The following is a 111,799-nucleotide window of genomic DNA, read 5'->3' on the forward strand; positions in this document are numbered from 1 at the left end:
ATGGCCCTCGCAGGCCTCATCCCAGCAAGCGGCCATGGCCAGCACCATGGCGGCATGGGCCGCCGACAGGCCCGGACCCCCATTCGGATTGAGCCGGAATCCGCCGGGGTCGGCGGCTGCAGCGGCCTGCGAGAGGCTGGCCACGGGCTGTGCCCGCAAACCCGCTGTGATGCAACCCAATGTGTCCAGCACCAGCCAGCGGGCATGGGTTTGCAAGGCAGGTTCGGCCGCGAGGTCAAGCCGGGCGAGTTGATTCAAAATCGACAGCAATTGAGCGTTCATGTCCAGTCCACGTAGCCTGCCACTCTAATGCGTGTTCCCAAGCCCACACCGCACGCACGCGACAGGTTTTCTGGCATCACAGCCGCAAGATGAACGCCAGCCCTGCCCACTGAACACGATCCTTCGTCCATGCCTCACGTCCCCCGTCAACCCTTGAAGTCTTCAGGTTTAGGGCCTTTCAGCTTTTGGCTGTCTTTGCCCCAGCTCATCACCTGGGGCAGCGTGTTCTACACTTTTTCCTTGCTCATGACCCCGTTAGAGGCCGAACTGGGCATGAGCCGCGCCGAATCCTCGGTGGCGTTCAGCTTGGCCCTGTTGGCCGAAGGCTTGATGGCGTATCTGGTGGGGCGGTGGATCGACGCTGGCCATGAGCGCTGGGTCATGGGTCTGGGCTCTGTCTGGATTGGGCTTGGCCTGCTGGGCCACAGTGAAGTTCAGTCGGTGGCTGGTTTTTATGCGGCCTGGATCTGGCTTGGACTGGGCACGGCCGCGACTTTTTATACGCCGGCGTTTGCCGTGGTCACCCGGCGCTTTCCACAAGACTTTCGGCGGGCCATCATCACCCTCACCTTTTTGGGCGGTCTCGCCAGCACGGTGTTCATCCCCTTGTTTTCGTGGTGGATGAGCTTGTGGGGCTGGCGTCATGCGCTGTGGGCTTTGGCTGCACTGCAGTTTTTGGTGTGCGCCCCATTGCACTTTTGGCTGCTGAAAAAACCCGCTGAGCAGCCCCACGCCCACACCTTGGCTTCGCATCACGCCAGCGCACACGCCCCCACCCCCCTGTCGGTGCGCGAACACCTGCGCCACGCGCCCTTTTGGTTGTTGGCTTTGTTCATGGTGCTGACCATGTCGGTGACCTCGGCCCTGCCCGCACACATGATCGCTTTGCTGCAAGAGTCCGGCCTGTCCCCAACCTGGGTCATCGCCATCCCCGCAGCCATTGGCGTGATTCAAGTGGTCGGCCGTCTGGTGTTGTTTGTGTTCGAGCGGTATTGGGACGTGCACGCCGCCAACCGCTGGATTCCAACGCTGATCCCGGCGGGCATTGTGGCCTTGCTGCTGGGCGGCTTGAACCCTGTGGCCTCGCTGGTGTTTGTGTTGCTCTATGGCTTGGGCAATGGCATGAACACCATCGTCAAAGGCACGGCCATGGCGCAATACGTCAGCCGTGCGCATGTGGGCCAGCTCAATGGCTTGCTGGGCATGCCGATTGCCTTGGCCCGGGCTGCCGCGCCTTTGACGCTGGGCCTGCTGTGGTCACCGCAACACGGCTACACCCTGGCGCTGTGGTGGCTGCTGGCGGCCAGTTTGCTGGGCACTGGGGCGCTGTGGGCCGCGCAGCGGTATGCCCTCAAGCCCGGGCACTGAGTCGGGTTCCGTGCCCCCTTATATCTACCTTGGCATATATAACCAACTAAAAAATCGTTCCCATGTCTTTGGCGGCTGACCACAATCGCGCCATCTTCTGTTCATCACCTTCAGGAACGACCCACATGAAACGCCTCTCTGCCCTGGTCCTGGCCTTGTCGGCCACCGCCTTCTCCGCATCCGTTTTCGCCACACAACCCCTGCTCAGCCCTGCCGAGCTGCAGGCCAAACTCTCCGACGCCAACGTGCGCGTGATCGACATCCGCGACCCCAAGTCGTATGCGGCCAACCACATCCCCGGCGCGGTCAATGCGCCTTATGGAACTTGGCGCGGCCCGGCCAACAACCCCGGAGAATTGCCCGCCCTGCCCAAACTGACCACCCTGGTGCAAAGCCTGGGCCTGACCCCCAGCACCCACGCGGTGATTGTGTCGAGCGGTGCCGATGCCACCGACTTTGGGGCCTCGGCCCGGGTTTACTGGACCCTGAAAGTGCTGGGCCTCAAAGAGCTGTCGGTGCTCAACGGCGGCGTCAAGGGCTGGACCACCGCCGGTTTGCCACAAAACAACCAGGCCGTGAAAGTGGCTGCCAGCAGCTTCCAGCCGCAAATCGACAAGAGCCTGGTCGCCACCAAGGAAGAACTGGTCGCCCGCGTGAAAGCCGGTGACGCCGCCTTGATCGACGCCCGCCCTGCCGAATTCTTCAAAGGCGACACCCGCCATGTGGCCGCCAGCGTGCCCGGCACCTTGCAAGGCGCAGTGAACGTGGAACACGACAAATGGTTTGCCCCCGGCACCTCCACCTTTGTGAGCACCGACCAAGCCCAAAAAGTGGCCGCGGCCAGCCCCATCGACCCAGCCAAAGAGACCGTGTCCTTTTGCAACACCGGCCACTGGGCAGCAACCAACTGGTTCGCCATGTCCGAAGTGCTGGGCCAGAAAAACGTGAAGCTCTATGCGGGCTCGATGGTGGAGTGGTCCAAAGACGCCAGCGGCCTGCCCATGGCCAACGTGCCCAGCCGCCCCAAGCAACTCTTGATCGACGCCAAGTTCTGGGCCGAGAAAACCTTCAAGTAAATTCAGGTCATGAAACGCCTTCCTTTGGCGGCCTTGCTGGCCGCCTTTTTCATCTTTTTGGCGCTGTCCGTGTCCATCCGCCAAGCCGTGCTGATGCTGGTGGGCGTGGGCATGGGCGCGGCTTTGGCAGCCGCCCGCTTTGGTTTCACCACCGGCTGGCGTCAACTCATTGAGCAGCGCAACCCACAAGGCGTGACCGGCCAAGTTCTGCTGCTGGCACTGGCCAGCTTGGCGGCGCTGCCGCTGCTGGGCCAGTTTTCTGAACTGCACGCGGCCCTCGGTCCACCGAGCGTGAGCTTGCTGGTGGGCGCTTTTGTGTTCGGGCTGACCATGCAAATTGCCGACGGCTGCGGCTCGGGCAGTTTGTACAAAGCGGGCCTGGGCGTGCCGCTCAACATGGGCATCTTGCCGCTGTTCGCCTTGGGCAGCTTCCTAGGTTCGGTGCACCTGGACAGCTGGTTGTCACTGGGCCAAACGGCCCCGGTCAGTTTTTATGCCGAATACGGCACCGGCGGCGCTTTGGCCTTGACGCTGGCCCTGCTGGCCGCCGTGTTGGTGGCCGTGCGCCTGTGGGTGGGCGCGGGCCAAAGCTGGTTCGACAAACGCTGGGTCTGGGGCGCGGTGGCGCTGGCCGTGTTGGCGACTTTGAACTTGCTGCTGGCGGGCCAGCCTTGGGGCGTGGTCTATGGCTTTGGCCTGTGGGCGGCCAAGATCTCGGTGGCACTGGGCACGTTTGAGCCTGCGACCAATGCCTTTTGGGGCCAAGCGGGCAACGCGCAGCGCCTGACCCAAACCGTGTTCATGGACGTGACCACCATCACCAACATCGGCATTTTGGGCGGTGCGCTGTGGGTCTCGGCCAAGGCCCCGGCCGCTAGCAAGCCCCTCACCACGCAGCAATGGGTGATTGGCCTGGTGGCCGGTTTCATCATGGGTTACAGCTCGCGCCTGGCCTTTGGCTGCAACATCGGCGCCATGCTCAGCGGCATCTCCACCGGCAGCCTGCACGGCTGGCTGTGGGTGCCTTTGGCGTTTGCGGGCACCTTGATTGGTGTGCGCGTGCGCCGCCACTACCAGTTCTGATGGAGGCCACATGAACACGACGCACAAACTGCAAGCGGTTTTCTGGCTCACCCTGGCCGCTTTTTTGGCCTGGGACTTTCAGGCCTCCAACCCGGTGGACCTGCGCAACGAGCCGCCCCTGATTGCGGCAGGCTCGGGCCAGGCGAGCAGCGGGGGGCATTGCTCAATGGCGAAGTGAGGTGAAAAGGTGAGGCTGAAAGCCAAATTCCAGCCCTTGACCTCCGCCGCTCAGGCTTGACCGATCGGTGCTGGATGGCTATTCTTCCTTACCGCATCGTAAGGAAAAATCATGCTCAGCACCCTGACCAGCAAAGCGCAAATCACGCTGCCCAAAGATGTACGGCAGATGCTGCAACTCGAGCCCGGCGACAAAGTGGCCTTTGTGGCGCAGGCCAATGGGCAAATTGTGGTGAGCAAAGCTTCCAAGGCCTCCTTTGCCAGCTTGCGCGGCTTGCTGCCTGCGCCCACCCAGGCGCACACGGTCGAAGAAATGAACCAGGCCATCGAAGCACAGGCCAGCGGCAAGCCTTTGCTTGCGCGCAAAACACGCAAGCCTTGACATGCTGGCGGTCGACACCAACGTCCTCGTTCGTCTGATCACCAACGACGACCCCAAGCAAGCGCTGCGCGCGCAAATGGCCTTGGACACCGAACTGGATGCAGGCCGGGAATGCATGGTCGGGCACATTGTGGTGTGCGAAGTGATGTGGGTTCTGAAGGGGCTCTACGGGTATTCATTGGCGCAATGCCAAGCCACTTTGGCAGCCCTGCTGGCTTTTCCCGGACTGCGCTTCGAGGCCATGCCGGTCTTGTTATCCGCCGCCAAAGCCTGGCAAAACCAGGGGGGAGATTTCGCAGATCAACTGATCGGTGCACAAATGCAGTCACTGGGCTGCGAAGCCGTTTTGACCTTCGACAAACGGGCCAGCAAGTCAGGCACACACCGCGCTGTTGAGGTCAAGGACTTGGGACGTCGGGGTTCTATTGATCCGGCCCTGTGAAGTTTGAAGTGCAAGGCTTGCCTTGGGTACAGTCATCAGCGATAGGGGCATTGTGTGAACCCCGCCCTCGGGGCGATTCTGGGTGGTCTGCGGGGCTTTATCGCGACGAGGGCGTCGCTCCCACAAAAAAAGCGTTCATGCAAACTTCACCTGGCCGGATCAATAACATTCAGCGGTCATGCCCCCTGCACCTGCCGCAAATGCAAACGCGCAGCGGTTTTGACGGCTTCGGTCAGGCGCTGGGCTGAAGGGGCCTTGCGCGCACCGCTTGGGGTGGACGTGCCTTGCAGACCGCCCGGCAAATCGGCTTGCATCATGCGCACCTGTTTGACATGGGCCAGCAGGCTCTGACCAGCCGGGGTGGCGCGCACTTGACGGCGCGGTGGCATTGATGATGTGGGGCACAGCCGCGTGGCTGGGCTTCAGTCTGGTTTGAATGGGCACATCGGCTGAGCGTCTGCGCAGCAGCGCAGCAGCGCACCACGCATCTTCGCCCACGAGGTGGGCACCTACAAAGTCCATGCGCAGACAGTTCAGCGCATTACCGTGTCAACCAGCGCCGCGCCGCAAAACTCAGCGCGTCCACAAAGGCCACCATGAGCAGCATGGCCGCCAAAATGGTGGCGGTCTTGTTCATGTGGAACAGGCCCATGTGGAAAGACAGCATCTGGCCCAAGCCACCCGCGCCCACCACGCCCAGCACAGCGGCGGCGCGGATGTTGTTTTCCCAGCGGTACAGCGTGTAGCTCATGAGTTGCGGCAGCACCTGCGGCAAAGTGGCATAAAAGAACACGCGCAGCGGACCCACGCCTTGGGTGCGCAGAGCGTCGCCGGGGCCGGTGGGGATGTTCTCCATGGCTTCGGCAAACAAACGGCCCAGCACACCACTGGTGTGCAGCGCCAGCGCCAAAGTGCCCGCCATGGGCCCGAGACCTGCCGAGATCAACAACAACGCGGCCCACACCAATTCAGGGATGGCGCGCAGGGCGTTCAGCAACCAACGCGTGGGGCTGCGCAACCAAGCCGGATCTTGGGTGGACATGCGGCTGGCGGGCACGGCCAGCGCCAAGCCCAATACAGCCGCAATGGCGGTGCCCAGCGCCGACATGGCCAAGGTTTCCCAAGCGGCCCCAACCACCTTGTTCACAAACACGGGCGACAAATCTGGTGGAAAAAACTCCGCCACAAAGCGGCCCATGCTGCGTGCCGCTTCCATGGACGCAAAAGACGCCCAGTCCAGGTCGAGCGAGACAAAACTGGCCACCACCAAGACCAGCAAAGCCAAAGTGAACCAACACGCTTTGCAGCGCGCATCAAAAATCGGCGGCGGCAATTTGTAGGGCGGGTTGGCCGCTTCGCGTGAAGAAAACAAGGTGCCTGAAGACTTCATGCCAGCGCCTTTCGCAGCCAGGCGCTCACGCGGTCGGCCAGCGCCACCAGCGCAATGAAGACCAGCAGCATGGTGGCCACATCGCCGCCGTTGAACATCTTCATGGAGTTGTCCAGTTGCTGGCCCAAGCCCCCCGCACCCACAAAGCCCAGCACCACCGACGAGCGGATCGCACATTCCCAGCGGTAGACGGTGTAAGAGGCCAACTCAGCGGCGTGACTGGGCAGCAAGGCGTACACAAAGGCCTGCAGGCGGCCACTGCCATTGCGCATCAGGTTTTGGGTGGCGTGGCTCTCGCCGCTTTCCAAAATCTCGGCGTACACCTTGCCCAGCATGCCGCCATACGTCAGCGCAATGGCCAGCACACCCGCCGTGGGCCCCAGGCCCACCACACGCACAAACACCAATGCCCAGATCAACTCAGGAATGCTGCGCAGCACAATCAGCGTGGCCCGCACCAGCCAGCGCAGCACCGCAGGCCAACGGTCCATGCGGCCCGACAAAGCCGACAGCGACAAAACCCGCGTGGCCAACAGGCTCAAAGGAATGGCCAGCACCAGCGCCAACGTGACGCCCGCAGTGGCCATGGCCACGGTGCGCCAGGTCTCACGCACCACCATGTCCATGAACTCGGCGTTGTGGATCAGCGGCCAAAAGGTGGACAAGAACTGCGCCGTCACTTTTCGGTTTTCAGGCTCCCACAGCACCCACAAACGGAACTCGGTGGCCACACCCAATGGCCACAACAGCACCAAAGCCAGGCTCAACCAAAACAACCGCTTGAAAAAAGCCGGGTCGCGGGCAGGCGCATCCCGGCGAGGCCGGGGCGTTGGCAGGTGTGAAAAAGAAGCGGTCATCTTGAGCGTGGCGCAGACAGCTACAGCGTCAACGGCAGTGCATCACCACAGGCGCGGACTGGGATGCAGAGGCTTGTGCTGAGGGCATGGGCGGGGCTTCGCCACGCAACTCGTGCTCGAACTGGTCGTACAAATGTGCCAAGCGTTCGGGGCTGACCTGCGCAGAGGGCAAGTCAAACACCAGCTCCCCATCGCGCAAGCCAATGATGCGCGGAAAGTGCGCCAGCGCCATGTCCACCTGGTGCAGTGTGGCCACCAACGTGACCTGACGCTCGGCCGCCAGGCTCACCAAAGCGGCCATGGCCATGCGGGCGCGCATCGGGTCCAGCGCCGACAGCGGCTCGTCGATCAGCCACAGGCTGGCCGGAGCCAACAGGGCGCGGGCCAGACCCACGCGTTGGCGTTCACCGCCCGACAGGCGGTCCACACGGTCGAACAATTTGTCGCCCAGGTCAAAGTGCACCAGCGATTCGTAAGCGGCCGGGATGTCGGTGGGGTAGAACAAGGAGCGCAGGCTGGACCACAAACCCATGCTGGGCAAACGCCCGGCCAGCACCGAGGTCACCACACGTTGGCGCGGCGGCAGCGGCGGCACCTGCGGGGCCAAAAACAACTGGCCGCGCAAACGGCGCAAGGCGCTCGCCGATTGTGTCCAAGGGTCCACGTCCGACAACTGCAAGCGGCCTTGGGTGGGCCGCTGCGCACAGGCCAGCACCTGCAGCAAAGTGGTTTTGCCCGCGCCCGACGGGCCGATGATGGCCACCTGTTCGCCTGCGACCAAACGCAGGTTCAGCGCACGCAAGGCCGCTGGCGCGCCCGGCAGCGCGGCTGGGTGCCGCGCCTCCAAGGTCGAGAGTTCGATCTTCACCGGCGTGGTGCTCAGGCTTTAGAGCAAGCCCGCGCTGCGTGCGGCCGACTCGAGGCCCTTGTAGTTTTCGGGCGTGGTGGAGATGTAGCGGGTCGAGCGGTTGAGTTTGAGGATCTCGGCGTGCTCGGGGTTGGCGGGGTTCAGGGCCAACAAGGCGGCCTTGATTTTTTCGCGCAAGTCGGCAGGCATGTCGGCGTGCACCGACCAGTTGTAGTTGAAGTAAGGGGGCGTGGTGTAGAACACGTTCACGTCTTGCGTGTTGACCTTGTTTTCGGCCACAAACTTTTTCCAGACCGTGATGTCCAGGGCCGCAGCGTCCACCTTGCCACTGACCACCGAGGCGATGGTGGCGTCGTGCGCGCCGCTGTAGGCGATGCGCTTGAAGTCCTTTTCAGGCTCGATCTTGGCTTGCAGCAAAAAGCTGCGCGGCATCAGGTGGCCCGAGGTGCTGCTTTGCGAGCCAAAAGAGACTTGCTTGCCCTTCATGTCGGCCAGCGTCTTGATGCCCGAATCGGTCTTGGCGATGAACACCGACTGGAAACGTGTGTCTTCTTCGCGTTGGGCAATGGGCACGATCTTGCCGCCCGAGCGGATACTGGCTTGCACAAAAGTAAAGCCGCCAAACCAGACCACATCGACCTTCTTGTTGACCAGCGACTCCACGGCAGCGGGGTAATCGGTCACAGGCGTGAACTGCACCTTCATGCCCAGTTGCTTTTCCAGATAGTTGGCCAAGGGTGTGAACTTGCGCACCTGCTCGGTGGCGGCTTCCTCAGGGATGGTGGTCACGCGCAGCGTGGTCTGGGCTTGGGCGGCGCCGATGGCCGACAAAGCCAATAAGCCGGCACAGGCTGTGGACAGAATTTTGGAAAAGAAGGCGTGGGTCATGGTGGCTTTGCAAAAAACAAACAGCTGAGATTACACACTGAAACCCTTGCACCCCACCAGACAGTGGCCAAACATGCGCAAGTCTGCGGCTCGTGCAGTGACTTAATATGCCGCATGACCACGCCCCGATTCATCCAGCTGTACCAGCACAACGCCTTTGCTGTGGCGCAAGAACTCTTGCAGGGCCTGAGTGCCCCGCAGGCCTTCACCTCGCCCAAGTACCTGTACGACGCGCTGGGATCGCGCCTGTTTGAAGCCATCACCGAGCTGCCCGAGTACGACCTGACGCGCACCGAGGCGCAACTCATGCGCTTGCACAGTGCGGACATGGCCCGGCATTTGCCCGCAGACGCTTGCTGGATCGACCTGGGCGCAGGCAACTGCGAAAAGGCCGGGCGACTGCTGGGGCCCCTGCAGGCTGGGCGCTATGTGGCGGTGGACATTTCGGTGGACTTTGTGCGACAGGCCCTGGACAGCCTGCAGCGCCAGCACCCGGGCCTGGCCATGGCGGGCCTGGGCACCGACTTTTCGGGCGGGCTGGATTTGCCAGACGCGCTGGGGCTGGACCCGGCGCAGCCGCGCGTCTTGTTTTACCCGGGCTCGAGCATCGGCAACTTCACACCCGATCAAGCCCTGGGCTTTTTGCAAAGCCTGCACCGCGCTTGCGGCACAGCCCCGGGCAGCGGTTTGCTGATCGGGGTGGATTTGCTCAAGGACGCGGCCGAATTGGAAGCGGCCTACGACGACGCCTTGGGCGTGACCGCCGCCTTTGACCTGAATTTGCTGCTGCACATCAACCGCTTGGTGGGCAGCAACTTTGTGGTGCGCGACTGGCGGCATTTGTCGCGCTTCAACGCCCAGGCATCGCGCGTGGAAATGCACCTGCAAGCACGCCATGCGGTCCAGGTGCAGTGGCCGGGTGGCGAGCGGCTGTTTACGGCAGGCGAAACCATCCACACCGAAAACGCCTGCAAATGGACGGTGCCGAACTTCGAAGCCTTGCTGCGCTCGGCAGGCTTTGCCCAGACCCGCGCCTGGACCGATCCGGCCGAGCGCTTTGCGGTCTTGTGGGCCACGGTCTGATGGCGCTGGGCTTTTACAGCGCCACTGACCGAAAGCCCGCAAAAATGTCGCGCCGCTCGGGCACAAAGAAATTGCGGTAACGCACATCGACCACATGCGCCGAAGTGGCGGCACTGGCCCCACGCAGCACCCGGTGGCCGTGCCACCAGGGCGCTGAATAGTCGCGGTAAGGGTGCACCTCAAAGCCCGGATAGGGCGCAAAGTCACTGGCTGTCCATTCCCACACTTGGCCCCACTCAAAGCCGGGCTGCTGCGCGGCGCATGCCCATTCGGCCTCGGTGGGCAAGCGCCTGCCAGCCCATTCACACCAAGCCTGGGCATCGAACGCATTCAGATGCACCGCCGGGGCCTGCAGGTCGAGCTGCTGCCACTGGGCGAAGTGCTGTGCCTGCCAGATGCCGTCAACGCAACGAACATGGGGCGGCTGCGCATGGCCAGTGGCCTGCACAAAAGGCAGATACCGCGCCCAGGTCACGGCTGCGGCGTCGATCTCGAAAGCGGCCAGCGCCTGCGGATGGGCCTGGCGCTCGTTGTCAAAAGCAAAGCCTGGCCCCTGATGGCCCAAGGTGTACACCTGCGCAGGCACCAGGATGCCCCCATCCTGGCCCGAAGGCGCTTCATGCCTTGCCGCATCACCGGCCGTGGGTTCACGCCAGCACAGGGCCGGCGGCAAAGCCAGCCCCAGGGCTTGGGCCATGTAAACCGAGGCTTCGTTGTGCATGTCTTCGTGCTGCAGCACCAGACGCCAAAAATACAGCGCTTCGTCGCTCACACTCTGACCAGCTTCAAGGGCGGCTTGCAGGTGGTCCAGGCTTCGCTGCAGCACCTGCGCCAAATAGGCCTGCGTGCCGGCCAGGTCGGGCAGAGGCAAAGCCCAGCGGCTGTCGTGGGCGACTTCACTGGAGTTGTAGAGCGCGTCGGCATCGGGCAGCAGGGAGGCGTCAAACTCCGCGCCGCTGCTGGCACTGCGCGTGCCCAGGTGGCGCTGGCGGTTGCGCACCGTCCACCACTCCTGAAACCAGGCGATGTGGCCCCACTCCCACAGCGGCGGGTTCATGCTGGGCAAGGGCGGCACCGACAGATCGGGCATGGCGTTTTGCCAGGCCTGCATCAGACCCAGCGTGCGCTTGCGGGTGTGTTGCAAGGCCAGGGCCAGATCCGCCGCACTGGCCGTGCGCACCGCGCTGTGCACAGGCCCCAGACAGCCTGCAAAAGACCCGCCCATCGTCGCACTTGGACCTGTCTGCCCTGCCCCCGCCGAGGTACTCTCATTCATGTATAAAACGCCCATGCAAAAACTTCGAGTGGTGATTGTCAGCCCCGCCTTGGCCGACGCCAACAACGGCAATTGGCAAACCGCCCGGCGCTGGCAACAGCTCTTGTCTGCCCATTCTGCCCGCATCGTGCGCCAGTGGCCCGACGCGCAAGCCGATGATGACGACGTCATGCTGGCCCTGCACGCTCGCCGCTCGGCCGACTCGGTGCAGGCCTGGCACGCGCGGCACGGCCAGCGCGGCCTGGGCGTCGTGTTGACCGGCACCGACTTGTACCGCGACATCGCGCACGACCTGTTGGCGCAGCGCTCGCTGGCCCTGGCGCATTCACTGGTGGTCTTGCAAGGTCTGGGGGTGCGAAGCCTGCCCGGCGCGTACCAAGCCAAAGCCCGCGTGATTTTTCAGTCGACCAGCACACGTCAAACCCTGCCCAAAACCTCGCGCCACTTGCGGGTGGTCATGGTGGGCCATTTGCGCGAAGAAAAAGACCCGCTGACCCTGATAGCTGCGGCACGCCTGTTGCCGCCCGATGCGGGTGTGTTCATCGACCACATCGGGGCGGCGCTCGACCCTGCGCTGGGCCAGGCCGCACAGGCCACGCAGGCGCAGTGTCCGCATTACCGCTGGTTGGGTGCCGTGCCCCACACTCAAACCCTTCAGCGCATTCAACGCGCACACCTGCTGGTGCACTGCAGCCGCATGGAGGGGGGGGCACATGTGCTGATGGAAGCCATGTGCAGCGGTACACCCGTGCTGGCCTCGCGCATCGACGGCAATGTGGGTCTGCTGGGGGAAGATTACGCGGGCTACTTCGAGCCGGGCGATGCGCCCGCGCTGGCCCATTTTTTACGCGCCTGCAGGACAGCGCCAAACGGACACAGCCTGGTGGCACACTTGAGGCATCAGTGTGCCTTGCGTGCACCCTTGTTTGAACCTCAGGCCGAACGTGCCGCCTTGCACCACTGGGTGCAAGACCTCTGGACCTTTGATGAAACCCTCTGAACAACCCGTTCTGCGCGATCTGGTGCTGATAGGCGGCGGCCACAGCCATGTGGGCGTGCTGCGCATGTTCGCCATGAAGCCTGAGCCGGGCGTTCGCATCACCGTGATCTGCACCGACATCGACACGCCTTATTCGGGCATGCTGCCAGGCTACATTTCGGGCCATTACAGTTTTGACGAGGTGCACATCGACTTGGGCCGCCTGTGCGCTTACACCGGTGCACGCTTTTTCCACGATGCGGTGGTCGGCATTGACCGCCAGAACCAGAAAGTCATTTGCCAAAACCGCCCGCCCGTGGCGTACGACCTGTTGTCCATCAACATTGGCTCAACACCGCAGGTGCGCCATGTGGCGGGTGCCCAATCGCTGGCCGTGCCGGTCAAGCCGATTGCGCAGTTCAACCAGCGCTGGCTGGCTCTGCTCGACAAAGCCCGCCAGTGGCCAGTCCACCGGGGCCGCATGACGATTGCGGTGGTGGGTGCGGGTGCGGGGGGTGTGGAGCTGGTGCTGTCCATGCAGTACCGCTTGCGCAACGAACTCAAAGCGCTGGGCCGCAATCCCGAAGACCTTCAGTTTGTGTTGTTGACGGCGGGTGAGACGATTTTGCCCACCCATAACCCTGGGGTTCGAGCCCGCTTTGCGCGTGTTTTGCAAGCGCGTAATGTCACTGTCCACACGCAAGCCGAAGTGGTCGAGGTCTCGCCTGGCTGCCTGCACACGCGCGATGGCCGCACTTTTGATGCCGACGACACCCTGTGGGTCACCCAAGCCGGTGGCCCCGCCTGGCTGAAAAGCACGGGCCTGGCGCTCGACAAACAAGGCTTCATCCTGGTGCACCCCCAGCTGCAAACGCTCAATGACCCCTTGGTCTTTGCGGCCGGCGACATCGCCTCTTTTGTGGAACGCCCGCTGGAAAAAGCCGGTGTGTTTGCCGTGCGCATGGCCAAGCCCCTGGCCGAGAATCTGCGTCGCAGCCTGCGCGGCCAAAAGCTGCTGGCCTACGACCCGCAACGCCATTGGCTGGCCCTCATTTCCACCGGCAACCGCTTTGCCGTGGCCTCACGCGGCCCGCTCGGCTTTGCTGGGGACTGGGTCTGGCGCTGGAAGGACCGCATCGACCGGGAATTCATGCGCCGCTTCACCGAGTTTCCGGCCATGCCGGGGGCGGGTGGCCCCGCTCAACCCGGTGCCAGTGTGCGCGACGCCGTTCAGGCCATGGGTCAACTGCTCAAGGACATCCAGGCCCAAGGCAAAGCACCCACCACACACTTGACACTGACCTCCGAAGAATCGCTCCAAGCCATCTCGGCCATCGCCATGCGCTGCGGAGGCTGCGGCGCCAAAGTCGGCTCCAACATCTTGTCACGCGCTTTGGGCAGCTTGCAGCCGGTCGAGCGGCCGGATGTGCTGATCGGCCTGCACTCGCCTGACGACGCAGCCGTGGTACGCGTGCCACCGGGCATGGCCGTGGTGCAGACGGTGGACTTTTTCAGGGCCTTCATCGACGACCCGTATGTGTTTGGCAAAGTGGCCGCCAACCACGCGCTGGGCGATGTGTTTGCCATGGGCGGCGAGCCCCAAACCGCCACCGCCGTGGTCACCGTGCCGCCGGGCCTGGAGAGCAAGGTGGAAGACCTGCTGACCCAAATGATGGGCGGCGCGATCGAGGTGCTGAACGCCGCAGGCTGCGCCCTGGTGGGCGGGCACACGGGCGAAGGTGCCGAGCTGGCCCTGGGTTTTGCCATCAACGGCCTGATCGCCGAAAAAATGGACGGCGTGATGCGCAAGGGCGGCATGCAACCGGGCGATGTGCTGCTGCTGACCAAGCCGATTGGCACCGGCACCTTGTTTGCCGCACATGCCCGCTACGCCGCCAAAGGCCGCTGGATCGACGCGGCGCTGCAATCGATGGTGCTGTCCAACCAATCGGGCGCTCAAATTTTGCGCACCCACGGGGCCACCGCCTGCACCGACCTGACCGGTTTTGGCCTGCTGGGCCACCTGGTGGAGATGACGCGGCCGTCCGGCGTGGACGCCGAGCTTCAGCTGAGCGCCCTGCCGCTGCTCGACGGCGCGGTGGACTGCGTGCAGGCGGGCATCGTCAGTTCTTTGCAACCGGCCAATGTGCGACTGCGCCGCGCCCTGCGCAATGGTGACGAGTTCGTAGGCGACCCACGCTACCCCTTGCTGTTTGACCCACAAACCGCTGGCGGCTTGCTGGCCAGTGTGCCCGCAGCGCAAGCCGATGCTTGCGTGCAGGCGCTCAAGGCCGCTGGCTACGTGCACACCGCCATCATCGGCCGCATCACCGCGCAAGGCGAGGCCATCGAGCCGGTGCTGCTGAAAACCTGAACATACTTAACGCTCTGAACACGCCATGACCACCGCACACCTGACCCACCCCATCACCCTCAACACCGACCGGACCCAGCGCTGCATCGTGCACAGCCCATCGCTCGACTGGGTGGACTCACCCGCCTCAGGCGTGTCGCGCCGCATGCTCGAGCGCGACGGCGGTGAAGTGGCGCGCGCCACGTCCATCGTGCGTTATGCACCCGGCTCGGCCTTTGCCAAGCACACACACGGTGGGGGCGAAGAAATTTTGGTGCTCGAAGGCACGCTGCACGACGAGCACGGGGTCTACGGCCCCGGCACCTACATCAAGAACCCGGTGGGCAGCTCACACGCGCCGTCCTCTCCCGAGGGCTGCACGCTGTTTGTGAAACTGCGCCACCTGGACCCCCGCGATGACGAGCGCGTGGTCATTGACACGCGCCGCAGCGAGTGGCGCCAAGGCATGGTCGAGGGCTTGAGAGTCTTGCCGCTGAACACCTTCGAAACCCAAAACACCGCCTTGGTGCGCTGGGCACCCCAAACGTTTTTCAACCCGCACCGTCATTGGGGCGGCGAAGAAATTTTGGTGATCGAAGGCGTGTTCTCGGACGAGCACGGTGACTACCCCGCAGGCAGCTGGCTGCGCAGCCCGCACATGAGCCAGCACCAACCGTTCAGCCGCGAGGGCTGCTTGATTTTGGTGAAAACCGGGCACCTGGTTTGAACATGACATCCCCCACAACCCCCATTCGCGCCGTCGTGTTCGACGCCTACGGCACGCTGTTCGATGTGTACTCGATCGGCGCTTTGGCCGAAAAACTCTACCCCGGTCAAGGCGCAGCCCTGTCGGTGCTGTGGCGCGACAAGCAGATCGAGTACACGCGCCTGATCTCGCTGAGCGACCCCGATCCAAACGGCAGCAAGCATTACCAATCGTTTTGGGACATCACACGCGCGTCGCTGCGTTATGCACTGGCGCGTTTGGGCTTGGTGCACACCAGCGCGAATGAAGACGCGCTGATGGCGCAATACGCCCAGCTCACAGCCTTCCCGGAAAACCTGGGCGTGCTGCAAGCCTTGCGCCAGCGCGGCGTGGCCACAGCGATTTTGTCGAACGGCAGCCCCGAGATGCTGCAGTCGGCCGTGCACAGTGCGGGCATGAGCGAGTGGCTCGATGCGGTGCTGTCGGTGGACAGCGTGCGCCAGTTCAAAACCACACCCACCAGCTACCAACGGGTGCAGGACCACTTTGGCTTTGCACCCGCCGATGTCTTGTTTGTGTCGAGCAACGCCTGGGACGCGCTGGGGGCCACTTGGTTTGGTTTTCAAACCCTGTGGGTCAACCGTCAGGGCCTGCCGCCCGAGGCCATTGGCCCGGCACCGCAGCACACGGGCCGAGACTTGACCGAAGTACTCAAGATCATGGCTTGATAGGCCAATGAAGCCCAGGCCTGTAAGCCGCTTGCACGGCTTGGCTTTTTAGAATGCCGCATCGTTGAACCCACCGTTTGCAAAGATTTCCATGAGCCATCCATCTGCCTCGCCTTTGGCCTCCCTTGTCGCACCCCACGGCGTTTTGCGCGTGGCCATCAACCTGGGCAACCCGGTGCTCGCCGGGCTCGATGCGGCGGGTGAGCCCTCGGGCATCTCTGCCGATTTGTCACGCCTGTTGGCCGCACAGTTGGGGGTGGGCATTGAATGGCGCATCTTCAAAAAGGCCGATGAATCGGTGCAGTGCGTGCGCGCAGACGAGGCGGACATCGGCTTTTTTGCCATCGACCCTGTGCGCGGTGAAGGCCTGCATTTTTCACCGCCTTATGTGCAAATTGAAGGCGCTTACATGGTGCGCAGCGACTCGCCACTGCAAGGCAACAACGAGGTGGACCAGGCCAGTCACCGCGTGACGGTGGGCGCGGGCAGCGCCTACGATTTGTTTCTCACGCGCCACCTGAAACACGCCACCATCGTGCGTGCCCCCAGCTCGCCCGCCGTGGTCGATGTGTTCATGGCCCAGCAACTTGAAGTGGCCGCAGGCGTCAAGCAGCAACTGCAAGCCGACGCCCAGCGCCTGCCTGGCGTTCGTCTGCTGCCGGGCCGCTTCATGGTCATCCACCAGGCCATGGGCATGCCCGCGCAGCGCAGCGAAGCAGCGCGGCAATTTTTGAACAGTTTTGTCGAAGACGCCAAACAGTCGGGCTGGGTGGCAGAGGCTTTTGTGCGGCATCAGATCCAAGGCGCAGCGGTGGCCCCACCAGGCTATCCCGCACACGACTGATGGCCGTCAGGTCCGGTGATAAATTGGGGCTTGATTTTTCAACACATCCCAAGAGACAGCCCAATGACCTCCCCCAAAATCGACCGCCTGCCCGAAATCCCGCGTGAACAAATGACCGACGCCCAACGTGCGGCGGTGGACGAGTTGGTCAGCGGGCCACGCGGCAAACTCTCTGGCCCCTTTGTGCCTTTGATGCGCAGCCCCGAGCTGATGCGCCGCCTGCAAAAAGTGGGCGAATACCTGCGCTACGACAACACCGTGGGTTTGCACAATTCGGAATTTGCCGTGCTGGTGGTGGCACGCCACTGGTCACAGCCTGTGGAGTGGCACATCCACAAACCGATTGCCATGAAAGCGGGCGTGAGCGAAGAAACCTGCGACGCGATTGCCGAGGGCCGCCGCCCACCCAACATGACGGCGCAAGAAACCGTGGTGTACGACTTCTTGCAAGAGCTGCTGCACAACCAGTCGGTGAGCGACGTGACCTGGGCGGCAGCGCAACAGATGTTTGGCGACCAGGGTGTGATCGACATGACGGCGCACTGCGGCTACTACAGCTTGCTGGCCATGGTCATGAACACCACGCGCCGCAGCTTGCCGGACAACGCCGCGCCGGGCATTGCGCCTTTCCCCCAATGAGGGGCTGAACGCTGGCGCAGTCAAAGCCATGCAAGGCGTAGCTTTTTTGTAGGTGCCCACCCCGGGGGCGATGGGCGTGGCACACGACCTCAACAACGTCGCTCTCAACGGCATCGCCCTGAAAACCATCGCCCTACAAAACATCGCCCACGGGGTGGACTCCTACAACAAAAAAAAGGCTGACCTGCTCAAGACCTGAGGCCAAAACAGCCAAGGCATTTTCGAGCACGCTCAACCAAAGGCGTTGAGCGTTTGTCCTCCCGCCTCCACCGGGTGGGCATGCACCAGCACCACCGCCATCACACAGGTTTCAGTGCCCCGGTTGATCCAGTTGTGCACCGTGCCGCGCTGCACCATGACGTCGCCGGCCTTCAGGTGGACTTCCTCACCGGATTCGAGTTCCATGTCGATTTCGCCGGACATGACCACGATGTAATCCACCGAATCGGTGCGGTGCACGCGTTGCTGCACACCGGGGTGAAAGTCCAGAATGCGGAACACGGTGCCATTTTCAATGACCGAAAATTTGCCCTCACGCCGGCCTGCGTCCACATGGCCGTTGTTGTTGGCGGGGCTGGTGTCGGTGGTCCAGACGTTGCACACAAAACCGTTGGGGCGGCCTTGGCGGTAATGGCTGCAGACTTCGTCGATCTCGACGATGGCTTTGCCTTGGTCGTCGTGGCCGGTGACGACGCGGCGAATGGACGGGTTGATCGGGTTGGACATTCAATGGGCTCCTAGGAAAATAGGTTCAGTGGGCATCATGGGCCACGCGGCGCATGAAATCGGTCATGGCTGTCGCCAGGGTTTCTTCGTGCGGGCCCCAAGCCGAAAACGGCAAAGCAGGCACGTCTTCGTCCGCCACCGGCAGCTCAAACAGTTCGCAACCAGGGATCAGGGCCGCCGCTTCACGGCCATGGCGGGACACATGGGTTTTGTCGTTGCCGGGCACCACCCAGGTGGGCACACGGATGGCCTGCAGGGCCTCAATGGTCATGCCCAGCACCGGCTCTCGCGGGCCTTGCAAAAAAATCTGAAGCCAGTGGCGCATGACGGCCATGTATTGCTGGGGGTCCATGGCCATCAGGCGATCCTGGTTGCTGGGGTCTGCGGCAATCAGTTCCTGGTAATAGGGCGTGGCACACACCGCAGCCATGCCGCCTTGCTCGGCCGCGCGAATGAACTGGCCGTAATAGTTCTCGGGCAAGCGGCCCGCAGTGAAGGCCCCGCCCGTGATGCGCAGCAGCAGCAAGCCACGCACCGCATCGGAATGACGCGAACTGGTCAACAGGGCCAGCCGCGCCCCTGAAGAGCCGCCGCCAAAAAACGCGGGCACCGCGTTCAGGTGTTGCATCAGCTGCACCCAGTCGTCGGCCCAAATGTCTTCTTCACCCCGCTCACCTTCGATCAACACCTGCGAAGCCCCGGTGTTGCGCCGGTCGTGCAGCACCACCCGAAACCCCAAGGCCGAGATACGGCGCGCCAAGGGCACAAATTCGGCACCGCTGCGCCGACCGCCTGACACCAGCGCCAGCCATGGGCCTTGCTCGCCAAATATTTCATAGTGCAGGCGCACGCCTTCGTTGTTCACAAAGTCCATGGCTCAATCCAGCAGCACGGGCAAGTGCCAATCGATGGCCGATGCCACCGCATGGGCCACCTGCAGCACATGGCCCTCGCCGTGCATGGCCGCGCCGATCTGCAAAGCCATGGGCAAGCCTTGGGTGGACACGCCCATGGGGCAGGTCAAGGCGGGGTGACCGGTCAGGCTGAACAGTCGGTTGCAGGCACTGCGCTGCGCGGTGGGGTTCGCCATCAGGGCTTGCAGGGTTTCGGGCAAGGCTTCGCGACCTGGCCACATCAGCACGTCCACCTGCTCAGCCAGCAAAGTGCTGACCTGCTGTTGCCACACATCGGCCTGCACACGGGCCGCGTGATAGTTGTTCAAACTCAGTTGCGCTGCACCCGCCAGTTTTTGGCGCAAGCCCTGACCCAACTGGTCGGGGTGGTCACGCCAAATGTGCTGCAGTTGTTGAAACGCTTCGTAAGCAATCAGGGTATTGGCCGCCTGCACCACAGCGGGTTGTGGTGGCAAATCTACAGTGACCACCTGCGAACCTTCGGCTTGCAGTGTTTGCAAAGTCTCGTCAAAGCAGGCCTGGATTCGCGGGTCGTGCGTGGCCTGGCCGTTCTCAGTGTTGCGCCACAAGCCCGCAGGCACGCCAATGCGCAGCCCCCGAAGCACCGAACGCTGCACATCGGCGGTGCACGCGGTGGCCACATCGCTGCCGTGCCAGGCGTCCCAGATCAGGGCCTGGTCCAGCGCGGTGCGCGTCAAAAATCCGGCCACATCCAGGCTGGGGGCCAAGGCGATCACACCCGACATGGGGTAAGCATGGCGCGTGGGTTTGAGGCCCACCACACCACAGGCGGCCGCCGGGTGGCGTATCGAGCCGCCGGTGTCGGTGCCCGTGGCCGCCAGGCACAAACCTGCCGCCACCGCCGCACCCGAGCCGCTGCTGGAACTGCCGGGCATGTGCGCCAGATGCCAGGGGTTGCGTGCAGGCGTGAACAAGTCATCTTCTGAGGGCGAGCCAAAGGCCAATTCATGGCAAGCTGTTTTGCCCAAACTGATCACACCCAAACGCTCCAGGCCCGTCACCAGCGTGGCGCTGACCGTGGGCACCCAGTCGTGCAAATGCCGCGAGTGCGCGGTGGTGCGCACGCCTTGCGTGAGGTACACATCCTTGTGCGCCATCGGGATGCCATGCAAAGGCCCCCGGTATTGGCCTTGTGCGATTTCGCGGGTGGCTTGGTGCGCGGCTTGCATGGCGGCATCGAGCGTGGGCGTGACAAAGGCGTTGACTTGCCCATCCAGTCGCTCCATGCGGTCGATGTAGGCCTGCACCAGCTGCACCGGCGTGATCTTCTGCTGACGAATCAGGGCACTGGCTTGCGCCAGTGACAAGGCATGCAAGGGCGTGTCGGCGTGCATGTCAGCGGATGGGTTCGAGGGTGTCTTGATAGATTCGGCCCTGTGAAATTTGAAGTGAAAGGCTTTTCTTGGCACAGCAATCAGCGATGCAATCTGTATGTGAGCCCTGCACTCGGGGCGATGGGTGGTGGTCTGCGAGGCGCCATCGCGGCGAGGGCGCTGCTCCCACAAAAAAAGCGTTCACGCAAACTTCATCGGGCCGGATCAATAGGCTCATGCCTCAAGGCGCTGGCAGGGGGCTGGCCTTTTGAAACCAGTTGGCAATTTCCGAGCCATTCCAGAACACCACGCCGGGCTGTTTGGCCAGAAATTCCAGCATCATTTCAAAGTATCGGATGCGGTGCGCCGCCCCTGAAATGTAGGGGTGCACACCAAACGCCATGATGCGGGCGCCCTGCGCCGACTCGGCGTAAAGCCGCTCAAAGGCGTCTTGTGTGCGCACCAGCATCGCGTCCGAACGCTCGTGCGAGGTCAGCATGATGTTGATGTCGTTGAGCTCGATGGTGTAGGGCACCGACACCAGCGGTCCATGTTTCGTGTGCACGTATTGCGGTTGGTCGTCGAGCACCCAGTCGCCAAACCAGGACATGCCCAGTTCTTTGATCAGGTCGGGGGTCTCCAGCGTCTGGCTGCGGCCCGGGCCCAACCAGCCTTGCGGGCGTGTGCCCGTGAAGCAGGTCAGCACGTCCAGCGTCTGCTGCATCATGGCCCGCTCGTCCGGAATTTTTTGAATCGGGATTTGTTCGTAGCAATGCGCCATGAACTCCCAACCTGCGTCCAGCGCGGCCTGGGTCACGCGTGGACGGGTTTCGCACACCTTCGCATTGATCGACAGGGTTGGGCGAACACCCACATTTTTGAAAGCGTCCATGAGTCGCCACACGCCCACGCGCATGCCGTATTCATGCCAGCTCCAGTTGGGCACATCGGGCACGGGCGCTTGGCCCCCGGGTGGTGGCGAGACCATGCGCGGCATGGGGCGCGAAATGTCCCACTCTTCGATGTTGACCACCGGCCAGACCACCAGCCGAACACCTTCGGGCAGGTGCAAGGGGGGGCGATCGACGATGGCGGAAAAAGGCAAGCGGTCTTGCGGGCGCAGCACGTCGCTCATGTTCAGTTCACTCCACCGGGAATCGACGCGGCAATTTGCCGCAACTTGGCCGTCTCGGTCCGGATTTCTTGCACCATTTGATCCGGCGTGCTGCCCACCAAGCTCATGCCCATGCCGTTGAGCCTGCGCTGCACATCCGGGTCAGCCAGCGCGGTTTTGACCGAGGCATTGAGCCGCGCCTGGATGTCGGCTGGCAAGCCTTTGGGTGCAAAAATGCCCACCCAATAGGTCAGGTCGTAGCCCGGCAGGCCCGCTTCGCTGAGGGTCGGCACATCGGGATAACGCGGGTCACGCACCGAGCTGGTGGTGCCCAGGAAATTCACTTTGCCGGCATCGATGTGCGGTTTGGCTGCGCCATCAAAAATCACCTGGCACACCCCGGCCAGCACATCCTGCATGCCCGGTCCTGAGCCTTTGTAAGGCACATGCACCATGTCGACCTTGCCCATGGCGTTGAACAATTCGCCCGCAAAGTGCAAACCACTGCCCATGCCCGAAGTGGCGTAGTTGATCTTGCCCTTGTTTTTGGGGTCGCGGGCATAAGCCAGGAATTCGGGCAAAGTTTTGGCGGGCACTGTCGGGTTGACCACCATCAGCAAGCCGTATTTGCCCACCAGAGAAATCGGCGTGAAGTCGCTGACCGGGTCATACGACAAAGACTTTTCCACCACCGCCATGTAGGTCTTGGTGCCGTTGGTGGTCATCAGCAGCTGATAACCATCAGGGGCCATTTTGGTGACGGCTTCGCTGCCAATGCGGCCACCGCCCCCGGCCCGGTTTTCAATGACGATGTTTTGCCCCAGATTGCGCGACATGGCCTCGGCAATGATGCGGCTGGCCTGGTCGGAAAATCCGCCTGCGGCGTAAGGCACGATGGCCTTGATGGGGCGATGGGGGTAATTTTGCGCCTGGGCCAACAGGGCAGATGTGCCCAGCAGCAGACCCACACCCCATACTGCCCAGCGTTGGTGTCCAAAAGTCATCATCTGACCAGCCCCTTCTTTGTCTCGTGTTGTGTTTGCCTGTGGCTTTTCAGCGCAAGAAAAGACGACCACAGATTCAAAAACCAGTATGCGTGCTGTGTTTTGAGTTGGCAATCAGGGCGTTCCCCTTTTGCACTCTGCACGCACAAGCACTCGTCAAATATTCCAAATCATGGAATACTTTAAAAAATTTTTGAATCAACAAGTTTGCGACACCCTCCAACAGGCATCCTCTCGCCATGAAACCCCCTCCCAAAAATGAAGGTGCACAAAGCATTGGCCGTGCGGCCTTGCTGTTGCGCACTCTGTCGACTTTTGGTTCTCAAGGCGCCTCGCTGATGCAAATTTGCACTTTGACGCAGTTGCCCAAAGCCACGGTGCACCGCATTTTGTCGGCCATGCAAGAGGAACACCTGGTCGAGCGGCCCTGGGGCACACGCCACTATCGACTGGGGCCCGAGGTCTATGCCTTTGGCATGTCGGTGCTCAATGTGTTTGACATCAAAACGATCGCCCAACCCTCTTTCGAACGGCTGGCCCAGACCACGGGCGAAACGGTGTACTTGGGCATCCGCTGCGGCTACGACGCGGTGTGTCTGGACAAGCGACAAGGGCATTTGCCACAAAACGCCGAAATTTTGCAGGTCAATGACCGCTGGCCCATGGGCATTGGCTCTTTCAGCCTGGCCATCCTGGCCCATTTGCCCAACGACGAAATTGCCGACATTTTGGCCTTCAACCGACTGCGCAGCGGTGAAGACAAAACATTCAGCAAACTGACCAGCAGCATTCACAACACCCTGAAAAATGGCTATGCCTTGACCAAAACCCGATCTGCCCGTGGCATCTCGGGCATCGCCGTGCCCATCTTTGACCGGCGTCGTTACCCGATTGCGTCCTTGTGTGCTGTCTCGACCTTGGACCGCATGAAGGGCAGCTACCTGAGCGGACTGGCCGCCACCTTGCGACACGAAGCGGACATCATGTCCGCCCAATACGAGCTGGCCCGCATGAACCCGGCACAAGCCGAAACCTGGCGCACCGCCATCAAAGACCCCCCACCCCAACGCATCGCTTTTTGAGCGTGTCCAGCGACTGGCCGCCCCCAAGCCATGGAATACCCCCAGTCCTCAATTCCACATCACGGAACTTTGTCATTGGTCAATGTTGACCCGACTTTTAGAATGCCCGCACGATCAACAAAGACGGAGACTGGGCATGAAAAAACTGGTGCGATTTCTGAAGTGGGGCCTGCTGGCCCCTTTGGGTTTGTGCATGGGTCTGGTGCAGGCCCAAGGCTTTCCGAGCAAACCCATCAAAATTGTGGTGCCCTTTGGACCCGGCGGTTCGGGCGACATCACGGCACGCGCCTTTGGCCAGTACCTCGAAGCGCAATTCAAGCAAGGCGTGGTCATTGAAAACAGGGCGGGTGCCAACGGCATTTTGGGCACCGAAGCCGTCAAAAATGCCCCAGCCGACGGCTACACCCTGCTGCTGACCACCAACACCACGCTGGCGGCCAACCTGAGCCTGTACAAAAAGGTACCTTATGAGCCCCTCAAAGACTTTGAGCACTTGGGCCAATTCGGCACCGCCGCCTCGGTGGCCATGGTCAGCAAAGACTCCGGGATTCGCACCCCCGCCGATCTGACGGCTTACGCCAAAGCCAATCCGGGCAAGGTGTTTTTTGGTCATTACAACTCGGCCTCGCAGATGACAGCCGAGATGTTCAAGGTCAAGACCGGCGCCCCCATGACCGGCATTCCCTACAAGAGCATTGGCTCGGCTTTGCAAGACTTTTATGGCGGCCAGTTGCAGGTGCTGTTTTTGGAGTACCTGCCAGCCATGGCACACATCGACAACCCCAAGGCCACCGCCATTGGCGTGACCGGTGCCACCCGCTTTAAACCTTGGCCCAACGTGCCCGCCATTGGCGAGACTTACCCCGGTTATGAACTGGGCTTCTTCTTGGGCCTTGCCGCCCCAGCAGGCACACCCCCCGATGTGGTGAAAAAACTGGACGGCGCCATCGCCTCGGCCCTCAAGGACGAGGGCTTCCTGGCCCGCTTGGCGCAATTGGGCTTGGAGCCCTCCAAGGTATCCAAGGCCGAATATCCTCGCTTCATTCAAAGTGAAATCACCCGCTGGGCCCAGGTCATCAAAGACGCTGGCATCAAGCCCGAATAACCCCCCTACACCACCACAGGATTTGCCATGCGTCTCGGCTACTTCACCATGCCCTTGCACCCTTTTGAAAGGGACACCACAGAAACACTGCACGAGGACCGGCAGACCATCATCTTGGCTGATCAGCTCGGTTTTTACGATGCATTTGTGGGCGAGCATTTGACCGACAAAGCCGAAAACGTGACCAACAGCTTGTTGTTTTTGGCCACCTTGATTCCCGAAACCAAGACCATCAAGCTGGGCAGCGGCACCTCCAATTTGTCGCACTCACACCCCACGCTGCTGGCCTCGCAAGCGGCCATGTTTGACCACTTGGCCAAGGGCCGATTCATCTTTGGCATCAGCCCGGGCGCCTTGGCCTCGGACGCCGAAGCGCTGGGCATTCTGGACCAAGACCGCAACAAAATGTTCGCCGAAGCGATCGATGTGATCCTGGCCATTTGGGAGCGCGAGCCCCCCTACAACATCGACTTTCCGGACAACCGCTTCAAGGTGAGCACACAGGTCACCTCTGTCCCCGAAATTGGTCGGGGCTACTTGATGAAGCCGTTCCAAAAACCCCGGCCAGAAATTGTCGGCACAGTGGTGGCCCCCTTCTCCAAGGGCGTGATTGCCATGGGCAAGCGCGACTTTCACCCCATGTCGGCCAACTTCTTGATGGACCACTGGTTGAACAGCCATTGGGACAACTACTGCGAAGGCAAGACCTCGGTGGGCCAGACGGCCAACCCCGCAGACTGGCGCGTGGCACGCACGATTTTTGTGGCCGACGATGCGGCCACCGCCCAGCGCTATGGCCGCGCAGACGCCAACAGCCCTTACCGCTATTACTACCGCCAGATGTTGACAAAGATGATGATGTCCAAGCGTCACGTCATCTTCAAGAAACACACCGACGAAGACGACCGCCACGTCACACTCGATCGCTTGCTGGACGAGTTGGTCATCACCGGCACCGTCAACGAAGTGGTCGACAAAATCCTGGCCTTGCGCGAGAAAGTCGGCCCCTTTGGTGAAATCGTGTATGCCGGTATGGACCTGGTCGATCCAGACCTGGGCCGCCGATCGATGGAACTGATGGCCAACGAAGTGATGCCACGCGTGAACCAGGCCTTGGGGCTGGGTTCGGCGATCAACGCCAACGCGCCTGTGGAAACCGCTGCGGCATGACCCCGCAGGCCTTTCGGCAACTGATGCGCCTGCATCCGGCGGCTGTGAACATCATCGCCACGGGCCAGACGCCTCACCGCACCGGCATGACGGTGTCTGCCTTCATGTCCTTGGGGGTCGAGCCCCCCACGGTGGTCTGCGCCATCAACCGCAGCGCTTTCACCTACGCGCACATGGCCGACAACCTGGTGTTCAGCGTGAACACGCTCTCGGTGGCGCACATCGAACTGGCCAAATTGTTTGCGGGTCAAGCTTCTTTGTTTGGCGATGAACGCTTTGACGAGCAGCAATGGGGCCCCTTTGATTCGGGTTCACCTTTCCTGCACGATGCCGTCATGAGCCTGGAGTGCCGTTTGATTCGGCAAGTGCAAGAGAGCACCCACTGCCTGATGGTGGGCGAAGTCATTTCTGGCCGCTACAACGACACAGCCGCACCCTTGCTGTACCGCGATGGCCAGTGGGTCACCACCAGTGAGGATCTGCTGATGGTGCCTATTGAAGCTGCGGGCATGCGCTGAATCAACAGATGTGTGAAGTTGCCCAGTGAACGGGATTGGTGAAGCCCGCACCGATATCAGCGCATGGTCCAATAGGCCACGGCTTGAATCCATCGGTTTTAAAAAAGAGCTTCCAGAATTTCATGCAAAACACCCTCACGCAGTCCACACCTCCACCCATTCACACCGGCCAATGGGTGTTACGCCAACTCATCTGGCTGAGCATGCTTTGGTCGTTCGCCACAGCACATGCACAACAGGCATTTTCCTTCGTAGCGCTGGGAGATTTGCCCTACGGATCTGCACAAAAGGCCTACGGTCCTTACCGGTCGCTGATAGACCGCATCAACCAAGAAACCCCTGCTTTTTCTGTTCATGTGGGCGATTTCAAATCGGGCTCGACGCTGTGCAGCGATGAGGAATTTGCCTACCAACTGGATCACTTTCAGAGGTTCACAGGTGCTGTGGTTTACACCCCGGGTGACAACGAGTGGACCGATTGCCACAGAGCCAACAATGGCGCATATGACCCCTTGGAGCGTCTGACCGCTTTGCGGCAACGCTTTTTTACACCCGGACAATCCTTGGGCGCAAAACCCATGACGGTGCAAAACCAATCGACAGTCTCAAGCGCTTTCGGACGGTATGTGGAAAACGTGCGCTGGATGCACCAAGGGGTGTTGTTTGCCACACTGCACATCGTGGGCAGCAACAACAATCTGGAAAACCGGGACATCGCTGCCAACCGAGAATTTTTTGAACGCGATGCGGCCAACGTGGCGTGGATCACCTCAAGCTTCGAGCAAGCGCGTGCACTGCAAGCAACGGCCGTGGTGTTTGCTTTTCAGGCTGACGTTCTGGAAAACAAAACACTCTGGGAAGATTTTCCAGGTTGGTCAGGGTTCAAAAGCATCGGCAACACGCTGCTGCCCATGGCCCATCAGTGGGGCAAACCTGTCTTGGTGGTGCACGGTGACAGCCATCAGTTCAGGATTGACCAGCCTTTTCAAATCGATAAAAAACCAGTGAGAAACGTGACACGCTTGATCGTGCCTGGCGCATCGGATGTGCGTGCAGTCAAGGTGACCGTGAAAAACGCCAGTTTTTCTTTTGAGATGTTGTCGCCACTGCGATGAAAGAAAGTCACCTCAAGATGACAAAGGCAGCCCGATCAACTCCGAAAGGGCTTGCACGCTCAAACCGTCCACGGTGTCGATGACCACCAAACCCGCAGGGGTGCAAGCCAGTGTGGCCAAGTCGGTGTAAACCCGTTTGACGCAGCCAATGCCGGTCAGGGGATAGCTGCAGGCCTGCACCAGTTTGCTTTGGCCTTGCTTGGTCAGCAGGTCCATCATGACCCAAGTTTGTTTCGCCCCACTGGCCAGGTCCATGGCCCCACCCACGGCCGGAATGGCATCGGGCTCGCCCGTGTGCCAGTTGGCCAGGTCGCCCGTGGCGCTGACCTGAAAGGCCCCGAGCACGCAAATGTCCAGATGCCCGCCACGCATCATGGCAAAGCTGTCGGCGTGGTGAAAAAAAGCGCCACCGGGCAGCAGGGTCACGGGTTGTTTGCCCGCATTGATCAGGTCGTAATCTTCCTGTCCCTTGGCCGGTGCCGGGCCCATGCCCAGGATGCCGTTTTCGCTGTGCAAGAGCACTTCGCGGGTGGCAGGAATGTGGTTGGCCACCAAGGTCGGCTGGCCAATGCCCAAGTTGACAGTGGCCCCCTCGGGAATGTCTTGCGCCACGCGGGCGGCCAATTCGTCTTTGCTGCGTCGGGTGTAGCTCATGCCTTGATGCCTCCGGCCTGTGTGGCCACACGGTCGATCTTGACCACTGCCTGAACAAAAATGCCGGGCGTGATCACGGTCTCGGGGTCCAACTCGCCCAATGCGACTTGTTCGTGCACTGTGGCCACCGTTTTGCGAGCGGCCATGGCCATGATGGGTCCAAAATTGCGTGCCGCCTTGCGGTACGTCAGGTTGCCCCAGCGGTCACCGCGCTCGGCTTTGATGAGGGCCAGATCGGCATGGATGGGTGTTTCGTACACGTACATGCGGCCATCGATCTCTCGGGTTTCCTTGAGCGAGCCATCGGCATGTTTGGCCAACTCGGTGCCATAACCTGTAGGTGTGAAAAAACCGCCAATGCCCGCACCTGCCGCCCGAATGCGCTCGGCCAAATTGCCCTGTGGGACCAGCTCCAACTCGAGCTGGCCTGAGCGGTACAAACCATCGAACACATAAGAGTCGGTTTGCCGGGGAAAGCTGCAAATGATCTTGCGCACCCGACCGGCCTTGAGCAAAGCGGCCAAGCCCTGTTCGGCGTTGCCCGCGTTGTTGTTGACCAGCGTCAGGTCACGCGCCCCTTGCGCCAAAAGGCCAGCGATCAGCTCATCCGGAATACCGGCCGTGCCAAATCCGCCAATCATGACGGTGGCTCCATCGGCTGTGCCCGCCAGCGCCTCGCCGACCGAATCCACAAACTTGTTGATCATGTGCTGCGTACCCCCGTTGAATCTTCAAGCATAGCCTGCCCGTTTCGATTTTCACAGCACCCCAAGCGGCCCCACAGGCACGTTGGAGACTGCCCAAAGACCCCGCCAGCGCTGAGGAATGTCACACACAAGTCAGCCCAGGATGGGCTTTTCGATCAGGATTCACTTATTTTTGAAAGGACCATGCCATGCAGCCATTGCATTCACAGCACGCACCGGGCAGCACTGCGGCCCGCCGTCGTCTGCTTCGCCAAGCAGCCATGGCCGGACTGGGCTTGATGATGACTTGGGGTGCTGCACACGCGCAGTCTGGCTACCCCCAACGCCCCATATTGATGGTCGTGCCGCAAGCGGCCGGTGGCACCAATGACATTGTGGGGCGTTTGGTCAGCCAAAAGCTCTCTGAGGTGTTGGGCTCACCCGTGGCGGTCGAAAACCGGCCGGGCGCGGGCGGCAACATTGGCACACAGTTTGCCGCCAAGGCCCCCAAAGATGGTTATACCTTGCTCATGACCATCAGCAGCAGCCAGGCCATCAACCCCGCCCTTTATAAAAACCCGGGCTTTGACCCGGTCAAAGACTTCAAACCTGTGGCCTTGATTGGCGCGGTCCCCAACGTCTTGCTGGCCAATCCAGGCTTTACCGGTCAATCGGTGCAAGACCTGATCGCTGCGGCCAAAGCCAAACCGGGTCAACTGCAATACGCCTCGGCAGGCAACGGCACGCTCAACCACTTGCTGGGTGAAATGCTCAACAGCATGGCGGGCATCCAGCTGCAGCATGTGCCCTACAAAGGCGTGGCCCCGGCCATGAACGATGTGCTGGGCGGTCAATTGCCTTTTGTGTTTGCCAGCCTGCCAGCCTCGCTGAGCCACATCAAGGCCGGCAAGCTCAAAGCCCTGGCGGTGAGCAGCCCCAAGCGTTCGCCCGCCCTGCCCGATGTGCCTGCCCTGGCTGAATCTGTGCCCGGCTATGCCGGCACCTTGTGGATTGGCCTGTTCAGCCCCGCCGGTGTGCCCGCCGAGGTGTCGGCCAAATTGGGGGAGGCCATGGGCAAAACCCTGGCAGCCAAAGACCTGCGCGACAAACTGGAACAGCAAGGCGTGGAGTTGGCCGCACCGACCAGCCCCGAGCAATTCTCAACCCTGCTCAACGAGGACATTGCCCGTTGGGCCAAAATTGTGAAGTCATCTGGCGCTGCCATCGATTGATGAATCCACTCAAGAGACCCACGGGCCACCCTTGGATCTCTTGTCTTTCAACCTGACTTTTGGAGACAACATGAAAACCACTTTGAAACTGGCTTTGACCGCCCTGACCCTGGCCTGCACTGCGGTGCAAGCCCAGCCTTACCCCAACAAACCCATCACACTGGTGGTGCCCTTTGCCGCTGGCGGCCCCACCGACGTGGTGGCCCGCATGATGGCCATTCCCATGGGCAAGTCACTGGGTCAGTCTGTCGTCGTTGAAAACGTCAACGGCGCAGGCGGCACCGTGGGCGCAACCAAAGTGGCACGCTCTGCCCCCAACGGTTACACCATCTTCTTGCACCACATGGGCATGTCCACATCCCCTGCCCTGTACAAAAAACTCAACTTCGATCCGCTCACCGACTTTGAATACATTGGCCAGGTGCTGGACGTGCCCATGACGCTCATTGCACGCAAGGACATTCCCGCCAACAACCTGCAAGAGTTGATCGCCTACATCAAGGCCAACGAAAAGAAGGTGTCGCTGGCCGATGCTGGTTTGGGCGCGGTGTCCAACCTGTGCGGCCTGATGTTCAAGAGCGCCATCGGCATCAACATCAACACCATTCCCTACAAAGGCACAGGCCCCGCCATGAACGACCTGCTGGGCGGCCAGGTGGACATTCTGTGCGACCAGACCACACAAACCGTGCCCATGATCAAGGACGGCCGGGTCAAGGTGTTTGGTGCCACCACGCTCAAGCGTCTGGCCGCATTGCCCAACGTGCCCACTTTGGACGAACAAGGCCTCAAAGGCTTTGAGGTGAAGGTCTGGCACGGCATGTATGCGCCCAAAGGCACGCCCGCTCCGGTGCTGACCCAAATCAACACCGCGATGCGCGCCGCCATGGCCGAGCCCTCGATCGTGCAACGTTTGGCTGAACTCAGCTCAGAAATTCCATCGGCCGACAAGATGACCGCCAAAGGCTTGGAAGACCACCTGAAGGCCGAGATCAACAAATGGGGTCCTGTGATCCGCAAGGCGGGTGTGTCGGCCGACTGATCCTGGACCGGAGCGTCTGTGCTGCAACACCCGCTGGGGGTGCAGTGCAGATGCTTGAAACAAGGGCTGGGCCACCAACCGGCCCAGCACCCTCGCCTCAAACGATGTGCAAACCGCCATCCACCACCAAGGTGGTGCCGGTGATGAACGAGCCCTCCGAAGAGGCCATCCACAAAATGGGCCAGGCAATTTCTTCGGGCGTGGCCCAACGACCCAGCAAAGACGTGTCTTTGCGTTCGGTCTTGAGTTGCTCCACGCTCTTGCCAATTTTTTGCGCCCGCCCCACATGAAAATCCGTCAGTGTTGAGCCGGGGCACACCGCGTTGACACGAACGCCATGCGCCGCTTCTTCACACGCTAAGGACCGGGTCAAGGCCAGTTGCGCGGCTTTGGTGGCGTCGTACAACGCCATGCCTTTTCGGCCTTTGACGGCATAACACGACGACACATTCACGATGCTGCTGCTCCCTGACCGGCGCAAATGCGGCAGTGCCGCATGGCAGTAATTCGTGATGCCCACCAGGTTGACACCCACAATGGCTTGCCACTCCTGCGACGTGGCTTCGGCCGCTGGCGAATAGTTGCGCATGGCGGCGTTGTTGACCAGGATGTCCAGGCCCGCGAAAGCCGCCACGCAGTCGGCCACCGCTTGCAGGGCCAAGGCGCGATCGCTCACGTCCGCTTGCAGGCAGCGTACTTGCGCCTCGGGCATGGTCTGCAGCAAGGCGTGGCGCGTGCGCTCTAAGCCCTGAGCATCAGCATCCACCAAAAAAACCGAAGCGCCTTCTTGGGCAAAAATATGCGCCGTAGCCGCGCCAATGCCCGAGCCGGCCCCGGTGATCAGCGCCACTTGGCCGTGTAAACGAGCTTGGCCCATGCCGTTCACTCCGCCTTGGTGCCGGTGTCTTTGATGACCTTGCCCCAACGCTTGATTTCAGACCCGATCCAGTCGCGGAACTGGTTGGGGGTGGTGGCCACGATCTCAAACTCCATGTCCAGCAAGCGCTTGGTGATTTCGGGTGAGCGCACGATCTTCACGATCTCGCGGTGGTAACGTTCGATGATGGGTGCAGGCGTGCCACCCGTGGTGAGAAAGCCAATCCACGACGTGGCTTCAAAGTCCGGATAGCCCGACTCGCTGAGGGTGGGAATGTCGGGCGTGCTGGCAAAGCGCTTGAGACCCGAGGTGGCCAACAATTTCAGGCGGCCTTCCTTGGCAAACTGCTGCACATTGCCCGGCACAAAAAACCCCGCCTGGATGTTGCCGCCGATCAAATCACTGACTGCAGGCCCCGCACCTCGGTAAGGGATGTGCGTGATGTGAAACCCGGCGGCCGACTTGAACATCTCCATGGTCAGGTGCGAGGCACTGCCCAGAGCCACAGAACCATAAGAGTATTTGGCGGGATTGGCCTTGGTCTTCTCAACAAAGTCCTTGACACTGGTGATGCCCGAGGCCGGGTTGACCACCAGGTATTGCGGTGCCTTGACCATCAAGGTGATGGGGGCCAGGTCCTTCACCGGGTCGTAAGGCATTTTGTCAAACAGACCCACGTTGATGGCCAGTGGGCCGTTATAACCAATCAGCAAGGTGTGACCGTCCGGCGCGGCCTTGGCCACCATGTCGGCGCCGATGTTGCCCCCGGCACCGGGTTTGTTTTCGACCACCACAGGCTGGCCCAACACCTCTTGCAACTTGGGTGCAATCAAACGCGCCAGCACATCGTTGGTGCTGCCGGTGATGGGCACGATGATGCGCACGGGCTTGGTGGGCGACCACTCTTGCGCCGAAGCACCGGTCGCGGCTGCGAGCCCCAAGGTGGCCAGCACAAGGGCAGCGATTTGACGGCGATGGAATGTGGACATGGGGTCTCCTGTGGGTGTGATGGATGCCAAGGGTCAGATGGAAAAAACCGGCTCATCCAGGCCATTGGCCAGGTGTGCTTTGGCCCAAACCATGGGGTCATCGCCCTTGGGCAACAACACGCCCGCAGGCCGAACGTGTTGCTCGGACGCGTCCAAGGCCGGGGGTTCAATGCCTTGCTCCAACGCCACCGCCGCATCGTGCAGCATGCGCCGGGCCATGACGATGGCACGGTCGGTGGGCAGCAGTTTTTCGGCCGCATGGTCCTGGATGGAGCCCATGCTTTCTTGCAGCGAATAGTCTTGCGCCGAGAAACCAAACACCCCGCTGTACGCACGCTTTTCTTGCTGGGCCTTGCGGTCCATCAGGTAATCGTTGTCACGGTTGGCCTTGGGCACAAAACTGCCCGGGGCCTCGTATTCCACATGGATGCCTTTGCCCGCAGCCATGGCTTCGTGTTCTTCGGCGCTCAGCGGCTGCTTGGGTTGCCAGTTCATGCTCCAGGCCCAGCACTCGTGGTCGTTGACCGGCACCCAGGCGTGGCCACCCAAGGCATGGTGGCCAAACGGTGGAATCATCGTGAACCAGGGGAATAACCACTGGGTGATGCGCCAGTAAAAACTGTCGGGCTCGCCCATGCGACGGCCATACAAGCTCATGCCAAACGAGGTCTTTTCGATTTCAAACACCACGTTGCCGTCGGCCTTGATGTAGTCGAGCGCCTTGACGCCCTGGTGCATCGGGTCCGTGTCCACTTCATAGCGGTGCACATAGGACACGTGGGCCGTGTCGATGCCGCCTTCCATGGCCTGCAGGTAGCTGGAGTACTGAAGGCGCTTGGACACGAACACATGGCTGTCCGGCAAGGTGCACCACTCCAGCTCGGGGGGCTCGGGCATTTTGTCGGGTGGGCCCATGTAGGTCCAGACAATGCCGCCGCGCTCCACGCAGGGGTAGCCCTTGATGTGCATGTGCGCACAGGCCTTGGGGTTGGAGGGCACCTCCACACACTGGCCCAATCCGTCAAACTTGACGCCGTGGTAGGCGCAGCGGATGCCGTTTTCTTCGTTGCGGCCAAAGTACAGCGAGACACCCCGGTGCGAACAAAACTCACTGATCATGCAGGCTTGGCCATCGGTGTTGCGAAACGCCAGCAGCTTTTCACCCAGCAGCTCGATGCGCACTTGCGGACCGTCGGGCAGCTCGATTTCGCTGCTGGTCAAAGCGGGCACCCAATAGCGGCGCATCAGGTTGCCCATGCGGGTGCCGGGACCCACGCGGGTCAGGGTTTCAGACATGTCCTTGTTCATGAAAAAGCGTCTCCTTGGCTTGAACGGTTGACTGGCGCAGGCAGTGCGCACTGCGCAGATATCCATAAAATGATAATCTTGTCCATCAGGCGGACACATTGATACACACGCCCCTGACAGGGTTTTGAAAGGTTGGAGCATGAGCACCCACAGCGGTGATGGCGTCCGGGCTGTTGAGCGGGCTTTGGACATCTTGAAAGCGTTCTCGGTCAACGAGCACGAACTGAGCGCCGCGCAATTGCTCGAACGGGTCCCTTTGAGTCGTCCCACGCTGTACCGCTTGCTGCAAACGCTGGTGCAATCGGGTTTTGTGGTGTCCTCGGGCGAGCCCCAAAGGTTCAGGCTGGGCCCTGCGGTCGGGCAACTCACACACGTTTGGTCATCGGGCCTGAATGTGTCTGCGGTGGGCCAAACCATCATGCAGCGCGTGTGGGCCGCCACCCAGGAAACCGTGGCCTTGTTTGTGCCACAAGGCACCATGCGCCTGTGCGTTGCCGAGTTGCCCAGCCCCCAGGCACTGAGCTTCAAGCGGGGGGTGGGTTACCAAGAGCGCATCGTTTTGGGGGCCAGCGGCCAGGTCATCTTGGCGCATGCCAACACCTCCATCGAAGCCATTGAGCGTTATGCCGAAGGCCTGAACCTGGACCCTATCCGTTTGGCGCAAGAGCTACGCCAGATCAAAAAGCGCGGCTACGCCATCAGCAAAAATGCCTTGATCGAAGGGGCTGTGGCCATCGCTGCACCGTTTTTCAACAGCCATGGCCAGGTGGCCGGCTCCATTGCTGTGTTTGGGCCGGGTGCCCGCCTCAAAGACGCGAAGGTGCGCCAGTTCGGGGCCGTGTTGGTCAAAGAAGCTACCGCCCTGTCGCAGGCTTTGGGCCACAGCTGAAGCGGGCCATGGCACAGGGTGTGCGGCTCAAGGTCGCCACTGAATGCCCCGGACCCAACCCACACTTTCAGCGCCCGTGTTGTCACTGTCTGCCCCAATCAGCACGGCACGCACTTTGGGCACAGCGGCCCCGGCAGGCAGCTCATCGGCAAACAACTTCGCAAAGTCGGCCGCCACGTCGCGGGTTTCGTTTTGCCATTGGGCCAAAGGCGCGCCCTTGCCTTGCAGCGTGAGAAAGCGCACGCGCTGGGTGTAGGGGTTGGCGCCTTGCAGGCCTGCGGGGTGCACGCTGTCCCACACGTAGCAGAGCGTGGCTGCGGGCAAGTCTTCGCCGCTCACGCTGCGGGCGATGCGCAGCAAGGTGCGCTGGGCAAAGGGCACGCGGTCCAACGGGTGGTCAAACATCACACACACTTTGAGCGCCGCATCGTCACCGGCTTTGGTCTGGATGTCGGCCACACCTTGCCCGCCCGTGAGCGCTTGGTCCAGACGCCAGCGCCATTGCAAACGACCCGGTTCGGCTTTGGGCAAGTCTTGCACCCAGGTGCCATACGAAGCGCGGGTACTGACCTTGAGCGCCCGCTCGCCTTGCACATCGGCCAACTCGAAACGCGTGGCAGGAATGTCGGCCTTGGACTTGGGAAAGCCCACAAAGCGCCAAGTGCTGGCGGCCGTGCCATCGGCGGGCACCAAAGGCGACAAGCTTTGTGCGAAAGCGGATGCCGAAGCGCAGGCCATGCTCAGCGCCAGCAGCGCGGGGATGGGTTTCAACAAAGGATTCATCCGCGCCGCCAATCGTGGAACTTCTCCACCCAAGCCAACAACTTTTGCGGCGCGTGGGCCCGCTTCCATTCCCCGGCCGCGTATTTGTTGGCCTCGGCCATGGTCGGGTAGGTGTGGATGGTGCCCAAAATTTTATTGAGGCCCAGGCCATGCTTCATGGCCAGCACGTATTCGGCCATCAAGTCGCCCGCGTGTGAGCCCACGATGGTCACGCCCAAAATGCGGTCTTTGCCGGGCACGGTGAGCACTTTCACAAAGCCATGCGCCTCGCTGTCGGCAATCGCCCGGTCCAGGTCGTCGATGCCGTACTTCGTCACCTCGTACGCGATGCCTTGGGCTTGCGCCTCTTGTTCGTTCAGGCCCACACGCGCCACCTCGGGGTCGATGAAGGTGGCCCAGGGGATCACGCGGTAGTCGACCTTGAAGGACTTGAAGTCGCCAAACAGCGCATTCACCGCCGCATACCAAGCCTGGTGCGCGGCCGTGTGGGTGAACTGGTAGGGCCCGGCCACATCGCCTGCGGCGTAGATGTTGGGGTAGAGCGTTTGCAGATACTCGTTGGTGTCCACCGTGCGGTGCGTGGGCACGCCAATGTCTTCGAGGCCATAACCTTGCAGACGGGCCACACGGCCCACAGCGCAGACCAGAGCGTCAAACACGATCTCGACCTCTTGCCCCTGTGTGGAGGCCACCAAAATTTTGTCCTCACCCCGGCGCTCGCAGCGCAGCGCCTTGTGCCCGGTGAGCACCAACACGCCGTCGGCCTGCAGCGCGTCGCGTGCCAGCGCAGACACCTCTTCGTCCTCGCGCACCATGATGCGTTCGCCCATCTCGACCTGCGTGACCTGTGCACCCAAGCGGGCAAAACTTTGTGACAGCTCGCAACCAATCGGCCCGCCGCCCAGCACCACGATGCGCTTCGGAATGTCGTCGAGCTTGGCAAACTCGTCCCACAGCGTGTCGCTGGTGACGTAGCCCACGTCATCGAGGCCCGGCAAAGGCGGCACGATGGGGCGTGCGCCCGCCGCAATCACAATGCTCCGCGCTGTCAGGCGCTGCACCTGGCCGTCGTTCAAAGTCACTTCCACCGTCCACGGGTTCACCAGCTTGCCGTAGCCCTGCAGCACCTCCACGCCCAAGCCGGTGTAACGCTCCACACTGTCGTGCGGCTCGATGGCTTTGATCACATCGTGCACACGCTGCATCACCGCCTTGAAACTGAAGCTGGGCGCGGTGTCGCTCAGGCCGTACTGTGCGCCGTGGCGCATTTGGTGGGCCAGCTTGGCGCTCTTGATCAAGGCCTTGCTCGGCACGCAGCCGTAGTTCAGGCAGTCACCGCCCATCTTGTGCGCCTCGATCAAAGTGACTTTGGCTTTGACGGCGGCGGCAATGTAGGCCGACACCAAACCTGCCGCGCCACCGCCGATCACGATCAGGTTGCGGTCAAAAGTCTTGGGGCGCACGCTGGCCCAGCGGGCATAGACCTTGCGCTTTTGGACGGCCGCCACGATGCGGCGCGCCAACAAGGGAAAGATGCCCAGCAACACAAAGCTGCCCAACAGCGCCGGGCTCAGAATGCCCCGCACCGAGTCCAACTGCGCCAGTTGCGTGCCCGCATTCACATACACCGCCGTGCCCGCCAACATGCCCAGCTGGCTCACCCAGTAATAGGTCCAGGTCTTCATGCGCGTCAGACCCATGAGCAGATTGATCAAGAAAAACGGCACCACCGGGATCAGGCGCAAAGTGAACAGGTAAAACGCGCCCTCTTTGTCCACACCTGCATTGATGTCGGCCAAGCGCTGTCCAAAACGTGCCTCCACCCACTCGCGCAACACAAAACGCGAAGCCAGAAAAGCCAAGGTGGCGCCGAGCGTGGAAGCAAACGACACCAGCAGCAAACCTTGCCACAGGCCAAACACGGCCCCACCGCCCAAGGTGATGATGACCGCGCCCGGAATCGACAGCGCCGTGGCCAAGACGTACACCCCAAAGTAAACAGCGGCCACCATCACAGGCTGCTGTGCATAGAGCTGGTCAAAACTGGCTTGGCTGGCCTTGAGCTGCTCAAAGCTCAGATAACGCCCCAAGTCCAGCGCCACAAATGCACCGATGGCCAGCGCCAGCAAGAGCAACAAAACTATTTGACGAAGACGCATGAAGGGAAACTCCGGTGATGCTCATGGCCACAGTGAACCAAGAGCCATGAACGATAAACGCTGATGCTTTGTTATTCGGCTGAATGCCCTAAGAAGTTACAAGTTCGTCATCCAGATCGGACCCAGAGGCACAGGGCTTTGATGCACAGCGTTGCAGGCCTCGCTCCGCATCAGGACGCCAACTCGTATGCCGTGTTGCGCCCGCCACCCTCCAAGCGGCGCAATACGCCTCGCGCCAACAAGTCGTTGATATCGCGCAACGCTGTGTCGGGCGAGCATTGTCCGATGGCGGCCCACTTGGCGTTGGTCAACTTGCCGTCCATGCCATCGAGCACCCGGTTGAGCACCAGCGTCTGCCGTGCATTCATCGGCGTGTCTGCCCAGCGTTGCCAAAACTTCGCCTTGTCCAGCACGCCCACCAACAAACCATCAGCACCCTGCACCGCGCGCAGCAAGCAGGCCAAAAACCACTGCAGCCATGACGTCACGTCCATCGTGCCGCGCTGCGTGGCTTCGAGTTGTTCGTAATACTGTTTGCGCTCGCGCTGAATTTGCGCACTCAGGCTGTAAAACCGCTGTGCAGTGCCTTCTGCTCGGGCCAAGGCCATGTCGCCCACGGCTCGGCTGATGCGGCCATTGCCGTCGTCAAACGGGTGCAAGGTCACCAGCCACAAATGCGCCAACCCAGCGTGCACCAGCGCATCACCCAAAGGCCTGGCATTGAACCAATCCAAAAACGCGGCTATTTGTCCGGGCAAGGTATGGGCGGGCGGTGCCTCAAAGTGCACCTTTTCTCGGCCCACCGGGCCCGAGACCACTTGCATCGGCCCCGCTGCGTCGTTGCGCCAGGTGCCCACCTGAATCCGCACACGACCACTGAAGCCCGTGGGAAACAGCGCCGCGTGCCAGCCAAACAAGCGCTCTGCCGTCAGCGGCTGGGCGTGTTGCTGGGTGGCGTCCAATACCATGTCCACCACGCCATCCACATGGCGGTCTGCGGGCGCGAGCGCGCCAATGTCCACACCCAAGCGGCGAGCAATGGACGAGCGCACAGCCGCCAAGTTGAGCGTTTCGCCCTCAATGGCGCTGGTGGTGATGACCTCTTGCGTCAAAACCTGCAAAGTCGCCAGATCGCGCTGCGCCAGCCCCAAGTGCGCCATCCGCCCCACCAATTCACCTTGAGCACGGTGCAACTGTGCCAACGGCCCGGCCAGTGCAGTCGCGTCATATCGCCACTGCGGCCAGTCGGGGCGCTGCCAGAGGTAAGTGCGTTTGCGGGGAGGCTTGTTGGCGAACATGCGGTGATTATGCGCCTTATTCACCGCATATATTGCGGTGAATTATGCAGTGATTCACCGCACCAGATTGCATGATTGGTCTTAGCAGCGACTCCCCCGGCAATCTTTGGTTTGGATAAAGGGTGGATTTGAGAGTACGCAGGCGAGTTGAGCACACCAAGAATTTTGAAGTTGTTCTTAGTATTTGTTTTGTATAGTGTGACGTTTCGTGCCTGCTGTACTGGATGGTGCGGTAGGAGTGTTGTGAGGGGATTGCCTAAGTTTGGGCTATTACCTAGTGCGAAAGCTCGCTTGCAACGATTTCAATAAAAGATGTATCGAATCAGTTCGGATGTATCAACCGGGTTTTGCGGTCTACATCACGTTAGCCCTTGCAAAGAACCAACATGCCTATCCCGGAAAAAGACATAAAGAAGCTGTGGGGGCTCGCCGCTGGACGGTGCTCGCGCCCTGGATGCGAGCAGGAGTGCATCCGCTTTCTAGACGCCAACGATCCGACCGTCATAGGAGAGATGGCGCATGTCATTGCAAAGCAGCCCGGCGGCCCGCGTGGCCAAGCGGAAGGTGGCGCTGACTCCTATGAGAACTTGATACTGCTTTGCCCGACGCACCATACTGAAATCGACAAGGCACCTGAAGGCACTTTCACTGTAGAGCTGATTCACCAGTGGAAAGCAGCGCATGAAGATCGAGTCAGCAGGGCATTCCAGAGCCCACGACAACCTGACAAAAAGACTCTGGGCGTAACGATTGCCCGGCTTCTTATCACCAACAAGGCAACTTGGACCCAGTACGGACCAGATTCAGACGAAGCACAGAGGAATCCGCTAAGTAATTCTGCTCAGATCTGGGGACTGAGAAAACTCGACACAGTTGTTCCCAACAACCGAAAGATCATTGGTTTGATCCAGCAAAACCAAGATCTTGTCGATCTCGCCGACTATCCCGTGTGTGCAGCCTTCATTGAACATGCCGAAGGCTTCGAACGAAACTGCTACACGCGTACTGAAGGCGTTCCTCGCTTCCCACCAGCTTTTGAACAACTTGTGAATCGCTATGCCGGACTTTAATAACTGGGGTGTGTCCTTCTCGATCATCTCGTTCTTTGAGCGAGCCCTCGCTGGCCACGACAAGGTCCAAGGAGTGACAAGGACTCAGGACATCGTCTTCAGTATCGCGCTACACAACGGAACGACCCTGAAGACACTGCTCCTAGACGAGTACAGCCTCGGGCTAGCAGCCGTTCTTAAGGCCAAGTCAGAGTTCCCCGATGTTGAGTACATCGTCACAGGTGGCAACTGGAACGGCTACACCCCAGAGGCAAAGGAGTACGGGTGGAAAAACGGAATCGGGATCTTCAATACAGGCGAGTTCTTCGGCGCCCTGAATTGGACGGAACCCAAGAAGTACTACAAGAAGGATCACGAAGGCAATCCAACCTATGCGTATAAGAATCCCTGAGGGGTCAACGCTGTTTTTGTTTGGATCAATCCTAAAGTCTCAGGCGCCGAATGATCTCGACATCTTGGTGGTGTATGACCCTGAGTTCTGTCCACCGGAGCTTGCGTACACATATCATCGCTCCATGGTTGACGACTTGGCAGCCGTGTATGGGCTGCCGATCCACCCGACTTTCTTGACCCGATCAGAGCAACGCGCAACCGACTTCATTTTTCGCACGTCCGCAGTCCCTTATAGCGAGGCGCAGAGAGGGCTAACCCCTCGTTCAACCGGACCGCTACTGCAGGCACCCCAACCTGAAATACCCCCACACCACCCGCATCCCGGTGGTGATGCCGCATAGGGCCGCAAACCCATATGCCAGCACCGCAAAGTGTTCAGGCCAGATGCACATGGCGACAAACACGCCGATGGTCTCGGTGGCTTCGGTCAGGCCCCCTAAGAAGTAAAAGCTTTTGCCCGGCAAGGCAGTGTCCGTCAGGCCGCGTTTTTCGGCCAGTGCGGCGAACGCCAAAAAGCTGCTGCCGGTGCCGATGAAGCTGGCCAGCAGGGCTGCGGCGGGCAGGGCGTTGGTGCTGGGGTTGGCCACTGCAAAGGCCAAGGGAATGGCGGCATAGAACACGAAGTCGAGCGCGATGTCTAGGAAGCCGCCTGCGTCGGTGGGCTGGGTCAAGCGGGCCACGCTGCCGTCCAGGCCGTCGAGCAAGCGCGAGGCCAGCAGCAGCGCCAAGCCCCACCACCACGCTTGCAGCGCAATGGCCACGGCGGCGGCCATGCCGATGGCGAAGCCCAACCAAGTCAACGCGTCCGCGCTGATGCCTGCGCGAACCAAGCCGCGTGCGGCAGCGTTCAGCGCGGGGCGCAAGAGGATTTGGGCGTGGCGGTCAAACATGGGCTGGACCTTCTTCGGTGGCGCGCAAGTGCACCACGCGCTGCGGGTCGGCCACGTCTTGTTCGTCGTGCGTGACCACCACCACCGGGATGCGCCGCTCGCGCACATGCGCAAACACCCACGGGCGCAGCTGGGCGCGCAAGGCGGCATCGAGTTTGGAAAACGGCTCGTCGAGCAGCAGCGCTTGCGGCTCGGCCAACAAAGCGCGCATGAGCGCCACGCGCGCACGTTGCCCGCCCGACAGCGTGGACGGGTCGCGTTCGCCCATACCGCTCAGCTCAGCTTCTTGCAGCGCTTGCTGCACACACGCCTGGCGCTGTGCAAGCGGCAAGGCGCGGGGGACCGCAAACAGCAGGTTTTCGGCCACCGTCATGTGGGCAAACAGCAAAGCATCTTGAAACACCAAGCCGACACCGCGCAGGTGCGTGGGCAAGGCGGTGAGGTCACGGCCGTTCAGCTGCACGCGGCCGTCAAACTGCAAAGGCTGCAAACCTTCGGAGACGCTGGCCAGCGTGCCCGCCGTGGCGGCCAGCACCGAGCTTTTGCCGCAACCACTCGGCCCCATGAGCGTGAGGATCTCGCCTGCGGGCACATGAAGGTGCAGGTCTTGCACCAAGGTCTGCGCCGCAGTGCCCAAGCGTTCGATGTCGATCAGAAGTCCCGCGTTCATGTGTTGTCTTTCATCGACCCGATCTTCTCAAATTGGCGTGGCCTGCCCAAGTAAGCGGCCAAAGCAAAGGCCAACACGGGCAAGAGCATCTGCAAAGCGGCATAAGCGCTCATGAGCGAGCGCTGCGCGCCAGACGCCAGCGTCACGGCCTCTGTGGTCACCGTGGCAAAGCGCCCTGCCCCCACATACAAGGTGGGCAAATACTGCGCCACACTGACCGCAAAACCCACCGCCCAAGCCGAGGCTATGGCGCGTTTGAGCAGCGGCCATTTGATGCGCAGCAAATCAGTCCATCGGCCCTGACCCAAGCTGGCCACCACAGCCGATTGGCGCGGATCGACCGCCAAATAGGCGGGCTCCAAGGCCAACAGCACATACGGTAGCACCATGACCGCATGCGCAAAAAGCAGGCCCAGCCACTGCCCTTCCAGTCGCCACTGCAGCGCCACGCTGTAGAGGCCCACCACCCACAGCACCGAAGGCAACACCAGCGGCAGCAACCACCATGGGCGCGAAGCCTGTTGCCAGCGGCGCGGTGTCAGCTCCAGCCAGGCCACCGACCAAACCAGGCACACACTGGCCGAGGCCACACCCAGGCACAGCGTGGTCCACAAGGTGCGCGCGCTGTTGAACACTTGTTGCCAGGCGTTGAGCGTGAACAGCTCGGGCCACACTTGAGGGAAAGGCCACACGCCCGAGACACTGCCCACGGTCAGGGCGAACCAGACGGCGGCGTAGGTGGTGAGGATGGTGGTCCACATGGCATTCGGCCGCAGGGGCAGCCTCCTACAAAAATGCAGAATCCCTGTCGGGGTATTCTGTGGGAGCCAGCCCTCCCGATCCGTCGTCTGACTCTGTGGGAGCGAGCCCCTGCTCGCGAATTTGCGCATGGCAGCGACCACTCGCAACGCCATCACAGTGAGCACGCCCGCCAGAAGCAGCGTGCCCGTCAGCCACCCCGCCGCTGCCGCGCCTTGCGCCTGCATGGCCGCATCGGCATCACCCAGCCATTGCCAGGCCAGCACCGCCAAAGTGGGTGGCGTCGCAGGGCCAATGATGAGTGCCATGTCCACCACCGTGAGGCCATAGGCCAACACCGCCAGCAGCGGCCAGCGCAAGCGCGGTGCCAGCTGCGGCCAGACCACTTGGGCAAAAGCTTGTGTGGGCGTGTGGCCCAAAGTTTGGGCCAGTGCAAATTCAGCCTGCCATCGTCGGCGCAGGTCTTCGCGTTGCAGTTGCGTGGCCGCCACCCACAGCAAAAACGGCACTTCTTTGAGCCACAGCGCCAAAATCAATCCCAAGCCCCACGGGTCTTGTGTGGTCAACCAAGGCGGCGGTGCGTCAAACCCCGTGAAGCCCGGCGACACCAAGCGCAAAGCCCAGCCGCTGGGCGAAAGCCACAACACCAAGCCAATGGCCATGGCCGCGTGCGGCGTGGCCAGCAAGGTGGGCACATGGGTGAGCCAGCGGGCCAATTGCTGCCGAATGAAACCATGGGCCAACAAACGCGCCACGGTCCACCACACCAGCACCGTGGAGGCCAGCCCGGTCCACAGCGTCATGCCCCAAGCATGCAGCGTTTGCGGATCGGCCCACAAGGCCTGCCAAGCGCTGACATCCAGCGCTTGCGAAGCGGCCGCCCACAGCGCCCAGCCCATGGGCAGTGCAGCGATCAAGGCCAGCAAAAAGGTGGGCAAGAAGCTCACACGCCGTAACGGCGGGTCCACTCTTTTTCGAGTGCATCAACCCAAGAGGCGTGCGGCTCGGGCAGCACGGGGGCCGTCACGGCGACTTGCCCGGGACGTGAGGCCGATTGAAAACGCGCACGCTCAGCCGCAGGCAAGCGGGCCACGTCCAGCACCGTCGGGTCGCCCCAAACGTCGATGTCGGCCTTGCGCGCTTGCGCGGCGGGCGACAACAAAAAATTGGCGACCAGCTGCGCACCCGCTTTGCTGGGCGCGTTGTACGGAATGGCCACAAAGTGGGTGTTGCCAATCGTGCCCTTGGCGAACTGCCAGCTCTGCACCGTGGCGGGCAGGCGTTTGGCGGCGATCTCGTTGGCCGCTTCATTGGGGTTGAACGTCAAGGCCATCACCATTTCACCATCGGCCATCATCTGGCGCACGGCCGCCGAGTTTTGCGGGAACTGTTTGCCACCGCGCCACAAATGCGGGTGCAACGTATCCAAAAAGCGCCACAGCGGCGCGGCTTGCGCCGCCAAAGCCGCAGGCGTCACGGGCTGGGCCAACGCTTTCACGTCCGGCGCGTGTTCGATCAAGGCCTGCTTGACGAAGGTGGTGCCATGAAAGTTGGGCGGGCGTGGGTAGGTGATGCGCCCAGGTTGGCTGCGGGCCAAGGCCAGCAACTCGGCCATGTTTTGTGGTGGTTTAGGCAGACGCTGGGCATCGGCAAAAAACGTGAGCTGGGCCATGCCCCACGGCGATTCGAGACCATCGGTGGGCACCGAAAAATCGACCAGCGTGGTTGGCTTGCCCACGGTGTCTACCCACTGGAAATTCGGCAAGGCTTGTGCGAAGGGCGCAGACAACAAACCACCCTGCTTCATGGCGGCAAAGTTCTCGCCGTTGATCCAGACCAGGTCCACCGTGCCCTCGGTGTCTTTGCGGCCAGCTTGCTTTTCGGCGCGAATGCGTTTGACCACATCGGCCGCATCGCTGATCTTGACGTGCTGCAGCTTCACGCCAAAGTCGCGCTGCAACTCAGCCGCTGCCCATTGCAAGTAGGCATTGATGCGTTCGCTGCCAGCCCAAGCGTTGAAGTACACCGTTTGGCCACGGGCAGCGCGTTCTGTGTCAGTCCATGCTGCTGATGATGTTGTCGCAGCCCGGGCCCACCAAGGAGTAAAGGCCATGGCACAGGCCAGGGTCAATGCCTGACGACGACCCGTGTAGATCGATGCATGCGGGTAAGAAATGTCTGTCGGTTGAATGGCCGTGTTCATGGAAAAAGGGTAGATCTGAAAATGTTGTCAGCAGCGTGGACTTTAGCCGAGACCTGTCTCCATCAAACACATTCACAGTCACCACAAGGTCTTTCGAAATAGCGTTCGAAGCCACCCGTCAAAACAGGGACACCACCTTCAACCAGCCCTCTGGCAAAAGGGGCAAGATCTGCGCTTCCAGCCACTTGTCGGCCCCAGAAGCCACCGCCAAACCGCTCGCAAAAATGACTGCCCCCAGCAGCTTTTTGGCCCACTCCCCCTGGCTTGTCACGCGTTGTCGCACAGCGTCAAAAAACGGACGGGAAACATAGGCGGCCGCCACCAGGGGCGTGGCTGCGCCCAGTCCGAAAAAGCCCAACACCACCGAACCGGACCCGGCACCTGACTCACTGGCCGCCATGATCAGAGCAGAAGCCAACAACGGTCCGGAACAAGGACTCCATACCAAACCCATCAAGGCCCCAAGCAGGAATGCACCGCTGAGGCTCTCGCTGCGCAAACGTGCTGCCCATGCGTTGGCTTTGCTGGCCACAGGCGTCATCCACTGGGTGAAGCGTTCGCTTGAAGACGGCAACCACACCAGCGCGCCCAACAACATCAACACCACAGCACCCACGATGCGGACATGCCCGCTGTCGATCCCCAGCATCGGACCCAGGGCACCCAACACCACGCCTAGCACCGAAAACGACATCGCCATGCCTGCACCCATGGCCACGGGCCCAAAACGGTGACTTGAGGCCACGCCACCCAGAACCATGGGCAGCAAAGGAAAAACACACGGCGACAGGATGCTCAAGTTGCCTGCCAGCCAGCTCAAGCCCCAGTGTGAAAGCGGCAAGTTCATCGAACCACCCTGCCTCACTGCGCCGACAGCAAAGCCTGCTTCAAGGCCTGCGGATCGGTCAACCCGCCAGACCGGTGCCTCTCTAGATGACCTTTGTAGACAATCAGGGTGGACTGGGCATGGACATGGACATGGACATGGAGTTTTTGCATGATCTTGCGTGACTTGTCGTAGTCCACCACCAGCAAAGTTCCAGGCACACTGGCGTCACCCTTGAAGCTGTGAAACACTTTTTCCTGCATCAGGCAGGTGGCGCACCATTTCGCATAAAAGGACAAGGACACCGCCTCGCCTGCCTTTTGTCTTTTGTGAAGGCCCTCCGGCGTATAAGCCTCCATGTCCATGGCCATGGACGACGCCCCGGCCCCTTGAAGGCACAGGGCCAGCACCCCATGCACACAAAACTTTGTCATGACCACTCTCCTTGATCAGGCCCTGCCAAGGCTCAGGGTGAATGGACTTTCGAACAGACTCTGTTCGGTGGTTCACACTGACGCTTCCCAGGCCGTATGCAGCGGGCCGTGGGCATCCTGGTTCATGCCACAGCGCCAGAACCGTAGCGGCCGTGCAGCAACTGCCCCGTTCTGAAGCGCTCCAGGGCATACGGGGCCAAGGGCACATCGGTGGGCAGGCCCAGGGCTTGCTGGGCCAGCACCCGGCCCACGGCGGGTGAGAGCTTGAAGCCGTGGCCCGAAAAACCAAAACCCACCACCAGACCCGGGACCTCGTTCACACCGCCGAGCACCGGGTTCCAATCAGGGGTCACGTCGTACACCCCGGTCCATGACGAGGCCAGACCCGCTTCGGCAAACGAGGGAAAGCGGTCTGCCACCTGCTCGCCCAAGTGCGCCACATCGTCCATGGAGATATCGCCTTGCGTGTTGTCTGGGCCGCTCAGGCTTTCTCCGGCCGTGCCCTCGCTCACCAGCATCTGCCGCCCGCCATAGCTGCGGCAATACAGCATGCCGGGCGAGCCCAGGTCTTTGTAGACCGGCATGGCATAGGTGTAGGCCTCGGGGCCTTCGAGCGACATGACCTTGTGCCGCTCGGGCGTCAATGGCACCTGAATGCCCGTCCATGTGGCCAATTCATGCGCCCAGATGTTTTGTGTGCTGATGACCACGGGCGCATGGAACACACCGCTGGCCGTTTCCACGCCACTGACGCGGCCTTGCTGCAGCAGCAAACGCGTGGCGCTTTCGCCTTCCATGAACTTGACCCCGCGCCTGCGGGCGGCGCGCGCGTAGCTGGTGGCCACCAGATACGCATCGGCAAAGCCCGCATCGGGCTCAAAGCCGATCAAGGCGGCATCGTCAAAACGGCAGATGGGCAAGCGTTCGCTGGCCTCTTGGGGGCTGAGCCTGCTGAGCGCAATGCCTCGCGCCTCTTGTGCGGCCAGGGCCTCGCGCAAGGGGGCCAACTTGGGGCCTTCGGGCGAGGCGATCAAATAACCGCAACGCACCAGGCCTGCACTGGCGTCTTCGTCTTGCAGGTGTTCGGCAAAGTTTTCAAACACCGACCAGGACTGCTGCGCCAGCGCCATGTTTTCCACCACCGAATAGTGGGTGCGCAAAATGCCGCTGGACTGTGAGGTGGTGCCCGCGCCAATCTGATCGCGCTCGAGCACCAGCACACGTTGAGCCCCCAAGGCCGCCAGGTTGTAGGCCACCGAGGTGCCGATCACGCCCGCCCCGATCACGATTGCATCCCATGAACTCACATCGCACTCCTGTTGTGGAACACCAGCCTAAGGCGCATGGCCGATTCGTGCATCAGTTTTGCATTGGCTGATCATCAGCATCAGCCTTGGCGCTGATGGCTTCAGCGGTCTTCGTTCACGCTGAGCAAGTTGGCGGGGAGGTTCAGCGCACTCCCCCATTCGCGCTGCAATTCACGCACCGCCACCCGCACCATGGCCGCAATGTCCTGGGCCAGGGGGCCCAATTCGTCGGGCCGGTACACCATGTAGAAAGTGCGCTGCAGGGGCGGATAAGCCTGGCCCTGATGCCGCAAGGCTGTGAGGGGCACACACTTCAGGTGCATGGCGTGGTAGCGCGATTGCCACAGGCACAAAGGGGTTGTGAGGGCGATGCCCAAATCTTCACGCACCAAGCTCAGCAAAGGGTCGGTGGCGTCAAATTCAAACACCTGCTCGATGTCGGGGTCGTGGCGGGCCAGGTAGGCATCCACCAGCGCCCCCATTTTGGAGCGGGTGCTGTAATGCATGAAGGGCCGCAGACCACTGAGCTGGTGCAAAGACGCCAGAGGCGGCACCTTGAAGTGCGAGGGCACGGCCAACAAAAACTGTTCTGAAAACAAGGCCAGACATTCACGCCCGGCGGCGGGTTTGGGGTCGTCGGTCGTGATCAGCACGTCCAACTGGTGGTTGTCAAACTGCTCAGCCAGTCCCGGGTTGATGCCCGACACCAGACGCAACCGCTGCACGCGCCCAGCCAGGCCCCGCACCATTTGTGGGCCAATCGTGGCGGCAAAGGAGTCCACACAGCCGAGCCGCAACAAGCTCCTTTTGCTGCGGCTCAGGGCGCGCACCGTCTCGGTCATGTGGCTGGCCCGCGAGAGCAGGTCACGCGCTTGCTCGTACAGACGCTGCCCCGAAGCCGTGGGGTGGGCTGGCCGTGTGGCCCGGTCCAGCAGTGAGGCGCCCAGCGACTCCTCCAGTTGACGAACATGTTGAGACACGCCCGCCTGGGAAATGCCAAGCCGCTGCGCCGCCGCCGACACGGAGCCGGTTTCCACCAAAGCCACCCAGCTGCCCAGCTGTTCCCAGGAGGGGGGGACCACTTTGTCTGAAGCACGTTTTTTCATCGTAAGCTTGCGCGGCAGGGCCGGTCTGTATTGGTTTTTCTGATGCTCAGCATCAGAATTGGCGAAGGCTTGGCCTGCCCAGGCTTTACAGCCCACACTGTACGACTGCGAAGCGTTGGATGCCTGTTGCAAAAGGCCTTTGCTGACATTTTGACCGAACCCCCTCTTCACAAAGGAAAACCGATGAAACTCAATCGCCGACTGGTCTTGACACTGGTGGCCTCTGCAGCCGTTCTCTCGGGGGCCGCCATGGCCCAACAACGCGTGTTTTTCGGCATCGCCACGGGCGGCACGGGTGGCACGTATTACCCCTTGGGCGGCATGCTGGCCCAACTGATTTCCAACAAGGCCACGGTCGACGGCAGGAAAATCACCGCCACCGCTGAAGCCGCAGGCGCTTCGGTGGGCAACGCCAAACTGCTGGGCACCAAGGACATCGAGTCGGCCTTTGTGGCGGCCGACATTCTGGATGCGGCCTACAACGGCAAAGCCCAGTTTGCCAATGCGCCCCTGAAGAATCTGCGTGCCCTGGGTGCGCTGTACCCCGAGACCGTGCAGCTGATCACCCGCGCCGACTCGGGCATCAACGGCGTCAAGGACCTCAAGGGCAAAAGCATTTCCTCGGGTGCGCCCGGCTCCGGTCAGTACCAGTTGGTGACCGACCTGCTCAAAGTGCACGGCATGGCCCGCACCGATGTGAAAGAAGACAGCTCCTCCTTCACCCAAGCGGTGGACAAGATCAAGGACGGCAACTTGCACGCCACCTTGATCACGGGCGGTGTGCCCGTGGCGGCGGTGACCGACTTTGCACAAAGCCACGCCCTGAAGATCATCCCGCTGTCGGGCCCCGAAGTGGCCACCTTGCTCAAGGAGCAGCCTTACTACACCCAGGTGCAGCTGCCCGCCAACAGCTACAAAGGCCAGACTGCCGCCGTGCCCACGCTGGCGGTGATGGCCATTTGGGCCACACACGATGGTGTGCCCGAGAACGTGGCCTACGAAGTGACCAAGGCCTTGTATGAGAACACCACCATCATGGGCCAGGTGCATGTGCAGGGCAAAAACATCAACCTGAACACCGCCACCGCCGTGGCCAGCGTGCCCCTGCACCCCGGTGCCTTGCGTTACTTCAAGGAAAAAGGCATCGCCAAGTGACAGACCCCAAGCGCCTCGCCCTGGTGGCGTGGGCGCTGGTGGCCTGCGCATGGGCAGCACCTGGGGCTGCGCTCGCTTGCGAGCTGGTGCTGACCGAACACCGCAGCGGCCTGGCGCTGACCCGCTTGCCCCTGAACCCGGCGCAACCCGCTGCCGATGTGGCCTTCACCCACTCGGTGCTGGGCACCCCCGTGCTGGACCGCTATGTCTGGCGGCACAGCGCACAGGGCTGGCGAGCGCACTTGGTCGAAGAACGCTTTGAAGGTGAAGGCTACGGCCTGCCATCGGCGGCCGGGCCGGGCGAGCGCCTGCTGCGCCATGGCGCGGGCTGGCGTTTGCTGCTGGACCGGGTGGTCGATCCTTTGGTGGTTTTGCCTTTGCCCGCCCAGTCGATGCGTGTGGTGCTGGCCGATGGACGCGAAGTTTTACTGGGCCAGCTGAGCCCCAAATCAATTGAAATGCGGGCTGAAAATTGCCCTTTGCCATGATGGACAACCCATGAGTACCAGCCAAGAAGAAATTGATCGCCTGATCGAGCAGTTTGACCCCGAATCGAGTTTCCGCCGCTTGGCCGGCTGGAGTGCCAAAGTCGTGATGGTCTTGTGCGCAGGTCTGTCGGCCTGGCACTTTTACACCGCCGGTTTTGGCCTGCACAACGAAATCGCGCACCGCGCCATCCACTTGTCGGTGGTGCTGGGGTTGTGCTTTCTGGTGTTTCCGCGTCAAAAACGATTGCCCGGCCATTGGGAGTGGACCGTGTCCATCGGGCTGGTGGGCTTTTACCTGTTCATGGGCTGGAGTTTGCTCGGCAAAATCTCCGACCCCATCCCCGACGCCATGCGCTACACCTTCCTGGCGGTGCTGGTGGCCTTGGCTGGTTTGTCCTTGCCGTTCAAACATTTCGATGGCAGCCACAGCCACATTCCGTGGCGCGACTGGGTGTTTGCGGCGCTGGCTTCAGGCTTTTCGCTCTACCTCTTGGTGTTTTTTCAGCACATCTACATTGAGCGCCCCGGCCAGCACACGCCTCTGGACCTGATGATGGGCGTGATCGCCATTGCCATGGTGATCGAGGCCACGCGGCGCACCATGGGCATCTTCTTGCCGCTGCTGGCGATTGCGGCGATTTTTTACGGCTTGCTGGGGCCTTATCTGCCGGGCGGTTTGTCGCACCGGGGTTACAGCCTGTCGCGCATCGTGGCCCATTTGTACAAAGGCACGGAAGGCATTTACGGCATCCCGGTGGGCGTGGTCGCCACCTTTGTTTTTCACTTTGTGCTGTTTGGCATCATGGCCCAACTGACCGGGTTGGGGCAGTTGTTTGTGAACCTGGCCACCATTGCGGCGGGGCGTTTTTCCGGCGGGCCGGCCAAGGTCAGTGTGGTGTCTTCGGGCCTGTTCGGCATGATCTCTGGCTCGGCCATTGCCAACACCGTGACCACCGGCGTCATGACGATTCCGCTGATGAAAAAAGTTGGCTTTTCGCCGCGCTTTGCAGGGGCGGTGGAGGCCTCGGCTTCTTGCGGTGGCCAGATCACCCCGCCCATCATGGGCGCTGCGGCGTTCATCATGGCCGAGACCTTGGGCATTCCGTACAACACCTTGATCTTGGTGGCGATTGTTCCGGCCCTGCTGCATTACTTTGCCATCTTGTTCATGGTGCACCTGGAAGCCAAGCGATTGAAGCTGCAGGGCATGGACCCGAAAGACATTCCCTCGCTCAGCTGGGTGCTCAAAAGTTCATGGCACCTGTTCATTCCGCTCGTGGTCATGGTCACGCTGTTGTTGATGCAGTTCACGCCTTTCTTGGCCGCCTTTTGGGGCATCACCCTGACCGTGGCCTGCTCGTGGATTCCCCGTTTGATGGGGCCGTTGGGCAAAAACATGACGGGCATGGCCGTGGGGCCGCAAGCACTGGTGCAGGGCTTCGAGATGGGCGCCAAAGCCGCCCTGGGCATTGGCGCAGCGTGTGCCTGCGTGGGCTTTGTGCTGGGCATCACCACGCTGACCGGCATGGGCTTCAAGTTCTCGGCCTGGGTGATCGATGTGTCGGGGCTGGCCGCGCAAATGTTCATGGTGCTGGACGTGTTCAACTGGCTTGATCTCAAGCAAGTGACCATTTTGTTTGGCCTGCTGTTCACCGCAGCCGCTTGCATCATCATGGGTTCGGGCGTGCCTACCACGCCCACTTACATCATCCTGGCCGCCATCGTTGCCCCGGCGCTGGCAGGCCTGGGGGTGCCGCAACTGGCGACACACTTCTTTGTCTTTTACTACGGTGTGCTGGCCGATGTGACACCGCCTGTGGCCTTGGCCGCGTTTGCCGCGGCGGGCATTGCCCGCAGCGAGCCCATGCGCACGGGCATGACGGCTTTCAGGCTGTCCATGGGCAAGGCGCTGGTGCCCTTTGCTTTTGTCTACACGCCCGCTTTGCTGTTCATCGACTTCACATGGCCTTCTTTCTTGCTTGCCACGGCTTGCGCCATCGTTGCCGTGATGGGTTTGGGGGCGGCCTACACCGGCTTTGTGGCGCGCCCCATTGGCAAACCCTTTTTCTGGCTGCTCAATGCGCTGTCCTTGTCGCTGGTGTTTGCCAACCCGGTGGCGGCAGCGGTGGCCATTCCTGGGGTGCTGCTGATCTTGCTGTGGCACAGCCGCCCCTTGCCGCAAACGGCCTGATGCCATGGCCATCCATTTGTTTGAACGCGCCCAACTGCACGCCAGCACCTGGAAAAACGGCGGCGGCGTGACGCGCGAAATCGCGTGCCACCCGCCCAGCGCCAACATGCAGGACTTCGACTGGCGCATCAGCATTGCGCACATTGCCCGCGACGGTGATTTTTCAGTGTTCGCAGGGGTGGACCGGGTCATCACCTTGCTCGAAGGCGGCGGCGTGCATTTGAGCAGCGCCGACGGCAGCGTCTTGCATGCGCTGGACACGCCTTTGCAGCCCTTTGCCTTTTCAGGCGATGCCGCTGTCCATGGGCGCTTGCTGAACGGGGACTGCCACGACTTCAATGTGATGACGCGCCGTGGTGTGTGCCAGGCCGAGGTGCGCGTGTTGCGTCGTCGAGAGACTTTGCTGCCCGCCCCGGCCGGTTTGCTGATGGCCATTCAGGGCGCATGGCAGGTGCAGACCTCTGACACCGACAGGGCAGAGGTCCAGCCCCGCGCCATTGCACCGCAAACAGGGCTTTGGTGGCAGGGCGACACGCAGGGCTGGTCATGCCAATGCACCGACTCAGATCCGCTAGCGGCCCTGCTGGCCGTTCGTTTCACCCCCACCCCACACTGAAACACCACGATGCACCACCAGCTGTTTGCCGAACACGCCTTGTTGCCCGGGGGCTGGGCCCGCGATGTCTTGCTGCAATGGAACGCCCAAGGTCAATGGCAGGCCATGGAGGCAGGGCAGGCCACTCCCCCCCAAGTGCCACGCGCCGCAGGGCCGGTGCTGCCGGGCATGCCCAATTTGCACTCGCATGCTTTTCAACGGGCCTTGGCCGGGCTGACCGAGTACCGCAGCCACGCGCAAGACAGCTTCTGGAGCTGGCGACAGCTCATGTACCGATTTGCCGCCCAACTCGGCCCCGCGCAGCTGGAGGCCATTGCCACGGGCCTGTATGTCGAGATGCTGGAGGCGGGTTTCACCAGCGTTTGCGAATTTCAGTACCTGCACCACGACGCCCACGGACAGGCTTATGCCGACCCGGCCGAGATGTCGCTCAGCCTGCTGCGCGCCGCCCAGCGCACGGGCATCGGCATGACACTGCTGCCCGTGCTCTACCAAAACAGCGGCTTTGGCGGGGGGGCACCCACCGCGGGACAAAGCCGATTCATCCACAGTACCGAGGCCATGCTGCGCCTGCTTGAACGCTTGCAGCCCGCTTGCGATGCGCAATCGACCCGGCTGGGGCTGGCGCCGCACTCCTTGCGGGCGGTGACGCCCGAGAGCCTGCGCGAGGTGCTCACGGGGCTGAAGGCGCTGGACGCCAGCGCACCCATCCACATCCACATTGCCGAACAAACGGCCGAGGTCGACGCTTGTGTGGCCTGGTCAGGACAGCGCCCGGTGGCCTGGCTGCTGGACCATGCGCCCGTGGATGCCAGCTGGTGCCTGGTGCACGCCACGCACATGGACGCAAACGAATACCAGCGGGCTGCTGCCTCGGGTGCCGTGGCCGGTCTGTGCCCCAGCACCGAGGCCAATCTGGGCGACGGCATTTTTGAATTCAAGACCTGGCAAAACCACCAAGGCGCTTGGGGCATTGGCTCGGACAGCCACATTGCGGTGAACCCGGCCGAAGACCTGATGCTGCTCGAATACAGCCAACGCCTGTCTTTGCGGCAACGCAATGTGGCGGCCCACGCGCAGCAACCGGACGTGGCCCAGGCCCTGTGGCAAGGGGCGGTGGCCGGTGGCGCGCAAGCGGCGGCTCGGCCCGTGGCCGGGCTGGCGGTGGGGCAGCAGGCCGACTTCATCGTGCTCGATGCCCAACACCCGGCCTTGGCGGGCTTGTCTCCAGACCAGATGCTGGCCAGCCATGTGTTTGCCAGCAGTCGGCAAAGTGCCGTGGCACAGGTCTGGTGTGGTGGTCAGTTGCTGGTGCAACACGGCCGACACGCCTTGCACGACGAGGCCATGGCGGGGCTGGTGCAAGCGCGCCGCGACCTGCTGCAAGCCTGATGGCGGCTTGTGTTTGATCCGGCCGATGATGTTTCAAGAACGCTTTGTGTGGGGGCGGGAATCCCACAGGAATTGTGGGAGCGACGCCCTCGTCGCGATAAGCCTTGTGGACCACCAAGATTCGCCCCGGGGGCGGGGCTCCTACAAAATGCAGGGCATCTCCCTTGTAGGAGCGACGCCCCCGTCGCGATAAGCCTCGCAGACCACCACCCCATCGCCCCGGGGGCGGGGCTCCTACAAAAAGCAGGGCATCTCCCTTGTAGGAGCGACGCCCCCGTCGCGATAAGCCTCGCAGACCACCACCCCATCGCCCCGGGGGCGGGGCTCCTACAAAAAGCAGGGCATCTCCCTTGTAGGAGCGACGCCCCCGTCGCGATAAGCCTCGCAGACCACCACCCCATCGCCCCGAGGGCGGGGCTCCTACAAAATGCGGGGCATCTCCCTTGTAGGAGCGACGCCCTCGTCGCGATAAGCCTCGCACACCCCCAAGCATCGCCCCGAGGGCGGGGCTCCTACAAAATGCGGGGCATCTCCCTTGTAGGAGCGACGCCCCCGTCGCGATAAGCCTCACACACCCCCAAGCATCGCCCCGAGGGCGGGGCTCCTACAAAATGCGGGGCATCTCTCCTGTAGGAGCGACGCCCCCGTCGCGATAAGCCTTGCAGACCACCACCCCATCGCCCCGGGGGCGGGGCTCCTACAAAATGCAGGGCATCTCCCTTGTAGGAGCGACGCCCCCGTCGCGATAAGCCTTGCAGACCACCACCCCATCGCCCCGGGGGCGGGGCTCCTACAAAATGCAGGGCATCTCCCTTGTAGGAGCGACGCCCCCGTCGCGATAAGCCTTGCAGACCACCAAGCATCGCCCCGAGGGCGGGGCTCCTACAAAATGCGGGGCATCTCCCTTGCAGGAGCGACGCCCCCGTCGCGAAAAGTCTCGCAAACTACCCACAATCGCCCCGAGGGCGGGGCTCCTACAGGGATTGCTGTGCCAACACTTCAAACATCGCAGTAGCGGCTTGTTAGACCTCACGAGCCAGTGGCAAATTGAGCAGGAGGTTTTGCGGTTTGAGTTTGAGCAGACCCTGCTCGTTCATGGCCAGGCCCAAATAAACGGGCTTGCCCTGCACATCGGCACGCATGTCTTGCGGGTTGTCAAAGCGCAGTTTGAACAGGCTGATGAGTTGCTGTTGGCGCTGGGTTGACAGCTCGGTGCCTTGGTACAGGTCATTGAGCAAAGCGGTCGAGGTCACGTCCAGTCCCACATGCCAGCGCCAGGCCGAATCGTCCACCTTTTGCAAGGGCTCGATGCTGACCGCCACGCCCAGGAAGTGTTGCACCCAACGCGCCAGCACCACCGACAAGGCCTTAAGGCCTGAGCGGGCGTTGACCATGCTCAGAATCAAACCGTGCGGCAATTGGTTTTGCAGTTCATGCGTCATGTCGAGCAAAAAGGCGTAGCGGCCCAAGCCCTCGCGCTGCGCAAAATAGCGCTCGGCATTGTCCGTGTGCAGCACCTTCACATCGACCGCCTTGAGCGTGGCACCGCCCTCCATCAACAAACGCCCCATCTCGCCCAAACCGCCTGTGGCTTTGAGACTGTCCAAAGTCTCGCTGTCGCCCGACAACACGCGGCCACCTTCGACGGTGATGCGCTGGCGGCGGAACAGCAGCTCGGCCGCACGCCAGACCCAAGCGTCCTCCACATCGTCCAGCACATTGCACACGATGGCTTGCACCACCAGATCGATGAAGAGCGGGGGCAGCTGAATATGGCCGCTGTGCTGCCAAGCCATGTAAGCCGATTCCAGCGAACCCGCAGCTTGCACGTCGTCCCGAAAACGCAAGAACAGTTGGTAGTTTTCCCGCGCATCGTCGTCCTTGAATGCACTCAATTGCGCGGGCGCGACCTGCACCAAGGGGTTGTCCAACAAGGCCTTGTGCAAACGCTTTTCAGCTTGACACGATTCGGGCACCAGCGCCAGCTCGGGACGCTGCAACCACAAACGCCAATAGTCGGGCGTCGCGCTCATCCAGCCGCGCGTGTCGCGCCTCAGGTGTTGGTGACCGCAAGCGGTCCAGAAGTTGTGCATGGCTTACCTTTTGTTTGACCTTCGCGCTCCCCTGTGGCGATGGTGATGGCGATTGTGCTTGACAGGTCGTTGGCTTTTGGATGACGCCCTCACAATCCAACGCCCATCGCCCCGAGGGCGGGGCTCCTACAGGGATTGTGGGAGCGATGCCCTCGTCGCGATCAAGCCTTGCAGACCACCACCCCATCGCCCCGGGGGCGGGGCTCCTACAGGGATTTTGGGAGCGACGCCCTCGTCGCGATAAGCCTCGCTGACCACCACCGCATCGCCCCGGGGGCGGGGCTCCTACAGGGATTGCGGGAGCGACGCCCTCGTCGCGATAAGCCTCGCTGACCACCACCCCATCGCCCCGAGGGCGGGGCTCCTACAGGGATTGTGGGAGCGACGCCCTCGTCGCGATAAGCCTTGCAGACCACCAGCCATCGCCCCGGGGGCGGGGCTCCTACAGGGATTGCGGGAGCGACGCCCTCGTCGCGATGAAGCCTCGCAGACCACCACCGCATCGCCCCGGGGGCGGGGCTCCTACAGGGATTGTGGGAGCGACGCCCTCGTCGCGATGAAGCCTCGCAGACCACCACCGCATCGCCCCGGGGGCGGGGCTCCCACAGGGATTGTGGGAGCGACACCCTCGTCGCGATAAGCCTCGCAGACCACCACCCCATCGCCCCGGGGGCGGGGCTCCTACAGGGATTGTGGGAGCGACGCCCTCGTCGCGATCAAGCCTCGCAGACCACCACCCCATCGCCCCGGGGGCGGGGCTCCTACAGGGATTGTGGGAGCGACGCCCTCGTCGCGATAAGCCTTGCAGACCACCACCCCATCGCCCCGGGGGCGGGGCTCCTACAGGGATTGTGGGAGCGACGCCCTCGTCGCGATAAGCCTCGCAGATCACCACCCCATCGCCCCGGGGGCGGGGCTCCTGCCAATGGACATCTCACCTGCAAATGGGACGGTTCAATCGACCCAAACCACTCGGTTGCTCAGCTCGTTGGGGTTCACGTCATCGGGCTGCAGGGGAAAGTGTTCGACCAGCAGCGCCGAGACTTCTTGCAGCGCCTGTGTCAGGCCACTTTCAAAGTCGCCGCTTTGCAAGTGCTGGCCCAAAGCTTGGACCACCGATTGCCAGTGTTCATCCGCCACATGACGGCTGATGCCACGGTCCACCACGATTTCGACGCAGCGCTCAGCCAAAAGCAGATAGATCAACACGCCGTTGTTGTGTTCGGTGTCCCAAACGCGCAATTGACCAAACCAAAAAAGTGCCCGCTCACGAATCACCACAGGCAAGGGGGCTTCGCGCCCCGCCCGCCACAGGTCCTTGTTGGGCAAGGCAGCTTCGACGCACACCACAATTTCACCACTGTGCCTCGCTTCGCTCGCACTCACCCGGGCCTGCAGTTGCTCGGCCATGGCCGGTGGTACCGCCCGCTCGGCGGCACGCTCGGGCATCCAGCGGTGTCGCCACCAACGCGCCCCATGGGTCATCAGCGATTCGTGCATGTCACCATCTCCCGGAGGCACCACCGCCCCCAAAATCACCACCACCGCCCGACGAAAACCCACCGCCGCCCGAACCACCCCAAGTGCCTGAGTGGCCACGCCCGCCACCCCAGCCGGATAAGTCACCACCACGCCCCTGGCTGCGGCGCACAGCCGCGCTGGGCAGTGCCTGCATGAACAGCGCCAACATCAAGCCCAACAAGGCGGCGATGCCTCCCAGCCAAAGCAGACCCGTCACGCTCCAAACCAAAACGCCCACCACGCCACCAGTGGCCAATGCGCCCACTCGCTGGCCCAACACCCGGCGCAACACGCCCGCCACGGCAGGCAAGGCCACCAGCAACAAAACCGCCAAGTTCAGCCAATCCACCTCGTCGCCTTCGCTGCGTTGGGCTCGTTGAGCACCCGTGCCAGGCAAGGGCAAAGCCTCGCCCTCAATGCGGGCCTGCAGGTGCGTCAATCCTTCACGCAAGCCTGCCGCCACATCCCCTCGACGAAAAGCGGGCGTGATCACCTGGTCAATGATGCGTTGGGCCGCCAAGTCGGGCACCGCGCCTTCGAGTGCCTTGGCCGGGGCAATGCGCAAGCGGCGGTCATTGAGCGCCACCACCAGCAACACACCGTCGCCCACCTGGCGGCGACCGATTTTCCAGGCATCGCCCAAGCGCTGGGTGAAGTCGCTGATGTCTTCAGGCGCAGTGCTGGGCAGCAGCAGCACGACGATCTGGGTGCCGCGTTGCTGCTCAAAGGTTTGGAGTTGCTGCTCAAGGGCGGCCACATCGGCAACGGCCAACGTGCCGGTCTGGTCCATCACGCGAGCGGTGAGGGCTGGCACAGGCACCAGCGCCTGCGCCCACGCGGGCGACAAGCACATGGCGGCCCAAACCACGGCACACAGCCACAGCCTTGTCAGACCCTTGCTCAAGCCCCAACGAGCACGACCACCCATGGGCATGGGGAACATCACAGGGGGCAAGCTCACTTGCCGAAATCCACTTTGGGCGGCGCACTGATGGCCGCTTCATTGGCCACCGCGAAATTGGCCTTGGGCGCGTAGCCGAACACTTTGGCCGTCAAGTTGGTCGGAAAGCTGCGGGCCAAGACGTTGTAATCCTTGACGGCGGCAATGTAGCGGTTGCGCGCCACCGTGATGCGGTTTTCAGTGCCTTCGAGCTGCACACGCAAATCCGCAAAACCCTGGTTGGCCTTGAGGTTGGGGTATTGCTCGGACACCACCATCAAACGCGACAGGGCGCTGGACAGTTGGCCCTGCATGGCCTGAAACTGCTGCATCGCCTGCGGATTGGTCAGCACCTCGGGAGTGATCTGAAAACTGGTGGCCTTGGCGCGTGCCTCAATCACCTTGGTCAGCGTTTCCTGCTCAAAATTGGCCTCGCCTTTGACCGTGGCCACGATGTTGGGCACCAAATCGGCGCGGCGCTGGTATTGGTTGAGCACTTCGGACCATGCCGAAGTGGTCTGCTCATCCAGACGCTGAAAATCGTTGTAACCACAACCGGTCAAGGCTGACGTCACCACAAACATGGCCAGCCAAGCCCTGACGCGGTTGGCACGGGTTGAAAATGGTTGCATAAGACATCTCTCCAAGCTTGACTAAAACGAAAAGCTTAACGCATGAACGCCCCATCACCGAAACCCTGCTCTCTGGAGATAAGGGTTGTTTTGTGAGGCTTTTCCTGCCTGCATTTTGTAGGAGCCCTGCTCTCGGGGTGATTCTTGGGGGTTTGCGGGGGTGATCGCGACGGGGGCGTCGCTCCTACAAGCAACCCTGCATTTTGTAGGAGCCCTGCCCTCGGGGCGATTCTTGGGGGTTTGCGAGGCTTTATCGCGACGGGGGCGTCGCTCCTACAGGGGGCAAGTTGCATTTTGTAGGAGCCCTTCTCTCGGGGCGATTGTTGGTGGTTTGCGGGGGTGATCGCGACGGGGGCGTCGCTCCTACAACCTCGGTGCATCCATCATGGCACCAGCAAATCGTCAATTTGTTGGCGGCTCAAGCCTGTGATTTGTGCGATTTGCACCAAGTCTAGGCCGCTGGCGTGCATGGCACGAACCATTTGGACCTTGGCTGCGGCTTCGCCTTCGGCCTTGCCCTCTGCTTTGCCCTTTGCAATACCCAAAGCTTCGCCCTCTGCCTTGCCCTCTGCCTTGCCCTCTGCCTTGGCTTCTGCCCGTGCATCCTCCAGCACCGTTGATTCAATGCGCGCCTTGTCAATCTGGATGTGGTACGCCTCCAGCTCTTGCTCGGTAAACGCGGCTGCCTCAACCAACTCCAGGGCCTGGGCAATGTCGGGGTCTTCGCGCCAGCTGGTGTCTGCATCGGGTTTGCTGCCCGAGGTCTCTCCCACTTCGCTCATAAAGCGCAACCACTTGACCTGCATGCGCTTGTCGGTGCGGCTTTGGGGGGCGAACTTGGGTAACTCGATGAACACAAACTCCAAACCCTCCAACACCCGACGTGGCTCGTGCTGGCGAACAATCTGGTAGTGGTGGTAATACTCGGGTGTGGCCCGATCAAACACCTGGCTGGTCAACGCCAAGGCGTACACCGGCTGCAAGCTGGCGTAATTGTGGCCCGCGTGCAGTTGCTTCACATAAGCCTGGCTGGCAGAAAACAAAATGCGTTGCTCAAAGCTGGTGCTCCACAGCATTTGCATCTCGACAATGAAGGTGCGACCCCGCACATCTTTGCACTTGACATCGACAATGGAGTTTTTGAACAAACCCGGCAACTCGGGCACTTGCTCGGGCGTCAAGTACTCCAAGCTTTCAATCTGGCCATCGTCGGGCAGGGGCAGCAAGGCGTTCAAAAAACTGCGCAACAGGTGCTCATGCTCACCAAACACGCGTTTGAAAGCGAGGTCCACTTTGGGGTCTAGGTAGCGGGTGGGCATGGGCGGTGAGGGGTTAGGGCAACTCTGACATTTTAGGGCGGCAGTCGCGGGGCTTGCCTCCATTTTGTAGGAGCCCCGCACTCGGGGCGATGGGGGTGGTTTGCGGGGCTTTTCGCGACGGGGGCGTCGCTCCTACAAAAAATGTCTGGGTATGCGCACTGCAGAGGAACCATCGCCCATGAGGTGGGCTCCCACAAAGAAACCAATCAGCCAAAGGGTACGGGAAAAACTTACGGAAGGTGTTTCTAGCTTAAGCAGTTTGTTGCAGCAACGCCAACTTAGCACCCAAAGACGCCTGGAATTCCTTTTGAACGTAATCGGATATCAATTTCTTGTTTTGCCTTAACGAGTCGATTTCGGATTTCGTCAGCCGAACGGAATCCGACAAGATAGCGGGCTTCGTTGGCGGTGAGAGCACTGGCTTTGATGCCAAAGATTTCAATGAGTTCATTTGCATACCTCTGTTCCAATAGTTTGAGTGTTTGTCTATCTGGTGAAAAAGATTTCAATCTTCCCGCATTTACCAAAACAAAAATACCCGCAACAATGCCACCTTTTAATTGGATGTAATGACCGAGCTCAGCCAAGGTTCCTCCCAAACTGGTCACATCATCCACCAAAACATAGCGCTTGCCGGGTTGCACTACACCATCAAACTCTGGGCGCAGGGCCAAGCGCTCCATCGCGTCTGCACCCGTATGGTAAACCTTCGTCACCTGAATAATCGTTTGGTCAGCCGTCGCTCCGAAAACCACGGCACAAACTTCAGCCAACACTTGAGGAATCGCGTTATCGCCACTGGCTTCTCGCGCAAAGGGCGCCACAAAAATGCAATCACGGGCAAACTTATGACGGTTTGCATAAACACCTGCCAAAGCGAGATCAGAAACCAATGTCAACGCGCTCCGCCAATCACCAGCTTTGGCATTGACATAGGCAGGATGCGTCTTTAACGCTTGGTCCACATCAAACAACCAGACCACAGGCGCATTCGCAGGAATAGCGAAAAGCCTCACATCTGGTTGGTTCGTATCTTGTAATGAAACGATGATGGTCTCCACGGAGTGTGTTTCATTATCGCGAAAAACCCCCACGCCCTTATGCGGGTGATCAAGTGAGGTTGTTTGTAGGAGCCCACCCCTGTGGGCGATTCCGCGCATCCCATCAAGGCAAGGCAATCGCCCACGGGGTGGGCTCCCACAACAAAACCAATCGCCCACAGGGGTGGGCTCCCACAAGGGCTCCTACAAAGACAATGAAGGCAATCGCCCACGGGGTGGGCTCCCACAAGGGCTCCCACACCGCAAAAAAAGGGCCGCTTGTGGCGGCCCTTTTTGGTTTAGCTGGTCTGGTGAGACTGCAGCATGTGTTGGTCAATCAGCAGTTGCGCTGACGGGTCGGTGGTGCCGGTGTAGACGGCGTAGTTTTGGCCGTTTTGGTTGACCACGTTGCCGGTATCGGTCCACTCGCCTTCGGTCAGCATCACCTTGTCGTTGGCAGCGCCAGACAACACCAGCTGGTACACACCGTTGGTGGGCGGCATGCTCAGCACATCGGCCAGGGTCAGGGACACCACGTTGGCGGCGGTGTCGGTGGCCATGTCCACTTGCTCCAGGCCCTTGACGATGCCGTTGAAGCTCATGTCCTTGAGCACGGTGGTCAGGTCCAGGCTCTGGCCGTTGCTGAGCGAATAGACGCTCGACTCGGCAGCGCTGGTGCACACGGCAATGGCGGCGGCCACGTCTTCGGGGGTGATGGTGACGTTACCCATTTCGCCTTCGGCGTAGCAACCAATCGCCCACAGGGTAGCCTCCTACAAAGACACGGAGCCAATCGCTTCCAGACAGGCTCCTGCGAAGGCAGCTTAGGTCAAGGCTTGACCATTGATCTGCAGTCAAACCTGCGGAACCATCTTCAACTCAAGCTTGCAGCCTAAGGCTTGGGCATATTTGCGTAACGTCGTCAACGAGGGCGGATGGCTTTTGGAGGCCAGCGTTGACTCCACACGTGCCAACGCGGACTGTTTAACGCCCATCAACTCGGCCACCTGCGCCTGCGTCAGTCCTGCGCGCTTGCGGGCCATGAGCAACTGATCCAGCGCTTCAAATTCATCGCTCAACTGATCCCAGGCATCGGCAAAGACTGGACTGGTCTTTCGCAACTGCGCCGCCTGCGCCTTCGGGTCAAAAGGAACAGGCGCATAAGTCATGTCATCTCGCTGCGTTGCTTTCATCGCTTTAACTCCTTCAGTCGTTCACGCGCAATCCTGAGTTCTTTCGCGGGTGTTTTATCTGTCTTTTTGATAAACCCATGCAAGATCACGATTCGTTTACCCACCATCGTGCAATAAAAGGCACGGCCAATACCTTCGACCGCTTTGGCTCGCACCTCAAACAAGCCATCACCCATCGCTCTGGTGTGCGGCATACCTATGTCAGGACCAAACTCAGTCATCCGAATCAACAAAGCCAAATAACGAGCCTTCAACCCATCGGGCCAAGCCTCGATCGACATTTGAGCGTTGAGGTTGAAATATTCAAGCTGATACGTCATATTTCATAATAACATAGATGTTATAAAAATCCAAGCTCAGTTCAGAGTTGGCGGCTTAAGTCTTGGCATACGCACCAATGAAAACATCACCAAAGTGGCTGGTTGTAGGAGTCCACCCCTGTGGGCTATTTCACGCATACCGCCATGGCACGCCAATCCCCCACAGGGTGGGCTCCCACACCGCAAAAAAAGGGCCGCTTGTGGCGGCCCTTTTTGGTTTAGCTGGTCTGGTGAGACTGCAGCATGTGTTGGTCAATCAGCAGTTGCGCTGACGGGTCGGTGGTGCCGGTGTAGACGGCGTAGTTTTGGCCGTTTTGTTTGACCACGTTGCCGGTATCGGTCCACTCGCCTTCGGTCAGCATCACCTTGTCGTTGGCAGCGCCAGACAACACCAGCTGGTACACACCGTTGGTGGGCGGCATGCTCAGCACATCGGCCAGGGTCAGGGACACCACGTTGGCGGCGGTGTCGGTGGCCATGTCCACTTGCTCCAAGCCCTTAACGATGCCGTTGAAGCTCATGTCCTTGAGCACGGTGGTCAGGTCCAGGCTCTGGCCGTTGCTGAGCGAATAGACGCTCGACTCGGCGGCGGTGGGGCACGCGGCAATGGCGGCAGCCACGTCTTCGGGGGTGATGGTGTCGTTAACCATTTCGCCTTCGGCGCAGGAACCATCGCCCACGGGGTGAGCTGCTACGAGGACAAAAATCACATCTTGTATAGATGTGATTTTTTGAGGACATGCTTGACGGCCAATCTCACAGCGAATGCATGCTGCCGAGCAATTGGTCTGCTAATTCAGAAAAAACCGATCTAGCCTCTGTAAAAGACACCGTTTCGCCAAAAACCAACTCGTCTACAAACTGCAAATAGTCACGCTCAAAACCATCTGGTTGCGCGTGAAGTGCTTGGAGCACATCGCGCATCTGGCCAACAGGGTCCAGCTCAAACTCGGGGTACTGGTTGCGGTATTGCGCAGCATCGCCCGCCACCAGTGCCGCAAAATGCGCATGCGGCGGCGCGTTTATCAAGCGTTCGTGGTGCGCCACAATGGCCCGCACATCGTACAGATGGCGCACCAAACGGTCGTCGTATTCATCGCGATTGCGCCCTGCCCTCACCTCTGCCGTGCGACGCAAAAAAGACAACACCTTTTCGGCCAAGGTCTCCTCAACGCTGATGCACTCGATCTGGAAATCCTCTGCAGAGCCTGCGATCAATTCATCGAGCATAGAGCGGATGGGCAAAGGCGCTGTGGGCAGAACTGGTGGACGCGCATTGAACTCAACCTTGATCTCGGTGCGCAGACTGGCCACGGGCGAAAAACGGCTCTGGTACAACAAATTCATCGCCACATAACTGTTCTCGTCACGCGCCACGACCTGCTCTGGCGGCACATGAAAACCCGCCTCCTGAAACACCAGCACCACCCGCCTCTTGAACTGACTGAGCCGCTTGCTGCGGGCCGTGCGCGACAAACCCTCGGGCACAACGAGTTTGAAATCGACATCTTCCGACATCCTATCAATCAGCCTGTGCGCTTTGGAAAGGCATGTCCCGCCGCAAAACACCAAGCCCATGCCATCGCTGTCCGTGCTGGCCAAGTGGCGAAGCGCCTGGGTCAGGAGCAGGTCTTTTTCGAATATTCCAGGAGGCAACGACGACAGCGATTCGTTGCGAATATCCAGAATTTTTTATGCTCTTGCGCTGTAATTGTTTTCATAACGCACCGTGCTGATACCGACTGTGATCTTGCGGGAAATGCGGCGATCGCCCGTGTCGAATGTGGTGCGCACCGGAATTTGCGTGGTGCGCCGTTCGACATAAGCACGCTGGGCACGGCCCAAGGTGACGGGGACATTCAGTTTCTCAAACGTCTCTTGCGCCAACTCTTCAAGCGACACACGCGGCACAGGTTTGCCCGAGATACTGCTGGGCCGCGCCTTGGCATACGTGCCATAACCCAAACGCACCAGCTTGCCATCGGCCAACAGCTGCTTGAGCACACGGCTGATCTGACTGGGGCTGCCCATGCGCTCGAAATCGACACGCATGACCACCTCTCCTTTGCGCAAAGCAAGCGAACGAACCATCCTGTCTTTCAAGCTGTATCGGCTCATGAGGGCCCCCGAAGTGATGCAAACAATGCTCATTCACTATACAACAAATCGGCTTTTTCATTCTCAAAACCATCGCCCACAGGGTGGGCTCCTACAAAGGCAAAGGCTCAACGCTGAGCGGGCAAAGGAGCTTTGCTTGCAGAGTTGATGATGTCCAATTGGCGCTGGGTTGCGCGTTGCATCACACGGGCATAAACCTCTGCCTTTTCTTCTGGCGTAGCACTGCGGAAAAACCTTGCAAAAGGTGTTTCAACAACTGAGGGGAGATTTTGGGGCTTACGTTTTAACATTTGACTTCAATATGAGTCGGCAACTGCCATGCAAAAGCGGGCTCTTGATACACATACAGAATCTGCACCAAACGTCCACGTTTGAGCGAACGTTCTATATTTTTCTCTGCCACTGCGTAATTCGACAAAGTTCCGTCAAGTAAAAAGCTCTGCCCTTGGACCAAGGCTCGGTCATGTATACGCTCAACCAACAATGCCACGGCCCCCTGAAATAACCAAGAGTTCGAGCCTTCATAGGCAGGAAACTCCACACGCAAATCATCCGGGTCTATGCGAAGAATCGAATCAAACTCACTCAACAACTCCATGGATGCTTCGGTCTTACCCGCACCAGGAGAGCCTGCCATAAAAAGCGAAACGGGCCGCTCTTCACTTGGAAACTTGTGCAAATCTGTTCTTTCACGGGCAATGCGCGTGCGGTGTGATTTGGCATAAGCCAGCGCTTGTGCTTGCACTTCCTCGTTCGTTTGAATCATTGCTGCCCCCTGTTTCCACAATTTACCGTAAAAGGCATCACACGCGGACCGAGTGTTTGCAGGAGCCCACACCTGTGGGCGATTTTTCGCACACCGCTATGGCGGGCAATCGCCCACAGGGGTGGGCTCCCACAAAGGCAATGAAGGCAATCGCCCACAGGGTGGGCTCCTACAAAGACACAAAGCATCGCGGAGCGACTGACAAAAAAAGGGCCGCTTGTGGCGGCCCTTTTTGGTTTAGCTGGTCTGGTGAGACTGCAGCATTTGCTGGTCAATCAGCAGTTGTGCTGACGGGTCGGTGGTGCCGTTGTAGACGGCGTAGGTTTGGCCGTTTTGGTTGACCACGGTGCCGGTATCGGTCCACTCGCCTTCGGTCAGCATGACCTTGTCGTTGGCAGCGCCAGACAACACCAGCTTGTACACACCGTTGGTGGACGGCATGCTCAGCACATCGGCCAAGGTCAGCGACACCTTGTTGGCACTGGTGTCGGTGGCCATGTCCACTTGCTCCAGGCCCTTGACGATGCCGTTGAAGCTCATGTCCTTGAGCACGGTGGTCAGGTCCAGGCTCTGGCCGAAGCTGAGCGAATAGGTGCTCGACTCGGTAGCAGGCAGGCAGACCTCGGGTGCGAGTGGCAATTCGCTGGACACCTCAGAGATCGCGTTGATCGCTGCGGCAACGCCCGTCTCTGTCAAGCCAGGCGATGCAAGCTGTTCAGAGAAACCGGTGTGCATGGGCTGTGTTCGTTGTTGGGGTTGATGCAAGTCAGTGGCGTGATGAGGTCATCACAAGGCCAATATCTCGGCAACTTGTTGCACGCTCAAACCTGTGAACTGGCTGATTTGCGCTGCACCCATACCACTGGCGTGCATGGTCCGGACAATCTCGGCTTTGCCCTCGGCTTTGCCCTCTGCCTTGCCCTCTGCCTTGCCCTCTGCCCGTGCATCTTCCAGCACCGTTGACTCAATGCGCGCCTTGTCAATCTGGATGTGGTACGCCTCCAGCTCTTGCTCGGTAAACGCCGCTGCCTCCACCAATTCCAGGGCCTGGGCGATGTCCGGGTCTTCGCGCCAGCTGGGGTCAGCATCGGGTGTGTTGTCCGAGGTCTCGCCCACCTCACTCATAAACCGCAGCCACTTGACCTGCATGCGCTTGTCGGTGCGGCTTTGGGGCGCAAACTTGGGCAGCTCAATGAACACAAACTCCAGCCCTTCTAACACCCGCCTTGGCTCATGCTGGCGCACGATTTGGTAGTGGTGGTAGTACTCGGGTGTGGCCCGGTCAAACACCTGGCTGGTCAGAGCCAAGGCGTACACCGGCTGCAAGCTGGCGTAGCTCTGACTCGCGTGCAACTGCTTCACATAAGCCTGGCTGGCAGAAAACAAAATGCGCTGCTCAAAACTGGTGCTCCACAGCATTTGCATCTCCACAATGAAAGTGCGCCCCCGGGCATCTTTGCACTTCACATCAACAATAGAGTTTTTGAACAAACCCGGCAGCTCGGGCACTTGTTCGGGCGTGAGGTACTCCAGGCTTTCAATCTGGCCATCGTCGGGCAGTGGCAGCAAAGCATTCAAAAAACTGCGCAACAGGTGCTCATGCTCACCAAACACGCGTTTGAAGGCGAGGTCCACTTTGGGGTCGAGGTAGCGGGTGGGCATGATGGTGTGTGAGGTTAGGGCAACTCTGACATTTTAGGGCGGCAGTCGCGGGGTTTGCCTGCATTTTGCAAGAGACCCGCACTCGGGGCGATGGGTGGTGGTCTGCAAGGCTTCATCGCGACGGGGGCGTCGCTCCTACAAAAAAGTCTGGGTATGCGTCGTGCCGAGGAACCATCGCCCACGGGGTGGGCTCCCACATGGGCAGCAAGGCAATCGCCCACAAGGTGGATGCCTACTTTAAGCCCTGAGTTTTTAAAGCGAAATCAAGCGTGAAGTGAACGCATTGCGAGCTCTGGGGACGTCGACACAATTTTCAATAATGCCGCTGCGGGACCGGTTGGATTGCGGCGGTGTTGTTCCCAATTTTGAAGCGTCTTCACGCTTACACGCATCATCTGCGCGAACTCAGACTGTGACAAACCTACTTGCTCTCGAAGCTGTCGCACATCAGGATTGTCGATCTCAAAGCGTCGTGAGGCTTGGGCTTTCCCATTAGAAATCGCTTTGGCCTCTTTCAAGCTTTGTACCAAATCATCGAACAATGCTTTTTCCATTTTCACAACTCCTTTACCAAGTCATATAAAAGCGCAACCTCTTTGTCTGTCAGCGAATCCTTGGCTGACTTCGGGTAGGCCAACAACAAATAAATCTGAAACTCATCTTTGAGCCAGTAATAAATTACCCGGACCCCCGCACTTTTGCCACGCCCTTGCACTGCATAGCGCAATTTTCGAATCCCTCCGCCGCCTCGGATCAGATCACCAAGAGCCGGATTTTCAACCAATGCCATCTGCATTTGCGCATAAGAATCATCCGACAACAACACGGTGATCGTGCGTGTAAAAGTGGGGGTTTCGATGAATTCCACAGAACTCCATTCTATACGCCATTGGCGTATTCATTTTATTTAAAACCAATCGCCCACAGGGTGGGCTCCTACAAAGGCAACAAGGCAATCGCCCACAGGGTGGGCTCCCACACCACAAAAAAAGGGCCGCTTGTGGCGGCCCTTTTTGGTTTAGCTGGTCTGGTGAGACTGCAGCATGTGCTGGTCAATCAGCAGTTGCGCTGACGGGTCGGTGGTGCCGGTGTAAACAGCGTAGTTGTTACCGTTTTGGTTGACCACGTTGCCGGTGTCGGTCCACTCGCCTTCGGTCAGCATCACCTTGTCGTTGGCAGCACCAGACAACACCAGCTGGTACACACCGTTGGTGGGCGGCAGGCTCAGCACATCGGCCAAGGTCAGCGACACCTTGTTGGCACTGGTGTCGGTGGCCATGTCCACTTGCTCCAAGCCCTTGACGATGCCCTTGAAGCTCATGTCCTTGAGCACGGTGGTCAGGTCCAGGCTCTGGCCGTTGCTGAGCGAGTAGACGCTCGACTCGGCAGCGCTGGTGCACACGGCAATCGCGGCGGCGACTTGTTCAGGCGTCACATCGGTGCTCTGTTGAGCGGCCAAATGTCCAGCCATATCGGCATCGATTGCGGTTTCGTAAACGAAGGCCGCATCAGCCACCAACACACTCTGGCCATCCACCATGGTCGCGGTGGTCTGACCGGCTTCAGTCACACCCGCCACAGGTGTGCGCTGCACACCATCGCTGACCAGGTTGATGCTGGCAATGCCCGCATCGGTCAAGCTGAGCAACTCACCTGCATCACTCACACCGTTCTGGTTCGCATCTTGCCAAACCTTGAACTCGCCAAACAATGCATCAGCAGCATTCAGTTGGCCATCGCAGTTGGTGTCAAACATCGCGGCCAGACCCTCCAGATCGGACTCTCCGCCGTACTGAACGAACGCATATTGCGTGTGGTTGTGAACCTTGCCGTCATGGTATTTGTCCCAAACCAGCACACCATCTTGACGACCGGCCCAAAGGGTCATGTCCATCTCACCATCGCTGTTCACGTCCATGAGCATCCGGGCGTAACTCAATTCACCATCACCATTCATGTCCAAAACTACTGGTGCGATATTGCCAGTGACCGTGACCAAAGAGTTCACAAAAACCGTCGCTCCATTGGCCGCTGTGTAGAGCTTGTACGTGCTGCTGCTCTTGAAGGCGAAAGCTGCCCCATAAGTCAGGTTCAAGCTGTTGCCAGTGAATGACTGCCCGGCGCTCCAGTTGGTGCCATCCATGAACTGGACACCATCACCCGCATTGCCGTTCACAATCAACATCTTGGACTCATCTACGGCGGTCGATGCATTGTCTGAAGCGCCCGACAACACAGCTGCCTGGGTCTGAGACAAGGTCAGCGTATTGGTCCCTGTTGTCAAATCGATCAACGTGAAACCATTTACCTTGCTGGACACCAGGATGTTGGTCAGATCCAGTGTCTGCGCGGTAGACGTGTTAAGAATCAACTTGTTGATCCCCGAACCACCGTCCAGCACCATGTTGTTGCTGACCCCCAAACTGCTGATGTTAGAAGCGTCGATCGTCACGCTATCGTTACCCGCACCCGCGTAAACGATGTCAGCTCCCCCTGCGGCAGTGATGTAGTCAGCACCATCGGTACCCACCAAAACATCTGTGCCGCTTGTACCGGTCTTGACAAACGCACGACCTGTCGAGGTGTAGTCCACATAGAACTTCAATGAGTCGCTGGAGTTGTAGGACGTTCCAGTCACAGCCGCAACACCACCCAACGCGATGCCCCCATCTGCCTGAGCCACCATGGTGTAGGACATACCATTCACAGCCCAAGGCGACACGTTGGACGGAGCTGGGTAGAACCAGCTGTCTGTCCACAGCATGACCCCTGCGCCAGAGTACTTGGTCGTGACGATGGTGTTGTTGTTCAACAAAGTCGACAAGGCATAGTCACCGTTGTCAAAAACAACGACCTGTGCATCGGCGGGTGCCACATACGCTGTAGTGCCGTTTGTGGTGCCATCGGCATTGAACTTCTGCATGTATTTGCCTGTGCCTGTGACAGTCCAAACCAATGCAAACGAACCATCTGCAGCAATCGAATACGCCCGTGGTGCAGAGTCGTTGCTCGATGTTGAACCCGCACCTTCCAATTTGACAACCGCGTTGCCAGTGGTTGACCCATCCGCATTGAACTTCTGCACAAAAATGCTGGTGTCGCCACCCTCATCCTTGCCCGTCCAAGTCACCACATACGCACCCGAATTGCCAACGACCAGAATGTCTGGCTGGCTGTCTGAATTGGTGCTTGCTGAAGGTGCCTTGAGCTTGACCAAGCCCGACATGCCACTGTTTGCAAAAACCTTCTGCACAAAGACAGTCGGCTGACCTGAACCATCCGGACCTGTCCAAGTCACCACACTGCCGCCATCTGCGCCTGTCGAGATCACCTGAGGTGAAGTGTCTGCACCATTGCCATCGCCATCCAGTGTCATCAGCGAATAGTTTGTCTTGGTTCCGTCGGCATTGAAGCGTTGGAACTTGATGACGTTACTTTCTGTCCAAGTGATCGAATACGAACCATCCAGACCTAAAGGCGCAACCACGGTCGAGAAAGAACCCGTAGTGGCCAATGCGGTACGTGGACCCACTGCGACTCCATCTGCGCTGTATTTTTGCGCATAAGGGTAGAAGTAACCATTCGAACCGTAGAAATTCCAGGTCACCACAAACGAACCATCTGCACCGGCCTGAGCCACCTGCGGCGAAGTGTGACGCGTACCGTTCCACTTCGATGCCTGGTCAATGTTTTCAACGAGCACAGAGGAACCATCGGCTCTGTACAACTCAACCGTCAAATATGAAAACTCATACAAACCGTTCGGGTACAAAGAACCGCCCTGAGTCGCCCATGGCGTCAAGCCATTGCTGTAAGCAAAGACCGTCGAACCGTTGGTGAACGCACCAATTGCACTGTATGAGTTAGTGCCTGAAGAATATCCCGAACCGGGTGAAGCCCCCGTACCCAAGGCACCATAAGCCTGCACACCAGAGCCACCCAAACCAATGGCTGTGCTCATCGCCTTGTAGCTGTTATCGCTCAAAGACAAGACTGTTGCACTCGATCCCGAAGTCGGTGTGGTGACCTGGGCTGTCCAAGTCGTGCTGTCAACTTGCGTGAACGAATTGGGCACCAAAGTGCCATTGACAACATTCAGATCCTCAGTGGTCAAGGTGCTCGGATCCACGGCTTCGCTGAATTTCAAAGTGAAGGTCAGCTGCGTGTTGTTGCCTGTGGTCGCAGAAGTTTGGTTGTCCGAGATCGACACCCGTGCAAAGTCCAACTGCTGGATATTCATGCGCTTGTCTACGATCAACTGCGTGTTGGTCGCATTGTTTTGATACACCGCATGCGTGCTGGCCAACACCGAACCCGTATTGCTGACCTCACCCACCTTGGTCCAAAGTTCATTGTTAGACAAGCTCAAAGTATCCACATTCGTGCCATCCACCACCAACTGATGGTATTTGGTGATGGCGCTCAATGCCGTGCCCGTCACATTGGCCCAAATGTTGCCATCTGCGCTGACGGTGCCCGTGCGGATGACATTGAAGCCCGCCATGTCGTTCACATCTTTGGCAGTCAGGGTCAGCGTGTTGGCGCTGGTGTCGGTGGCCATGTCGATGCGTTCGATGCTTTCGATGCGGCTGGTGTTTTCGGCAGACATGGCATCCACGTTGGTCACTGCGGTCAGGTCCAACGATGCACCGCCAGACAACTGCAGGGTGTCGACACCCGTGCCGCCATCTACACGCGCTTGCTGCGCGATATTGCCACCTGCACCCATGGCGCTGTTCAGAGCCGTGATGTTGCTGGCGTTGATCACAAACATGTCGTTGCCACGACCGCCTGACATGACATCGGCACCGCCGTTGCCAATCAGCGTGTCGTTGCCATCGCCTGCCGCAAAGGTTTCGGCTGCCGTGGTTCCAGTTTGCGTGTTGGCTGTGGCATCGCCCACAAAGTCCACCAGGGTCGCCAGCTGGTTGCCACCAAAGACGACAAAGGTTTTTCCTGCATCGGTGCGGCCCGCTGGATCGGCATTCGATGTCGCGACCAGCAAATCATCATAGCCATCACCGTTCAGATCACCCCCATAAGAAACCGATGACACGGAACTGCCCGTAGAGAAACCGTTGATGGCCAAGCCACCCACACCATTGGCCACCGTGCTCAGATTGACCGCCGTTGTTCCCGTTTGGCCGTAAACCACATAGGCACGCCCCGCGTTGGCACCAGCCAAATTGTCGTTGCCCGGGGCCGCCACAATCAGGTCAGCCAAGCCATCGCCGTTGATGTCGCCAGCGTAACTCACGATGCCAGCGGTGTCTGCTGCCACTTCACCATTGATGGCAAAGCCACCCACACCAGCTGCAATAGCACTCAACTGGACTGTGCCCGAAGCACCGGTTTTGCCAAACACCACATAGCTGCGGCCCGCATCGACGCCCGCTGCGGTGTCTGCGCCTATAGCGCCCACAACCACATCGGCCAGACCGTCACCGTTGACGTCGCCCGCGTTGGACACGCGGAAAGCCTTGTCTGCGGCGGACTGACCCACGATGGCGAACGCCGCTGTACCTGCATTGGACAAGTCCACTGCAGTGGTACTGGTCTTGCCGTACACGATGTAACTGGTGCCACTGAACGCGTTCGATGCATTGAAGTCTGCACCCATGATCAGATCGCTCAAGCCGTCGCCGTTGAAGTCGCCAGCGCTTCGGGCACCATACCCCACACGCACATCGGCACCAGGGCCATTGACGACGAAGCCACCCACACCCCCTTCAATCGCTGTCAGGTTGACCGATGCACTGTTGTTTGTGCTGCCAAACACCACATAGGACTTGCCGATGTTCAACGTGCTCCCTGAATCGGCGTTGGTGGTGGACACAATCAAGTCGGCCAGGCCGTCACCGTTGACGTCGCCCGCTTGGCCCACAGTGGTTAACCCCGCACTGGTTTGACCCGCGTTGATCGAGAAGCCTTCGCTGGTGGCCACGGCAGACAAATTAACCGCCGCTCCGCTGGTTTTGCCATAAAGCACAAAAGCGCGACCGATGTTGTCTCCGGCGGTCGTCACGTCTGCGTTTTCAGACGACACGATCACATCGGCCAGGCCGTCGCCATTGACGTCACCCGCAGCGCTGAACCTTGTCCCTGTGTAATCGGAAGCTGCTGCGCCATTGATTACAAAACCGCCCACACCAGCCGCCACACTGCTCAGCTCAATGTTGGTATTGCCTGTGAGGCCGCCTGCTTTGCCAAACACGACGTAGGCTTTGCCAGCATCGTTCAAGGCACCCACGTTCGCAAAAGGCGTGCTGATCAGGATGTCGTCATAACCGTCGCCGTTCACATCACCTGCGTTCCTGATGGTGTAGCCACTGCTGTCAGAGACGGCTTCGCCGTTGATGGCGTACCCCCCCAAGCCCGTGTCCACAATGGCCAAACTCAGGCCCGGGTTCAGCTTGTTTTGCACCGTGCTGTCCACAATGATCTGCGACATGCTGGAGATGCTGTTGTACACGCTGTAAGTCTTGCCGCCGTTGGTGGCAGTGCCTGCGTAGCTCCAAGCGTCGGTCGAGGTGAGGGTGTCGGCGCTGTTGCCGTCAACCAGCAACTGATGGCGCTGAACCGAGGCAGCCAAGCCGACCCAGCCATTGCCACTGTTGTAGCTGTTGAAGCCCGCCATGTCGTTCACGTCTTTGGCCGTCAGGGTCAGCGTGTTGGCGCTGGTGTCGGTGGCCATGTCGATGCGCTCGATGCTTTCGATGCGGCTGTTTTCTTCAAAGCCCATCGCACCCACATTGGTGATGGCGGTCATGTCCAGCGACATGCCCGCGCTGAGGCGGAGGGTGTCAAAGCCTTGACCACCCTGCACCGTGGCTCGGGTAGCACCCGTGTTGCTGGCCAAGTTGGTGGCGTCAGACGCTTGCAGCACGATGGTGTCGTTGCCTTTGCCCGCAAAGAAGCGGTCCACGCCACCGTTGCCAACGAGCACGTCGTTGCCTGCGGTGCCCAAGACGGCTTCGTCAGAGGCGGTGCCGGTGAGGTTGACGGCGCTGGTGACGTTTTGTGTGCCGCCCATGACCAAGTAATAAGCGCCGGTTTGTGAATTGCCGTTAGAGTCGGCCACGCCAATGATCAGATCACCCAAACCATCACCGTTCATATCACCTGCGCTAGAAACGGCACCTCCAAAGTAGGCCGGCTGTGTCGGCGATCCGTAAGGAGGTATTGGCGCACTGAGTTTGAAACCGTTGCTTGCAGCAATAGAACCTGAACTCAAATCCAAGCCTGTGTTCAAGGTATTGCCGTAAACGATGAATGTGCTGCCCAAACTACCCACGATCACGTCACTTAATCCGTCACCGTTAACATCACCTGCGGTGGACACTGAGTAGCCGAGATACGAAGTCCCTGTGCCACCAGTGATTTTAAATCCGTCACTTGAAGCGATCGTCGCTGTTGTGCCTGTTAATTCATAGCTTGAAGGATTGGTGTTTTTTCCATAAATCACATACGAGGCACCTGCAAAGGTGTTCGCACTGTATGCACCGACAATCAAATCAGCCAGTCCATCACCGTTGACATCGCCTGCACTTGATACGCTACCAACTAAACCTTGGGCAATCTTGAAACCGCTGCTATTGGGTACGCTGTTAATTCCCAAACTAATGCTTGAACCTGTGCTGTTACCGTACACAACATAAGCGTCTGTCGAACCGTTGGATCCACGACCACCCACAATTTGGTCAGCCAAGCCATCGCCGTTGACGTCGCCTGCATTTGAAACTGTATAGCCAATGGTTGGATTGGTTCCACCACTTGGCCCAGTAATTGTGTACCCGTTGCTCAAACTAAGGCCTGTGGCACCGGCTGCTGTGCTGCCATAGACAACATACGCCTTACCAATCATCGAATTATTGACATCCATGATGCCGGAGGCGCCAATCAACAGATCGGCTAAGCCATCACCGTTGACATCCCCGGCACTGGATACGCTTTGACCGAAATAAGAGTTTGAAATCCCCCCCGAAAGCTTAAAGCCATCTGAGCTTGCAACAACGCCACTTGACAGGTTCACACCTGCATTGGTGGCCTTACCAAAAATGACAAAGCTTTCACCCGCATTAGGACTGCCCGAAACAGTACTCAATCGCGCACTAACAATCAGATCGGCAAAACCGTCACCGTTAATGTCACCTGCACCAGAAACACTGCTGCCGAGGTTGGTCGCTGACTGCCCAGAGATTTTGAAACCCAAGCTTGTTGCAATTGTTCCACTCGATAAGCTAACGCCCGTTACATCTGCGTTGCCATAGATCACATATGCAGCACCGGGAGCATTTCCGCCCTCAGCGGCTGTGTAGCCAGTAGATCCAGAGGTACGCGACCCAACGATCACATCTTCATAACCATCACCGTTGACATCGCCTGCGCTAGAAACGGCATACCCCAAACTGCTCCAGTTTCCTCCACCATTTGGCGGGAACACAGGAATACTGCCATCCGAATTCAGCGTCAAGAAGTTGAACGTCGTTGCGTCTGTGATGCCTGCATAAGCGTTGCCGCCCAGATCCTTCACGGCGGTGGCAGCCACCTTCACGTAGTAACCCGTACCAGCGGTCAAATCGGTGGTGGGGTTGATGGTGAGGGTGGCGCTATTCCAGCCGGTCAACTTGGTGCTGCTGGCCACGTTGAAGCTTTCCACCAGCGCATTGGTGCTGGCGTTGTACAGCTCAATCACGCCCGTGCCTGCTTTGACCACTTCGTTGAAGGTCAGCGTCAAGTTGGTCGCCAAGTTGTTGGCGGCCACTTGGGCGTTGTCGGCCGGTGAGGTGCTCACCAATGTGGGCGGCAGGTCCATCACCACGTTGGAGATGGCGCTGTCGACAATCACTTGCGAATTGGTGGCCGTGTTTTGGTACACGTTGTAAGTGGCCGCGCCGTTGCTCACGGTGCCCACTTGCGTGAAGCCCGCACCCAGGTTGAGGGTGTCGGCAGCCGTGCCCTCCACCACCACTTGGTGGAACTTGGTGGTCACGCTCAGGGCAGTGCCCGTCACGTTGCTCCAGGTCTTGCCGTCGTCGCTGAGCGAGTTAATGCGGATGCTGTTGAAGTCGGCCATGTCGTTCACATCTTTGGCCGTCAGCGTCAGCGTATTGGCTGTGGCGTCGGCACCGAGGTTGATGCGCTCGATGCTGTTGATGCGGCTTGTGCCATCGTTGTTCATGCCACTCACATTGGTGATGGTGGTCATGTCCAGGTTCACGCCGCTGGCCGACACTTGCAGGGTGTCAAAGCCCGTGCCGCCGTCGACCATGGCTTTGACGCCACCGATGGTGTTGTTGGACAGGTTGGCCACGTCAGAGGTTTGCAGTACAACGGTGTCGTTGCCTTTGCCTGCGTTGAAGCGGTCCACGCCGCCGTTGCCGGTCAAGGTGTCGTTGCCACTTGTGCCGACCACATATTCGTCAGACGAAGTGCCATTGGCCAGTGCCACGCTGCCACTGACAAACTGATTGCCGCCATAGATGACATAGGTTTTGCCTGCGGTGTCTGCCGAGACGAGCAAGTCGTCATAACCATCGCCGTTCACATCGCCTGCGTAGGTCACGCTTTCATTTTGGAATGAGCCGCTGTTGCTGCCACCCAAATTATCGCCAGCAGATTGGCCATTGATGACAAAGCCACCACTGCCCAAAGCCACTTTACTCAAGCTGATGGCTGTGTTGTCGGTTTTGCCGTACACCACATACACCTTGCCTGCGTTCGTTTTTCCGACCGGGTCCGCCAAGCCACTGCCCACGACCAAATCAGACAAACCATCGCCGTTGATGTCGCCTGCATAAGACACGCTCAATCCCGCAAGATCAGCAGTGCCCGCCGCATTGATGGCAAAACCTTCCGTGGATGTGCCACTGGACCAGCTTGGCAGACTGATGGCGGCACCAGATGTTTTACCAAACACCACAAAGCTGTTGCCGATGGTTGAACCCATGACGAGATCAGACAAACCATCACCGTTGACATCGCCCGCACTTGCAACTCCAAACGAAGAGCTTACCGAGGTACCACCGTTGATGACATACCCATTTGTCGATGCGCCATTGGTCAAGCTGCTCCAATTGACGGGGGAGCCATTGGTTTTACCAAACACCACAAACGAATACCCTGAAGAGCTGTTGGTGTAGTTTGTGAAGTCACCCTTCGCTGCAATGACCAAGTCAGCCAAACCGTCTCCGTTGACGTCACCTGCATTGGCAATCATCGGTGTTGAGCCTTGATTGGGGGTGTCGATCCTGAAGCCACCAGTGCCTGAGGCCACAGCGGTCAAGTTGACAGGTGATGTGGATGAAGAACCAAACACCACATAGTTGGTACCTGGGTTGGCTGCGCCGTTGCTGGTCGATGTGTATCCGGACACCAATACATCTGCAAATCCGTCGCCGTTGACATCGCCAGCGCTGGACACACTGATGCCTTCAGCCGCACTCAGACCTGCACCATTGATGACAAAACCAGCCGAGCTTGTCCCGGCATTCAATGTTTGAACATCGATTGCAGTCGTGTTTGTTTTGCCATAGACCACATACGTTTTGCCGGAATTGCCCACACCGTTGGCAGACCCCGCATAAGCACCCACGATCAAATCGGCCAGACCGTCACCGTTGATGTCACCGCCACCCGAAATGCTGTAACCCATCATTTCAATGGGTGTGGAATCACTGATGTAGAAACCTGCACTGCCGCCCGAAGCGGTCAAACTGGTCAGCTCCAAAGGCATCAGATTGGCTGAACTGCCAAACACCACATACGAGCGGTAGTTGTTCGAAGCGTATGAAGCACTGATGATGAAATCGTCATAACCATCACCGTTCACATCGCCTGCATTGGCAACGCTGTGGGCGCCGCCATTGATCGAGTCCGTCAACACCACCACAGGCGGTGCCTTGTCCTTGTTGTTGACGACCACCGTCTTGTCCACAATCACTTGTGAATTGGTTTCGGTGTTTTGGTACACAAAGTAGCCCGGGCCACCTGCGTAGTTGACTTCGCCCACGTTGGCCCAGGCACCTGCGCCCACTTCGAGCGTCAGTGCATCGGCAGCCGTGCCCTCCACCACCACTTGGTGGAACTTGGTGGTGGCGCTCAGAGCAGTGCCCGTCACGTTGCTCCAGGTCTTGCCGTCGTCGCTGGCACCCAAGCGGATGCTGTTGAAGTCGGCCATGTCGTTCACATCTTTGGCCGTCAGGGTCAGCGTGTTGGCTGTGGCATCGGCACCGAGGTTGATGCGCTCGATGCTGTTGATGCGGCTGGCACCTTCGTTGACCATGGCGCTCACATTGCTGATGGCGGTCATGTCCAGGTTCACGCCTGCGGCCGACACTTGCAGGGTGTCAAAACCCGTGCCGCCGTCGACCATGGCCTTGGCACCACCGACGGTGTTGTTGGCCAAGTTGGTCACATCAGAGGCTTGCAGCACGACGGTGTCGTTGCCCTTGCCCGCGTTGAAGCGGTCCACACCGCCGTTGCCGGTCAGGGTGTCGTCGCTGCTGGTGCCAATGACCATTTCATCAGAAGCTGTGCCCGTGGCCGTGGCAATGTTGCCGCTGATGAACTGTGAACCGCCATAGATGATGTAGGTTTTGCCAGCATCAATCGATCCAGTGGTGGGGTCGGCATACTGCGCACCCACAATCAAATCGTCGTAGCCGTCACCGTTGACGTCGCCTGCGTTAGAGACATCCACGCCCAATTTGTCGTCGGCTGATTGGCCCTGAATGACAAAGCCGCCAACACCTTTGGCCACATCAGACACGTTGATTGCGGTGGCATCTGTTTTGCCATAGACCACAAACGTTCGTCCCGGTTGTGTTGCATAAGAACCTTTGGCGCCAACGATCAAGTCGGCCAAACCATCGCCGTTGATGTCACCTGCATAAGAGACACTGCTGCCCAGCAAATCGCGATCGAGCTCACCGTTGATGACATATCCACCTGTACCACCGGCGATGGCCGTCAGGTCCACGGTGGCATTGTTCGTTTTACCAAACACCACATAGCTCTTGCCCACGTAGGGAACACCCACACCATCGCTGATGCTGTAGGCATTGTTCGCACCCAAAACCACATCAGACAAACCATCACCGTTCACATCGCCTGCGTAAGAAAGCGAGAACCATGATTGCTCCGCCGGATTCTGACTCTGGATTTTGAAGCCGTTGGTACCTAGGTTGTCAATCCTCACAGTCGTGTTGTCTGTTTTGCCAAACACCACATAGTCTTCAGTACGGCCGTAGTTGTATCCCGAGAACATCACATCCGCCAGACCGTCACCGTTCACGTCGCCAGCGGTCGACACGTTGTAACCCGCCATAGCGCCTGCTGGGCTGCCCAAGATCGACTTGCTCCAGCCTTGAATGACAAAACCTGCCGTCGAACTGTTCACGTTCATGGTCGATGGATTGGTTTGTCCAAACATCACATACACAGAACCCTCATCCGTGGTGGCCGCGCTGATGCCCAAGCCAAAGGAGCCCACGATCAAATCAGCCAAGCCATCGCCGTTGATGTCGCCACCGTTGGACACACTCGTGCCGAAATAGTCTGCCGTCTGTAAGCCGTTGACCACAAAACCGGTCGTTGCAGATAAAGAACCCAGATCGACGGCTGTGCCACTGGTTTTGCCGTACACAACATACGCCTTACCTGGACCGTCGTTGGTGGATCCACCATCAATCACCAAATCGGCCAAGCCATCGCTGTTGATGTCGCCCGCTGCAGACGCCGACCAGCCTATGCCGCCGTACAGCGTGCTCACCCCCCCATTGATCACAAAACCTTTGGTGCTGGTGCCAGCATTCAACGTTGACAAATTGAAGGGCATCAAATTGGCAGGTCCACCAAACACCACATAGCTGCTGCCTGCATCACTCCGACCCAAGGGGTCAGCTTTGCCTGCACCAATGATCACGTCGTCATAGCCGTCACCGTTGACGTCACCCGCATTGGACACACTGAGGCCACTCCAGTCCCCTGCAGCCACCCCATTGATCGAGTCTGTCAACACCACCACAGGCGGTGCCTTGTCCTTGTTGTTGACGACCACCGTTTTGTCCACAATCACTTGTGAGTTGGTTTCGGTGTTTTGGTACACAAAGTAGCCCGGGCCACCTGCGTAGTTGACTTCGCCCACATTGGCCCACGCACCTGCGCCCACTTCGAGCGTCAGTGCATCGGCAGCCGTGCCGTCCACCACCACTTGGTGGAACTTGGTGGTGGCGCTCAGGGCAGTGCCCGTCACGTTGCTCCAGGTCTTGCCGTCGTCGCTGGCACCCAGGCGGATGCTGTTGAAGTCGGCCATGTCGTTCACGTCTTTGGTCGTCAGGGTCAGCGTGTTGGCGCTGGTGTCGGTGGCCATGTCGATGCGCTCGATGCTTTCGATGCGGCTGTTTTCTTCCAGGCCCATCGCACCCACATTGGAGATGGCGGTCATGTCCAGCGACATGCTCGCGCTCAGGCGGAGGGTGTCAAAGCCTTGACCACCCTGCACCGTGGTTCGAGTAGCACCGGTGTTGCTGGCCAAGCTGGTTGCGTCAGACGCTTGCAGCACGATGGTGTCGTTGCCCTTGCCTGCAAAGAAGCGGTCCACGCCACCGTTGCCATTGAGGGTGTCATCACCTGCAGTGCCGAGCACTGCCTCGCCAGCGCTTGTGCCGGTGAGGTTGACGGCGTTGCTGACGGTTTGTGTGCCGCCTAGGACGATGTAGTAAGCACCTGAGTCACTGTTCGTTTTGTTCGCACCAATCACGAGGTCGCTCAGCCCATCACCATTCACATCACCAGCGTTTGAAACGGAATTACCAAAATATCCGTAGGAAGTGGCGGTGAGTTTGAAACCATCGCTTGCTGCAATCGCGCCAGAGCTAATGTTTAAACCTGTGCTCGACGTTGTGCCATAGACAATATAAGTAGCACCCACACCACTGCTGTTAAACGTGGCACCAACAATCAAGTCCGATAAACCATCGCCGTTCACATCACCTGCACTTGCAACGGAAGATCCAAGCTGCGTTCCAGCAGGCCCGGTGATTTTGAAACCGCGACTAGATGCAATGGTCCCACCTGTTGTATTCAAATCAACGCCTGTACCGTTTGCAGCACCATAAATGATATATGCCGCGCTTCCAGCATTGGTAGCATTGGGACCATTGTCACCCACAATCACATCGGCAAATCCATCGCCGTTCACATCGCCAGCACTTGAAACGGCAAAACCAAACTGTGTAGTAGTTGTTAGTCCGGTTAATTTATAGCCTCGTCCAGCAGAAATCGTGCCCCCGCTAAGGTCTACGCCGGTGCCCGTGCTGTTGCCATAAACAACATAGGCTTCTCTTGAGCCGTACGCAGAAATGATTTGATCTGCCAAGCCGTCGCCGTTCACGTCGCCTGCGTTTGAGACCATCCAACCATTTGAACTGTTACTTTGACCACTGATTTTGTAACCACTTGCGGCGCCGATGGAACCACTGCTCAAATTAATATCTGCGCCAGTTGTGTTGCCGTAAACAATATAGCTTGCACCTTTATTATCGTTGATTGTTTCGTAGGGTGCACCAATAATCAGGTCCGCCAAACCATCACCGTTCACGTCACCACCGCCTGAAACAGCCCTGCCGAAAAAACTTCCACTTAAGCCTGAGATTTTGAAACCGCTACTGGCAACAATACTGCCGCTGCTCAAATTAACGCCTGAATTTGACGCACTACCGTAAACCACATAAGCAGCAGCCGTACTCGTTAAAGAACCATTTGCACCAACAAGCACATCAGCGAATCCATCGCCGTTGATATCGCCAATGCCTGATACCGTGGTTCCCAAATAGCTGCCAGATTGACCTGATATTCTGAATCCCAAACTAGGGGCAATAGTGCCACTGGTTAAGACCACCCCAGCACCTGCAGCATTGCCATAAATCACATAGGCAGCGCCCGCATCGGTGGCCGTGGTGTACGCACCAACAATCACATCGTCATATCCATCACCATTGACGTCGCCAGCACTAGACACTGAAAAACCCAAATTGCTACTCGTCTGCCCACCATAAGGCGGGAACACAGGAATACTGCCATCCGTATTCAGCGTCAAGAAGTTGAACGTGGTTGCGTCTGTGATGCCTGCATAAGCGTTACCGCCCAGGTCCTTCACAGCGGTGGCAGCCACCTTCACGTAGTAACCCGTGCCAGCAGTCAAATCGGCGGTGGGGTTGATGGTGAGGGTGTTGCTGTTCCAGCCGGTCACCAAGGCGCTGCTGGTCACATCAAAGCTTTCCACCAGCACGTTGGTGCTGGCGTTGTACAGCTCAATCACGCCCGTGCCTGCTTTGACCACTTCGTTGAAGGTCAGCGTCAAGTCGGTCGTCAGGTTGGTGGCGGCCACTTGGCCGTTGTCGGTGGGTGATGTGCTCACCAAGATGGGGGCGGTGACGTCGCTTGGGGCAATCGTGTAAGTGAAGGTGTTCGACACCCCACTCACATTGTTGCTGGCGTCCGTGGCCTTGGCGGTGATGGTGTACAGACCGTTGGCCTGATCGGCCGTGGGTGTGTACGTCCACACGCCTGCACCGTTGGTGGTGGTACTGCCGATTTCGACGTTGTTGTTGTACAGCTTGACCACGCTGCCCGCTTCGGCCGTGCCGCTGAGGGTGGGCTTGGCGTCGTCGGTAGTGGTGCCGCTGGCGTTGTTGCCGGTGGCGCTGCCCACGTCGTCAAAGTAGCTGACGATGGCCGGCGCTGCAGGCGCACCCAGGTCTTTGAGCGTGATGGGCGTGCCGCTGAAGGCGGTGGTGCCACCGTTGCTGCTGGCGTTGGTGGTGGCACCGTTGGTCAGGCCTGCGGTGCTGGTCTGGCCCGACATGTCGATCAAGCGGGCGCTCAGGTCGTGCAGGTTGAGCGTGGCCACACCAGATGCCGCCTGGAAGCGGATGAGTGTGGTGGGGGCCAAGAACACGGCATTGCTGTCACCCAGGCCTGGGGCCAGGGGGGTCCAATTGGTGCCGTCGGTGGACCACTGGTACACGCCTTGGTTGCTTTGCTCTGTGCTGGTGCCCGCGTCGGTGATGGCCACGCCTTTGAATTGGCCATTGGCCACGCTGGTGCCGTCTACGTCGGTAAAGCGGGTGCCAAACAGCTCTTGCACGGTCTGGCCTGCGGTGGCCACTGGGGCAGGCGCTGTGGTGGGCGTGCCAAAGTCGGTGACGCTGAGCGCGGTGTTGATGTACACCGTGGCACCGGCCAGGGTGTAGGCCTTGTAGCTTTGGCCGGACACAAAGCCTTGGGCTGCGCCGAACTTGGCGATCAGGTCGGCACCGGTTTCGGTGGGGCCTGCGGTCCATTGGCTGGTGCCGCCCACCTGTGGGTCGAGCAGCTGCACCGCGTCGCCGCTGTTGCCGTTGACCACGATGAGCTTGGCTTCGTTGACAGCGGTGAGTGCGTTGTCGCTGGCACCCGACAAGAACTTGGCCGATGCGGCGTTGAGCTTGAGGGTGTTGTTGCCGGTGCCGGTCAGGTCAATGACGCTGAAGTTGCTGACCTTGGCCGCGATGGTGGCGTTGGTCAGGTCGAGCGTGGAGCCCGTGCCGTCCAACTTGAGCGTGTTGATGCCCGTGCCTCCGTCCAGCACCATGTTGGCCGCAGTGGCCAGCTGGGTGATGTTGTCGGCGTTGACGATGACGGTGTCGTTGCCTGCACCGGCGTAGATGACATCGGCACCACCGTTGGCGGTGATGACGTCAGCGCCGTCGCCACCGGTGAAGGTGTCGGTGCCACCGGCTGTGGCGCCAGAGAGGAAGGAGCCGCCGGGGGCAGCGAAGATTTGGTTGTAATTGGTTGACGCAGCGGGTGAGCTGCCGAGTGCATAGCTCAATGCATAACCACCACCGGTCAAGCCAACAACGTGCGGCGACGAGTACCTAGTCGAATCAGCCGTGGTTGTCTGTGTCATTGGCGCACCAATGGGATTGCCGTTGGCGTCAAAAGATTGAACACGAAGTGTTCTCTCATATGAATTCACAGGATCTTCAGTCCAAGTCATGACAAAGCCACCACCGGCCAAACTTGCAATATCAGCAAAATTGTCTGATGCGCTGGCCGACACATTCTTGACTGGGCCCATGGCTACGCCATTTGCACTGTATTGCTGGTAGTAGGAGTTTTTGGGAGCCGGAGCAGAGTTCCAGACTACAACGTAACTGTTGTCCTCAAGTACCGCCACTCTTGTTCTCGTTGTCTCAAATGCAGAGCTGGACACCGTTGTCACCCCACCATTGGGTGTTCCGTCGGCGTTGTACCTTTGGGTATAAATACTGCTGTTAACAACCCCTTCAAGCCAAGAAACAACATATCCGCCGTCACTGAAAACACTCAGAGCTGCACCTTTTGCGTCGGTGGGTGATCCCACTTTGAAAGCGGCCCCTACGCGTGTGCCCGTTGCATCAAAACGTTCTACAGCGCTGCCTGCGGCGTCGTAAGTGATGACAAATCCACCGTCTGGAAGACCTGTAATGGTTCTTGTAGCATTTTCTACTGGTGAACTACCCGCTAAAAACGAGTTCACTCTGAAGGCACTGCCTATTGGACTGAAATTAGCATCCACTCGCTGAACATAAAGGAGAGAACCACTGGAAACCATGACAACGAAATCACCATTCGTCAGACTTGTCACCGTTGGGTAAAGCGCTTGCGTGACCGTCCCTGCCGATGAAGCAAACAAATTGGATGAAATAGGACCAACCGCCGCTCCACTCGCATCAAATCGCTGAGCCATGGTCGGCCAAGGGAAAGAGTCCTGGCTTGTATAAATGGTCACCCAACCGCCATCTGGCAGTGCAACCATAGGTTTGTTGTGCTCCAAAGTCCTTGAATTCGCTGCAACCGCAGCACCACCCGAAGCCCCCTGTCCAAACGTCCCATAAGCCTGCGTAGCCGAGTTGCCCTGCCCGGCCAAGCCGTTGGCTCCGGTGTAGGCACCGTCCATCACGCTGACGCTGGTTGCGCCGTTGCCCGATGCGGGGGTTTGCACGTCCACGGTCCACTCGTTGGTGGTGCCCACGCGGGTCAGTGACCCGGCCTTGAGGGTGCCGTTGCTGACTTTGATGTCGACTTCGGTCAGGGTGGCAGCGTCGATGCCGCCGCTGAAGCTGAGCGTGTAGCGCACCAGGCCTTGGGCCACGGTGCTGCCACCGGTCACGAAGTTGCCTGCGTTGGTGCTGGCGTTGTCGGTGATGCTGACAGTCACCGCGTCTTGCCCTTGCAGCGGGTTGTTCACCAAGCCGTTGGTCGGGTTGGGCACGGGGGCGGTGTTGGTGATGGCCACCACGATGTCCACGGTGTCTTGGTCGGTCAGTGTGCCGCCTGTGCCGGTATTGCCGTTGTCGGTGGTGGTCATCGTCAACTTGTCGGTGCCGCTGTAGCCGCTGGCGGGTGTGTATGTCACGGCGTTGGCGCTGGCCAGCAAGGCGTTCAGGTTGGCCAGATTGCCAGACAAGGTAACGCTGCCTGTGCCGTTGGTGGACAAGGTCACGCCGGTGCCGCTGGCCACGTTGATGGTACCGTGGGCCACCGCCAGTGTGACGGTGAAAACCTTCGTGCTGCTGGTGCTGGCTGATGCATCCGGGTCGGCAATGGCCAAGCCGGTGATGACCTGGGCCGTCTCTGCACTGGTGTTTTGTGCACCTGGCACTGTGTTGATCGGCGCGTCGTTGACGGCGCTAACGGTGATCGCGACGGTGTTGATGGCGCTGGTGGCGCCTGCGCTGTCTTTGGAGACGATGCTCAGGGTGTCTGCGCCGTTGTAGTCGGCGTTGCCTGTGTACTTCACTGTGGCCAGCGCGGCGTTGATTTGCGCTTGGGTGCCGCTCAGGGTCAGGGTGCTGTTGTCGTTGGCACCCGAGGTGATGGTGGCACCCGACAAGGTGACGTTGATCGTGCCGTTGAGCACGCTCAAGGTGGTGCTGGCCAGGTTGCCATCGGCGTCGCTTGCGCTGATGCCGGTGATGGCCAGGGCAGTGTCTTCGGCCACGGTTTGTGCGCCGGGGTAGACGTTGCTTGGGGCAACGTTGCCGACGGTGGCGAGCACGGCTTCGTCACCGCTGTATGGGGTGCTGCCACCGCGTGTGGTGACGTTGAGTGTGGTACCGGATGCAACGCCTGGGCCTGTGTTGTCGACCACGACGGCACGCAGTTCGGTGTGGCTGGCGGGTGTGCCCACCCATCGCACGAGGTCGGTGCCTTTGAGGAAGACGGCGGCGCTGGTGCTGGCACTGGTCAGCGCGTTCCAGGTGCTGCCGTTGGTGGAGTATTCCCAATGGCCTGCCGGGTTGGTGGATGCGGCTGCAGCTGTAAAGGCGTAGCCTTGCACAGTAGCGCCGCTGTCCACGTCGGTGCTGGCGGGCATGAGCGAGGCCACGGTGGCACCTGCGGCGGGGGTGGTTTGCGAGGCAAGGTAAGCGTTGAGTTGGCTTGCGCTGAGTGAGTCGACAACAATGTAGCCGTTGCCGTTGGCTGTGGTCCCTTCGCTGTTGGTTGTGTCGGCACCTACTGTTAAGGTTGTGGTTGTTTGTGTTGCTGTAAACGTGTAGGTGGCGACGTCCCAGGCGTCCGTTGCTGCGCCGACCGTTTTGTTGTATTCCTGACGCGTTGTGCCGTCAGAGATGAACATTGAGCCACCACCAGCAAATTCTGTTGTGGCACCTTGCCATTGCAAAGCCACGGTGTAGGTTTGCCCCACCACAGTTGTCAATTTTGTCGACATCGATTCGAAGTTGCCGGTTGAGGTGGAGGCCCACATACCGGCCATGCCGCCACCATCAATGGATGTTCCGGCAATAGAAGATGCGACCAGTTTACCTTGACCTGTTCCTTGGCCATTTACGCCTGTCAGGGTATCGGGCGTTTGACTTGCAGGTGTCCAGCCAGTGGGTGAGGCACCTACGACCGCAACCCCATTGATCGGTGTCAAGCTAAGCGGCGTTCCCGGAACGGTTGCTGTTGACTCAAAAAGACCTGCCTTCGATGTCATGGGCTGACTCGTCAGAACTGGGGCATCGTTCAGGCCGTTGACGGTGACGGTGATGTCTTTGCTGGCGCTGCCGTCGGTGCTGGTGACGGTGAGTTTGTCTGAGACTTGCTGGCCTGCGGCCAGGGCCTGGGTGGCGGCCTTGGTGTTGTCCAAGGTGTAGGTCCACGCGCCGGTGCTGGCGTTGAGCGTGAAGTTGCCGTAGGTGCCCACCAAGCTGGCAGGGGTGGCCGCTTGCAGTGTGGCTTGGCCTGCGTCGCCGTCGGTGACGGTGACGGTGCCGCTGGCGTTGGCCAGCGTGTCTTCGGTGGCCACGCCGGTGATGTCGCCGCCGATGGTGGCGTTGTCGTCCACAGGCGTGACGGTGATGGCCACGGTGTCGCTGTCGGTGACGTTTTGGCCGTCGGTGGAGAGCACCGTGAGGGTGTCGTTGCCGTTGTAGTTGGCAGCGCCCTTGTACTGGATGGTGGCCAGTGCGGCGTTGATTTGCGCTTGGGTGCCGCTCAGGGTCATCGTGGCGCTGTTGTTGGCCCCAGCGGTGATGGTGGCACCACCCGACAGGGTGACGTTCAGGTTGCCGTTGAGCACGCTGATTTTTGTGCTGGCCAGGTTGCCGTCGGCATCAGACACGCTGATGCCGGTGATGGCTTGCTGGGTGTCTTCGGCCACGGTTTGGTTGGCGGTGGGCACGGTGTTGACCGGTGCCACGTTGAGGACCACGGCGTAGTTTTGCAGTGCGTTGGCCGTTGTGCCACCGGTGCCGGTGACGCTGGCTTCGATTTGCGTGTTGCTGTCGGCCACCAGGTCGGCACCCGAAACGAGGATGCTGAAGCTGCCGTCTGCCAGCACTGTGCCAGGCAAGGCTGCGCCGTTGACTGTCAAGGTGACGGTGTCGCCTGCGGCGAACTTGCCCGTCACTTTGCCAGTCACGGTGATGTTGCCTGCCGCTTCGGTGCTGTTGATGATGTTGTCAGCCGTGACAGGATCGAGGCTGATGGCCGTGAGCTTGCCAGCGGTGTTGGTGTCTTCGACCACGTAGTCTTGCGCAGCTTCTGCGGTTTGCTTGGCCGCGCTGCCGGGCACGGTGGCCGCGATGCGGGCTTCGACTCGGGTGTCTGTGTCAGCCTTCAAGCTGGCGGTGGTGACGGCGATGCTGTACACGCCGTTAGCGTCCACGGTGCCGCTGAACTTGGTGTCGTTCACCGTCAAGGTGACCACGTCGCCCGCTGCAAACGCACCTGTGGCTTTGCCGGTGAGCGTGGTGCTGGTGACAGCGCCTTCGGTGGTGTTGATGATGTTGTCGCCCGTGATCGGATCCAGCGTCAAAGCGGTCTTGAGCGCTTCGGTGTTGGTGTCCAGGGTGAACGGACGTGGGGTGGCCGAGATGGTGGCGGTGTTGCTGGAGGAGTCGCTGGCCAGGATGCTGGCCGAGACGGCTTGGTCGCCGGTGTCAAAGTCGGCTTTGAGCTTGGAGCCGGGCACGCCTGTCACGCTGTATTTGCCGGAGGCATCCACAGCAGCGCTGTAGTTGGTGTTATCCACCACCACCGTGACGATGTCGCCAGCGCGGAATTCGCCGGTCACAGAGCCGGTGATGGTGACACTACCGCCCTGCTCGGCTTGCGTCAGGAAGTCGTCGCCGGTGATGGCGTCGATGGTGAGCGTGGTGCCTGCAGGAGACGGAGGTGTGGTGTCCACCGCGTAGTTCTGGACCGCATTGGCCAGCGTGCCGCCAGTGCCGGTGACGCTGGCTTCGATTTGCGTGTCGGCATCTGCCACCAGGTCGGCGGCCGGGACGTTGATGCTGTAGTTGCCCGCGCTGTTCACGGTTCCGCTGTAGGCCTGGGTGGAGCTGAGCTTGAGGGTGACCAGGTCACCCGCAGAGAACTTGCCCGTGACCGTGCCGGTGATGGCAATGTTGCCGGTGTTTTCTGCGGCGTTGATGATGTTGTCAGCCGTCACAGCGTCAATGCTGATGGCCGTGAGCTTGCCAGCAGTGCTGCCGTCTTCGACCACGTAGTCTTGCGAAGCCACTGCCGTTTGCTTCGTGGCGCTGCCGGGCACGGTGGCGTCGATGCGGGCTTCGACTTGGGTGTCGGTGTCGGCTTTCAGGTCGGCGGTGTCCACGGTGACGGTGTATGCGCCTGCTGCATTGACGGTGGTGGTGTAAGTCTTGACGCTGCCGGTCAGGCCCAAGCTGATGGTGACGATGTCACCGGCTGCAAATGCGCCAGTGGCTTTGCCCGTCAGCGTGGTGGTGGCGTTGTTGCCTTCGGCCACGGTGATGACGTTGTCGCCTGCAACGGGGTCCAGCGTGAGGGCTGTTTTGGTGGCCTCGGTGTTGGTGCCCAAAGTGAAGGGACGTGGTGTGGCCGAGATGGTGGCGGTGTTGTTGACGCTGTCGCTGGCCAGGATGGTGGCCGAGACGGCTTTATCGCCGTTGTCAAAGTCGGCTTTGAGCTTGGAGCCGGGAACACCCGTCACGCTGTATTTGCCCGATGCGTCCACTGTGGCGGTGTAGTTGCTGCCGTCCACGGTGATGGTGACTTTGTCACCGGCTTTGAATTCGCCCGTGACGCTGCCGGTGATGGTGACGTTGCCGCCCTGCTCGGCCACGCTGATGAAGTCGTCGCCGGTGATGGCGTCAATCGTGAGCGTGGTGCCAGCGGGTGACGGAGGTGTGGTGTCCACCGCATAGTTTTGCAGTGCGCTGGCCGCTGTGCCACCGGTGCCGGTCACGCTCGCTTCGATGGTCGTGTTGCTGTCAGCGACCAGGTCAGCTGCAGGCACGTTGATGCTGAAGAGACCTTGGGCGTTGACAGAGCCAGGGTACGGCTTGTCCACACCACCCACTTTGAGCATGAGGGTGACGGTATCACCCGATGCAAAGGCACCCGAGACTTTGCCGGTGATGGCAATGGAGCCCGTGTTTTCTGCAGCATTGATGATGTTGTCAGCAGTGACAGTGTCGATGCTGATGGCCGTGAGCTTGCCCACGGTGGTGCCGGTTTCGACCACGTAGTCTTGCGCGGCTTCTGCGGTTTGCTTGGCAGCGCTTCCGGGCACGGTGGCCGCGATGCGCGCTTCGACTCGGGTGTCGCTGTCGGCCTTGAGGTCGGTTGTGGTCACAGCAATGCTGTACACACCAGCTGCGTTGACGGTGCCTGTGAACTTGACGTCGTTCACCGTCAAGGTGACCACATCGCCCGCTGCAAACGCACCTGTGGCTTTGCCCGTCAAGGTGGTGCTGGTGACAGCGCCTTCGGTGGTGTTGATGATGTTGTCGCCCGTGATCGGGTCCAGCGTCAAAGCGGTCTTGAGTGCTTCGGTGTTCGTGTCCAAAGTGAACGGACGTGGTGTGGCCGTGATGGTGGCGGTGTTGCTGGAGGAGTCGCTGGCCACGATGCTGGCCGAGACGGCTTTGTCGCCACCGTTGAGACCGTTGAAGTCGTTGACCAGCTTGGAGCCAGGAACACCCGTCACGCTGTATTTGCCAGAAGCATCCACAGCGGCGCTGTAATTGGTGTTGTCGACCACCACGGTGACGATGTCGCCAGCGCGGAATTCGCCGGTCACAGAGCCGGTGATGGTGACGTTGCCGCCCTGCTCGGCTTGCGTCAGGAAGTCGTCGCCGGTGATGGCGTCAATCGTGAGCGTGGTGCCTGCAGGAGACGGAGGTGTGGTGTCGACCGCGTAGTTCTGAACCGCATTGGCCAAGGTGCCACCGGTGCCGGTGACGCTGGCTTCGATTTGCGTGTTGCTGTCAGCCACCAGGTCGGCACCCGAAACGAGGATGCTGAAGGTGCCGTCTGCCAGCACTGTGCCGGGCAAGGCTGCGCCTTTGACTGTCAAGGTGACGGTGTCGCCTGCGGCGAACTTGCCCGTCACTTTGCCGGTCACGGTGATGTTGCCTGCCGCTTCGGTGCTGTTGATGATGTTGTCCGTTGTGACAGGGTCCAGGGTGATGGCCGTGAGCTTGCCCACGGTGGTGCCGGTTTCGACCACGTAGTCTTGCGCAGCTTCTGCCGTTTGCTTGGCCGCGCTGCCGGGCACGGTGGCCGCGATGCGGGCTTCGACGCGGGTGTCGGTGTCGGCCTTGAGGTCGGCAGTGGTCACAGCAATGCTGTACACACCGGCTGCGTCCACGGTGCCGGTGAACTTGGTGTCGTTCACGGTGACAGTGACCACGTCGCCTGCTGCAAACGCTCCTGTGGCTTTGCCGGTGAGCGTGGTGCTGGTGACAGCGCCTTCGGTGGTGTCAATGATGTTGTTGCCTGCCACGGGGTCCAAGGTCAAAGCGGTTTTGAGCGCTTCGGTGTTGGTGTCCAGGGTGAACGGACGTGGAGTGGCCGTGAAGGTGGCGCTGTTATTGGAGCCGTCGCTGGCCAGGATTTTGGCGTCGATGGCTGTGTCGCCGCTGTTGAAGCCGGCCACAAACTGCGCCCCGGGCACGCCCGCAATGCTGTACTGGCCAGACGCGTCCACTGCGGCGGTGTAGTCGGTGCCGCCCACGTTGATGGTGACTTTGTCGCCTGCGCGGAATTCGCCCGTGACGCTACCGGTGACAGTGACGTTGCCGCCTTGCTCGGTGGCGCTCAAGAAGTCGTCGCCGGTGATGGCGTTGATGACGATGATGGTGCCAGCAGGCGGCGTGGTGTCGACCGCGTAGTTTTGCAAGGCGGTGGCTTTGCTGCCCCCGGTGCCGGTGATGCTGCCTTCGATTTGCGTGTCGCTGTCCGCCACCAAGTCGGCAGCGGCCACGTTGATGCTGAATTTGCCGTCTGCACCCACGGTGCCGGGCACCTGTGCGCCTTTGACCGTGAGGGTGACGGTGTCGCCCGCTGCAAACTTGCCCGTGACCAGGCCGGTGATGGTGATGAAGCCGGTGTTTTCTGCGGCGTTGATGATGTTGTCGGGCGTGACCGGGTCGATGCTCAAGGCGGTGACTTTGCCGATGTTGGCACCGTTTTCCACCACATAGTCTTGCGCGGCGGTGGCCGTTTGCTTGTTTGCGCTGCCAGGCACGGTGGCCGCGATGCTGGCTTCGGCTTGGCTGTCGGTGTCGGCTTTGAGGTCGGCGGTGCTGACGTCGATGCTGTAGTCGCCTGCCGCGTTGACGGTGCCCGAGTAGGTTTTGACGCTGTCTGTCAGCCCCAAACGGATGGTGACCACGTCACCGGCTGCAAATGCGCCGGTGGCTTTGCCCGTGAGGGTGGTGCTGGTGGCGGAGCCTTCGGCAGCGTCGATGATGTTGTCGCCGGTGATGGGCTTGAGCGTGAGCGCTGTTTTGAGGGCTTGGGCGTTGCTGTCCACCGTGTAGGCGCGGGCCACAGCGCTGACGGTGAGGGTGTTGCCCGAGTTGTCGCTGGCCAGGATGCTGGCGTCGACTTTGCGGTCGGTGTCGGGGGCAAACTTGCCGCCGTCAACGCCTGTGATGGCGTATTGGCCTGCTGCGTCCACCGCGGCGGTGTAGTCGGTGCCGCCCACGGTGATGGTGACTTTGTCACCGGCGCGGAATTCGCCCGTGACAGAGCCGGTGATGGTGACGGTGCCGCTTTGCTCGGTGGCCGTGACAAAGTCGTCGCCGGTGATGGCGTCGATGGTGATCACGGTGCCCACGGGCGGGGTGATGTCGACTGCGTAGTTTTGCAGTGCATTGGCCAGCGTGCCACCCGTGCCAGTGACGCTCGCTTCGATGGTGGTGTTGCTGTCAGCGACCAGGTCGGCTGCAGGCACGTTGATGCTGAAGAGACCTTGGGCGTTGACAGTGCCTTGGTAGGGCTTGTCCACACCACCCACTTTGAGCGTGAGGGTGACGGTGTCGCCGGAGGCAAACTTGCCCGTCACTTTGCCGGTGATGGCAATGTTTCCGGTGTTTTCTGCGGCGTTGATGATGTTGTCAGCCGTCACAGAGTCCAGGCTGATGGCCGTGAGCTTGCCTGCGGTGGCGCCGTCCTCCACCACGTAGTCTTGCGCGGCTTCGGCCGTTTGTTTGGCCGCGCCGGGCACGCTGGAGACGGTGGCGGCTATACGCGCTTCAACGCGGGTGTCGGTGTCGGCCTTCAGGTCGGCGGTGTTGACGGCGATGCTGTAGTTGCCTGCCGCGTCCACGGTGCCCGAGTAGGTTTTGACTTCGCTGGCCAGGCCCAAGCTGATGGTGACCACGTCACCGGCTGCGAACGCGCCTGTGGCTTTGCCCGTGAGGGTGGTCAAGGTGTTGGCGCCTTCGGCTTGGCTGATGACGTTGTCGAGCGTGACGGGGTTGAGCGTCAAGGCGGTCTTGAGGGCTTCGCTGTTGCCGTCCAGCGTGTAGGCACGCAGCGGCGCGGTGTAGATGGCGGTGTTGTTCGAGCCGTCACTGGCCAGCACGGTGGCCAGCACTTTGTGGTCGGCATCCGCTGCCAGTTTGCTGCCCGGCACGCCCAAGACGCTGTATTGGCCCGAGGCGTTCACGGCGGCGCTGTAGCCAGTGCCGTCCACGGTGAGGGTGACGATGTCTCCAGCGCGGAACTCACCCGTGACGGTGCCAGTGATGGTGACGCTGCCACCTTGCTCGGCCGCGTTCAGGAAGTCATCGCCCGTGATGGCGTCGATGCTGATGGCGCCTTGCGGCACCACGGTGTCCACCGCGTAGTTTTGCAGTGCGTTGGCCGCTGTGCCACCGGTGCCGGTGACGCTCGCTTCGATGGTGGTGTTGCTGTCAGCCACCAGTTGCGCTGCGGGCACAGGGATGCTGAAGGTGCCGTTGCCCGCTGCGCCGGTGTAGCCGGTGCCGTTGACCATGATGGTCACGATGTTGGTGGCTGCAAATGCGCCCGTCACCTTGCCCGTGAGGGTGATGGAGCCGGTGTTTTCTGCAGCGTTGATGATGTTGTCAGCGGTGACAGGGTCCAGGCTGATGGCCGTGAGCTTGCCCACGGTGGTGCCGGTTTCGACCACATAGTCTTGCGCGGCTTCTGCCGTTTGCTTGGCGGCGCTGCCGGGCACGGTGGCGGCGATGCGGGCTTCGACGCGGGTGTCCACATCGGCCACGAGGTCGGCCGTGGTGACAGCAATGCTGTAGACACCCGAGGCGTTGACAGTGCCGGTGAAGGTTTTGTCGTGCACGCTGAGGGTGACCACGTCACCGGCTGCAAATGCGCCAGTGGCTTTACCCGTCAAGGTGATGCTAGCGGCTGCGCCTTCGGCGCTGTTGATGATGTTGTCGCCCGTGATCGGCTCCAGCGTGAGGGCTGTCTTGAGCGCCTCGGTGTTGGTGTCCAAGGTGAACGGACGTGGGGTGGCATTGATGGTGGCGGCGTTGCTGGAGCTGTCGCTGGCCACGATGCTGGCCGAGACGGCTTTGTCGCCGGTGTTGAAGTCAGCCACCAGCTTGGCGCCAGGCACACCTGTCACGCTGTATTTGCCAGAGGCGTTGACAGCGGCGCTGTAGTTCGCGCCGTCCACCACAACGGTGACGATGTCACCGGCGCGGAACTCGCCTGTGACAGAGCCGGTGATGGTGACGCTGCCTGCCGCTTCGCTGGCGGAGAGGAAGTCGTCGCCGGTGATGGCGTCAATCGTGAGCGTGGTGCCCGATGGAGACGGTGGTGTGGTGTCGATGGCGTAGTTTTGCAAGGCGCTGGCCGCTGTGCCGCCAGTGCCGGTGACGCTGCCCTCGATTTGCGTGTTGCTGTCGGCCAGCAACTGCGCCGTGGGCACGTTGATGCTGTAGTTGCCCGAGGCGTCCACAGCAGCGCTGTAGGGCTGGGTGTTGACCGTCACGGTGACGATGTCACCGCTGGCAAACTTGCCCGTCACTTTGCCGGTGACGGCAGTGACGCCGCCATTGGCCGTGCTGTCGGCCAGGTTGATGAGGTTGTCGCCCGTGATGGGGGCAATGGACAGCGCCGTTTGCGTGAGGGTGCCCGTGCTTTCCACGGTGTAGTCTTGCGCGGCGTCGGCGGTTTTCTTGAGACCGTCGACGGTGGCAGCGATGCGCGCTTGCACCTGCGTGTCGGTGTCCGCGACCAAGTCGGCTGTGGGCACAGCCAGGCTGTAGGCGCCCGAGGCGTCCACGGCAACGCTGTAGGTTTTGCTGCCGCTTTGCAGCCCCAAGGTGATGGTGACGATGTCACCCACCACAAACGCGCCGGTCACTTTGCCCGTGAGCGTGGTGTTGGCTTGGCCGCTTTCGGCCAAGGTGATGACGTTGTCGCCGGTGATGGGGTCCAGGGTCAGGGCCGTTTTGGTGGCCTCGGTGCTGGTGTCCACCGTGTAGGCGCGGGGCGTGGCGCTGAAGGTGGCGCTGTTGGCCGAGCTGTCGCTGGCCAAGATCTTGGCGTCGACCTTTTGGTCGGTGTCGGGGCCGAACTTGCTGCCGTCTACGCCTGAGACGGTGTATTTGCCTGAAGCATCGACAGTGCCTGTGTAGTCGGCGCCGCCCACGGTGATGGTGACTTTGTCGCCGGCGCGGAATTCGCCGGTGACGGAGCCTGTGATGGTGACGCTCGCGCCCGCTTCGGCCGAGCTGATGAAGTCGTCGCCGGTGATGGCGTCGATGGTGATGGCGGTGCCTGCAGGCGGTGTGGTGTCGACCGCGTAGTTTTGCAAGGCGCTGGCTTGGCTGCCGCCGGTGCCGGTGACGCTGCCCTCGATTTGTGTGTCAGCGTCCGCGATCAGGTCGGCCGCGCTCACGTTGATGCTGAAGACGCCTTGGCCGCCCACGATGGCGCTGACGCTGCCCACAACGGGCGAGCCCTTGACGGTGAGGGTGACGGTGTCGCCCACCACAAATGCGCCGCTCACTTTGCCGGTGATGGCGATTTGCCCCCCGTTGGCCGTGCTGTCGGCCAAGTTGATGATGTTGTCGGGCGTGACGGGGTCGATGCTCAGCGCCGTGATCTTGCCCACGTTGGTGGCGTTTTGCACCACGTAGTCTTGCGCAGCGGTGGCCGTTTGCTTGGCGGCGCTGCCGGGCACGGTGGCGGCGATGCGGGCTTCAACACGGGTGTCGGTGTCGGCTTTCAAGTCGGCGGTGGTGACGGCAATGCTGTAGTTGCCTGCGGCGTCCACGGTGCCCGAGTAGGTCTTGGTGTTGCCTGCCAGGCCCACGCTGAGGGTGACCACGTCGCCTGCTGCGAACGCGCCGGTGGCTTTGCCAGTGAGTGTGGTGCTGGCCGCGGCCCCTTCGGTGGTGTCAAGGATGTTGTCGCCGGTGACAGGATTGAGCGTCAAAGCGGTTTTGAGCGCTTCGGCGTTGCTGTCCACCGTGTAGGGGCGGGGTGTGGCGGTGTAGGTGGCGGTGTTTTGCGCCTCGTTGCTGGCCAGGATGCTCGCTTGCACCTGTTGGCCTGCAAAGGCGGCCAATTGGGCACCAGGCACGCCCGCCACGCTGTACTGGCCCGAGGCGTCCACGGCGGCGCTGTAGCTGTCAGCGCCCACTTTGACGGTGACGATGTCGCCTGCGCGGAAGTTGCCGGTGACCGTGCCGGTGATGGTGGCGCTGCCGGTTTTTTCTGGGCCGGCGATGAAGTCGTCGCCGGTGATGGCGTCGATGCTGATGGCCCCCGCAGGTGCGCTGGTGTTGATGACGGCGGTGTCGCTGCCCTCGGCAGACGCTTGGTTGCCCGGGGCAATGAGCTGGGCCTTGACGGTCAGGCTTTGGCCGTTGGCAGGCGCTGTCAGCTCTTGCGTGATGCTGGAGGCGATGATTTGCGCTTGCGTGAGCACAATGTCTTGCGCTGAACCGTTGATGGTCACGCGCAAGGTGTCACCCGCTTTGGCAGCGGTGGGGATGGTGATGTTCACGCCCACGGTGCCGTTCAATTCGGCCACGTTGATGGTGCCGTCGTCGTTGGTGTCTTCGGTGATGACGACCACCGGGGCACCGGCGATGACGGTGCGCATGATGGCGCTGTCTTTGGCGTCGGGCGTGGGGCTGGCGTTGCCCGCAGGGTCTTTGATGCTGGCGGTCACCTCAAAGGTGTTGCTGTCGCCCACGCTGTTGTAGTCGGTGATGACGATTTGCTTGGCGTCAATTTGCGCTTGCGTGAGGGTGATCACGCGTTGGTTGTTGCCGCTGGCGGTCACCGTGAGGGTGTCGCCCGCTGCAGCGCCTGCTGGCAAGCTGATGGTGACTTTGATCTTGCCGCCGGTGGCTGTGAGCTCTGCGGCGGTGATGAAGCCGTCGCCACCGGCTGTGTTGTTGTCGGTATCGATGTTCACACCCACCGCGCTGATGCGCGGGCCGTTGGGGTTGGCCGGGTCCACTTTGCTGAAGTCGGTCAGATCGAACTTGGCGCTGTCGCTGCCGGGGTTGCTGATGTTGCCGCTGGCCGCAGACTTGAGCGTGGCGCTCACGGTGAGCGTGGCGCCGTCAGCGGGCGCGGTGTAGGTCAGCTCCACCCCGCCGTCGATTTGGGCTTGGGTGAGTGTGATGTTTTGTGGCTGGCCCACCGCCTGGTTGGTGGTGGCGGTGACGGTGAGGATGTCACCGGCCACCGCGCCTGCAGGGGCAGTGACTTTGACGTTGACCAGGCCCTTGAGTTCGGCCAGGCTCACAAAGGAGTTGTCGTTTTCATCTTCTTGGATGACGACTTTGGGGGCACCGGGCAAGTCGGTGTTGATGACGGCAAAGTCCTCGACCTTGTTGCTGATGTTTTTGGCCAAATCGCTCAGTTGGGCGGTGGCCACGAACTTGGTGCCGTTGGCCGGGACTTTGGCAAAGTCAGTGACCACCTCTTTGGCGGCCACTTGCGCGGCGCTCAGGGTGATGGTTTGTGCGTCGTTGCCCGTGCCTTCGATGACCAGGGTGTCACCGGCTTTGGCATCGGCAGACAGCTTGACTTTGACGCTGATCTTGCCTGCGGCCAGCTCGGCGACGCTGAGCACCGCGTTGCCGCCACCGGCTTCGAGGTCGGAGGTGATCTCGATGCTGATGTTTTTGTCGGCATTGGCCGGGTCCACCGTGGGGTCGACGGGGCCGAAGTTGGAGGTGTCGCGCTTGGCGCTGTCGGTGGCCTCGGGCGTGGCGTTGCCAGCGCTGTCTTTGAGCACGGCCTTGACGTTGATGCTGGCGCCTTCGGCAGGCGCGGCAAAGCTCACACTCACCTGCCCTGCGGCTTTAGAGGCGGCGTCCAGGGTGACGATTTGCGGGGCGCTGCCGTCCGCTGCCGTGAAGGTGACTTTGTCGCCCACCTCCACCAAGGCAGGATCGAACTTGGCCGTGACTTTGACGCTGGTGTCCGCGCCCAGTTCCTTGCGGTTGATCCAGCCGTCGTTGTTGGTGTCGGTGTCAATCGACAAGTCCACGGCTTTGCCGCCGTTGGGGGCGGTGGTGTCGATGACGGCCGTGTCGGTGCCTTCGGCCGACGCTTGGTTGCCTGCGGCAATAAGCTGGGCCTTGGCGGTGACGGTTTGGCCGTTGCTGGCACTGACTTGGCGCGTGATGCTGGCGGCCAACAAGTCCGCGGCCGTCAGGGTGATGCTTTCTGGCGCGCCGTTGATCGTGACTTTGAGCACGTCGCCCACTTGCGCTGCCGTGGGGATGCTGATGCTGATGCCCACTGCGCCGCTGAGCTCGGCCACGTTGATGAAGCCGTCGTCGTTGGCGTCTTCGGTGATGACGACCACGGGGGCGCCGGCGATGACGGTGCGCAAGATGGCGCTGTCTTTGGCGTCGGGGGCGGGGCTGGCGTTGCCTGCAGGGTCTTTGATGCTGGCCGAGACTTCGAAGGTGTTGCCCTCGCCCACGCTGTTGTAGTCGGTGATGACGACCTTTTGCGCCGCGATGTCCGCTGGCGTGAGGGTGATCAGGCGCAGATTGTTGCCGCTGGCGTTGACGGTGAGGGTGTCGCCTGCGGCTGCGCCTTGGGGCAGCAAGATGGTGACTTTGATTTTGCTGCCGGTGGCCAGCAGCTCGGCGGTGGTGATGATGCCGTCACCCAAGCCGTTGGCATCGGTGTCGATGTTCACGCCCACCGCGCTGATGCGTGGGCCGCTGGGGTTGGCCGGGTCCACTTTGCTGAAGTCGGTCAGATCGAGCTTGGCGCTGTCGGTGCCGGGGTTGCTCACGGCGTTGCTGGGCGTGCTGCCGCCCGTGGCTTTGAGCGTGGCGCTGACGCTGAAGGTCGCGCCGTCTGCGGGCGCGGCAAAGCTGGTGAGGATGCCGTTGTCGATTTGGGTTTGGGTGAGCGTGAAGTTTTGCGGTGCGCTCACGCCGTCGGTGACGGTGATGGTGTCGCCCACCACCGCGCCCGCAGGCACGGTGACTTTGACGTCGATGGCCCCCGACAGCTCAGCGCGGGCGATGAAGCTGTTGTCGTTGGCGTCTTCCAGGATGACCACTTTGGGGGCTCCTGGCAAGTCGGTGTTGATGACCGCAAAGTCTTCGACCTTGTTGCTGATGTTTTTGGCCAAATCACTCAATTGGGCGGTGGCCACGAACTTGGTGCCGTTGGCCGGCACGTTGGCAAAGTCAGTGACCACCTCCTTGGCGGCCACTTGCGCGGCGCTCAGGGTGATGGTTTGTGCGGTATTGCCCGTGCCTTCGATGACCAGGGTGTCACCGGCTTTGGCGTCGGCCGACAGCTTGACTTTGACGCTGATCTTGCCGGAGGCCAGCTCGGCGGCGTTGAGCACAGCGTTGCCGCCACCGGTTTCGAGGTCGGAGGTGATCTCGATGCTGATGTTTTTGTCGGCATTGGCCGGGTCGACGTTGGGGTCGACGGGGCCGAAGTTGGAGGTGTCGCGCTTGGCGCTGTCGCTGGCCTCGGGCGTGGCATTGCCTGCACCGTCTTGGAGCACGGCTTTGACGCTGAAGGTGACACCTTCTGCGGGCGCAGCAAAGCTTGCGCTGACTTTGCCAGCAGCAATGGCGGCGGCGTCCAGCGTGACGGTTTGCTGTGCGTTGGTGGCGCTGTCGGTGAAGGTGACTTTGTCGCCCACTTCGGCTTTGGCCGCGTCGAAGGTGGCGGTGACTTTGACGCTGGTGTCTGCACCCAGCTCTTTGCGGTTGATCCAGCCGTCGTTGTTGGTGTCGGTGTCGATGGCCAGGCCCAGGGCTTTGCCGCCGTTGGGCACGACCGTGTCCACGCCGTAGTTCTGGATGGCCTTGGCCACACCGGCGCTGGTGGTGACTGAGCCCTCGATTTGGGTGTCGCTGTCAGCGAGCAGGTCGCTGGTTTTGACATCGATGCTGTACTCGCCCAAACCGTTGACGGTGGCGCTGTAGGTGCTGAGGTTGTTGACGGTGAGGGTGACTTTGTCGCCGGCGGCGAACACGCCATGAACCTTGCCGGTGATGGTGGTGTTGGTGGCAGAGGCCTCTGCGGCGTTGATCAGGTTGTCGGCGGTGACGGGGTCGATGACCAAGGCCACGGTTTTGCCACTGGTGTTGGTGCCGCCACCCGAGCCATCGTTTTCGAAGGTGTAGTCCTGGCTGTTGCCCGCCACGTTGATTTTGCCGGTGGCCGGGTCCTTGGCCGCCACCGAGACTTCGGCCACGGTGTCTTTGTCGGCCTTGAGCTCGGCGGTGGCAACGCTCAGGCTGTAGCTGCCGTCAGCGGCCACGGTGGTGGTGAAGGTCTTGTCGTTGAGGTACACGCTGACCACGTCACCTGCGCTGAAGGCGCCACTGACTTTGCCGCTGAGCGTGGTGTTGGCTTGGCCCCCTTCGGCCACGGTGATGATGTTGTCGCCGGTGATGGGCGCCAAGGTGATGGCCACTTTGGCGTCTGCGGGGGTGACGGCGCTGTTGTAGTCGCGCTGGGCCAAGGCGGTGGCGCTGTTGCCCGCGCCGTCGGTGGCCACGATGCTGGCCTCGATCAGGGTGTCGGCGTCCGAGACGAGGTCGGCGCTGGGCACGTTGATGCTGTAAGCGCCTGCGGCGTTCACCGTGCCGCTGTAGGTTTTGACGTTGTTGTTGCTGTCTTTGAGCGTGAGGGTGACCACGTCACCGGCGCGGAATTCGCCTGTGGCTTGGCCGGTGATGGCGGTCTGGGCCTGGCCCGCCTCTTGGGCGGACAGGAAGTTGTCGGCGGTGACGGTGTCCACGCTGAGCTTGACCACGGGGTCGGTGGTGTCCACGCCGTAGTTCTGGATGGCCTTGGCCACACCGGCGCTGGTGGTGACTGAGCCCTCGATTTGGGTGTCGCTGTCGGCGATCAGGTCGGCCGTGGCCACTTTGACGCTGTAGCTGCCGTCTGCAGTCACTGTGCCGGTGAAGGGCTTTTTGTTGACGGTGAAGGTGACGGTGTCGCCTGCGGCGTAAACACCGGTGACTTTGCCGGTGACGGTGGTCTCGGCGGCGCTGGATTCGGCCAGGTTGACGATGTTGTCAGCGGTGACGGTGTTGATGGACAGGGCCACGGTCTTGCCGGCGGTGGCGTCGGTCTCCACCGTGTAGTCCTGCGCGGTGCCCACGGTGTTGACTTTGCCAGTGACAGGGTCTTTGGCGGCCACGCTCACTTCGGCTTGGGTGTCAGGGTCGGCCTTGATGGCGGCCATGCTGACGGCCTGGCTGTAGTTGCCTGCCGCGTCCACGGTGGTGGTGAGCACTTGGTCGTGCACACGGAGGGTGACCACGTCGCCTGCCGTGAACGCGCCGGTGACTTTGCCGCTGAGGGTGACGCTGCTTTGTGCGCCTTCGGCCACGGTGACGATGTTGTCGCCCGTGATGGGCTCCAGGGTGATGGCCACTTTGGCATCTGCTGGGCTGACGGCCGAGCCGTAGTCTTTGTCGCCTTTGACGTCAGCCGTGTTGCCCGAGCTGTCGGTGACGGTGACGGTGACTTCGAACTTCGTGTCCGGGTCGGCAATGAGCTCGGTGGTGGGCACGTTGACGCTGAAGCTGCCGTCGGGCTTGATGGTGCCGCTGTAGGGGTTGCCGTTCACCATGACGGTGACTTTGTCGCCAGGCGTGAATTCGCCAGTGACTTTGCCGGTGACGGGCAGGGTTTGCTGGCCCGCCTCCAGGGCGTCGATCATGTTGTCGGGGGTCAGCGGGTCGATGGCGACGCTGGCCACGGGCGGTGTGGTGTCCACGCCGTAGTTCTGGATGGCCTTGGCCACACCTGCGCTGGTGGTCACTGAGCCTTGGATTTGTGTGTCGCTGTCGGCCAGCAAGTCAGTGGTCTTGACGCTGACACTGTAGCTGCCGTCCGCTTGCACGGTGGCGGTGTAGTCCACGGTGTTGATGCTGAGGGTGACTTTGTCGCCTGTTGCGAACACGCCGCTCACTTTGCCTGAGATCAGGGTGTTGGTGTTGGCCGATTCGGCCAGGTTGACGATGTTGTCAGCCGTGACTTTGTCGATGGACAGGGCCACGGTCTTGAGGACGGTGTCGGTCTCTACGGTGTAGTCCTGCGCGTTGCCTGCGCTTTGGGTCTTGCCGCTGACGGGGTCTTTGGCCAGGACGCTGACTTCGACCTTGGTGTCAAAGTCGGCCTTGAGCTCGGCTGTGGCAACGCTCAGGCTGTAGCTGCCATCGGCAGCCACGGTGGTGGTGAAGGTTTTGTCGTTGACAAAGAAGGTGACGACATCGCCTGCGCTGAACGCGCCAGTCACTTTGCCGCTGAGCGTGGTGGTGGCTGCACTGCCTTCGGCCAGGGTGATGACGTTGTCGCCGGTGACGGGCTCCAAGGTGATGGCCACGTTGCCTGCGGGCGGAGCGACGTTGCTGTTGTAGTCATTGACGCCCGATGCGGTGCCGGGGTTGCCCGAGCCGTCGGTGAGGGCCACAGTGACTTCGTACTTCGTGTCCGGGTCGGCAATGAGCTCAGCCGTGGGCACGTTGACGCTGAAGTTGCCCTGCGCATCCACCGTGCCGGTGTAGGGGTTGCCGTTGACGGTGACGGTGACTTTGTCGCCCGGCTTGAAGTCGCCGGTGACTTTGCCCGTCACAGGCAGTGTGGCTTGGCCCGCTTCTTGAGCGTCGATCAGGTTGTCAGGGGTGAGCGGGTTGAGCGTGACTGTGCCTGTGGGCGGTGTGGTGTCGACGGTGTAGTTTTGCTGGGCCGTGAAGGACAAGCCGCCTGCGATGGTGACGCTGCCCTCGACTTGGGTGTCTTTGTCCGCCAGCAGGTCCAGGGTTTTGACGGGGATGCTGTAGTTGCCCAAGGCGTCCACAGTGCCCGAGAACTTCTGGTCGTTGACGATCAGGGTGACCACATCGCCTGCACTGAACTTGCCTGTCACGCGGCCGGTGACAGGGATGCTGACCGCACCCGACTCGGCCAGGTTGACGATGTTGTCCGCCGTGACCGGGTCGATGTAGAGCGCCGTGCCCGTGCCGGTGGTGGGCTCGACGGTGTAGTTTTGGTTGTTGCTGGCGTTGCTGATCTGGCCAGAAACAGGGTCTTTGGCGGCAACCGACACTTCGACTTGTGTGTCAGCGTCGGCTTTGAGGGCGGCCATGGTGACGACTTGGCTGTAGTTGCCGCTGGCGTCCACCGTGGTGGTCAAGATCTGGTCGTACACACGGATGGTGACCACATCGCCTGCCGAGAACGCGCCGGTGACTTTGCCGGTGAGGGTGACGTTGGTGAGCGTACTGCCTTCGGTGGCGCTGATCAGGTTGTCGCCGGTGATGGGGGCCAAGGTGATGGCGGCTTTGCCCAGGCCCGTGCCAATGCTCAGGCTGGCCGTGTTGTTGGTGTCTGCGCCGTCTTGGTTGGCGTTGCCTGCCGCATCGGTGAAGGCGTTGCTGTCCACTTTGATGCTGGCAGTGGTAGCGCCCGCTGTGGGCGTGAAGGTGGCGGTGTAGACCAGCGGGTTGGTGCTGCTTTGCACCAGTGGGCTCAGGGTGCCGCCGGTGACAGCGATGTCGCCGTTCACAAAGTTGCTGCTGGCCTCGTCCAGGGTGAAGGTGACGGTGCTGGTCTCGTCCGTGTTGATGCTGCTCTTGTCCACACTGACCGCGATCTTGGGCGCGGTGGTGTCCACATTCAGGGTGAACGGTGCGCTGGTGCCGCCGGACGGGGTGCTGGCGGTGTAGGTGTGCGGGCCGGTGGCTTGCTCGGGCGCAGTGAAGCTCCAGGAGCCGTCAGGGTTGACGGTGGTGGAGCCCACCACCTTGTCGCCGTCTTTGATGGTGACGACTTCGCCGGGCGTGCCTGTGCCTTTGAAGGTGGGCGTGGTGTCGTTGGTGTCGCCTCCGTTGGTCAAGGGCACGGCGGCATTGTTCGGGTTGCCCACGTTGTCGGTGACTTCGGTGATGGCGGGCTTGACCGGGTTGGGGCCTGCGCCCTCACCCAGGGCGTAGTTTTGCACCGCGCTGGCCGTGCCTGCGCTGGTGGTGACGCTGCCTTCAACTTGTGTGTCGCGGTCGGCGACCAGGTCGGCGGTGGGCACCAAGATGCTGAAGACACCTTGGGCGTTGACCGTGCCTTTGAAGGGCTTGTCGTTGAGGGTCAGGGTGACTTCGTCGCCTGCAGCGAACTTGCCTGTCACTTTGCCGGTGATGGGGGTGTTGGCGTTTTGTGCTTCGGTGGCGTTGATCAGGTTGTCAGCCGTGACCGGGTCAATGAACAAGGCCACCGTTTTGCCCACAGTGTCTGGCTTGCCACCGGTGCCATCGGTCTCCACGGTGTAGTCCTGGTAGGTGCCCACGGTGTTGACTTTGCCCGAGACGGGGTCTTTGGCCGCGACGCTGACTTCGGCCTTGGTGTCGATGTCGGCCTTGATGGCGGCCATGCTGACCACTTGGCTGTAGTTGCCCGCAGCGTCCACCGTGGTGGACAAGACTTGGTCGAACACACGGATGGTGACCACGTCACCTGCCGTGAACGCGCCCGAGACTTTGCCCGAGAGCGTGACGCTGTCGGCTTGGCTTTCTGCCACGGTGACGATGTTGTCGCCCGTGACCGGGTTCAAACTGATGGCCACGTTGTTGGCGGGCGGTGCCACGTTGCTGTTGTAGTCGTTGGCACCCGAGGCGGTGCCGGTGTTGCCTGCGCCGTCCGTGAGGGCCACAGTGACTTCGTACTTCGTGTCCGTGTCGGCAATCAAAGCCGCTGTGGGCACGGGGATGCTGAAGTTGCCTTGGGCGTCCACGGTGCCGCTGTAGGGCTTGCCGTCGACGGTGACGGTGACTTTGTCGCCGCTCTTGAAGTCGCCCGTCACTTTGCCGGTGACGGGCAAGGTGGCCTGGCCTGCCTCAGCGGCGTCGATCAGGTTGTCAGGCGTGAGCGGGTTGAGCGTGACCGTGCCTGTGGGCGGTGTGGTGTCCACGGCGTAGTTTTGCTGGGCGCTGTAGTTGGCCCCCGAGACGCTCACGCTGGCCTCGACTTGGGTGTCTTTGTCTGCCAGCAGGTCCAGGGTCTTGACGGGGATGCTGTAGTTGCCCGAGGCGTCCACGGTGCCCGAGAACTTCTGGTCGTTGACGATGAGGGTGACCACATCGCCTGCACTGAACTTGCCCGTCACGCGGCCGGTGACGGGGATGCTGGCCGCACCCGATTCGGCCAGGTTGACGATGTTGTCAGCCGTGACCGGGTCGATGAACAGGGCCGTGCCCGTGCCGGTGGTGGGCTCGACGGTGTAGTTTTGGTTGTTGCTGGCGTTGCTGATCTGGCCAGAAACAGGGTCTTTGGCCGCGACCGACACTTCGACTTGTGTGTCGCTGTCGGCTTTGAGCGCGGCCATGGTGACGACTTGGCTGTAGTTGCCTGCGGCGTCCACCGTGGTGGTGAGCACTTGGTCGAACACACGGATGGTGACCACGTCGCCTGCCGAGAACGCGCCCGTGACTTTGCCCGTCAGCGTGACGTTGGTGAGCGTGCTGCCTTCGGTGGCGCTGATCAGGTTGTCGCCGGTGATGGGGGCCAGCGTGATGGCGGCTTTGCCGTTGGTGGTGTCGGTTTCGTTGACGCCGTTGACGGTGACCACAATGTCTTGGCTGGCCGTGCCGTCTTTGCTGCTGACAGTAAGTTTGTCTTGCACTTGCTGGCCACTGATGAGCGCTTGGGTGGCCGCTTTGCTGTTGTCCAGGGTGTAAACCCAGGTGCCGGTGGCGGTGTTGAGCGTGAAGTTGCCGTAAGTGCCGCCCAAGGTGGCGCTGTTGGGCGTGGCCAACAGGGCTTCGCCGGTGTCCACATCGCTGACTGTCAAAACGCCAGAGGCGGTGGTGACCAGTTGGTCTTCGGTGACCGAGCCGGTTTTGCTGCCGGTGATGGCAGCTGTGTCGTTGACACCGGTGACGGTGACGATGATTTCCTTGATGGCAGAGGCGTCTTTGCTGGTGACGGTGAGCTTGTCACTGACTTGCTGGCCTTGCGTCAGCGCTTGTGTGGCCGCTTTGCTGTTGTCCAGCGTGTAGGTCCAAGCGCCGGTGGTGGTGTTGAGCGTGAAGTTGCCGTAAGTACCGGCCAAGCTGGTGGGCGCTTGCAGCACGTTGTCGGCGCTGTTGGCAGAACCCGTGACGCTGAGCGTGCCCGAGGCTTGCGCGGTGCTGTCTTCAATGGCGGTGCCGGTGTTGGTGCCGCTGATGACGGTGGTGCTGGCATCGGCTGCGCCGGTGACGGTGACCACGATGTCTTGTGTGGCGCTGCCGTCTTTGCTGGTGACGCGCAAGGTGTCGGTGACTTGCTGGCCTGCAGCCAAAGCTTGTGTGGCCGGCTTGCTGTTGTCCAGGGTGTAGAGCCAAACGCCGGTGGCGGTGTTGAGCGTGAAGTTGCCGTACTGGCCAGCCAAGCTGGCGGTGGTGGGCGTTTGCAGCGCGGCTTCGCCGGTGTCCACGTCGGCCACGGTGAGCGTGCCGGTGGCGGTGTTTTGTGCAGCGTCTTCGGTGACGCTGCCGGTTTTGCTGCCGGTGATGGCGGCGGTGTCGTTGGTGCCGGTGATGGCGATGGTGATGTCTTTGCTGACCAGGCCGTCTTTGCTGCTGACGGTGAGTTTGTCACTGACTTGCTGGCCTTGCGTGAGCGCTTGCGTGGCCGCTTTGCTGTTGTCCAGCGTGTAGGTCCAGGCACCTGTGGTGGTGTTGAGCGTGAAGTTGCCGTATGTGCCTGCCAAGCTGGCAGGCGCTTGCAGCACGTTGTCGGCGCTGTTGGCAGCGCCCGTGACGCTGAGGCTACCCGAGGCTTGGGTTGTGCTGTCTTCGATGGCTGCGCCGCTGCTGGTGCCGCCAATGGCGGTGTTGGCGCCGTTGGTGTTGCTGTCGCTCAGGGCGTAGTTTTGCACCGCGTTGGCCGTGCCTGCGCTGGTGGTGATGCGGCCTTCGATTTGGGTGTCGTAGTCGGCCAGCAGTTCGGCCGTGGGCACGTTGACGCTGAAGACGCCTTGGGCGTTGACAGCGCCGCTGTAGGGCTTGCCGTTGACGCTGAGGATGACTTGGTCGCCTGGCGTGAACACGCCTGTGACGCGGCCAGTGATGGCGGTGTTGGTGGCCTTGGCTTCGCTGGCGTTGATCACGTTGTCAGCGGTGACCGGGTCGATGTACATCGCCACGGTTTTGCCACTGGTGCCCCCACTGCCACCCCCACTGCCACCACTGCCATCGGTCTCCACCGTGTAGTCCTGGCTGGTGCCCACGGTGTTGATCTTGCCCGAGACGGGGTCTTTGGCCGCCACGCTGACTTCGGCTTGGGTGTCCGGGTCGGCCTTGAGGGCGGCCATGCTGACGATTTGGCTGTAGTTGCCCACAGCGTCCACGGTGGTAGAAAGAATCTGGTCGTGCACGCGGAGGGTGACCACGTCCCCTGCGGTGAAGGCGCCACTGACTTTACCAAAGAGCGTGATGCTGTCGGCTTGGCCCTCGGCCACGGTGATGATGTTGTCGCCGGTGACCGGGTTCAAGCTGATGGCCACGTTGTTGGCAGGCGGTGCCACGTTGCTGTTGTAGTCGTTGACGCCTGAGGCGGTGCCGGTGTTGCCTGCGCCGTCGGTCAATGCGACGGTGACTTCGTACTTCGTGTCCGTGTCGGCAATCAAGGCCGCTGTGGGCACGGGGATGCTGAAGTTGCCTTGGGCGTCCACGGTGCCGCTGTAGGGCTTGCCGTCGACGGTGACGGTGACTTTGTCGCCCACTTTGAAGTCGCCGGTGACTTTGCCGGTGACGGGCAAGGTGGTTTGGCCCGCCTCTTGGGCGTCGATCAGGTTGTCGGGGGTGAGGGGGTTGAGCGTGACCGCGCCTGCAGGCGGCGTGGTGTCCACGGCGTAGTTTTGCTGGGCGCTGTAGATCGCGCCGCCGTTGACGCTGACGGTGCCGTCGATTTGGGTGTCTTTGTCGGCCAGCAAGTCCAGCGTTTTGACGGGGATGCTGAAGCTGCCATCGGCGTTGACGTTGGCGCTGTAGGGGTTGCCGTTGACGGTGAGGGTGACTTTGTCGCCTGCTGCGAACACGCCCGTGACTTTGCCCGTGACGGTGGTGTCGGTGGCTTTGGATTCGGCCAGGTTGACGATGTTGTCAGCGGTGACGGGGTCGATGAGCAAGGCGGTGCCGCTGTTGGGGTTGGTCTCGACCGTGTAGTTTTGCTTGTTGCTGGCGGTGCTGGTTTGGCCAGAGGATGGGTCTTTGGCGGCGACCGACACGTCCACTTGGGTGTCTGCGTCGGCTTTGAGGGCGGCCATGCTGACGACTTGGCTGTAGTTGCCTGCGGCGTCCACGGTGGTGGTGAGCACTTGGTCGTGCACGCGCAGGGTGACGACGTCGCCTGCTGTGAACGCGCCGGTGACTTTGCCAGTGAGGGTGACGTTGACCAGGGTGCTGCCTTCGGCGGCGGTAATCAGGTTGTCACCGGTGATGGGGGCCAGCGTGATGGCCGCGTTGCCTGGCGAGGCGGTGATGGTCAGGCCCACGGCGTTGTTGGTGTCGGCGCCGTCTTGGTTGAAGTTGCCTGCGGCGTCGCTGAATGTGTTGCTGTCGACCCGCACGGTGCCCGCCGCTGCGCTGCCGTCGGGGGTGAAGACGGCGGTGTAGACCAGCGGGTTGGTGCTGCTTTGGACCAAGGTGCCCAGCTTGCCGCCGGTGACGGTGATGTCGCTGTTGCTGAAGTCGCTGCTGGCTTCACTCAAGGTGAAGGTGAGCTGGGCCATCTCGTCGCTGCCGATGCTGGTTTTGTCGATGGCCACCGCGATGGTGGGCGGCGCGGTGTCCACGGTCACAGTAAACGGCGCGGTGGTGCCACCCGACGGGGTGCTGGCGGTGTAGCTGTGCGGGCCGGTGGCTTGCTCAGGCGCGGTGAAGTTCCAAGTGCCGTCGGGGTTGACGGTGGTGGAGCCCACAATCTTGTCGCCGTCTTTGAGGGTGACGACTTCGCCGGGCGTGCCTGTGCCTTTGAAGCTGGGGGTGGTGTCGTTGGTGCTGCCGCCATTGGGCACCACAGCTGTGGCCCCGCCGGGGTTGCCAACGTTGTCGGTGACTTCGCTGATGGCGGTGGGCTTGCCCGCGACCACGGTGACGCTGACGCTGTTGTTGGCCTCAAGACCGTCTGCGTTGGCATTGCCTGCGGCATCGGTGAATTTGTTGCTGTCGACCCGCACGGTGCCACTTGAGCCTGGGGTGGCTCCGGGCGTGGGCGTGAAGGTGGCGGTGTAGACCAGGGGGTTGGTGCTGCTTTGGACCAGTGGCCCCAAGCTGCCGCCGGTGACGGTAATGTCGTCCCGGATGAAGTCGGCGCTGGCCTCAGACAGGGTGAAGGTGACGCTGGCCGTGTCGGCGCTGCCGATGTTGGCTTTGTCCACGCTGATGGCGATGGTGGGCGGTGCGGTGTCCACGGTCACGGTGAACGGCGCGGTGCTGCCGCCCGACGGGGTGCTGGCGGTGTAGCTGTGCGGGCCAGTGGCTTGCTCAGGGGCGGTGAAGCTCCAAGTGCCGTCGGGGTTGACGGTGGTGGAGCCGATGATTTTGTCGCCGTCTTTGATCGTGACGACTTCGCCGGGCGTGCCGGTGCCTTTGAAGCTGGGGGTGGTGTCGTTGGTGCTGGCACCGTTGGGCACGCTTTGTGTGGCCCCGCCGGGGTTGCCTGCGTTGTCGGTGACTTCGCTGATGGTGGTGGGCTTGGCCACGGTTTCGTTGACGCCGTTGACGGTGACCACAATGTCTTGTGTGGCGCTGCCGTCTTGGCTGGTCACGCGCAAGGTGTCGGTGACTTGTTGGCCTTGGGCCAGGGCTTGCGTGGCCGGTTTGCTGTTGTCCAGCGTGTAGGTCCAGGTGCCGGTGGCGGTGTTGAGCGTGAAGTTGCCATACGTGCCGGCCAAACTGGCGGTGGTGGGCGTGCTCAAGAAGGCTTGGCCGGTGTCCACATCCGTCACGGGGGGGGGGCAGCTGG

Annotated in this window: 75 protein-coding genes (1 of these 75 only partly in view); 29 read left to right on the top strand and 46 right to left on the bottom strand. The window is 60.8% G+C overall.

Annotated elements, in window-relative coordinates:
- Nucleotides 1–282: the 5' portion of an MmgE/PrpD family protein gene (locus AMM41_RS01925; protein ID WP_089952379.1), read on the bottom strand. It extends 1,044 nt beyond the left edge of the window; only the first 282 of its 1,326 coding nucleotides appear in the window; its start codon is at nucleotides 280–282; its stop codon lies beyond the left edge, outside the window.
- 129 nt (nucleotides 283–411) lie between these two features.
- Between AMM41_RS01925 and AMM41_RS01930 the strand changes: the two genes are divergently transcribed.
- The 6 genes from AMM41_RS01930 (at nucleotide 412) to AMM41_RS01950 (ending at nucleotide 4,810) form a co-directional block, all read left to right on the top strand.
- A complete protein-coding gene (locus AMM41_RS01930) occupies nucleotides 412–1,650 on the top strand; it encodes an MFS transporter (RefSeq protein ID WP_089952381.1) in 1,239 nt (412 codons plus the stop codon).
- 125 nt (nucleotides 1,651–1,775) lie between these two features.
- Complete coding sequence (locus tag AMM41_RS01935) at nucleotides 1,776–2,726, top strand: sulfurtransferase (protein ID WP_089952383.1); 951 nt, start codon at nucleotides 1,776–1,778, stop codon at nucleotides 2,724–2,726.
- 9 nt (nucleotides 2,727–2,735) lie between these two features.
- The gene (locus AMM41_RS01940; protein ID WP_089952385.1) at nucleotides 2,736–3,809 is read left to right on the top strand and encodes a YeeE/YedE thiosulfate transporter family protein; all 1,074 of its coding nucleotides are present in this window, start codon (nucleotides 2,736–2,738) and stop codon (nucleotides 3,807–3,809) included.
- A 10-nt stretch (nucleotides 3,810–3,819) separates the two neighbouring features.
- Nucleotides 3,820–3,987: a hypothetical protein gene (locus AMM41_RS21700; protein WP_194944564.1), complete on the top strand. Its 168-nt coding sequence runs from the start codon at nucleotides 3,820–3,822 to the stop codon at nucleotides 3,985–3,987.
- Nucleotides 3,988–4,098: 111 nt separating this feature from the next.
- The gene (locus tag AMM41_RS01945; RefSeq protein ID WP_089952387.1) at nucleotides 4,099–4,368 is read left to right on the top strand and encodes an AbrB/MazE/SpoVT family DNA-binding domain-containing protein; all 270 of its coding nucleotides are present in this window, start codon (nucleotides 4,099–4,101) and stop codon (nucleotides 4,366–4,368) included.
- Nucleotide 4,369: 1 nt separating this feature from the next.
- Nucleotides 4,370–4,810, top strand: coding sequence for a PIN domain-containing protein (locus tag AMM41_RS01950; protein ID WP_089952389.1), 441 nt, complete (start codon nucleotides 4,370–4,372; stop codon nucleotides 4,808–4,810).
- 176 nt (nucleotides 4,811–4,986) lie between these two features.
- Here AMM41_RS01950 and AMM41_RS22150 read toward each other — a convergent pair whose 3' ends face one another.
- From AMM41_RS22150 to AMM41_RS01975, 5 genes are all read right to left on the bottom strand, one after another.
- Nucleotides 4,987–5,199, bottom strand: coding sequence for a hypothetical protein (locus tag AMM41_RS22150; protein ID WP_089952392.1), 213 nt, complete (start codon nucleotides 5,197–5,199; stop codon nucleotides 4,987–4,989).
- Between the two features lie 152 nt (nucleotides 5,200–5,351).
- The gene (gene phnE, locus AMM41_RS01960) at nucleotides 5,352–6,200 is read right to left on the bottom strand and encodes a phosphonate ABC transporter, permease protein PhnE (RefSeq protein ID WP_089952394.1); all 849 of its coding nucleotides are present in this window, start codon (nucleotides 6,198–6,200) and stop codon (nucleotides 5,352–5,354) included.
- The gene (locus AMM41_RS01965) at nucleotides 6,197–7,057 is read right to left on the bottom strand and encodes a PhnE/PtxC family ABC transporter permease (RefSeq protein WP_089952396.1); all 861 of its coding nucleotides are present in this window, start codon (nucleotides 7,055–7,057) and stop codon (nucleotides 6,197–6,199) included. The genes phnE and AMM41_RS01965 overlap by 4 nt, the downstream gene beginning before the upstream one ends.
- 28 nt (nucleotides 7,058–7,085) lie before the next feature.
- A complete protein-coding gene (locus AMM41_RS01970) occupies nucleotides 7,086–7,925 on the bottom strand; it encodes a phosphonate ABC transporter ATP-binding protein (RefSeq protein WP_089952398.1) in 840 nt (279 codons plus the stop codon).
- Nucleotides 7,926–7,943: 18 nt separating this feature from the next.
- Nucleotides 7,944–8,813 (bottom strand): putative selenate ABC transporter substrate-binding protein, encoded by an 870-nt coding sequence (locus tag AMM41_RS01975; protein ID WP_194944565.1) that lies wholly within the window; start codon nucleotides 8,811–8,813, stop codon nucleotides 7,944–7,946.
- A gap of 114 nt (nucleotides 8,814–8,927) precedes the next feature.
- On the opposite strand from AMM41_RS01975, the gene egtD reads away from it, so the two are divergent.
- Entirely contained in the window at nucleotides 8,928–9,896 is a 969-nt protein-coding gene (egtD, locus tag AMM41_RS01980) for an L-histidine N(alpha)-methyltransferase (protein ID WP_089952400.1), read from the top strand.
- Nucleotides 9,897–9,909: 13 nt separating this feature from the next.
- Here the strand turns inward: egtD and senA are convergent, their stop codons facing one another.
- Nucleotides 9,910–11,121: a selenoneine synthase SenA gene (senA, locus tag AMM41_RS01985; protein ID WP_089952402.1), complete on the bottom strand. Its 1,212-nt coding sequence runs from the start codon at nucleotides 11,119–11,121 to the stop codon at nucleotides 9,910–9,912.
- 64 nt (nucleotides 11,122–11,185) lie between these two features.
- Between senA and senB the strand changes: the two genes are divergently transcribed.
- The 7 genes from senB (at nucleotide 11,186) to AMM41_RS22350 (ending at nucleotide 17,620) form a co-directional block, all read left to right on the top strand.
- Entirely contained in the window at nucleotides 11,186–12,172 is a 987-nt protein-coding gene (senB, locus tag AMM41_RS01990) for a selenoneine biosynthesis selenosugar synthase SenB (RefSeq protein ID WP_089952404.1), read from the top strand.
- Complete coding sequence (gene selD, locus AMM41_RS01995) at nucleotides 12,159–14,525, top strand: selenide, water dikinase SelD (RefSeq protein ID WP_089952405.1); 2,367 nt, start codon at nucleotides 12,159–12,161, stop codon at nucleotides 14,523–14,525. The genes senB and selD overlap by 14 nt, the downstream gene beginning before the upstream one ends.
- A 25-nt stretch (nucleotides 14,526–14,550) precedes the next feature.
- The gene (locus tag AMM41_RS02000; protein WP_228769048.1) at nucleotides 14,551–15,231 is read left to right on the top strand and encodes a cupin domain-containing protein; all 681 of its coding nucleotides are present in this window, start codon (nucleotides 14,551–14,553) and stop codon (nucleotides 15,229–15,231) included.
- A gap of 2 nt (nucleotides 15,232–15,233) precedes the next feature.
- Nucleotides 15,234–15,938: a haloacid dehalogenase type II gene (locus tag AMM41_RS02005; protein ID WP_089952407.1), complete on the top strand. Its 705-nt coding sequence runs from the start codon at nucleotides 15,234–15,236 to the stop codon at nucleotides 15,936–15,938.
- A gap of 91 nt (nucleotides 15,939–16,029) precedes the next feature.
- Complete coding sequence (locus AMM41_RS02010) at nucleotides 16,030–16,782, top strand: ABC transporter substrate-binding protein (RefSeq protein WP_089952409.1); 753 nt, start codon at nucleotides 16,030–16,032, stop codon at nucleotides 16,780–16,782.
- Between the two features lie 63 nt (nucleotides 16,783–16,845).
- Nucleotides 16,846–17,421 (top strand): carboxymuconolactone decarboxylase family protein, encoded by a 576-nt coding sequence (locus AMM41_RS02015; protein ID WP_089952411.1) that lies wholly within the window; start codon nucleotides 16,846–16,848, stop codon nucleotides 17,419–17,421.
- 76 nt (nucleotides 17,422–17,497) lie between these two features.
- Nucleotides 17,498–17,620: a hypothetical protein gene (locus AMM41_RS22350; RefSeq protein WP_255350429.1), complete on the top strand. Its 123-nt coding sequence runs from the start codon at nucleotides 17,498–17,500 to the stop codon at nucleotides 17,618–17,620.
- Nucleotides 17,621–17,652: 32 nt separating this feature from the next.
- Here the strand turns inward: AMM41_RS22350 and AMM41_RS02020 are convergent, their stop codons facing one another.
- From AMM41_RS02020 to AMM41_RS02040, 5 genes are all read right to left on the bottom strand, one after another.
- On the bottom strand, nucleotides 17,653–18,147 hold the full coding sequence (locus tag AMM41_RS02020) for a cupin domain-containing protein (RefSeq protein WP_089952414.1): 495 nt from the start codon (nucleotides 18,145–18,147) through the stop codon (nucleotides 17,653–17,655).
- Between the two features lie 25 nt (nucleotides 18,148–18,172).
- Complete coding sequence (locus tag AMM41_RS02025; RefSeq protein ID WP_089952416.1) at nucleotides 18,173–19,021, bottom strand: alpha/beta fold hydrolase; 849 nt, start codon at nucleotides 19,019–19,021, stop codon at nucleotides 18,173–18,175.
- A 3-nt stretch (nucleotides 19,022–19,024) separates the two neighbouring features.
- A complete protein-coding gene (locus AMM41_RS02030) occupies nucleotides 19,025–20,416 on the bottom strand; it encodes an amidase (RefSeq protein WP_146186321.1) in 1,392 nt (463 codons plus the stop codon).
- Between the two features lie 220 nt (nucleotides 20,417–20,636).
- Nucleotides 20,637–21,530 carry a polysaccharide deacetylase family protein gene (locus AMM41_RS02035; RefSeq protein WP_089952420.1) on the bottom strand — a complete coding sequence of 298 codons (894 nt, stop codon included), beginning with the start codon at nucleotides 21,528–21,530 and terminating at the stop codon, nucleotides 20,637–20,639.
- Nucleotides 21,531–21,532: 2 nt separating this feature from the next.
- A complete protein-coding gene (locus AMM41_RS02040) occupies nucleotides 21,533–22,516 on the bottom strand; it encodes a Bug family tripartite tricarboxylate transporter substrate binding protein (RefSeq protein ID WP_146186322.1) in 984 nt (327 codons plus the stop codon).
- 236 nt (nucleotides 22,517–22,752) lie between these two features.
- On the opposite strand from AMM41_RS02040, the gene AMM41_RS02045 reads away from it, so the two are divergent.
- From AMM41_RS02045 to AMM41_RS02065, 5 genes are all read left to right on the top strand, one after another.
- Nucleotides 22,753–23,595, top strand: coding sequence for an IclR family transcriptional regulator (locus AMM41_RS02045; protein ID WP_089952425.1), 843 nt, complete (start codon nucleotides 22,753–22,755; stop codon nucleotides 23,593–23,595).
- Between the two features lie 136 nt (nucleotides 23,596–23,731).
- Complete coding sequence (locus AMM41_RS02050) at nucleotides 23,732–24,700, top strand: Bug family tripartite tricarboxylate transporter substrate binding protein (protein WP_158273310.1); 969 nt, start codon at nucleotides 23,732–23,734, stop codon at nucleotides 24,698–24,700.
- 27 nt (nucleotides 24,701–24,727) lie between these two features.
- Nucleotides 24,728–25,870: an LLM class flavin-dependent oxidoreductase gene (locus AMM41_RS02055; RefSeq protein WP_089952429.1), complete on the top strand. Its 1,143-nt coding sequence runs from the start codon at nucleotides 24,728–24,730 to the stop codon at nucleotides 25,868–25,870.
- On the top strand, nucleotides 25,867–26,388 hold the full coding sequence (locus AMM41_RS02060; protein WP_089952431.1) for a flavin reductase family protein: 522 nt from the start codon (nucleotides 25,867–25,869) through the stop codon (nucleotides 26,386–26,388). The genes AMM41_RS02055 and AMM41_RS02060 overlap by 4 nt, the downstream gene beginning before the upstream one ends.
- 122 nt (nucleotides 26,389–26,510) lie before the next feature.
- Nucleotides 26,511–27,503, top strand: a complete 993-nt coding sequence (locus AMM41_RS02065) for a hypothetical protein (protein WP_199233543.1) — start codon at nucleotides 26,511–26,513, stop codon at nucleotides 27,501–27,503.
- 12 nt (nucleotides 27,504–27,515) lie between these two features.
- Here AMM41_RS02065 and AMM41_RS02070 read toward each other — a convergent pair whose 3' ends face one another.
- Together AMM41_RS02070 and AMM41_RS02075 are read right to left on the bottom strand one after the other, a co-directional pair.
- Nucleotides 27,516–28,157, bottom strand: coding sequence for a 3-oxoacid CoA-transferase subunit B (locus tag AMM41_RS02070; RefSeq protein WP_089952433.1), 642 nt, complete (start codon nucleotides 28,155–28,157; stop codon nucleotides 27,516–27,518).
- The gene (locus AMM41_RS02075; RefSeq protein WP_089952435.1) at nucleotides 28,154–28,864 is read right to left on the bottom strand and encodes a 3-oxoacid CoA-transferase subunit A; all 711 of its coding nucleotides are present in this window, start codon (nucleotides 28,862–28,864) and stop codon (nucleotides 28,154–28,156) included. The genes AMM41_RS02070 and AMM41_RS02075 overlap by 4 nt, the downstream gene beginning before the upstream one ends.
- 260 nt (nucleotides 28,865–29,124) lie before the next feature.
- Here AMM41_RS02075 and AMM41_RS02080 point away from each other — a divergent pair, with 260 nt between their 5' ends.
- Both AMM41_RS02080 and AMM41_RS02085 read left to right on the top strand, forming a co-directional pair.
- Nucleotides 29,125–30,075, top strand: a complete 951-nt coding sequence (locus tag AMM41_RS02080; RefSeq protein ID WP_228769062.1) for a tripartite tricarboxylate transporter substrate binding protein — start codon at nucleotides 29,125–29,127, stop codon at nucleotides 30,073–30,075.
- 70 nt (nucleotides 30,076–30,145) lie between these two features.
- Entirely contained in the window at nucleotides 30,146–31,117 is a 972-nt protein-coding gene (locus tag AMM41_RS02085) for a tripartite tricarboxylate transporter substrate-binding protein (RefSeq protein WP_089952643.1), read from the top strand.
- 97 nt (nucleotides 31,118–31,214) lie between these two features.
- Here the strand turns inward: AMM41_RS02085 and AMM41_RS02090 are convergent, their stop codons facing one another.
- Genes AMM41_RS02090 through AMM41_RS02100 form a run of 3 tightly spaced genes read right to left on the bottom strand, consistent with a single transcriptional unit; the run spans nucleotide 31,215 to nucleotide 34,291 of the window.
- A complete protein-coding gene (locus tag AMM41_RS02090; protein ID WP_089952645.1) occupies nucleotides 31,215–31,994 on the bottom strand; it encodes an SDR family NAD(P)-dependent oxidoreductase in 780 nt (259 codons plus the stop codon).
- Nucleotides 31,995–31,999: 5 nt separating this feature from the next.
- Nucleotides 32,000–32,983, bottom strand: a complete 984-nt coding sequence (locus AMM41_RS02095) for a Bug family tripartite tricarboxylate transporter substrate binding protein (RefSeq protein ID WP_089952647.1) — start codon at nucleotides 32,981–32,983, stop codon at nucleotides 32,000–32,002.
- A 33-nt stretch (nucleotides 32,984–33,016) separates the two neighbouring features.
- Nucleotides 33,017–34,291 carry a Rieske 2Fe-2S domain-containing protein gene (locus AMM41_RS02100; protein WP_089952440.1) on the bottom strand — a complete coding sequence of 425 codons (1,275 nt, stop codon included), beginning with the start codon at nucleotides 34,289–34,291 and terminating at the stop codon, nucleotides 33,017–33,019.
- 139 nt (nucleotides 34,292–34,430) lie between these two features.
- Between AMM41_RS02100 and AMM41_RS02105 the strand changes: the two genes are divergently transcribed.
- Entirely contained in the window at nucleotides 34,431–35,180 is a 750-nt protein-coding gene (locus AMM41_RS02105) for an IclR family transcriptional regulator (RefSeq protein ID WP_089952442.1), read from the top strand.
- Between the two features lie 27 nt (nucleotides 35,181–35,207).
- Here AMM41_RS02105 and AMM41_RS02110 read toward each other — a convergent pair whose 3' ends face one another.
- The 3 genes from AMM41_RS02110 to AMM41_RS02120 all read right to left on the bottom strand — a co-directional run bounded on the left by AMM41_RS02110 (nucleotide 35,208) and on the right by AMM41_RS02120 (nucleotide 39,420).
- Complete coding sequence (locus AMM41_RS02110) at nucleotides 35,208–35,951, bottom strand: DUF3047 domain-containing protein (protein ID WP_228769049.1); 744 nt, start codon at nucleotides 35,949–35,951, stop codon at nucleotides 35,208–35,210.
- Between the two features lie 8 nt (nucleotides 35,952–35,959).
- A complete protein-coding gene (locus tag AMM41_RS02115; protein ID WP_089952446.1) occupies nucleotides 35,960–38,122 on the bottom strand; it encodes an FAD-dependent oxidoreductase in 2,163 nt (720 codons plus the stop codon).
- Between the two features lie 170 nt (nucleotides 38,123–38,292).
- On the bottom strand, nucleotides 38,293–39,420 hold the full coding sequence (locus AMM41_RS02120) for a Fic family protein (RefSeq protein WP_089952448.1): 1,128 nt from the start codon (nucleotides 39,418–39,420) through the stop codon (nucleotides 38,293–38,295).
- A 386-nt stretch (nucleotides 39,421–39,806) separates the two neighbouring features.
- On the opposite strand from AMM41_RS02120, the gene AMM41_RS02125 reads away from it, so the two are divergent.
- Complete coding sequence (locus tag AMM41_RS02125) at nucleotides 39,807–40,490, top strand: HNH endonuclease signature motif containing protein (RefSeq protein WP_228769050.1); 684 nt, start codon at nucleotides 39,807–39,809, stop codon at nucleotides 40,488–40,490.
- Complete coding sequence (locus AMM41_RS02130; RefSeq protein ID WP_089952450.1) at nucleotides 40,477–40,881, top strand: hypothetical protein; 405 nt, start codon at nucleotides 40,477–40,479, stop codon at nucleotides 40,879–40,881. The genes AMM41_RS02125 and AMM41_RS02130 overlap by 14 nt, the downstream gene beginning before the upstream one ends.
- A gap of 277 nt (nucleotides 40,882–41,158) precedes the next feature.
- Here the strand turns inward: AMM41_RS02130 and AMM41_RS02135 are convergent, their stop codons facing one another.
- The 8 genes from AMM41_RS02135 to AMM41_RS02170 all read right to left on the bottom strand — a co-directional run bounded on the left by AMM41_RS02135 (nucleotide 41,159) and on the right by AMM41_RS02170 (nucleotide 49,078).
- The gene (locus AMM41_RS02135; RefSeq protein WP_089952452.1) at nucleotides 41,159–41,773 is read right to left on the bottom strand and encodes a CDP-alcohol phosphatidyltransferase family protein; all 615 of its coding nucleotides are present in this window, start codon (nucleotides 41,771–41,773) and stop codon (nucleotides 41,159–41,161) included.
- Nucleotides 41,766–42,443 (bottom strand): ATP-binding cassette domain-containing protein, encoded by a 678-nt coding sequence (locus tag AMM41_RS02140; RefSeq protein WP_089952455.1) that lies wholly within the window; start codon nucleotides 42,441–42,443, stop codon nucleotides 41,766–41,768. Before AMM41_RS02140 ends, AMM41_RS02135 begins: the two co-directional genes overlap by 8 nt.
- Entirely contained in the window at nucleotides 42,440–44,170 is a 1,731-nt protein-coding gene (locus AMM41_RS02145) for an ABC transporter permease (protein WP_228769051.1), read from the bottom strand. The genes AMM41_RS02140 and AMM41_RS02145 overlap by 4 nt, the downstream gene beginning before the upstream one ends.
- On the bottom strand, nucleotides 44,146–45,405 hold the full coding sequence (locus tag AMM41_RS02150; RefSeq protein ID WP_089952457.1) for an ABC transporter substrate-binding protein: 1,260 nt from the start codon (nucleotides 45,403–45,405) through the stop codon (nucleotides 44,146–44,148). Before AMM41_RS02150 ends, AMM41_RS02145 begins: the two co-directional genes overlap by 25 nt.
- A 118-nt stretch (nucleotides 45,406–45,523) precedes the next feature.
- Nucleotides 45,524–46,252 (bottom strand): cytochrome c biogenesis CcdA family protein, encoded by a 729-nt coding sequence (locus tag AMM41_RS02155; protein WP_089952459.1) that lies wholly within the window; start codon nucleotides 46,250–46,252, stop codon nucleotides 45,524–45,526.
- A gap of 14 nt (nucleotides 46,253–46,266) precedes the next feature.
- The gene (locus AMM41_RS02160; protein WP_089952461.1) at nucleotides 46,267–46,665 is read right to left on the bottom strand and encodes a thioredoxin family protein; all 399 of its coding nucleotides are present in this window, start codon (nucleotides 46,663–46,665) and stop codon (nucleotides 46,267–46,269) included.
- 122 nt (nucleotides 46,666–46,787) lie between these two features.
- Nucleotides 46,788–47,972 carry an NAD(P)/FAD-dependent oxidoreductase gene (locus AMM41_RS02165; protein ID WP_089952463.1) on the bottom strand — a complete coding sequence of 395 codons (1,185 nt, stop codon included), beginning with the start codon at nucleotides 47,970–47,972 and terminating at the stop codon, nucleotides 46,788–46,790.
- Nucleotides 47,973–48,073: 101 nt separating this feature from the next.
- A complete protein-coding gene (locus AMM41_RS02170; protein WP_089952653.1) occupies nucleotides 48,074–49,078 on the bottom strand; it encodes a LysR family transcriptional regulator in 1,005 nt (334 codons plus the stop codon).
- 183 nt (nucleotides 49,079–49,261) lie between these two features.
- Between AMM41_RS02170 and AMM41_RS02175 the strand changes: the two genes are divergently transcribed.
- The 5 genes from AMM41_RS02175 to AMM41_RS02195 are packed head-to-tail and all read left to right on the top strand — an operon-like array spanning nucleotide 49,262 to nucleotide 54,920.
- Entirely contained in the window at nucleotides 49,262–50,233 is a 972-nt protein-coding gene (locus AMM41_RS02175) for a TAXI family TRAP transporter solute-binding subunit (protein ID WP_089952466.1), read from the top strand.
- Nucleotides 50,230–50,721 (top strand): DUF1850 domain-containing protein, encoded by a 492-nt coding sequence (locus AMM41_RS02180; RefSeq protein WP_089952468.1) that lies wholly within the window; start codon nucleotides 50,230–50,232, stop codon nucleotides 50,719–50,721. Before AMM41_RS02175 ends, AMM41_RS02180 begins: the two co-directional genes overlap by 4 nt.
- 10 nt (nucleotides 50,722–50,731) lie before the next feature.
- Entirely contained in the window at nucleotides 50,732–52,912 is a 2,181-nt protein-coding gene (locus tag AMM41_RS02185) for a TRAP transporter permease (protein ID WP_089952471.1), read from the top strand.
- 4 nt (nucleotides 52,913–52,916) lie between these two features.
- Nucleotides 52,917–53,528 carry a HutD/Ves family protein gene (locus AMM41_RS02190; protein ID WP_089952473.1) on the top strand — a complete coding sequence of 204 codons (612 nt, stop codon included), beginning with the start codon at nucleotides 52,917–52,919 and terminating at the stop codon, nucleotides 53,526–53,528.
- 9 nt (nucleotides 53,529–53,537) lie between these two features.
- The gene (locus tag AMM41_RS02195; RefSeq protein WP_089952475.1) at nucleotides 53,538–54,920 is read left to right on the top strand and encodes a formimidoylglutamate deiminase; all 1,383 of its coding nucleotides are present in this window, start codon (nucleotides 53,538–53,540) and stop codon (nucleotides 54,918–54,920) included.
- 1,022 nt (nucleotides 54,921–55,942) lie between these two features.
- Here the strand turns inward: AMM41_RS02195 and AMM41_RS02200 are convergent.
- From AMM41_RS02200 to AMM41_RS02285, 18 genes are all read right to left on the bottom strand, one after another.
- Complete coding sequence (locus AMM41_RS02200; RefSeq protein WP_089952478.1) at nucleotides 55,943–57,013, bottom strand: DUF6352 family protein; 1,071 nt, start codon at nucleotides 57,011–57,013, stop codon at nucleotides 55,943–55,945.
- 954 nt (nucleotides 57,014–57,967) lie between these two features.
- A complete protein-coding gene (locus tag AMM41_RS02205) occupies nucleotides 57,968–58,513 on the bottom strand; it encodes a TPM domain-containing protein (protein ID WP_089952482.1) in 546 nt (181 codons plus the stop codon).
- Nucleotide 58,514: 1 nt separating this feature from the next.
- Nucleotides 58,515–59,495, bottom strand: a complete 981-nt coding sequence (locus AMM41_RS02210) for a TPM domain-containing protein (protein ID WP_228769052.1) — start codon at nucleotides 59,493–59,495, stop codon at nucleotides 58,515–58,517.
- Nucleotides 59,492–60,058 (bottom strand): LemA family protein, encoded by a 567-nt coding sequence (locus AMM41_RS02215; protein WP_089952657.1) that lies wholly within the window; start codon nucleotides 60,056–60,058, stop codon nucleotides 59,492–59,494. Before AMM41_RS02215 ends, AMM41_RS02210 begins: the two co-directional genes overlap by 4 nt.
- 431 nt (nucleotides 60,059–60,489) lie before the next feature.
- Nucleotides 60,490–61,425: an Rpn family recombination-promoting nuclease/putative transposase gene (locus AMM41_RS02220; RefSeq protein ID WP_089952484.1), complete on the bottom strand. Its 936-nt coding sequence runs from the start codon at nucleotides 61,423–61,425 to the stop codon at nucleotides 60,490–60,492.
- Between the two features lie 278 nt (nucleotides 61,426–61,703).
- Complete coding sequence (locus AMM41_RS02225) at nucleotides 61,704–62,486, bottom strand: type I phosphoribosyltransferase (protein ID WP_199233425.1); 783 nt, start codon at nucleotides 62,484–62,486, stop codon at nucleotides 61,704–61,706.
- 278 nt (nucleotides 62,487–62,764) lie between these two features.
- Nucleotides 62,765–63,196, bottom strand: coding sequence for a ubiquitin family protein (locus tag AMM41_RS02230; RefSeq protein WP_089952487.1), 432 nt, complete (start codon nucleotides 63,194–63,196; stop codon nucleotides 62,765–62,767).
- 123 nt (nucleotides 63,197–63,319) lie between these two features.
- Nucleotides 63,320–63,658, bottom strand: coding sequence for a helix-turn-helix domain-containing protein (locus AMM41_RS02235; RefSeq protein WP_228769053.1), 339 nt, complete (start codon nucleotides 63,656–63,658; stop codon nucleotides 63,320–63,322).
- Entirely contained in the window at nucleotides 63,655–63,978 is a 324-nt protein-coding gene (locus tag AMM41_RS02240) for a type II toxin-antitoxin system RelE/ParE family toxin (protein WP_089952489.1), read from the bottom strand. The genes AMM41_RS02235 and AMM41_RS02240 overlap by 4 nt, the downstream gene beginning before the upstream one ends.
- Before the next feature lie 218 nt (nucleotides 63,979–64,196).
- Nucleotides 64,197–64,658: a hypothetical protein gene (locus AMM41_RS02245; RefSeq protein WP_089952491.1), complete on the bottom strand. Its 462-nt coding sequence runs from the start codon at nucleotides 64,656–64,658 to the stop codon at nucleotides 64,197–64,199.
- Nucleotides 64,659–64,734: 76 nt separating this feature from the next.
- Nucleotides 64,735–65,634 (bottom strand): nucleotidyl transferase AbiEii/AbiGii toxin family protein, encoded by a 900-nt coding sequence (locus AMM41_RS02250; RefSeq protein WP_089952493.1) that lies wholly within the window; start codon nucleotides 65,632–65,634, stop codon nucleotides 64,735–64,737.
- A 36-nt stretch (nucleotides 65,635–65,670) separates the two neighbouring features.
- On the bottom strand, nucleotides 65,671–66,129 hold the full coding sequence (locus AMM41_RS02255; RefSeq protein ID WP_368664954.1) for a DUF6088 family protein: 459 nt from the start codon (nucleotides 66,127–66,129) through the stop codon (nucleotides 65,671–65,673).
- A gap of 250 nt (nucleotides 66,130–66,379) precedes the next feature.
- Nucleotides 66,380–66,862, bottom strand: a complete 483-nt coding sequence (locus AMM41_RS02260; protein WP_089952495.1) for a zeta toxin family protein — start codon at nucleotides 66,860–66,862, stop codon at nucleotides 66,380–66,382.
- A 237-nt stretch (nucleotides 66,863–67,099) separates the two neighbouring features.
- The gene (locus AMM41_RS02265) at nucleotides 67,100–67,597 is read right to left on the bottom strand and encodes a hypothetical protein (RefSeq protein WP_089952497.1); all 498 of its coding nucleotides are present in this window, start codon (nucleotides 67,595–67,597) and stop codon (nucleotides 67,100–67,102) included.
- Nucleotides 67,598–67,648: 51 nt separating this feature from the next.
- Nucleotides 67,649–68,524, bottom strand: coding sequence for an Rpn family recombination-promoting nuclease/putative transposase (locus AMM41_RS02270; RefSeq protein WP_089952499.1), 876 nt, complete (start codon nucleotides 68,522–68,524; stop codon nucleotides 67,649–67,651).
- A gap of 263 nt (nucleotides 68,525–68,787) precedes the next feature.
- Nucleotides 68,788–69,078, bottom strand: a complete 291-nt coding sequence (nadS, locus tag AMM41_RS02275) for a NadS family protein (protein ID WP_089952501.1) — start codon at nucleotides 69,076–69,078, stop codon at nucleotides 68,788–68,790.
- Nucleotides 69,079–69,080: 2 nt separating this feature from the next.
- Nucleotides 69,081–69,392: a type II toxin-antitoxin system RelE/ParE family toxin gene (locus tag AMM41_RS02280; RefSeq protein WP_089952503.1), complete on the bottom strand. Its 312-nt coding sequence runs from the start codon at nucleotides 69,390–69,392 to the stop codon at nucleotides 69,081–69,083.
- Between the two features lie 150 nt (nucleotides 69,393–69,542).
- Nucleotides 69,543–111,782 carry an Ig-like domain-containing protein gene (locus AMM41_RS02285; RefSeq protein WP_089952505.1) on the bottom strand — a complete coding sequence of 14,080 codons (42,240 nt, stop codon included), beginning with the start codon at nucleotides 111,780–111,782 and terminating at the stop codon, nucleotides 69,543–69,545.
- Nucleotides 111,783–111,799 lie beyond the last annotated feature (17 nt).

The sequence above is a fragment of the Limnohabitans sp. 2KL-3 genome, from assembly GCF_001269405.1.
GTDB lineage: Bacteria > Pseudomonadota > Gammaproteobacteria > Burkholderiales > Burkholderiaceae_C > Limnohabitans_A.

Bases quoted from the DNA above. Each gene is read 5' to 3' on its own strand.
- AMM41_RS02060 (WP_089952431.1), top strand. From the start codon at position 25,867: ATGACCCCGCAGGCCTTTCGGCAACTGATGCGCCTGCATCCGGCGGCT.
- AMM41_RS02160 (WP_089952461.1), bottom strand. From the start codon at position 46,665: ATGACAAAGTTTTGTGTGCATGGGGTGCTGGCCCTGTGCCTTCAAGGG.
- AMM41_RS02115 (WP_089952446.1), bottom strand. From the start codon at position 38,122: ATGCGTCTTCGTCAAATAGTTTTGTTGCTCTTGCTGGCGCTGGCCATC.
- AMM41_RS02265 (WP_089952497.1), bottom strand. From the start codon at position 67,597: ATGCACACCGGTTTCTCTGAACAGCTTGCATCGCCTGGCTTGACAGAG.
- AMM41_RS02260 (WP_089952495.1), bottom strand. From the start codon at position 66,862: ATGATTCAAACGAACGAGGAAGTGCAAGCACAAGCGCTGGCTTATGCC.
- AMM41_RS02150 (WP_089952457.1), bottom strand. From the start codon at position 45,405: ATGAACACGGCCATTCAACCGACAGACATTTCTTACCCGCATGCATCG.
- AMM41_RS02185 (WP_089952471.1), top strand. From the start codon at position 50,732: ATGAGTACCAGCCAAGAAGAAATTGATCGCCTGATCGAGCAGTTTGAC.
- AMM41_RS01940 (WP_089952385.1), top strand. From the start codon at position 2,736: ATGAAACGCCTTCCTTTGGCGGCCTTGCTGGCCGCCTTTTTCATCTTT.
- AMM41_RS02255 (WP_368664954.1), bottom strand. From the start codon at position 66,129: ATGAGCATTGTTTGCATCACTTCGGGGGCCCTCATGAGCCGATACAGC.
- AMM41_RS02220 (WP_089952484.1), bottom strand. From the start codon at position 61,425: ATGCCCACCCGCTACCTAGACCCCAAAGTGGACCTCGCTTTCAAACGC.
- egtD (WP_089952400.1), top strand. From the start codon at position 8,928: ATGACCACGCCCCGATTCATCCAGCTGTACCAGCACAACGCCTTTGCT.
- AMM41_RS02090 (WP_089952645.1), bottom strand. From the start codon at position 31,994: ATGGGCCAAGCTCGTTTACACGGCCAAGTGGCGCTGATCACCGGGGCC.
- AMM41_RS02080 (WP_228769062.1), top strand. From the start codon at position 29,125: ATGGCCGGACTGGGCTTGATGATGACTTGGGGTGCTGCACACGCGCAG.
- AMM41_RS02045 (WP_089952425.1), top strand. From the start codon at position 22,753: ATGAAACCCCCTCCCAAAAATGAAGGTGCACAAAGCATTGGCCGTGCG.
- AMM41_RS01965 (WP_089952396.1), bottom strand. From the start codon at position 7,057: ATGACCGCTTCTTTTTCACACCTGCCAACGCCCCGGCCTCGCCGGGAT.
- AMM41_RS02205 (WP_089952482.1), bottom strand. From the start codon at position 58,513: ATGCACGAATCGCTGATGACCCATGGGGCGCGTTGGTGGCGACACCGC.
- AMM41_RS02120 (WP_089952448.1), bottom strand. From the start codon at position 39,420: ATGTTCGCCAACAAGCCTCCCCGCAAACGCACTTACCTCTGGCAGCGC.
- AMM41_RS02270 (WP_089952499.1), bottom strand. From the start codon at position 68,524: ATGCCCACCCGCTACCTCGACCCCAAAGTGGACCTCGCCTTCAAACGC.
- AMM41_RS02040 (WP_146186322.1), bottom strand. From the start codon at position 22,516: ATGATGACTTTTGGACACCAACGCTGGGCAGTATGGGGTGTGGGTCTG.
- senA (WP_089952402.1), bottom strand. From the start codon at position 11,121: ATGGGCGGGTCTTTTGCAGGCTGTCTGGGGCCTGTGCACAGCGCGGTG.
- AMM41_RS02125 (WP_228769050.1), top strand. From the start codon at position 39,807: ATGCCTATCCCGGAAAAAGACATAAAGAAGCTGTGGGGGCTCGCCGCT.
- AMM41_RS02075 (WP_089952435.1), bottom strand. From the start codon at position 28,864: ATGATCAACAAGTTTGTGGATTCGGTCGGCGAGGCGCTGGCGGGCACA.
- phnE (WP_089952394.1), bottom strand. From the start codon at position 6,200: ATGAAGTCTTCAGGCACCTTGTTTTCTTCACGCGAAGCGGCCAACCCG.
- AMM41_RS02190 (WP_089952473.1), top strand. From the start codon at position 52,917: ATGGCCATCCATTTGTTTGAACGCGCCCAACTGCACGCCAGCACCTGG.
- AMM41_RS02230 (WP_089952487.1), bottom strand. From the start codon at position 63,196: ATGGGTAACGTCACCATCACCCCCGAAGACGTGGCCGCCGCCATTGCC.
- AMM41_RS02005 (WP_089952407.1), top strand. From the start codon at position 15,234: ATGACATCCCCCACAACCCCCATTCGCGCCGTCGTGTTCGACGCCTAC.
- AMM41_RS02095 (WP_089952647.1), bottom strand. From the start codon at position 32,983: ATGTCCACATTCCATCGCCGTCAAATCGCTGCCCTTGTGCTGGCCACC.
- AMM41_RS02030 (WP_146186321.1), bottom strand. From the start codon at position 20,416: ATGCACGCCGACACGCCCTTGCATGCCTTGTCACTGGCGCAAGCCAGT.
- AMM41_RS02240 (WP_089952489.1), bottom strand. From the start codon at position 63,978: ATGACGTATCAGCTTGAATATTTCAACCTCAACGCTCAAATGTCGATC.
- AMM41_RS02175 (WP_089952466.1), top strand. From the start codon at position 49,262: ATGAAACTCAATCGCCGACTGGTCTTGACACTGGTGGCCTCTGCAGCC.
- AMM41_RS02015 (WP_089952411.1), top strand. From the start codon at position 16,846: ATGACCTCCCCCAAAATCGACCGCCTGCCCGAAATCCCGCGTGAACAA.
- AMM41_RS02065 (WP_199233543.1), top strand. From the start codon at position 26,511: ATGCAAAACACCCTCACGCAGTCCACACCTCCACCCATTCACACCGGC.
- nadS (WP_089952501.1), bottom strand. From the start codon at position 69,078: ATGGAAAAAGCATTGTTCGATGATTTGGTACAAAGCTTGAAAGAGGCC.
- senB (WP_089952404.1), top strand. From the start codon at position 11,186: ATGCAAAAACTTCGAGTGGTGATTGTCAGCCCCGCCTTGGCCGACGCC.
- AMM41_RS01950 (WP_089952389.1), top strand. From the start codon at position 4,370: ATGCTGGCGGTCGACACCAACGTCCTCGTTCGTCTGATCACCAACGAC.
- AMM41_RS01975 (WP_194944565.1), bottom strand. From the start codon at position 8,813: ATGACCCACGCCTTCTTTTCCAAAATTCTGTCCACAGCCTGTGCCGGC.
- selD (WP_089952405.1), top strand. From the start codon at position 12,159: ATGAAACCCTCTGAACAACCCGTTCTGCGCGATCTGGTGCTGATAGGC.
- AMM41_RS02000 (WP_228769048.1), top strand. From the start codon at position 14,551: ATGACCACCGCACACCTGACCCACCCCATCACCCTCAACACCGACCGG.
- AMM41_RS01935 (WP_089952383.1), top strand. From the start codon at position 1,776: ATGAAACGCCTCTCTGCCCTGGTCCTGGCCTTGTCGGCCACCGCCTTC.
- AMM41_RS02055 (WP_089952429.1), top strand. From the start codon at position 24,728: ATGCGTCTCGGCTACTTCACCATGCCCTTGCACCCTTTTGAAAGGGAC.
- AMM41_RS02195 (WP_089952475.1), top strand. From the start codon at position 53,538: ATGCACCACCAGCTGTTTGCCGAACACGCCTTGTTGCCCGGGGGCTGG.
- AMM41_RS22150 (WP_089952392.1), bottom strand. From the start codon at position 5,199: ATGCCACCGCGCCGTCAAGTGCGCGCCACCCCGGCTGGTCAGAGCCTG.
- AMM41_RS02130 (WP_089952450.1), top strand. From the start codon at position 40,477: ATGCCGGACTTTAATAACTGGGGTGTGTCCTTCTCGATCATCTCGTTC.
- AMM41_RS02035 (WP_089952420.1), bottom strand. From the start codon at position 21,530: ATGAGCGACGTGCTGCGCCCGCAAGACCGCTTGCCTTTTTCCGCCATC.
- AMM41_RS02140 (WP_089952455.1), bottom strand. From the start codon at position 42,443: ATGAACGCGGGACTTCTGATCGACATCGAACGCTTGGGCACTGCGGCG.
- AMM41_RS02155 (WP_089952459.1), bottom strand. From the start codon at position 46,252: ATGAACTTGCCGCTTTCACACTGGGGCTTGAGCTGGCTGGCAGGCAAC.
- AMM41_RS02070 (WP_089952433.1), bottom strand. From the start codon at position 28,157: ATGAGCTACACCCGACGCAGCAAAGACGAATTGGCCGCCCGCGTGGCG.
- AMM41_RS02105 (WP_089952442.1), top strand. From the start codon at position 34,431: ATGAGCACCCACAGCGGTGATGGCGTCCGGGCTGTTGAGCGGGCTTTG.
- AMM41_RS02050 (WP_158273310.1), top strand. From the start codon at position 23,732: ATGAAAAAACTGGTGCGATTTCTGAAGTGGGGCCTGCTGGCCCCTTTG.
- AMM41_RS02085 (WP_089952643.1), top strand. From the start codon at position 30,146: ATGAAAACCACTTTGAAACTGGCTTTGACCGCCCTGACCCTGGCCTGC.
- AMM41_RS02215 (WP_089952657.1), bottom strand. From the start codon at position 60,058: ATGTTTGTGGTGACGTCAGCCTTGACCGGTTGTGGTTACAACGATTTT.
- AMM41_RS02200 (WP_089952478.1), bottom strand. From the start codon at position 57,013: ATGCACAACTTCTGGACCGCTTGCGGTCACCAACACCTGAGGCGCGAC.
- AMM41_RS02135 (WP_089952452.1), bottom strand. From the start codon at position 41,773: ATGTTTGACCGCCACGCCCAAATCCTCTTGCGCCCCGCGCTGAACGCT.
- AMM41_RS01930 (WP_089952381.1), top strand. From the start codon at position 412: ATGCCTCACGTCCCCCGTCAACCCTTGAAGTCTTCAGGTTTAGGGCCT.
- AMM41_RS02025 (WP_089952416.1), bottom strand. From the start codon at position 19,021: ATGGACTTTGTGAACAACGAAGGCGTGCGCCTGCACTATGAAATATTT.
- AMM41_RS02020 (WP_089952414.1), bottom strand. From the start codon at position 18,147: ATGTCCAACCCGATCAACCCGTCCATTCGCCGCGTCGTCACCGGCCAC.
- AMM41_RS01945 (WP_089952387.1), top strand. From the start codon at position 4,099: ATGCTCAGCACCCTGACCAGCAAAGCGCAAATCACGCTGCCCAAAGAT.
- AMM41_RS02010 (WP_089952409.1), top strand. From the start codon at position 16,030: ATGAGCCATCCATCTGCCTCGCCTTTGGCCTCCCTTGTCGCACCCCAC.
- AMM41_RS02100 (WP_089952440.1), bottom strand. From the start codon at position 34,291: ATGAACAAGGACATGTCTGAAACCCTGACCCGCGTGGGTCCCGGCACC.
- AMM41_RS02170 (WP_089952653.1), bottom strand. From the start codon at position 49,078: ATGAAAAAACGTGCTTCAGACAAAGTGGTCCCCCCCTCCTGGGAACAG.
- AMM41_RS02235 (WP_228769053.1), bottom strand. From the start codon at position 63,658: ATGAAAGCAACGCAGCGAGATGACATGACTTATGCGCCTGTTCCTTTT.
- AMM41_RS21700 (WP_194944564.1), top strand. From the start codon at position 3,820: ATGAACACGACGCACAAACTGCAAGCGGTTTTCTGGCTCACCCTGGCC.